General features: G+C 56.0%; 106 protein-coding genes and 3 pseudogenes (2 of these 109 cut by a window edge). 52 read left to right on the plus strand and 57 right to left on the minus strand.

The features are described 5' to 3' along the window. Window positions 1-561: the 3' portion of an alpha/beta fold hydrolase gene (locus tag IFT53_RS09800; RefSeq protein ID WP_192064543.1), read on the plus strand. It extends 294 nt beyond the left edge of the window; only the last 561 of its 855 coding nucleotides appear in the window; its start codon lies off the left edge, out of view; it ends in the stop codon at window positions 559-561. A 598-nt stretch (window positions 562-1,159) separates the two neighbouring features. Here IFT53_RS09800 and IFT53_RS09805 read toward each other — a convergent pair. Further along, window positions 1,160-1,957, minus strand: coding sequence for a DeoR/GlpR family DNA-binding transcription regulator (locus IFT53_RS09805; RefSeq protein WP_192064973.1), 798 nt, complete (start codon window positions 1,955-1,957; stop codon window positions 1,160-1,162). 9 nt (window positions 1,958-1,966) lie between these two features. Between IFT53_RS09805 and IFT53_RS23740 the strand changes: the two are divergent. Together IFT53_RS23740 and IFT53_RS09810 are read left to right on the plus strand one after the other, a co-directional pair. Then, window positions 1,967-2,281, plus strand: a pseudogene (locus IFT53_RS23740) (GDP-mannose pyrophosphatase); the annotation flags it as partial. Then, window positions 2,281-2,640 (plus strand): DUF4406 domain-containing protein, encoded by a 360-nt coding sequence (locus IFT53_RS09810; RefSeq protein WP_192064544.1) that lies wholly within the window; start codon window positions 2,281-2,283, stop codon window positions 2,638-2,640. The pseudogene IFT53_RS23740 and the gene IFT53_RS09810, both read left to right, overlap by 1 nt. Before the next feature lie 720 nt (window positions 2,641-3,360). On the opposite strand, the gene IFT53_RS09815 is transcribed toward IFT53_RS09810, so the two are convergent. Beyond that, entirely contained in the window at window positions 3,361-3,651 is a 291-nt protein-coding gene (locus IFT53_RS09815; protein WP_192065041.1) for a hypothetical protein, read from the minus strand. Here IFT53_RS09815 and IFT53_RS09820 point away from each other — a divergent pair. The 4 genes and pseudogenes from IFT53_RS09820 (at window position 3,596) to IFT53_RS09835 (ending at window position 8,928) form a co-directional block, all read left to right on the plus strand. Further along, the gene (locus IFT53_RS09820; RefSeq protein ID WP_192064545.1) at window positions 3,596-6,784 is read left to right on the plus strand and encodes a putative Ig domain-containing protein; all 3,189 of its coding nucleotides are present in this window, start codon (window positions 3,596-3,598) and stop codon (window positions 6,782-6,784) included. The genes IFT53_RS09815 and IFT53_RS09820 overlap by 56 nt on opposite strands. A gap of 148 nt (window positions 6,785-6,932) precedes the next feature. Next, a pseudogene (locus IFT53_RS09825) lies at window positions 6,933-7,193 on the plus strand (IS3 family transposase); the annotation flags it as partial. A gap of 110 nt (window positions 7,194-7,303) precedes the next feature. Beyond that, window positions 7,304-7,489, plus strand: a complete 186-nt coding sequence (locus IFT53_RS09830; protein WP_192064546.1) for a hypothetical protein — start codon at window positions 7,304-7,306, stop codon at window positions 7,487-7,489. 113 nt (window positions 7,490-7,602) lie between these two features. Continuing rightward, window positions 7,603-8,928 carry an NAD(P)/FAD-dependent oxidoreductase gene (locus IFT53_RS09835; RefSeq protein ID WP_192064547.1) on the plus strand — a complete coding sequence of 442 codons (1,326 nt, stop codon included), beginning with the start codon at window positions 7,603-7,605 and terminating at the stop codon, window positions 8,926-8,928. A gap of 67 nt (window positions 8,929-8,995) precedes the next feature. On the opposite strand, the gene IFT53_RS09840 is transcribed toward IFT53_RS09835, so the two are convergent. Genes IFT53_RS09840 through IFT53_RS09870 form a run of 7 tightly spaced genes read right to left on the minus strand, consistent with a single transcriptional unit; the run spans window position 8,996 to window position 15,381 of the window. Continuing rightward, complete coding sequence (locus IFT53_RS09840) at window positions 8,996-9,349, minus strand: cupin domain-containing protein (protein WP_192064548.1); 354 nt, start codon at window positions 9,347-9,349, stop codon at window positions 8,996-8,998. Window positions 9,350-9,371: 22 nt separating this feature from the next. Continuing rightward, window positions 9,372-10,052, minus strand: a complete 681-nt coding sequence (locus IFT53_RS09845; RefSeq protein WP_192064549.1) for an ABC transporter permease — start codon at window positions 10,050-10,052, stop codon at window positions 9,372-9,374. A gap of 1 nt (window position 10,053) precedes the next feature. Beyond that, window positions 10,054-10,767, minus strand: a complete 714-nt coding sequence (locus IFT53_RS09850; RefSeq protein ID WP_192064550.1) for an ABC transporter permease subunit — start codon at window positions 10,765-10,767, stop codon at window positions 10,054-10,056. Window positions 10,768-10,824: 57 nt separating this feature from the next. Continuing rightward, window positions 10,825-11,643: a transporter substrate-binding domain-containing protein gene (locus IFT53_RS09855; RefSeq protein ID WP_192064551.1), complete on the minus strand. Its 819-nt coding sequence runs from the start codon at window positions 11,641-11,643 to the stop codon at window positions 10,825-10,827. 42 nt (window positions 11,644-11,685) lie between these two features. Then, window positions 11,686-12,462, minus strand: a complete 777-nt coding sequence (locus tag IFT53_RS09860) for an amino acid ABC transporter ATP-binding protein (protein WP_192064552.1) — start codon at window positions 12,460-12,462, stop codon at window positions 11,686-11,688. A gap of 29 nt (window positions 12,463-12,491) precedes the next feature. Next, the gene (locus IFT53_RS09865) at window positions 12,492-13,892 is read right to left on the minus strand and encodes an aspartate aminotransferase family protein (RefSeq protein WP_431768228.1); all 1,401 of its coding nucleotides are present in this window, start codon (window positions 13,890-13,892) and stop codon (window positions 12,492-12,494) included. 10 nt (window positions 13,893-13,902) lie between these two features. Beyond that, window positions 13,903-15,381: an NAD-dependent succinate-semialdehyde dehydrogenase gene (locus IFT53_RS09870; protein WP_446737671.1), complete on the minus strand. Its 1,479-nt coding sequence runs from the start codon at window positions 15,379-15,381 to the stop codon at window positions 13,903-13,905. 143 nt (window positions 15,382-15,524) lie between these two features. Between IFT53_RS09870 and IFT53_RS09875 the strand changes: the two genes are divergently transcribed. Further along, on the plus strand, window positions 15,525-16,001 hold the full coding sequence (locus tag IFT53_RS09875) for an Lrp/AsnC family transcriptional regulator (RefSeq protein WP_192064555.1): 477 nt from the start codon (window positions 15,525-15,527) through the stop codon (window positions 15,999-16,001). A gap of 36 nt (window positions 16,002-16,037) precedes the next feature. Here the strand turns inward: IFT53_RS09875 and IFT53_RS09880 are convergent, their stop codons facing one another. Genes IFT53_RS09880 through IFT53_RS09890 form a run of 3 tightly spaced genes read right to left on the minus strand, consistent with a single transcriptional unit; the run spans window position 16,038 to window position 18,883 of the window. Continuing rightward, window positions 16,038-16,724, minus strand: coding sequence for a 4-hydroxythreonine-4-phosphate dehydrogenase (locus tag IFT53_RS09880; RefSeq protein WP_192064556.1), 687 nt, complete (start codon window positions 16,722-16,724; stop codon window positions 16,038-16,040). Continuing rightward, entirely contained in the window at window positions 16,721-17,734 is a 1,014-nt protein-coding gene (gene pdxA / locus IFT53_RS09885; RefSeq protein ID WP_192064557.1) for a 4-hydroxythreonine-4-phosphate dehydrogenase PdxA, read from the minus strand. Before pdxA ends, IFT53_RS09880 begins: the two co-directional genes overlap by 4 nt. Window positions 17,735-17,737: 3 nt before the next feature. Beyond that, entirely contained in the window at window positions 17,738-18,883 is a 1,146-nt protein-coding gene (locus IFT53_RS09890; RefSeq protein ID WP_192064558.1) for a four-carbon acid sugar kinase family protein, read from the minus strand. A 75-nt stretch (window positions 18,884-18,958) separates the two neighbouring features. Here IFT53_RS09890 and IFT53_RS09895 point away from each other — a divergent pair, with 75 nt between their 5' ends. After that, complete coding sequence (locus tag IFT53_RS09895; protein ID WP_192064559.1) at window positions 18,959-19,843, plus strand: LysR substrate-binding domain-containing protein; 885 nt, start codon at window positions 18,959-18,961, stop codon at window positions 19,841-19,843. A gap of 9 nt (window positions 19,844-19,852) precedes the next feature. On the opposite strand, the gene IFT53_RS09900 is transcribed toward IFT53_RS09895, so the two are convergent. The 3 genes from IFT53_RS09900 to IFT53_RS09910 form a co-directional block, all read right to left on the minus strand. Beyond that, window positions 19,853-21,184 (minus strand): aspartate aminotransferase family protein, encoded by a 1,332-nt coding sequence (locus IFT53_RS09900; RefSeq protein ID WP_192064560.1) that lies wholly within the window; start codon window positions 21,182-21,184, stop codon window positions 19,853-19,855. A gap of 52 nt (window positions 21,185-21,236) precedes the next feature. Further along, window positions 21,237-22,337 (minus strand): phosphotransferase enzyme family protein, encoded by a 1,101-nt coding sequence (locus tag IFT53_RS09905; RefSeq protein ID WP_244656281.1) that lies wholly within the window; start codon window positions 22,335-22,337, stop codon window positions 21,237-21,239. A 93-nt stretch (window positions 22,338-22,430) separates the two neighbouring features. Next, a complete protein-coding gene (locus tag IFT53_RS09910) occupies window positions 22,431-23,099 on the minus strand; it encodes a haloacid dehalogenase type II (protein WP_192064561.1) in 669 nt (222 codons plus the stop codon). Between the two features lie 280 nt (window positions 23,100-23,379). Between IFT53_RS09910 and IFT53_RS09915 the strand changes: the two genes are divergently transcribed. The 4 genes from IFT53_RS09915 to IFT53_RS09930 all read left to right on the plus strand — a co-directional run bounded on the left by IFT53_RS09915 (window position 23,380) and on the right by IFT53_RS09930 (window position 28,057). Continuing rightward, the gene (locus IFT53_RS09915; RefSeq protein WP_192064562.1) at window positions 23,380-24,483 is read left to right on the plus strand and encodes an ABC transporter substrate-binding protein; all 1,104 of its coding nucleotides are present in this window, start codon (window positions 23,380-23,382) and stop codon (window positions 24,481-24,483) included. A gap of 120 nt (window positions 24,484-24,603) precedes the next feature. After that, the gene (locus IFT53_RS09920) at window positions 24,604-25,656 is read left to right on the plus strand and encodes a FecCD family ABC transporter permease (RefSeq protein ID WP_192064563.1); all 1,053 of its coding nucleotides are present in this window, start codon (window positions 24,604-24,606) and stop codon (window positions 25,654-25,656) included. After that, window positions 25,653-26,495 (plus strand): ABC transporter ATP-binding protein, encoded by an 843-nt coding sequence (locus IFT53_RS09925; protein ID WP_192064564.1) that lies wholly within the window; start codon window positions 25,653-25,655, stop codon window positions 26,493-26,495. The genes IFT53_RS09920 and IFT53_RS09925 overlap by 4 nt, the downstream gene beginning before the upstream one ends. A 248-nt stretch (window positions 26,496-26,743) precedes the next feature. Continuing rightward, window positions 26,744-28,057 carry an NAD(P)/FAD-dependent oxidoreductase gene (locus tag IFT53_RS09930; RefSeq protein WP_192064565.1) on the plus strand — a complete coding sequence of 438 codons (1,314 nt, stop codon included), beginning with the start codon at window positions 26,744-26,746 and terminating at the stop codon, window positions 28,055-28,057. A gap of 77 nt (window positions 28,058-28,134) precedes the next feature. Here IFT53_RS09930 and IFT53_RS09935 read toward each other — a convergent pair whose 3' ends face one another. From IFT53_RS09935 to IFT53_RS09960, 6 genes are all read right to left on the minus strand, one after another. After that, the gene (locus tag IFT53_RS09935; protein ID WP_192064566.1) at window positions 28,135-29,595 is read right to left on the minus strand and encodes an aldehyde dehydrogenase family protein; all 1,461 of its coding nucleotides are present in this window, start codon (window positions 29,593-29,595) and stop codon (window positions 28,135-28,137) included. A gap of 40 nt (window positions 29,596-29,635) precedes the next feature. Continuing rightward, window positions 29,636-30,505 (minus strand): GNAT family N-acetyltransferase, encoded by an 870-nt coding sequence (locus tag IFT53_RS09940; RefSeq protein ID WP_192064567.1) that lies wholly within the window; start codon window positions 30,503-30,505, stop codon window positions 29,636-29,638. A 170-nt stretch (window positions 30,506-30,675) separates the two neighbouring features. After that, window positions 30,676-31,152: an Lrp/AsnC family transcriptional regulator gene (locus IFT53_RS09945; protein WP_042618787.1), complete on the minus strand. Its 477-nt coding sequence runs from the start codon at window positions 31,150-31,152 to the stop codon at window positions 30,676-30,678. A gap of 80 nt (window positions 31,153-31,232) precedes the next feature. Next, the gene (locus IFT53_RS09950; protein ID WP_042618786.1) at window positions 31,233-31,586 is read right to left on the minus strand and encodes a cupin domain-containing protein; all 354 of its coding nucleotides are present in this window, start codon (window positions 31,584-31,586) and stop codon (window positions 31,233-31,235) included. 53 nt (window positions 31,587-31,639) lie between these two features. Further along, the gene (locus IFT53_RS09955) at window positions 31,640-33,145 is read right to left on the minus strand and encodes an NAD-dependent succinate-semialdehyde dehydrogenase (protein ID WP_192064568.1); all 1,506 of its coding nucleotides are present in this window, start codon (window positions 33,143-33,145) and stop codon (window positions 31,640-31,642) included. Between the two features lie 260 nt (window positions 33,146-33,405). Beyond that, window positions 33,406-34,071, minus strand: a complete 666-nt coding sequence (locus tag IFT53_RS09960) for a FadR/GntR family transcriptional regulator (protein WP_042618784.1) — start codon at window positions 34,069-34,071, stop codon at window positions 33,406-33,408. Between the two features lie 228 nt (window positions 34,072-34,299). On the opposite strand from IFT53_RS09960, the gene IFT53_RS09965 reads away from it, so the two are divergent. From IFT53_RS09965 to IFT53_RS10005, 9 genes are all read left to right on the plus strand, one after another. Continuing rightward, window positions 34,300-35,961, plus strand: coding sequence for an ABC transporter ATP-binding protein (locus IFT53_RS09965; RefSeq protein ID WP_192064569.1), 1,662 nt, complete (start codon window positions 34,300-34,302; stop codon window positions 35,959-35,961). 34 nt (window positions 35,962-35,995) lie between these two features. Continuing rightward, on the plus strand, window positions 35,996-37,666 hold the full coding sequence (locus tag IFT53_RS09970; RefSeq protein WP_192064570.1) for a peptide ABC transporter substrate-binding protein: 1,671 nt from the start codon (window positions 35,996-35,998) through the stop codon (window positions 37,664-37,666). A gap of 66 nt (window positions 37,667-37,732) precedes the next feature. Then, window positions 37,733-38,683: an ABC transporter permease gene (locus IFT53_RS09975; RefSeq protein WP_042618781.1), complete on the plus strand. Its 951-nt coding sequence runs from the start codon at window positions 37,733-37,735 to the stop codon at window positions 38,681-38,683. 36 nt (window positions 38,684-38,719) lie between these two features. Further along, the gene (locus IFT53_RS09980) at window positions 38,720-39,595 is read left to right on the plus strand and encodes an ABC transporter permease (RefSeq protein ID WP_042618832.1); all 876 of its coding nucleotides are present in this window, start codon (window positions 38,720-38,722) and stop codon (window positions 39,593-39,595) included. Between the two features lie 103 nt (window positions 39,596-39,698). Beyond that, window positions 39,699-41,009, plus strand: coding sequence for an NAD(P)/FAD-dependent oxidoreductase (locus IFT53_RS09985; protein ID WP_192064571.1), 1,311 nt, complete (start codon window positions 39,699-39,701; stop codon window positions 41,007-41,009). Between the two features lie 200 nt (window positions 41,010-41,209). Beyond that, window positions 41,210-42,082 (plus strand): GNAT family N-acetyltransferase, encoded by an 873-nt coding sequence (locus IFT53_RS09990; RefSeq protein WP_192064572.1) that lies wholly within the window; start codon window positions 41,210-41,212, stop codon window positions 42,080-42,082. Window positions 42,083-42,125: 43 nt separating this feature from the next. Continuing rightward, window positions 42,126-43,250, plus strand: a complete 1,125-nt coding sequence (gene argE / locus IFT53_RS09995) for an acetylornithine deacetylase (RefSeq protein ID WP_192064573.1) — start codon at window positions 42,126-42,128, stop codon at window positions 43,248-43,250. Between the two features lie 103 nt (window positions 43,251-43,353). After that, a complete protein-coding gene (locus IFT53_RS10000; RefSeq protein ID WP_192064574.1) occupies window positions 43,354-44,277 on the plus strand; it encodes a 2-hydroxyacid dehydrogenase in 924 nt (307 codons plus the stop codon). Between the two features lie 55 nt (window positions 44,278-44,332). After that, the gene (locus IFT53_RS10005) at window positions 44,333-45,382 is read left to right on the plus strand and encodes a tartrate dehydrogenase (protein WP_192064575.1); all 1,050 of its coding nucleotides are present in this window, start codon (window positions 44,333-44,335) and stop codon (window positions 45,380-45,382) included. Window positions 45,383-45,406: 24 nt separating this feature from the next. Here IFT53_RS10005 and IFT53_RS10010 read toward each other — a convergent pair whose 3' ends face one another. Then, window positions 45,407-46,192 (minus strand): SDR family oxidoreductase, encoded by a 786-nt coding sequence (locus tag IFT53_RS10010; protein WP_192064576.1) that lies wholly within the window; start codon window positions 46,190-46,192, stop codon window positions 45,407-45,409. Window positions 46,193-46,204: 12 nt separating this feature from the next. Beyond that, complete coding sequence (locus IFT53_RS10015; RefSeq protein WP_192064975.1) at window positions 46,205-46,915, minus strand: FCD domain-containing protein; 711 nt, start codon at window positions 46,913-46,915, stop codon at window positions 46,205-46,207. A 131-nt stretch (window positions 46,916-47,046) separates the two neighbouring features. Between IFT53_RS10015 and uxuA the strand changes: the two genes are divergently transcribed. From uxuA to IFT53_RS10040, 5 genes are all read left to right on the plus strand, one after another. After that, window positions 47,047-48,237, plus strand: coding sequence for a mannonate dehydratase (gene uxuA / locus IFT53_RS10020; RefSeq protein ID WP_192064577.1), 1,191 nt, complete (start codon window positions 47,047-47,049; stop codon window positions 48,235-48,237). Between the two features lie 133 nt (window positions 48,238-48,370). Then, the gene (locus IFT53_RS10025) at window positions 48,371-49,321 is read left to right on the plus strand and encodes a substrate-binding domain-containing protein (RefSeq protein WP_052496877.1); all 951 of its coding nucleotides are present in this window, start codon (window positions 48,371-48,373) and stop codon (window positions 49,319-49,321) included. A gap of 79 nt (window positions 49,322-49,400) precedes the next feature. Beyond that, window positions 49,401-50,903, plus strand: coding sequence for a sugar ABC transporter ATP-binding protein (locus IFT53_RS10030; RefSeq protein ID WP_192064578.1), 1,503 nt, complete (start codon window positions 49,401-49,403; stop codon window positions 50,901-50,903). Window positions 50,904-50,920: 17 nt separating this feature from the next. After that, window positions 50,921-51,907: an ABC transporter permease gene (locus IFT53_RS10035; RefSeq protein WP_192064579.1), complete on the plus strand. Its 987-nt coding sequence runs from the start codon at window positions 50,921-50,923 to the stop codon at window positions 51,905-51,907. Continuing rightward, window positions 51,855-52,940: a hypothetical protein gene (locus tag IFT53_RS10040; protein WP_192064580.1), complete on the plus strand. Its 1,086-nt coding sequence runs from the start codon at window positions 51,855-51,857 to the stop codon at window positions 52,938-52,940. Before IFT53_RS10035 ends, IFT53_RS10040 begins: the two co-directional genes overlap by 53 nt. A gap of 87 nt (window positions 52,941-53,027) precedes the next feature. Here the strand turns inward: IFT53_RS10040 and IFT53_RS10045 are convergent, their stop codons facing one another. From IFT53_RS10045 to IFT53_RS10110, 14 genes are all read right to left on the minus strand, one after another. Beyond that, window positions 53,028-54,008, minus strand: a complete 981-nt coding sequence (locus IFT53_RS10045; RefSeq protein WP_192064581.1) for a DctP family TRAP transporter solute-binding subunit — start codon at window positions 54,006-54,008, stop codon at window positions 53,028-53,030. Between the two features lie 32 nt (window positions 54,009-54,040). After that, on the minus strand, window positions 54,041-55,321 hold the full coding sequence (locus IFT53_RS10050; RefSeq protein ID WP_192064582.1) for a TRAP transporter large permease: 1,281 nt from the start codon (window positions 55,319-55,321) through the stop codon (window positions 54,041-54,043). Then, a complete protein-coding gene (locus IFT53_RS10055) occupies window positions 55,318-55,809 on the minus strand; it encodes a TRAP transporter small permease (protein WP_192064583.1) in 492 nt (163 codons plus the stop codon). The genes IFT53_RS10050 and IFT53_RS10055 overlap by 4 nt, the downstream gene beginning before the upstream one ends. Before the next feature lie 405 nt (window positions 55,810-56,214). Beyond that, the gene (locus tag IFT53_RS10060; RefSeq protein ID WP_192064584.1) at window positions 56,215-57,102 is read right to left on the minus strand and encodes a ribokinase; all 888 of its coding nucleotides are present in this window, start codon (window positions 57,100-57,102) and stop codon (window positions 56,215-56,217) included. After that, window positions 57,099-57,974: a MurR/RpiR family transcriptional regulator gene (locus IFT53_RS10065; protein WP_192064585.1), complete on the minus strand. Its 876-nt coding sequence runs from the start codon at window positions 57,972-57,974 to the stop codon at window positions 57,099-57,101. Before IFT53_RS10065 ends, IFT53_RS10060 begins: the two co-directional genes overlap by 4 nt. Next, window positions 57,971-58,948, minus strand: a complete 978-nt coding sequence (locus IFT53_RS10070; RefSeq protein ID WP_192064586.1) for an ABC transporter permease — start codon at window positions 58,946-58,948, stop codon at window positions 57,971-57,973. The genes IFT53_RS10065 and IFT53_RS10070 overlap by 4 nt, the downstream gene beginning before the upstream one ends. A 16-nt stretch (window positions 58,949-58,964) precedes the next feature. Then, window positions 58,965-60,491, minus strand: a complete 1,527-nt coding sequence (locus tag IFT53_RS10075; protein WP_192064587.1) for a sugar ABC transporter ATP-binding protein — start codon at window positions 60,489-60,491, stop codon at window positions 58,965-58,967. Between the two features lie 58 nt (window positions 60,492-60,549). Beyond that, on the minus strand, window positions 60,550-61,614 hold the full coding sequence (locus IFT53_RS10080) for a sugar ABC transporter substrate-binding protein (RefSeq protein ID WP_192064588.1): 1,065 nt from the start codon (window positions 61,612-61,614) through the stop codon (window positions 60,550-60,552). A gap of 88 nt (window positions 61,615-61,702) precedes the next feature. Further along, on the minus strand, window positions 61,703-62,674 hold the full coding sequence (locus IFT53_RS10085; protein ID WP_192064976.1) for a sugar phosphate isomerase/epimerase family protein: 972 nt from the start codon (window positions 62,672-62,674) through the stop codon (window positions 61,703-61,705). 230 nt (window positions 62,675-62,904) lie between these two features. Then, entirely contained in the window at window positions 62,905-63,825 is a 921-nt protein-coding gene (rbsK, locus tag IFT53_RS10090) for a ribokinase (protein ID WP_192064977.1), read from the minus strand. Between the two features lie 8 nt (window positions 63,826-63,833). Then, window positions 63,834-64,757, minus strand: a complete 924-nt coding sequence (locus tag IFT53_RS10095) for a carbohydrate ABC transporter permease (protein ID WP_192064589.1) — start codon at window positions 64,755-64,757, stop codon at window positions 63,834-63,836. Window positions 64,758-64,768: 11 nt separating this feature from the next. Next, on the minus strand, window positions 64,769-65,878 hold the full coding sequence (locus tag IFT53_RS10100) for a carbohydrate ABC transporter permease (RefSeq protein ID WP_192064590.1): 1,110 nt from the start codon (window positions 65,876-65,878) through the stop codon (window positions 64,769-64,771). An 89-nt stretch (window positions 65,879-65,967) separates the two neighbouring features. Next, window positions 65,968-67,629 carry a sugar ABC transporter substrate-binding protein gene (locus IFT53_RS10105; RefSeq protein ID WP_192064591.1) on the minus strand — a complete coding sequence of 554 codons (1,662 nt, stop codon included), beginning with the start codon at window positions 67,627-67,629 and terminating at the stop codon, window positions 65,968-65,970. Window positions 67,630-67,690: 61 nt separating this feature from the next. After that, entirely contained in the window at window positions 67,691-68,752 is a 1,062-nt protein-coding gene (locus IFT53_RS10110) for an ABC transporter ATP-binding protein (RefSeq protein ID WP_192064978.1), read from the minus strand. A gap of 355 nt (window positions 68,753-69,107) precedes the next feature. On the opposite strand from IFT53_RS10110, the gene IFT53_RS10115 reads away from it, so the two are divergent. After that, window positions 69,108-69,548, plus strand: coding sequence for an RbsD/FucU domain-containing protein (locus tag IFT53_RS10115; protein WP_192064592.1), 441 nt, complete (start codon window positions 69,108-69,110; stop codon window positions 69,546-69,548). 153 nt (window positions 69,549-69,701) lie between these two features. Here IFT53_RS10115 and IFT53_RS10120 read toward each other — a convergent pair whose 3' ends face one another. The 4 genes from IFT53_RS10120 to IFT53_RS10135 form a co-directional block, all read right to left on the minus strand. Further along, window positions 69,702-70,982, minus strand: coding sequence for a TRAP transporter large permease (locus IFT53_RS10120; protein WP_042618760.1), 1,281 nt, complete (start codon window positions 70,980-70,982; stop codon window positions 69,702-69,704). A 4-nt stretch (window positions 70,983-70,986) separates the two neighbouring features. Then, window positions 70,987-71,601, minus strand: a complete 615-nt coding sequence (locus IFT53_RS10125) for a TRAP transporter small permease (RefSeq protein WP_192064593.1) — start codon at window positions 71,599-71,601, stop codon at window positions 70,987-70,989. 118 nt (window positions 71,602-71,719) lie between these two features. After that, on the minus strand, window positions 71,720-72,697 hold the full coding sequence (locus IFT53_RS10130) for a TRAP transporter substrate-binding protein (protein ID WP_192064594.1): 978 nt from the start codon (window positions 72,695-72,697) through the stop codon (window positions 71,720-71,722). A 287-nt stretch (window positions 72,698-72,984) separates the two neighbouring features. Then, window positions 72,985-73,401: a DUF4174 domain-containing protein gene (locus IFT53_RS10135; RefSeq protein ID WP_192064595.1), complete on the minus strand. Its 417-nt coding sequence runs from the start codon at window positions 73,399-73,401 to the stop codon at window positions 72,985-72,987. Window positions 73,402-73,691: 290 nt separating this feature from the next. On the opposite strand from IFT53_RS10135, the gene IFT53_RS10140 reads away from it, so the two are divergent. The 11 genes from IFT53_RS10140 to IFT53_RS10190 all read left to right on the plus strand — a co-directional run bounded on the left by IFT53_RS10140 (window position 73,692) and on the right by IFT53_RS10190 (window position 87,567). After that, window positions 73,692-75,650 carry a hypothetical protein gene (locus IFT53_RS10140; RefSeq protein WP_192064596.1) on the plus strand — a complete coding sequence of 653 codons (1,959 nt, stop codon included), beginning with the start codon at window positions 73,692-73,694 and terminating at the stop codon, window positions 75,648-75,650. Between the two features lie 26 nt (window positions 75,651-75,676). Beyond that, the gene (locus tag IFT53_RS10145; RefSeq protein WP_192064597.1) at window positions 75,677-75,892 is read left to right on the plus strand and encodes a hypothetical protein; all 216 of its coding nucleotides are present in this window, start codon (window positions 75,677-75,679) and stop codon (window positions 75,890-75,892) included. 428 nt (window positions 75,893-76,320) lie between these two features. Next, window positions 76,321-76,830 carry an RNA polymerase sigma factor gene (locus IFT53_RS10150; protein WP_042616423.1) on the plus strand — a complete coding sequence of 170 codons (510 nt, stop codon included), beginning with the start codon at window positions 76,321-76,323 and terminating at the stop codon, window positions 76,828-76,830. Between the two features lie 76 nt (window positions 76,831-76,906). Beyond that, window positions 76,907-77,857 carry a FecR family protein gene (locus IFT53_RS10155; protein WP_192064598.1) on the plus strand — a complete coding sequence of 317 codons (951 nt, stop codon included), beginning with the start codon at window positions 76,907-76,909 and terminating at the stop codon, window positions 77,855-77,857. Window positions 77,858-77,967: 110 nt separating this feature from the next. After that, window positions 77,968-80,349 (plus strand): TonB-dependent siderophore receptor, encoded by a 2,382-nt coding sequence (locus tag IFT53_RS10160; RefSeq protein ID WP_244656282.1) that lies wholly within the window; start codon window positions 77,968-77,970, stop codon window positions 80,347-80,349. Between the two features lie 2 nt (window positions 80,350-80,351). Further along, window positions 80,352-81,575, plus strand: a complete 1,224-nt coding sequence (locus IFT53_RS10165) for an MFS transporter (RefSeq protein WP_192064599.1) — start codon at window positions 80,352-80,354, stop codon at window positions 81,573-81,575. 312 nt (window positions 81,576-81,887) lie between these two features. Further along, entirely contained in the window at window positions 81,888-83,210 is a 1,323-nt protein-coding gene (locus tag IFT53_RS10170; protein WP_192064600.1) for a lysine N(6)-hydroxylase/L-ornithine N(5)-oxygenase family protein, read from the plus strand. Then, complete coding sequence (locus IFT53_RS10175; protein WP_082249803.1) at window positions 83,210-84,397, plus strand: MFS transporter; 1,188 nt, start codon at window positions 83,210-83,212, stop codon at window positions 84,395-84,397. The genes IFT53_RS10170 and IFT53_RS10175 overlap by 1 nt, the downstream gene beginning before the upstream one ends. 13 nt (window positions 84,398-84,410) lie before the next feature. Then, window positions 84,411-85,016, plus strand: coding sequence for a GNAT family N-acetyltransferase (locus IFT53_RS10180; RefSeq protein WP_042616429.1), 606 nt, complete (start codon window positions 84,411-84,413; stop codon window positions 85,014-85,016). Then, a complete protein-coding gene (locus IFT53_RS10185) occupies window positions 85,013-86,833 on the plus strand; it encodes an IucA/IucC family protein (RefSeq protein WP_192064601.1) in 1,821 nt (606 codons plus the stop codon). Before IFT53_RS10180 ends, IFT53_RS10185 begins: the two co-directional genes overlap by 4 nt. 170 nt (window positions 86,834-87,003) lie before the next feature. Beyond that, entirely contained in the window at window positions 87,004-87,567 is a 564-nt protein-coding gene (locus tag IFT53_RS10190) for a hypothetical protein (protein WP_192064602.1), read from the plus strand. Window positions 87,568-87,575: 8 nt separating this feature from the next. On the opposite strand, the gene IFT53_RS10195 is transcribed toward IFT53_RS10190, so the two are convergent. Continuing rightward, the gene (locus IFT53_RS10195) at window positions 87,576-88,286 is read right to left on the minus strand and encodes a winged helix-turn-helix domain-containing protein (protein ID WP_192064603.1); all 711 of its coding nucleotides are present in this window, start codon (window positions 88,284-88,286) and stop codon (window positions 87,576-87,578) included. Beyond that, complete coding sequence (locus IFT53_RS10200) at window positions 88,283-89,917, minus strand: sensor histidine kinase (protein ID WP_192064604.1); 1,635 nt, start codon at window positions 89,915-89,917, stop codon at window positions 88,283-88,285. Before IFT53_RS10200 ends, IFT53_RS10195 begins: the two co-directional genes overlap by 4 nt. Window positions 89,918-90,613: 696 nt before the next feature. Here IFT53_RS10200 and IFT53_RS10205 point away from each other — a divergent pair. Further along, window positions 90,614-92,320 (plus strand): methyl-accepting chemotaxis protein, encoded by a 1,707-nt coding sequence (locus IFT53_RS10205; RefSeq protein WP_192064605.1) that lies wholly within the window; start codon window positions 90,614-90,616, stop codon window positions 92,318-92,320. 365 nt (window positions 92,321-92,685) lie between these two features. Beyond that, a complete protein-coding gene (locus IFT53_RS23960; RefSeq protein WP_274604076.1) occupies window positions 92,686-92,817 on the plus strand; it encodes a hypothetical protein in 132 nt (43 codons plus the stop codon). A gap of 247 nt (window positions 92,818-93,064) precedes the next feature. Here IFT53_RS23960 and IFT53_RS10210 read toward each other — a convergent pair whose 3' ends face one another. The 5 genes from IFT53_RS10210 to IFT53_RS10225 all read right to left on the minus strand — a co-directional run bounded on the left by IFT53_RS10210 (window position 93,065) and on the right by IFT53_RS10225 (window position 95,452). Continuing rightward, window positions 93,065-93,538: a hypothetical protein gene (locus tag IFT53_RS10210; RefSeq protein WP_192064606.1), complete on the minus strand. Its 474-nt coding sequence runs from the start codon at window positions 93,536-93,538 to the stop codon at window positions 93,065-93,067. A gap of 400 nt (window positions 93,539-93,938) precedes the next feature. Next, the gene (locus IFT53_RS10215; protein WP_192064607.1) at window positions 93,939-94,322 is read right to left on the minus strand and encodes a hypothetical protein; all 384 of its coding nucleotides are present in this window, start codon (window positions 94,320-94,322) and stop codon (window positions 93,939-93,941) included. Beyond that, a complete protein-coding gene (locus IFT53_RS10220) occupies window positions 94,319-94,609 on the minus strand; it encodes a hypothetical protein (RefSeq protein ID WP_192064608.1) in 291 nt (96 codons plus the stop codon). Before IFT53_RS10220 ends, IFT53_RS10215 begins: the two co-directional genes overlap by 4 nt. Before the next feature lies 1 nt (window position 94,610). After that, complete coding sequence (locus tag IFT53_RS23745; RefSeq protein ID WP_342365798.1) at window positions 94,611-95,021, minus strand: DUF6527 family protein; 411 nt, start codon at window positions 95,019-95,021, stop codon at window positions 94,611-94,613. Then, window positions 94,928-95,452, minus strand: coding sequence for a peptidoglycan recognition protein family protein (locus IFT53_RS10225; protein ID WP_192064609.1), 525 nt, complete (start codon window positions 95,450-95,452; stop codon window positions 94,928-94,930). The genes IFT53_RS23745 and IFT53_RS10225 overlap by 94 nt, the downstream gene beginning before the upstream one ends. 170 nt (window positions 95,453-95,622) lie before the next feature. Between IFT53_RS10225 and IFT53_RS10230 the strand changes: the two genes are divergently transcribed. Continuing rightward, window positions 95,623-95,808, plus strand: coding sequence for a hypothetical protein (locus tag IFT53_RS10230; protein ID WP_192064610.1), 186 nt, complete (start codon window positions 95,623-95,625; stop codon window positions 95,806-95,808). 100 nt (window positions 95,809-95,908) lie between these two features. Here IFT53_RS10230 and IFT53_RS10235 read toward each other — a convergent pair whose 3' ends face one another. Then, on the minus strand, window positions 95,909-97,099 hold the full coding sequence (locus tag IFT53_RS10235) for an acyltransferase family protein (RefSeq protein WP_192064611.1): 1,191 nt from the start codon (window positions 97,097-97,099) through the stop codon (window positions 95,909-95,911). 422 nt (window positions 97,100-97,521) lie between these two features. Between IFT53_RS10235 and IFT53_RS10240 the strand changes: the two genes are divergently transcribed. Further along, window positions 97,522-97,818 carry a hypothetical protein gene (locus IFT53_RS10240; RefSeq protein ID WP_192064612.1) on the plus strand — a complete coding sequence of 99 codons (297 nt, stop codon included), beginning with the start codon at window positions 97,522-97,524 and terminating at the stop codon, window positions 97,816-97,818. A gap of 26 nt (window positions 97,819-97,844) precedes the next feature. Here IFT53_RS10240 and IFT53_RS10245 read toward each other — a convergent pair whose 3' ends face one another. Next, window positions 97,845-98,159 (minus strand): hypothetical protein, encoded by a 315-nt coding sequence (locus tag IFT53_RS10245; protein WP_192064613.1) that lies wholly within the window; start codon window positions 98,157-98,159, stop codon window positions 97,845-97,847. Between the two features lie 139 nt (window positions 98,160-98,298). Here IFT53_RS10245 and IFT53_RS10250 point away from each other — a divergent pair. Beyond that, window positions 98,299-98,610: pseudogene (locus IFT53_RS10250) on the plus strand (IS21 family transposase); the annotation flags it as partial. Window positions 98,611-100,440: 1,830 nt separating this feature from the next. Here IFT53_RS10250 and betC read toward each other — a convergent pair. Both betC and IFT53_RS10260 read right to left on the minus strand, forming a co-directional pair. Further along, window positions 100,441-101,955 carry a choline-sulfatase gene (gene betC, locus IFT53_RS10255; protein ID WP_192064614.1) on the minus strand — a complete coding sequence of 505 codons (1,515 nt, stop codon included), beginning with the start codon at window positions 101,953-101,955 and terminating at the stop codon, window positions 100,441-100,443. Between the two features lie 15 nt (window positions 101,956-101,970). Further along, window positions 101,971-102,924 (minus strand): choline ABC transporter substrate-binding protein, encoded by a 954-nt coding sequence (locus IFT53_RS10260; RefSeq protein WP_192064615.1) that lies wholly within the window; start codon window positions 102,922-102,924, stop codon window positions 101,971-101,973. A gap of 93 nt (window positions 102,925-103,017) precedes the next feature. On the opposite strand from IFT53_RS10260, the gene IFT53_RS10265 reads away from it, so the two are divergent. Next, window positions 103,018-103,926, plus strand: a complete 909-nt coding sequence (locus IFT53_RS10265) for a choline sulfate utilization transcriptional regulator (RefSeq protein WP_192064616.1) — start codon at window positions 103,018-103,020, stop codon at window positions 103,924-103,926. Here the strand turns inward: IFT53_RS10265 and IFT53_RS10270 are convergent. Further along, window positions 103,904-104,749, minus strand: coding sequence for an AraC family transcriptional regulator (locus IFT53_RS10270; protein WP_192064617.1), 846 nt, complete (start codon window positions 104,747-104,749; stop codon window positions 103,904-103,906). The two genes, IFT53_RS10265 and IFT53_RS10270, sit on opposite strands and share 23 nt — an antisense overlap. A 114-nt stretch (window positions 104,750-104,863) precedes the next feature. On the opposite strand from IFT53_RS10270, the gene IFT53_RS10275 reads away from it, so the two are divergent. After that, on the plus strand, window positions 104,864-106,069 hold the full coding sequence (locus tag IFT53_RS10275; protein ID WP_192064618.1) for an MFS transporter: 1,206 nt from the start codon (window positions 104,864-104,866) through the stop codon (window positions 106,067-106,069). 57 nt (window positions 106,070-106,126) lie between these two features. On the opposite strand, the gene minE is transcribed toward IFT53_RS10275, so the two are convergent. Genes minE through minC form a run of 3 tightly spaced genes read right to left on the minus strand, consistent with a single transcriptional unit; the run spans window position 106,127 to window position 107,961 of the window. After that, window positions 106,127-106,387: a cell division topological specificity factor MinE gene (gene minE / locus IFT53_RS10280; protein ID WP_042616439.1), complete on the minus strand. Its 261-nt coding sequence runs from the start codon at window positions 106,385-106,387 to the stop codon at window positions 106,127-106,129. Next, entirely contained in the window at window positions 106,384-107,196 is an 813-nt protein-coding gene (gene minD / locus IFT53_RS10285) for a septum site-determining protein MinD (RefSeq protein WP_042616440.1), read from the minus strand. Before minD ends, minE begins: the two co-directional genes overlap by 4 nt. Before the next feature lie 33 nt (window positions 107,197-107,229). Beyond that, window positions 107,230-107,961 carry a septum site-determining protein MinC gene (gene minC, locus IFT53_RS10290; protein ID WP_192064619.1) on the minus strand — a complete coding sequence of 244 codons (732 nt, stop codon included), beginning with the start codon at window positions 107,959-107,961 and terminating at the stop codon, window positions 107,230-107,232. Window positions 107,962-108,308: 347 nt separating this feature from the next. On the opposite strand from minC, the gene IFT53_RS10295 reads away from it, so the two are divergent. The 6 genes from IFT53_RS10295 to IFT53_RS10320 all read left to right on the plus strand — a co-directional run bounded on the left by IFT53_RS10295 (window position 108,309) and on the right by IFT53_RS10320 (window position 115,184). Then, window positions 108,309-109,082, plus strand: a complete 774-nt coding sequence (locus IFT53_RS10295) for an amino acid ABC transporter substrate-binding protein (RefSeq protein WP_192064620.1) — start codon at window positions 108,309-108,311, stop codon at window positions 109,080-109,082. A gap of 104 nt (window positions 109,083-109,186) precedes the next feature. Then, the gene (locus IFT53_RS10300; protein WP_192064621.1) at window positions 109,187-109,867 is read left to right on the plus strand and encodes an ABC transporter permease subunit; all 681 of its coding nucleotides are present in this window, start codon (window positions 109,187-109,189) and stop codon (window positions 109,865-109,867) included. Continuing rightward, a complete protein-coding gene (locus IFT53_RS10305; RefSeq protein ID WP_192064622.1) occupies window positions 109,864-110,619 on the plus strand; it encodes an amino acid ABC transporter ATP-binding protein in 756 nt (251 codons plus the stop codon). The genes IFT53_RS10300 and IFT53_RS10305 overlap by 4 nt, the downstream gene beginning before the upstream one ends. A gap of 97 nt (window positions 110,620-110,716) precedes the next feature. Continuing rightward, window positions 110,717-112,249 carry an acyl-CoA carboxylase subunit beta gene (locus IFT53_RS10310; RefSeq protein WP_192064623.1) on the plus strand — a complete coding sequence of 511 codons (1,533 nt, stop codon included), beginning with the start codon at window positions 110,717-110,719 and terminating at the stop codon, window positions 112,247-112,249. Window positions 112,250-112,259: 10 nt separating this feature from the next. Then, complete coding sequence (locus tag IFT53_RS10315) at window positions 112,260-114,263, plus strand: acetyl-CoA carboxylase biotin carboxylase subunit (protein WP_192064624.1); 2,004 nt, start codon at window positions 112,260-112,262, stop codon at window positions 114,261-114,263. A gap of 54 nt (window positions 114,264-114,317) precedes the next feature. Beyond that, complete coding sequence (locus IFT53_RS10320) at window positions 114,318-115,184, plus strand: D-amino-acid transaminase (protein WP_192064625.1); 867 nt, start codon at window positions 114,318-114,320, stop codon at window positions 115,182-115,184. Between the two features lie 19 nt (window positions 115,185-115,203). Here IFT53_RS10320 and IFT53_RS10325 read toward each other — a convergent pair whose 3' ends face one another. After that, window positions 115,204-115,343, minus strand: partial view of a serine hydrolase domain-containing protein gene (locus tag IFT53_RS10325; protein ID WP_192064626.1) — the 3' end only. It continues 1,375 nt past the right edge of the window; the window shows 140 of its 1,515 coding nt (coding positions 1,376-1,515); the start codon falls outside the window, past its right edge — the gene reads right to left on this strand; it ends in the stop codon at window positions 115,204-115,206.

Genomic DNA, 115,343 nt, shown 5'->3' on the forward strand with positions numbered 1-115,343 from the left:
ATGATCGGTTATTCCCTTGGGGCTATGGTGCTGGCCAATCTCGTTTGCCACCGGCCAGAGCGTTTCCTGTCCTGCGTTCTCGGCGGCGCCACAGGACGCTTCAACTGGAGCGAGGCAAAGCAAAGGCAGTTGGAGCTGGAGGCGGCCGAACTGGCTGACGGATCGCAACGATCCCAGATTTTGCGCCTTTGGCCAGAAGGCCGCGATCTTCCCGACGAAGACTATATCGCTGAACGTTCAAGGCTATCGCTTGCTGGCCAGGATGTTCGTGCGCTGGCCGCATCCCGGCTGGGCGGCGGGCGTCTGGTTGTCCAGCCCGAGCAGATGAAGTCCGTGCAGGTGCCGGTTTTAGGCATCGTTGGTACTGACGATCCTTATACAGACGATTTCCATGAGCTGGAGCAGATCATGCCGAAACTTGAGGTCAAACGGATCGAAGGCGCTGACCATTCCAATACGACAGCAAGACGGGAGTTTTCGACCGAATTGCTCCGTTTTTTCGAAACCGTCAATCGAGATATGTCGATTGCTCAAGGCCTTGAGATATCTTCGGCAGATTGACAGCCAATCATCATAGTTCGATCTTCCCCAAGAAAAATAAGCCGACGCGTCCGCGACATCCAAGATAATGGATATCTATAAGACTTACTGGTTTCGTTGTGCAAGAATGCCGATTTGCGCAAATGCGCGGATCGGCTTGGAACCTGGACAAGTGAGGCTGACTGACGTTTCCCCCAAGTTTTATCCAGTTTTGAGTTCGCTCCAGTGGTTTTGGGTTGCTGTATTCGGGGCGGTAGCGGCGGGTTGCGGTGCGGAGCCAATTTGGCTTCGCAGCATCTCATCTCATCTCATCTCATCTCGTGACCGTGCCCGCCTCGTGCTCCTTCAAAATGCCGATGATCTGTTTGTCTGTAAAACGGTTGGGCTTCATTCCCTGGTCCTCTCAATGGGCCAGACTTTACTCAAAATGGATTATTTCAAGGGGGCAACGTCATTGCCCGTTAATGAGCCATTGGCGCAGGGCTCATTATTTTAGAAATATTCCCGCTCATTCCAACTGGATGACAATCGACCACGAATGGTGGCAACGCTGCCCTGCCCGCTATGCTAAAGACAGTCTATTCAACTTCTCTAAATCCATGGTGCTGAGAATGACTGATCAAGATTCCAACAAAACCAAACGCCCTCCAGCCAAGAATGACTTCGATACACTGAAGCTGATCGCAACCGGCCTTGAGGAAAAGCGGGTAAGCGGAGACAGAGAGAAAACCAAACTTCTCAAAGCGGCAAGACTGAAGAAAATCGAAGATGAATAGACGGCTGCCCGTTTACAGCTCAAAAGGGAGAGCTTAACGGTTTCGCTCGATTGGCGGCAAATCCGCCGCTTCAGTGCGGCTTCTTCGTGATCCCCGGTGGTGGCGCCCGTATCTGGATGCAGACCGGTCACGCCCATGAAATACGCGTCAATACGAACGTTCTCGATTGCATCTAATGTAGTCGCACCCATCGCAACAACAGAATGCTTGAACAGTCTCCCGACAATTATTTCAACTTGGACCAAAGGATGGTTCGCTAATTCCACTGCTATACTTGGGCTGTGTGTGACGACCGTGAGAGCGATTTCATGAGGCAGGTGCCGAGCCAACTGCACATTGGTCGTTCCGCCGTCAAGAAAGATAATCTGTCTGGCACTGATCAATTTGACCGCGGCCTTCGCTAACGACACGTTGGCCAAAATTCCCATTCGTTCTCGAGCTGAAAAATCCGCCGTCGCCGCTGATGCCGGGAGGGCTCCACCGTGCACCCGTTGCAGAAGTCCTTCGCTTGCAAGCTCTCGCAGGTCTCTTCGTATAGTGTCTTCAGAGAAGACCAATTCCTGGCTGAAATCCTTTGCAACTATCCGCCCGGTTTCCCGCAGAACTTTTTGAATAAGAGATCTTCGCTCTGTCGTCTGCATCTGTTCACCCGCGCGGAAGCTGAGGAAGAAACCGGCTTCCGTGTTCGCGACGTTCGGCAGGTTTTTGATGCGTTCATGAGCCCCGGCTCCGTGACCGAACGCTTGTTCTTCTTTGTGGGACAATATGATGGCTGTGACCGCGTATCGGAAGGTGGCGGAAATATCGATGAGGGCGAGGACATTTCGGTCCTCGAAGTGACCATAGATGAGGCAATGAAAATGATCAAAGCTGGCGAGATCAGGGACGGAAAGACGATCATGCTTTTGCAGCACGCAGCCCTTGACCTTTTTAGCAGTGACCCAACGAACAAGGATGCACGATAATGCTTATTTTGATTGCTGGCCCTTATCGCTCAGGAACCGGGGACGATCCTGAAAAAATGGAACGCAACCTCAGGAAGCTTGAAGAGGCATCTTGGCCACTATTCGAAGCCGGGCACATTCCGATGATCGGAGAATGGGTCGCGTTACCGGTATGGCATGCAGCAGGTGGGGTAAAACTCGGAGATGAGCTTTATGATCAGATATTTTACCCCACGGCAGATTGCTTTTTGAAGCTCTGCGACGCAGTTCTCAGAATGCCCGGCGATTCAAATGGTGCGGATAATGACGTGAGACTGGCGCAAGCGCGTGGCATTCCCGTCTACTATCGTCTGGAGGACGTTCCTGGCCTGAGCGGCTGATGCAATTGCCCTGCCAGGCGGTGCATGACTTACACGCAGACAAGGCAGACTTTGCGCGAACTAGATGATGATTGGAGGCAGCGCGCATTTGAAAAATGCTCGCTTGCAGACGAAGACCTGTTGAAGCATCGGAGACACCGCCTTTCAACAAAGTATGTGATCTTCAGAAAGCGTGACGATCGCCCCCCATGAAGGCAAGCGCTTAAGCAATGCTGTGACATCAGCCCGTCCAGGGCCTCCATGATGACGATATCAAACTCGCCTCTGCCTGCACACTCGATCAGCCCCCCCCCAACTGCGGGCTCTTCGCTCGGATTGTATCTCAAATACAACAGTACATTTTAATTTCGACACCACTCCAATAGACACCCCATTGCGGCTAGAGGTTGCAAATAAAACTGTTAGTGATTTTTCGCGTTGCATCAATATGTGCGACTCATGGTTTTTAATTTTGTCTTTATATTGGGTCAGTTCTGTGCAGCTAAGAAATTTAAAGCATACGGCTAATGGCATTTCAGCAGTCTTCGAATTCCGCAGCATTGCAAACTTGTTGCTGGGGTTTTTCTTTTCCTGCTTTTTCGCGGGACAGGCGGTTGCATTGTCTCAAGGATGTACGGCTGTAAATTCGATGTGGGGCAACGGCCTAACCGCGACAAATCAGGAGGCATCCGGAGATACCTACACTCTTTTTGTCGGCGAAAAATTGAGCTGGACAGCGACTTATGAAGGCAGTGGTACGATCAACAATAATGCGGCGGCATCAATTGCAGTGGATGGCAATTTTGTTTTAAATAAAAGCAATGAGAATGGAAACACGCCAATATCGTCAAGTATTGTCATTTTTGGATCTGCTAAACAGGCTGAAATCAACATCAACGCAACCGACGGCAACCCTTCGGACCATAATAAGGTTACACTGCAAGTTACCTGCACAGCGGCATCTTCGACTGCCACCTTGTCCTCGCTTTCCGTCTCCAGCGGCAGTTTATCGCCAAGCTTTTCCTCAAACATAACCGACTACACGACATCAGTAGCCAATAGTGTAAGCTCTATTACCGTCACACCAAGTGCGACCGATCCTAATTCAACCATCACGGTGAATGGAACGTCGGCAACATCCCCAGTTTCGCTGGCTGTTGGCAGCAAAACAATTACGGTTATTGTCACCCCGGAATATGGTGCCACGAAAACCTATACCATCACGGTCACGCGCGCGGCTCCTCAGCCGCCAGCCATCGCGTCCATCTCGCCCAACAGTGGCAGCAGCAGTGGCGGAACAGCTGTCACCATCACCGGCGCAGACCTTTCCAACGTCACAAGCGTAAAGTTTGGCACCACAGCTGCATCGAGCTTCGCCGTCATCAGCGCGACGTCGATCACTGCAACAACGCCCGCCCATACCGTAGGTGCAGTCGACGTTGTCGTCTCCGACGGCACAAATACCTCTACGCTATCAAATGCCTTTACCTATGAGCCTGCTTTGTCCTTCAGTCCTGCGGCGGGCACGCTCACTGCAACCAACGTGGGCGCGAACTACAGACAAACCATCACGACGTCAGGCGGCACAGAACCTTATTCCTATGGCGTCAGTGGCACCTTGCCAGCAACCCTTAGTATCGACCCGCAAACAGGCATCATTGAAGGCACCCCGACCACTCAAGGAAGTTTCAGCTTCAGCGTCACTGTCACTGATGCAAACCAAGCCACAGCCTCTGCGGCCTATACCCTGAACGTGAAGCCTCAGGCCCCTATCGCCAATCCCGTAACTGCGCCCGTTGCTGCTAACAGCTCGTCCAATATCATCACGCTCAACATCATGGGTGGAACTGCCACAGGCGTTGCGGTTGCATCTCAGGCATCTCATGGCACTGCGACCGCTTCCGGCACCAGCATCACCTATACTCCCACAACGGGATACTCCGGCTCGGACAGCTTTACCTATACCGCCACAAACGACGGCGGCACCTCCACTCCGGCAACTGTATCTATCACGGTAACCGCGCCAGCCCCAACATTCACCTTTTCGCCAGCGGCGGGTACACTGACACCAGGCACTGTGGGAACGAGGTATACCCAAACCATCACTGCATCCGGTGGCTCAGGAACGTATACCTATGCCGTAACATCAGGCACACTGCCCACAGGTTTCACCGTCGATCCAACAACAGGTTTACTGAGCGGCACACCAACGACGGCTAGGAATTACAGCTTCACCATAGCGGCAACCGATGCAAACAATGTAACAAGCACGGTGACCTACAACCTCGCCATTGCAGCTGCAATTCCAGCCCCTATCGCCAATCCCGTAACGGCGCCCGTTGCTGCTAACAGCTCGTCCAATATCATCACACTCAACATCACGGGTGGAACTGCCACAGGCGTTGCGGTTGCATCTCAGGCATCGCACGGCACTGCGACCGCTTCCGGCACCAGCATCACCTACACTCCCACAACGGGATACTCCGGCTCGGACAGCTTTACCTATACCGCCACAAACACCGGCGGCACGTCCACTCCGGCAACCGTATCCATCACGGTAACCGCGCCAGCCCCAACATTCACCTTTTCACCAGCGGCAGGTGCTTTGCCAGACGCAATGGCAGGTGAAGAATACGAGCAGCAGATTAATGTATCGGGAGGCACATCCCCGCTGACCTTTAGCGTGCTGCCTGGCACCGGCACCCTGCCCAACGGACTGGTTCTCAGCCAATCGGGGGAACTCTCGGGTACGCTGGCGGCCAATACGCAGAATGACTACACCTTTACGGTCAAAGTCATGGATACAAACGGTGCAGACGCAACGGCCATCTACACGCTGAAAGTGAAGCAACGGGCTGTTAGCGTTTCCGATCAAGTGGTCGACGTGCCAAGCGGCTCCGCGCCTCCTGACACCCGTTTGGACAAGCGCGCGACCGGGGGACCGTTCAACAGCGGACAGCTTGTTTCAGTTCAGCCGCCAAATGCAGGCACGGCCACACTGACAATGGGTGACTATGCACAGGTCGGACCTGTCGCGCCTGTTGGCTGGTATCTGAAGTTTACGCCAACAACGGGTTATTCCGGCTCTGTCGTCATCACCTTCAGCCTCACAAGCGGTCTCGGCAGCAGCACCGGTACGGTAACCTATAATCTCAGCTACGATCCAGCCCAGGTGGTCACCCAGATCGACGGTGAGGTAAGGGATTTTGTGAAATCACGCCAAAGCATGATTTCATCGGCGATCAACGTTCCCGGCCTTCTGGAACGGAGAAACGCCGAGAGCGCCAAGGAACCAGTCACAACACGGATTTCGCCATCCTCCAACGGCATGACACTCGGCTTCTCGACCAGCCTTGCGCAATTGGAGGCAGCTCGAAACAATGCTGACAGCCCGTCAATCAATGAACCCGGGGAAATTGCTCCGTCGCCGTTCAACATTTGGCTCAATGGAACGCTGATGTTGCATAACCGCCCCGCAAACGACAACGAATGGGGAAGCTTCGCCATGCTTTCGGCAGGGGTTGATTATCTCATCACTGACAAGGCCCTCGTCGGCATGTCGTTCCACTTGGACAGAATGACCGACCCGACCGCTGACGGTTCAGAGCTTACGGGCAACGGCTGGCTGGCGGGTCCTTATACCTCGTTTGAGATTGGCAAGGGTGTGTTCTGGGATACCAGCCTGCTCTACGGCGGATCGGCCAACGATATCGACACTGAGTTCTGGGATGGTGAATTTGATAGCCGACGCTGGATGGCCGAAACCTCGATCAAGGGGCAATGGTATCTGGACAGCACAACGGTGCTCACGCCTAAGCTGCGGGCCGTCTACTTCTCTGAAGATATTGAAGATTATACGGTATCCAATGCCAACGGTGATGCGCTGACCCTCGGTGGCTTCACATCGGAACAATTCAGGGTCAGTTTTGGCGGAGAAATTGCCCGGGAATACACGCTGAGCAACGACACTAAACTGAAGCCAAAAATCGGGTTGACCGGCGGCTTCTCAGGCATCGATGGTTCCGGCGAGTTCGGCTCAGTCTCAACAGGTGTTTCTCTTGCGACAGTGAACGAGTGGACCATCGACTTCAGCCTTCTGTTCAATATCGAAGGCGATGGCGATAAGTCTGGAGGCGCGCGCGGTCGGATCAGCAAGCGGTTCTGAAACCTGACAGGATGGTCCAGATTGCAGTCGGGCGACAGTGTACGCGTTTCGAGTTCAGCCGGCCTTTGGGCCGGCTGATGATTGTGAGAAAGAGCGTTACGCTTTCGTACTCAAGCCCGATCATAGCCGCGAACTGCGCCAGCCCAGCGCCAGGCTGAAGCAGCAACTGGCAGAGTAGATGCTGGACGTTGCCGCTCTTCGTGAGCTTCTCGAAAAAATGATAGGGACTGCCGCGAAGCGTGAAGCCGTGGCGCATCTGAAGGCCGTGATGGGGCTTTCGGAATGGCGGGCCTGCCAGATCATATCTGCCGATGGAAAGACGATACGCTATCGGCCCTCTCGACCGCCGGAGGTCGAGTTGAGAGCGAAGTTGCGCAATCTGGCCAATGAGCGGCGACGGTTCGGCTATCCGCTTCCGCCTCATGCTCGGAATCTTGACTTATGCGATCAATTTTGGAAAGAGCTAAAACACGGATGTTTAATCCGCAATGGAAAGCAACAACCAGAAGGCACAATAAAATGATGTCACTGCCTGCCATCATCGGCATTTCAATCGGCGCTGCCGGATTTGCAGCATTCAGCCGCAAGAACAAGCCTTGGAGCTTTCTGAAGCGGATGGTTTATTTTATCGCTGCCACAGCTGCCATGTTGCTGATCATGCTCGCTGTCAATTTCGGCATATATTACGCGAACCACGGCGCATAATTTCTTCTGGTTCGGCAGGCTTCTTTGGCACAAAACGCTAAAGCGATGCTTTTAGAAGCGTATTCTGCGGTATGATTTTGGGATAATGGTGCGAGTACTCAGCAGAGGCATAGATGGCACCTTTTATTCACCAGATCCGCAGCGATGAAAAGCTTCCCCAGTCCGTCGATGCCGTCGTTATCGGTGGTGGAATTGTTGGTGCCAGTGCGGCATATTTTCTGGCGAAACGCGGCTTGTCTGTCGCGTTGATCGAAAAGGGTTATGTTGGCTGCGAGCAATCCAGCCGAAACTGGGGCTGGTGCCGCCGCCAGAACCGCGATGCGCGGGAAATGCCAATCGCCAATCTCTCCCTCAGGCTTTGGGACGAGATGACAAAGGACATCGGGCTCGACTTGGGCTTCCGTCGTTGCGGGCTGACCTATGTGACATCCGACCCGAAGCAACTGGCTGACTGGGAATCCTGGCGCAAGATTGGTCAACAGTTCGGCGTCAACACTCGCATGCTGACGGGTGAAGAAGCAATGTCAACGGTTGTGTCGGCCAGCGGCCGCAAATGGGTTGGCGGTGTGCATGCTTTCGAAGACGGCAAGGCAGAACCATGGCTTGCGGCCCCGCAGATTGCGGAAGGCGCGCGTAAGCTGGGCGCGACCATTCATCAAAACTGCGCGGCGCGCGGTCTTGATGTGACCAATGGACAGGTTACCGGCGTCGTTACGGAACACGGCCTCATCCGCACCAATGCAGTTCTGTGCGCTGCGGGGGCCTGGGCGTCCACTTTCATGCGTAAATATGCCGTTTCGATGCCGCAGGCCAGCGTTCGTCAGACATCCATGAGGACAGGTCCGGCACCGGATCTCGGCGACGCTGTTTACACATCCGATTTTGCCATGACCCGCCGCATCGATGGCACCTACACGATTGCCATCAGCGGCAAGGCAACGCTCGAAATCACGCCACAGGGTATCCGTTACGCGCGTCCATTCATGCCGATGTTCATCAAACGCCTGAAGGCGGTTGAGATCGGCATCGGTCGCTCGTTTTTCGAAGGCCCGGAAGCGCTGGGCAACTGGAGCCTCGACAAGCCAACGCCGTTTGAGCGCATGCGCGTGCTGGATCCGGCCCCAAATGCAAAAACAATCGCTCTCATCATGAAGCGGGTGACAGCCATGTTTCCGACGATTGCCAGCGCGGGTATCGCCTCTTCATGGGCAGGCTACATTGACTCGACGCCGGATGCGGTGCCGGTCATATCGCCGGTTGGCAGCATCGATGGCGTCTATCTGGCAGCCGGTTGCTCGGGACATGGCTTTGGGGTCGGTCCGGGCATTGGTCACCTTGCGGCTGAACTGGTGGCGGGCGATCAACCAACTGTCGATCCCACGCCGTTCCGCCTGTCACGCTTCTCCGATAGCTCGAAGATCAATGTTGGCGATTTCTGAGCAGTCTCAGACAGGCTAAGAAGTGCCGGGCGCAGAAACGGTGATCTACGCCCGGGACCAGCCTTCATCAGTCGCGGCAAACCCACAATTTGCGTGTGGTTTCAATGACTTTCCAGACGCCGGTAAAGCCTGGGTGCATAACGAAACTGTCACCGGCGACGATACGGCGCGGCTCGCAGCCGTCTTCAATCAATTCCGATACGCCTGAGAGAATAACGCAGACCTCGAATGTCGTGCCCTTGATGGAGCGGTATGCGCCTGGCGTGACTTCCCAGATGCCGGAACGAACAACCCCATCCTCGGTTTGCGCAATGTCCCAAGTCAGGAACTGGGGATCGCCCTCCACAAGCCTGTCAGCGGCTGGCTGACCTTTTCGTGGTTCGGGGAGATTTTTCTCATCGAAAAAGGTGAGTTTTGACATGGTGTATCCTTTCTGGTGATGACTAGCGAACGAAGGACAAGCGACGTTCAAGGAGCTTGATGGCCGTGAGGGCAATGACGTTCATGGCGAGGTAGAGAACGGCGGTGAGGATGAAGATGTCCATGATGGCGAAGGTCTCGCTCATCAGGCGCTTGGAATATCCGGTGATTTCCAGAACGGTGATCGTGGAGGCAAGGCTGGATTCCTTGACGATGATGGCAGCCTCGCTGCTATAGGCTGGCAGGGCCTGCCGCAGGGCCAGCGGAAACTTTACCCTTCTGAACACAATCCAGGGCGACATGCCGCAGGCTTCGGCAGCCTCGATCAGGCCCTTGGGAAGAGACAGGAAACCGGTGCGGAAAATTTCAGCCGTGTAGGCACCGGTGTTCAGCACCACAGCAAGAATGGCTGCGTGCAACCCATCGCCAATCATCCACCACAAAACGGTATTGTGCCGGATGAAATCCACCTGCGCCAAGCCGTAATAGATGACGAAGATCTGCACCAGCATCGGCGTACCGCGAAAGACAGCGCAATAGGCATCGCAGATTTTTCGCAAGGCACGGTTCTTTGATCCCCGCCAGAGCCCCGTCAGGATGCCCAACGGAAAACCGAGGACAATGCCGAAGACGGCAATGTGCAGGGTCGTCTTGGCGCCGGTGAGGAGAAATGGAAGGGCATAGCTCAAGATATCAAGGTCCATGTCACCGCCCTCCGAAACCGCGATTGAGCGCGCGTTCCGCTTTGGAGAAAAGTGTCTGGCTGACCGCAGTCATGAGGAAGAACAAGGCGGCAGCGATGCAATAAAACAGCAAGGGGGAGCGCGTGATGCCGGCACCGATGGCTGCCGTTCTCATCAATTCCTGTAGCCCCACCACTGAAATCAGAGATGTATCCTTGATGGTCATCTGCCAGACGTTGTTGATACCGCCCAGCGCCAAGCGCAATGCCAGCGGAAAGGTAATGCGATAAAAGGTGATGTGGCGCGGCAGGGCGAGCGATTTTGCCGCCTCCAGCAGACCCGATGGCACCGATTGGAGTGCGCCTCTGATGACCTCGATGGAATAGGCGCAGGAGATCGCTGCGATGGCGATGACCCCGACAATATATGGATAGGCGCTATCCACCGCGTCCTGATAACCAAACACCGTCGCCACGGCTTTTACCGTATCGACGGACCCGAAAAACAACAGATAGATCACCATCAGGCCGGGAACGCCGCGCACGACGATGCTGTAGGCATCGACCAGCTGCGAAATCACGATGACCTTTTGCCAGCGCAAGACCGCCAATGGCGTTGCGATGATAAATCCCAATGACATGCCTAGCAGCCCGATCGCAATCGTAACCGCACTTCCGCGCAACAGAGCGAGCGCCCAGCCCTGTTGCGCCATTAACACCCAGAAATCAGCCAGCATTCTTCACCATCCCACGACCTGCCCGGGACACGCCAAGGCAGGTCTCGCCTTCAAATATTACTTCTTGCAGGGAATGGTGTAGTCGTCCTGGAACCACTGCATGGAGGCCTTCTTCACCTGGCCATCGTTGATCATCTTGCAGAGTGCCGTATCGATTTTCGTCTTCAGTTCCGTGTTGCCCTTCTTCATGCCAACGCCCATGCCCTTGCCGAGGGTGGCAGGGTCATCCATGGCCATGACCTTCACCTCGACTTTTGCGAAGTTTGCGCCATCGGCCGTTGCCAAGAAATCCATGACGGTCGGCGAGTCGCTATAGGCGGCATCGATGCGGCCGCTGGACAAATCTGCCAGTTGCTGCGTCGTGGCGTCGTAGGTCTTCAGGTCTGCCGAGGGAACCGTCTTCTGGACGAACTTGGCATAGGTGGTGCCGTTGACAACGCCAACGCTCTTTCCGGCAAGCGCTTTTTGCACTTCTGCCAGTGTTGTGAGCTTGGCGATGGGTGAATCCTTTGCAACCACGAAATATTGCGGCGTTGTGGCATATGGAATGGAATAATCGATCTTCTTTGCGCGCTCATCCGTAATGCTAAGGCCGGAAATGATGACGTCGAACCGGTCGCTATCCATGGATGGTACCAGCGAGCTGAAGGCCTGCACCACGAACTCGCATTTCAATTTCAGTTCGGCGCAGATGCCGTTGGCGATATCGGCATCGAAGCCGGTCACATTGCCACTGGCATCGGCCATGCTGAATTTTGGCGCATCGCCTTCCGTGCCGATACGAAGAACGCCATCCTTGGCCGATGCGGCTGTGGCCAGCGCGGAGACAAGCAGGGTGGCTGTCAAAGTTGATTTGATGAGTTTGCTGATGATCATGTCTGTTTCCCTTTTATGGTTGTTGTCTTGACGTGACGCTTTTCAAGCGTCGGCCGGCATGACACTCGATAGAAACCGCCGTACTCCATCTGTTGCGGGGTTTTTCAGCAGTTCTTCCGGTGCGTCATCCTGCACGAGGCGACCCTCTTGCAGGAATATCATCCGGTTCGACACATCGCGTGCGAACCGCATTTCATGTGTGACGAGGAGGATTGTGGCACCCTCCTCAGCCAATGTTCTGATAACTTTGAGCACTTCACCGACGAGTTCAGGATCGAGTGCCGATGTCGGTTCATCACACAGCATCAGTTTTGGCCGCATCGCCAATACGCGCGCGAAGGCGACCCGTTGCTGCTGCCCGCCCGAGAGTTGGTGCGGATACCGGTCACGCAAGCTTGCCATGCCGACCTTTGCCAAGGCAGAAAGGGCCGTGTCTTCGGCTTCCTTCTTGTCCATGCCCAGCACATAGACAAGCGCCTCGGTAACATTGCCGATGACGGTTCGGTGGGGCCAGAGGTTGAAACTCTGGAACACCATTCCGATCTTCTGCCGAAACATCCTGACAAGGGCGGCGTTGGCGATTTCGCTCTCACCGTGCTTGTTACAGCTGACCGAGACTGCCTGCCCCATAAACTCGATTTGCCCTGACGTCGGCGTTTCCAGAAAGTTGATGCAGCGCAAGGCCGTGCTCTTGCCGCATCCCGACGATCCGATCAGGGAGATGACCTCGCCTTCATTCATGGAAAAGCTGATGCCATCAAGAACCTTCGTGAGGCCGAAAGCCTTTGTCAGTCCATGGACCTTTAGAACCTCGTTCATGCATGACACCCTTTCGAGGAGCTGAACACTTAGCCAGCAATGGCACCTTTCGCATCCAGTTCAAGCAAGACCTCGTCAACCGCAGCTTTTGCGATCGAAACCATCTCGTCAATCTCCCCTTCTGTCATGACCAATGGCGGAGCGAAGCCAAGGATGTCGCCGTGAGGCATCGCACGGGCAATGAGATTGCGGTTGCGAGCCGCCTGCGAGATGCGCGCTCCAACCTTGTGGGAAGGATCGAACGCCGCCTTGGTGCCGCGGTCAGATACGAACTCTATCGCCGCAAGCATTCCCACACCACGTATTTCACCGACGATCGGGTTCTGCTCGAATTCCGCTCTCAGCCGCTTCATCAAGTAGGCGCCCTTGGTTGCCGCCTGGCCTGCCAAATCCTCGCGCTCCACGATATCGAGAACAGCATTTGCGGCGGCAGCGCCGATGGGGTGACCCGAGTAGGTATAACCATGGGAGAAGGAGCCAACGCGCGGTGTCGCTTCTTCCATCACATCGTAGACTTTCTGGGAAACGATGGCGGCAGACAGCGGGAAATAGGCTGACGTCAGACCCTTGGCGACAGTGACCAGATCCGGCTCCATGCCATAAAGATCAGAGCCGAACATGGCGCCTGTGCGGCCGAACCCGCAAACCACTTCATCGGCGATAAGCAGCACATCGTATTTGTTCAGAACAGCCTGGATTTTTGCCCAGTAACCTGCCGGGGGTGGGGTAATGCCGCCGGTTCCGAGGACCGGTTCTGCGATAAAGGCACCCACTGTTTCAGGGCCTTCCGCCAGGATGAGCGCTTCCAGCTCGTCTGCACGACGCTGCGAGAAAGCGTCTTCGGTTTCGCCGGGAACGGCACCCCGGTAAAAATGCGGGACACCGGTGCGCAGAATGCCGGAAACCGGAAGGTCCATATGCTCGTGATAGAAGCTCAAACCAGTCATGGAACCGGCAACAACGGAGCAACCGTGATAGCCACGCTCGCGTGCGATGATCTTCTTTTTCTTCGGCAGGCCCCGAAGGTTGTTGTAATACCAGACGATTTTAGCCTGTGTCTCGTTCGCGTCTGATCCTGAAAGTCCGTAAAAGACTTTGGACATATTGCCCGGCGCCATTCTGACGAGCCGGTCTGACAGTCGCGCCAGCTCTTCCGTCGTATGGGCCGCGTAGGAATGGTAATAGGCGAGCTTGTAGGCCTGGCGGGCAATGGCCTCTGCCACCTCGGTGCGGCCATAGCCGATATTGACGCAATAAAGGCCCGCAAAGCCATCGATGAATTCCCGGCCGGTGGCATCCTTGATGCGCACACCCTTGCCGGTTTCCATGATGGTCGGATCGGTTTCACCGGAAGCGTAGTCTTTCAGGTATGTGAAAGGATGGAGAACCGTTCTGCGGTCCATTTCTGCGATTTCAGCAATATTTGTCATTGTCATTTCCTTACGCGGCGAGACCGCCGAAGCACACATATTTGAGTTCCATGAATTCCTGCAGGCCGTGGCGCGAACCCTCTCGCCCCAGACCCGATTGTTTCCAGCCGCCAAACGGAATAGGCGCGCCGGTGAAGGACGGCGTGTTGATGGCGACCATTCCGTATTCGAGCGTGTCCGAAAGGCGCATCGCGCGGTTCAGGTCGCGGGTGTAGACATAGGCCGCCAGCCCCATTTCGTTGTCATTGGCCCGGGCCAGCACCTCATCTTCGGATGTGAAGCGAATGACCGGGGCAACCGGCCCGAAGGTCTCCTGCGAGGCAATCAGCATGTCGTGCGTGACATCGGCCAAGAGGGTCGGAGCAACGAAGTTACCCGCTGCCGGATCAGGGATTTCACCAACGAGCATCCGTGCGCCTTTATCGACTGCGTCCTGAATGTGGAGGCGGCATTTCTCAACAACTGACTTTTTCGTCATTGGCCCGATATCGACACCAGCCTCAAACCCCTGCCCCATTCTCAGGCGGGCGACGCGCCTCTGAAACTTGTCGAGAAAGGCATCATAGACACCGTCCTGCACATAGATCCGGTTGGCTGCGAGGCAATCCTGGCCCGATGTGGCGAATTTCGCGCCGACGCATCCATCGACAGCGGCATCAAGATCGGCGTCATCGAAGAGAATGAAGGGCGCATGGCCACCCAGTTCCATCGAGACTTTTTTGACGGTGGAGGCTGCCTTTGCAAGGAGCAGGCGACCGACTTCGGTTGATCCTGTAAACGAAAACGCCCTGACACGTTCGTCAGCGAGAAGACCGCCCGTCAAAAGCGCGGGCTCGCCGGTCACGACCTGAAAAACACCGTGTGGGAACCCGGCGCGATGGGCAAGCTCAGCCAGCGCCAATGCCGACAAAGGCGTTTCGGGCGCAGGTTTGACGATGACAGGACATCCCGCAGCCAGCGCGGCAGACGCCTTTCTGGCGATCATGGCGCTTGGGAAATTCCACGGCGTTACTGCCGCGCTGACACCGACGGGCTGCGTGGACACGAACAGACGGCTGGCGGCCTTGTGGGTGGGGATCGTTTCGCCATAGGCACGCTCACCCTCAGCCGCAAACCACTCGATGAAACCGACACCGTAGAGGATTTCCGCCTCGGATTCGGCAAGCGGTTTTCCCTGCTCTGCGGTCAAGATCGTGGCGAGGTCTCCAGCATGCTGACGAATGAGCCCAGCCCAGGACAGGAGAACCTGGCTGCGCTCGCGGGCCAGAAGAGCCCGCCATGTCTTGAAGGCGATTTGTGCTGCATCAATGGCTTGATCGAGCATGCCCAGATCACAGTCGCCAACGCGGGCGATCTCATCCCCTGTGGCAGGGTCGGCAACGCCAGTTGAGGCAGTCGTTTCGCGCCAAAACCCGGCAATGTAAGGCTTGAAGCGCAAGAGGTTCGGATCGTTCAGATCATTGAGAGCGCGTCGCGCTGTCTTCTCCACGTGTAACATTTAACGATCCCTTAACTCTGCACATAGCGAAGTCTAGGCTGGTTCCTACGCAGGATTTGATCTTCTGATCTGGTCAAGATGCAGAAATCCTGCTTTATAACGGCACTCAACGACGAAATTATGCGGATAACTCAATGGACCTGGATCGCTTCGACGCTCGACTTCTCAGCCTGCTGCAAAACAACAACCGCCAAAGCAGCGAAGAGTTGGGCGCCATTGTCGGCCTCTCGGCCACCGCCGTCCAACGGCGATTGAAGCGATTACGCGAAAAAGGGGTCATCGAGGCCGATGTCTCCATTGTCACGCCGAAAGCGGTTGGACGCCCTATCGCGATGCTTGTTCTGGTTTCGCTTGAGCGGGAAAGAGTCGACATCGTTGATCGCTTCAAACAATCCATTCGCCAGACGCCGGAAGTGATGAATGGCTACTATGTCACGGGCGATTCAGACTTCGTTCTCATCGTAACGGCCGAGAGTATGGAAGACTACGAAGCCTTCACCCGGAAGTTTTTTTACGAGAACCCTGACATCAAAGGGTTCAAAACCATGGTGATCATGGACCGGGTCAAAACCGGTTTCTCTGTTCCGATTGACGTTGATGCCTTCACTTAAGGCACGACTTGCCAAGGTGGGAACTGAAGGACCTCGTTACGGTTTCACCGAGCTTTCGCAAGCCGATATCGCCAGAAGCTGAGATGTTAGGTCTGCGCCTTTTGCGGGAAATTTGCCGTCCAGAGCGGAGGTGCCGACGGTGAAACCGGCAGCGCCAGATCTGCGGATCGTGTCGATTTGCTCGGGCCTATCGACAGACCCTGCAACGATGACCGGCTTGGATACAGCGCGACATACGGCCTGCATCAGCGCTGGCACGTCACCCTTCGAGCGGTAGGCGAGAAGATCGAGGCCTGAGACGCCATCACGGCTGGCCAGTTCCACGGCGCTTGCAACGATGTCTTCCTGCGAGCCTTCAAGAATGCTGGGATGCCCGACGATGCGACCGGGGAAAGGATAGTAGCGAATGGCCGTTCCTTCCAGAAGCGGGAGCACATCGTCCACATGCGTGCCGCCAAGGAGATAATCCACCCCAAGCTCGACTGCCGACTTGACGGAGCGAATTTCGCTTTCGCGGTCCAGCGATACGACTTCGAGATAGGTGCTGGCTCCGCCCTTGCTGATCTGCTGCTTGAGGCCAAGAAGCTCTTCAAACGGCAAACCGATATCTTTAAAGCCGATGTGGCGGATGCCGGCCTGAAGCGCGGTTTCGACATGAATGGCGGCGTCGGCAACGGTACGGTCGTTGCGTGTCAGCATGAAGATGAAGTCAAAATCAGTCATAGCGGTTGAGCTTTCGAGTTGGAGAGAGCGGCCTTCAGCGTGACAGCGTAGTCGAATGCGGTCTCAAGACTGGTCGGGTCGGCTTTGCCGGACCCTGCAATATCAAAGGCAGTGCCGTGATCTGGGCTGGTGCGCACGAATGGCAGACCGAGCGTGATGTTCACACCGCGATCAAGCCCCATATATTTAACCGGAATGAGACCCTGATCATGGTACTGGGCGACTACGACATCGAAACGGCCTGTTCGAGCCTGCATGAAGACCGTATCACCCGGCCATGGGCCGGATGCGTCGATACCCTCGGCACGTGCGGCTTCAACCGCAGGCCGGATGATGTTGATTTCCTCATCTCCAAACAGCCCGCCCTCGCCAGCATGGGGGTTCAGTCCGGCAACGGCGACGCGTGGTTTGGCAATGCCGAGCGCTTGAGCGCCGGTATGAGCGAGCCTGATCGCGTCCATCTGCGCTGCAAAGTCGCCCTTGGCGATCGCTTGCGACAGCGAGCAATGGATGGTCACGAGAACTGTGCGGATATCTTCATTCGCCAGCATCATGGCGACCTTTGGCGCGCCGCCGTAATCGGCCAATATTTCCGTGTGGCCCGGATATTTAACCCCAGCGGCAGAGAGCGCCTCCTTATGGATGGGCGCGGTGACGATGCCACTGACATGCCCGTCTTTCGCAAGGCCGATCGCAGCGACAATCGCATCGAAAGCCGCCTTGCCGCTGATGGCCGACACTTCGCTGACAGGGGGCAAGGCTGAAAGATTTGAGGAGCAGAAGACGTTGATGGTGCCATCATCAAACACGGCCTGATCCAGCGATGCGATGGGCCTGACCTGCACTTGGGCACCCAGAACTTCAAAAGCGCGGCGCATCACCAAGGCATCGCCAATAACGACCCAGTGGCGATTGTCGGGACGGCTCAGAAACATCTTTGCCACGATTTCGGGACCGATGCCCGAAGGATCTCCCATGGTGACGGCGAGCGGCATTTGATGGAGCGTCATGGATCATAACCCTTGTGAAAGCGGACTGGCCAAAAATGTTTTGGCGGCATCGAGCAAAGTAGACGGTGAGCCGAACCCGCCAGCCTTCATGGCAATGCTGAGCGCTGCGCCATCCCGCAAGCGGGTTTTGCCGACGGGAAAGCCGGGCTCCAGCTCGCGCGAGAGGAAGAAACGGTTGATTTCGAGACGGTCGAGGATTGCAGCCATGGTTTCGCCACCGGTGGCAATCACGACGTCAAAATCCCGACGGGCAACGGCAGACGAAGCCTGCGCGGCAAGGTCTGACACCACGGCTTCTGCACTGGCCTGCAGCAGAGACGGCGCGCGAAGGCAAACCACGCGCGCATCCACGGGAGCATCGGCAAGCTGCGTGACGACAGGCACGCCATGTTCCTGCAAAACATCGCACTGCTGATGCGTCACGGCATTGGCGCTTCCAGCCACAATCAACACCCGGCTGGAAGCTTCGCCTGCTGCCGGGTGTTGGGTCGGCACGGGAGGAACAAGCGATGATAAGGCGATGGCCATTCCCGGAGACCCTACCCACAGAACGGATTGGGGATTCGGGATACGAGCGACCTGTCGGTTGAGCGCGTTCTGGCTATCGGCATCGAGAATGAGGATGGTCTCGTTCGATGGCGGTTCACAATCTGAAGCAACGACGACCGCTTTACCCAGCGATGGATCAACCAGATCGGCGATGTTCGATGAACTTGCAGGATGAACGGGATCTCGACCGTAGGAACTTTCACTGACGGGGATGCCGTGGACTGTTTGAATGCCGCCAATGGTCAGGCGACCTGCCTCGGCAAAGGCTGGTGCAATGACAAGTCTGCTGCGGCCACTGGCACGAAACGCCGCAGCGATTTCTTGACGGATGTGGCCGCGCAATGTTGAATCTATCGTCTTGAACAGAAAGTGTGCATTCGCAAGCGACGCGGCTGCATCACCGGTCACACGACTGGCCTCTGAAGCGGACAAGGCGCGACTGTTTGTGTCGATGGAGATAACAGGCGCAGTGTCGTCAGCTGCATCGAGGGCTTTGATGAGGGGATCATATCCCTTCAACAGGAAGGCTCCGGCACCATCGGTGGCGCTGGTAAGGTCGTCTGCGATGATGCCGACTAGGGGTGAAATATTGTTGTCCATGACGGAAACATTATCAGATCGGCCACAGGAGATAATGCATATGATCTGACGAGTATTGGTGATATAGGATCACCAATGAAAAGATCAGAACTCCCATCTCTGGATGATTTACGGGCCTTTCAAACCGTTGCCCGGCTCGGTTCCGTGCGTGCAGCGGCGGCGGAACTTGTGTTGACGCATGGGGCAATCAGCAGACGCGTTTCCAAGCTATCCGCAGATCTTGGCCTGCAATTGCTTGAAGCGGATGGGCGTGGGGTTCGCCTGACGCCGGTTGGCGCGCGGCTGGCCGACGCAACGGGGCGGGCGTTTGCAACCATCACCGATACACTGGCAGAGATCAGATCGAGTTCTGCTCCGGGGCCGATCATTCTGTCCTGTGAGCGATCGCTCGCGATGCGTTGGCTTATTCCGCGCCTATCGGGGTTTCAGGACCGGCACCCGGATGTCGAAGTGCATCTCTCCACGGGCGGTGGCGGCATCGATTTTGCGCGTGATCGTGTCACGCTTGCCATCCGCCGCCTCGATTTCTTGATCGATCCGGACTGGACAATCATCAAGCTGATGCCGGAGCGTGTCGGGCCGGTCATGGTGCCGTCTCTGCGCAAAGGGTTCGATGCCGGGAATTATGTTGCGCTCGGCTCCAGAACACGTCCGCATGCCTGGGAAAGCTGGTTTGGGCAGCACCCCGAAACGCCGCGCCCCCGCGCAAGCCAGCTTCTGGATCACCATTTCCTGATGGCAGAAGCTGCCCTTGGGGGCCTTGGGGTTGCGCTGGCGCCGCAGGCGATTGCCGCTGACGATGTTACCAATGGACGATTGGAAGCCCCGCTCGGCTTTGCGCCAGACGGGACCCATTACGGGCTTATTCATCCCAAATCGATGTTCCTATCGACAGGCGTTCAGGCTTTGATGGACTGGCTGACCAAGGAATCCGAAACATGCGGTTCGCAAGATCGTTAGCCTTGCGCTTTACGCACTTCCGACCTGAACGAGAGCGCGCTCAATGCTTGCCAGGAACTGGTCAACGTGAACGTCCTCACAGATCAGCGGTGGGCGGATTTTGAGGGAATCTTCGTTGGCACCGGTGGTGCTGACAAGGACGCCATCATCTCGCATGGTATTGACCACATCGAGAGCGAGCGAGCGTCTGCGCATTGCAGTGTCGCCCTCAAACCCCAGATCGACGCCGAAGAAGAGGCCTGCATTACGGATGCCGCAAATTCCTGGCGTCTGAAGTGCTATTTTCTCCAGCCCAGTTCTCAGCCGCTGACCCATGGCAAGCGCATTCTGCGCAATACGGTCGCGCTGAATGATTGTCAGCACGGCATCTGCGGTTGCTATTCCAATCGTGTTGCCCGCGAATGTATTGGAATAGCGAGCGGTTGCGCCGAATTGGTCTACGGGTGCTTTGCGCCCCACCACGGCGCCGATTGGGAAGCCATTGCCCATGGGTTTGCCGAGGGTGACGAGGTCAGGGACGATACCGTGGCGCTCAAAGCCCCACATATGCGCGCCGGTTCGGCCAAAACCCGGCTGGACTTCATCGGCGATAACAAGGCCACCGGCCTCACGAACGGCAGCCACGCCCTTTGCGATGAAGCCGGGAGGATCAACCCAGACACCATCGCTGGAGAAGATGCTGTCGATGAGAAGCGCCGCGACGCCGGTGCCGCGACGGTTCAAATCTGTGATGGCAGCACGAACCTGCGCCTCGAAAAAATCCGCTGCCTGCGATTCCGGTATGCCTTCCGGGCCATGCAGAGAGACCATGCGCACGGAGGGGCTGAGCTTGACCGCTGCTCCGAGGTTTGGTGAGACGGCGGCGGTGGCGGCACTGGTGCCGTGATAGGCATATGACGAGACAATCACGCCATCATTGCCGCTTGCCAGACGCGCGATACGCAACGCCAAATCATTGGATTCACTGCCCGTGCAGGTGAAGACGACACGGTCCAGCTCCGGCGGAAAGGTTTCGACCAGACGTTCGGCAAATTCGACGAGGTTCGGCTCCAGATAGCGCGTGTTGGCGTTGATCCGACCCGCCTGCTCTGCCATCGCCGCGTTCACTTCGGCGTTGCAATGCCCGAGCGACGGCACATTGTTGTAAAAATCGAGATAGGCGCGCCCGTCTGGATCGTAGAGCCACATGCCTTCACCCCGGACAAAATGGACGGGTTTGCGATACTGAAGGCGGTATGATGCACCAAGGACCTTGTTTCGACGCTCGATAAGCTCGGCCTCGCGGGCAGGAAGAGCAACTTCGCCGGGGACGTAGCGATTGGGCATGAGGTCTGTCGACATGTTCTTCAACCTGTTTGAAAGAGGACCGTAAGCAAGAGCAGCAATGTTACGTTTATACCGGCGATGGATGGGGCAACGCCATCGCAGCCAGAACTGCCGCTTCCGCCTCATCGGCACTCAGAGTGGTTAGAATGGAAAGTCCGCGTTCGGCACGCGGAACGTTCTTGTTGATGTATTCGGCTTGCTCTGGAAAAAGATGCGTTCTCCAAGCGTTGACCAGCAGAAGTGCGCTTTGGCGTGCCCGCATCAATCCCACGAGGACCTTTGCCTCCACCGTCGACAGCGGAATGACGGAATGGTAACCCGCAATCACATAGTCCGCGCCGCCCAAGGCGGCAGTCGCGTTCTGGACCATGTGGCTGGCTGCCACGGCAAGGTCTTGTATCCTTGGCCCCCAGCAGCCATCGCCAAAATCGATGAAGCCGATACCGCGATCGGTCAACAGCATATTGTGGGGGCTCGGGTCGTTATGGGTGATCTGCCATGCCACCTCGGCAAGGTGCGGTTCAACACATTCGGCATAGTTATCCATCGCTGCACGGACCTGTTCGGCGATATGTTGCGATGGCAGATATTGGCTGAACTCCATCAACCGCGACCAGCACTCAACATGCAAGAGAACGGGCCGCTGGCTAGATGATGCGCGCACGCCATCAAGCGCCAGATCCAGCCGGGCAAGCGAACATCCGATCTGGAACAGCAGGTCGGGCGTCATCGCAAGCTTGTGTAATGGAGTGCCATCGATCAACGTTTGCAGATATCCGCAAGCACCGTCTTCCTCAAACATCACCTCGCCGCCATTCGTGCGCATGATCTGCGGTGAAACGAAGCCCGCAGATGCCTCCACCCCGCTGATGGCTTCGGCCTGAAAACGGAAACTGCTTGACGTCTGCGGCCTTGTGGCCGTTTTGAGAATGAGCCGCCGCCCGTCCGGCAGGGTGACCTCTTCCGTGCATTCAACCTCTGACGACAGGGTGGCGACAACTCCCGACAAGCCGTAGTGACGACCGAGAAGTTTCGCGGACTGTTCGACGTCAGCAGGCATGGGATGCGCAGCCAGTGTGGTCTTTGCAGCATGATAATAGGCTTCGCTCGAAGCCTTTGACCCCACCGCCTCGGGGTGGATAGTGTCTATGCCGGGATCGATGGGCAATTGCGGTCCTCACCTGATGAAGGTCGTTGCTCGTCGCGCGTGGTGCCGGAGAGCAGTTTTGGACTGCTGCCGATGGCAGCAGTCCTTTTGATGTCAAAGCCCCACGACACCGGCCAGGCCTGAAATGTCCGAGATTTCGGTATAGCCATAATAAGGGTTTGCGGGTTCGTGGCCACGATTGACCCAGACCTTGTTTTTAATGCCCATATCGTGCGCCGACATCAGATCGTAGCGGAATGAGGAGGAGCAATGCAGGATCTCCTCCGGGCCGCAGCCAAGCATATCCAGCATATATTCGAATGCCTTGAGGTTGGGCTTGTAGGACTGCGCCTGTTCAGCCGTGTAAACCGCATGGAACGGTGCGCCCAGCTTTTCGACATTCGACATGATCTGCGAATTCATGGCATTGGACAGAATGACCAACGGAATTTCTTTGGCAACCTTGGCAAGCCCGGCTGGAACGTCCGGGTGCGGACCCCAGGTCGGTACGCGCTCATAAACGGTCTGCGCGGCTTTCGGATCGAAGGTTACGCCGTTGCGCTTGCAGGTTCTTTCGAGCCCGTTGTGGAGAATTTCATTGTACGGCTTCCAGTCGCCCAGAACTTCATCAAGGCGATAGGCCGAGAAGTTCTTGATGAACTCCACCATCCGCGGCTCATCGAGTTGATCACCGTAGATGTCACGCGTTGCTTCCGCCGTCTGGAAGTTGATCAGCGTGCCATAGCAATCGAAGGTAATGTATTTCGGGCGAAAGTGAGCCATTGTTCGGTCCTGACTTATTGGTTTTCGTCTGAGACCATCCTAGGAGCATTGCGTGGCATAAACCGAGCTGAAATCAGGATTGCCAAAGCACATTCTCTTATATCCAAAGCAGGCTTCGACAGATTGTGCGCCGGGCGCTTATTTCAGGTTTTTCAATCAAGCCTTATCAGCCAGACCAAACATGATTCCGTTGGTAATTGCTTTCAACCGACATCAATTAAATTGACTTAAAATATCATATTTACTAAATCAGCGGCATCTCAACCTCTGGATCATTATCATGAAATCAATAATTAGCGGTCTCGCTGCAGTGCTGTCAGTCTTCGTATTTGCTGCGCCTGCAATGGCAGAAGTGAAGACGATTACCGATGTTATCGGGCGCGAGGTGAAGGTTGACCTGCCTGCAAAGCGTGTCGTGCTGGGCTTCTATTTTGAAGACTACATGGCTGTTGGTGGCGAGAAGGCCTATGATTCTGTCGTCGGCATTTCCAGAGAAGCATGGGTCGGTAAAATTCCGGCCAACTGGAAGATGCACGTGGCGCACCGGCCATCGCTTGCTGACATAACGGATGTTGGCGAAGTGGACACGCAGACCTTCTCCGTCGAAAAAGTCATGAGCCTGAACCCTGATCTGGTGATCCTTGCAGACTGGCAATTCAAGGCCTTGGGGCTTGATGCTGATAGATTGGTACAGCAGGGCATTCCAGTCGTCGTCGTGGATTACAACGCGCAGACCGTTGAGCGTCACGTTGCATCAACGCGACTCCTCGGCCAGGTGACCGGACAAGACCAGCGCGGTAACGAGATCGCCGATCTTTATCAGGGCGCGATGAAGGACATTGCGGACCGGGTTGCCAAGTCCGGCAAGCCAAAGCCAAAAGTCTATGTCGAATTCGGCAATAAGGGCCCGGCGGAATATTCCTTTACCTACGGCAAGAACATGTGGGGCGCGATGTCGACGCTGGCCGGTGGCGATAACATTGCCGCACCCTTTGTTGAATGGTGGGGTCCGATCAATCCAGAGCAGGTTCTGGTGGCAAAGCCCGACGTTATTTTCATTTCTGGACGTGAAGACAACAAAAACCCGGCAGCGATGCCGATGGGCCCTGGCGTAAAAGAAGCGGATGCCCGCAAGAACCTCAAAGCCTTTGAGACCCGTCAGGGCTGGAGCGAATTGCCCGCCATCAAGAACGGCAAGCTCTTTGGCGTTTATCAGGGCGCTTCGCGCACGGTTTCGGATTTCGCCTTGGTTCAATATATTGCCAAGCAGCTCTATCCCGAGCAGTTCAAAGATGTTGACCCTATCGCCAACTACCTGGGCTACTACAAGAAATATCTGCCTGTGACGCCCGAAGGCACCTTCGCTATTTCCGTCAACGAATAAGGTGACGGCGAGATTTCTCTGCACGATCAGCTCGATAGGGCGACCGTGCAGAGGCGCCAATGTGCCGACGCCCTTTGGGGGCGTCAGCCTTTATGACACTTACGGCACCACAGGTTATTCATGTCCATTGCTGACCGCAACGCTGAAGCTATCGGTACGCACAGGCTGCGCGAGCGTCGCCGCTGGCGCGTCATTCTGATCTTTTTTGTCCTCATGGCGATCAGTCTGGTGCTTGATATCGCGACCGGCCCATCAATGCTCTCGCCTTCCGAGGTCGTGCGATCCTTGACCGGCATCGGCATACGCGAAACCATGACCGACTCCATCGTGCGAGGCCTGCGCTTGCCTATGGCGCTGATGGCACTGTGCGTGGGTGCCGCGCTGGGTGCAGGTGGCGCGCAAATGCAGACGCTGCTCAACAACCCGATGGCAAGCCCCTATACGCTGGGCATGGCGGCGGCGGCGGGCTTTGGCGCGGCGCTGGTTCTCGCTCTGGGTGGGCTTGGGCTGGATGCGATGATTGCGGTGCCTCTGGGTGCATTTGTCTTTGCCATGCTGGCTGCACTCTTCCTGTTCTTCCTCGCCTCGATGCGCCAGGTGGCAACGGAAACGATAATTCTCGGCGGCATTGCGCTGCTGTTTCTGTTCCAGTCGCTCCTGTCGCTCATCCAGTTCCTGTCATCGCCGGAACTCTCTCAACAAATTCTGTTCTGGCTGTTCGGCAGCCTCAGCAAGGCCACATGGCCCACGGTGACACTCACAGCAGCTGTCACGGCGGTCTGCTGCATCCTGTTGATGGTCGATTGCTGGAAACTGACGGCTCTCAGAATGGGCGAAATGCGCGCTGCAAGCCTTGGCATCAATGTTCGTTTGCTGCGCATGAAAGTGCTCATCATCGTGGCTGTGATGACGGCAACAGCGACAAGCTTCGTTGGTGTCATTGGCTTCATCGGGCTGGTTGCCCCGCACATCGCACGCATGGCGGTTGGTGAGGACCAGCGGTTCTTCTTGCCCATGTCTATCCTGTGCGGCGCGTTGATGTTGTCGATTGCATCCATTCTGTCGAAATCGATCATTCCGGGAGCCCTGTTTCCGGTCGGGATCGTAACCGCGATTGTTGGTGTGCCGTTCCTGCTGTGGCTCATCTTCGCTCCGAAGAGGCGAAACCGATGATGATACTTGACGACATCTCGATAGAGCGCGGCGGGCAGACGGTCGTCAAACGGCTGAGTGCGCAGCTTGCGGCGGGACAGGTCCACGCCGTGATCGGCCCCAATGGAACGGGCAAGACCACGCTGCTGCGCGCCATGTTCGGAGAGCTGCCGCTGTCCGAAGGCTGCATAAGGGATGGCGAGCGCACGTTGCGCGCTGGGGAAAAGCGCGGCAAGCACGTGAAAAACTGGCGCGACACCTTCGCCTACATGCCACAGGATACGACCGTCGATATTGCGCTGAGTGTGCTCGAAGTGGTGGCTCTGGGCCGGTCGGGCCACCTGTCTCTGCATATTGATGATGAAACGTTGGATGCCGCGATGACACGGCTGCATCAAGCGGGCATTGGGCATCTCGCAAACCGCGATATATCTTCGCTGAGTGGCGGCCAACGGCAGATGGCACTTTTTGCGCAGGTGCTGATGCGTGAGCCGCAGACGATGTTGCTGGATGAGCCCGTCAGCGCACTCGATCTCAGACACCAGGTCGGTCTTCTGGATCTGGTGCGAAGCGAAACCCGGACAAACAACTGGGTCACCGTGGTGGTTTTGCACGATCTCAACCTTGCATGCCAATATGCCGATAATCTTCTGGTCATATCGGACGGCACGCTGAAGCAAAGTGGCGCACCGCGTGACATTGTGACGCCAGAGCTGATTTCCGAGACCTATGGCATTGCGGTTGAGGTGTTGCGCGACCGGCGTGGAAACCCGGTTATTCAGCCAACTGGCGAAGACATGGATTGCCGTGAACCGCTGGCCGCCAGCAGCATCGAGCTATCCCGAGTAAGCGGGGCGTAAGGGCAATCGGGTGACGCCGTCAAGGTGGAGCCTAGTCAGAAAAAGGTTGCCGGTCGCCCGCACGGCAGCAGATGCGCTCTAACCCGCTTGCCGCGCCATTTTGTTCTGCGTCGCAGCCATATCCGATACCAAATATGCTGGATTTTACGGTCTTATGACACGCGATGACGACGGTCGGAATTCGTCTTGTTGTCGCAAGTCTTCGCGCAGAGATGTCTGCGCCGTGCCCGCAAATGTGAGTGACGACCATGTCCAGTTTGAATGCGCCCTTTTTTACCGATGATGCTGTCGCCAGTCCTTTTTGGTGGGATGAGGCCCGCCCCGATGGTGCCAAGGCTGACGATATCTCGCCTACCACCGAAGTTGCCATCATTGGCGGCGGCTTTACCGGCCTTAATGCGGCGCTTGTGCTTGCCCGTGCTGGCAAACAGGTCAGCGTCTATGATGCCGACGCACCGGGCTGGGGCGCATCATCGCGCAATGGCGGATTTCTGGGGCCAGGCTGGGCGTTTTACGATTCCGCCATGCGCTACGGCACGGATATGGCGAAACGCGTGGTCGAGGAAAGCTTCCAGTCTCTGCAATATGTCAAAGACGTCGTTGCTGCGGAACAGATCGATTGTGACTTAAAGGTCGTCGGATATTTCAAAGGTGCGATGACGCCGCGCATCTATGACAGCCTAGGCGCTAACCTCGACCGCATTAGCAAAGTCATGCCATGCGACGCCTATCTGGTTCCGCGTTCAGAACAGCGCAAGGAAGTGGGCTCCGATCTTTACCATGGCGGTGTGTCGATGCCCGGCTATGCGGGGCTGCATCCGGCAAAATACGTCAAGGGTCTTTCAGACGCCGCGCAGCGCCTTGGTGTGCGCGTGTTCAGCAATGCCCGCGTGACCGATCTTCAACAGAAGGCCGGCGGGTTTGAGTTTAAAGTGCAGGGCCGTGATGTGACGGCACATCAGGTTTTGATCGCAACCAACGGATATAGCGGTACTTTACTGCCTTACCTCAAGCGACGCATCATCCCGGTGGGCAGCGGCCTTGTGGCAACGGAACAATTGCCACCAGAGCTGATGCGCACCCTGATGCCGAAGCAGCAAATGCTTGCAGGAAGCCAGCGCGTGGTAACCTATTACCGCCCTTCACCAGACGGAACGCGCATCATTCTGGGTGGGCGCGTTCTGGATATGAGCGGCACGGTGAAGAGCAACACGGCCAATGCCGCATTTGTTCGCGGGCTGCTTTTGAAGATATTTCCGGAATTGAACGCGTATAAAATCAGCCATTACTGGCACGGCCAGCTGGGCTTCACCTTCGATCATTTCCCACATGTCGACACGATTAAAGGCATGTATTTCGCTGGCGGTTACAACGGAACTGGCGTTGCGCGTTCAAGCTGGCTTGGTGCGAAAATTGCCAACACAATGCTTGGGAATGATGAGGGCAAAACCGTCTATAGCGACCTCAGCTTCGAAACCCGCCCCTATTTCAACGGCAAGCCGTGGTTTCTGCCTTTGGCGGTTTGGTATTACGGCATGCTGGACCGGTGGGACCAACGGTAATCATCTGGATTGGAAAGAAAAAGCGCATCACCTCAAGAAGTTGATGCGCTTTTTTGTTGGGAAGGATCAAGCCGTTCTCACTCAGCGAAATAGCCAAGAATCGATTTTACTTCCAGATATTCAGCCATGCCTTCGACGCCATATTCGCGGCCATTGCCGGATTGCTTGAAGCCGCCGAAGGGTGCATGCGGATCCCATGCCGGGTAATTGAGATGAACCTGCCCTGAGCGGATGCGGGATGCGACGTGTTTCACCGCCGCCATATCCTGACCCTGAACATGGGCGCCCAGGCCATAGACCGTGTCATTGGCAATTTCGATGGCCTCATCGATGCTGTCATAGGGAATGATGCAGAGGACCGGGCCGAATATTTCTTCCCTGGCGATACTCATATCCGTCTGCACATGCGAGAAAATCGTGGGCTTCACGAAAAGCCCCGTTTCATGCCCTTCTGGGAGGCCAAGCCCACCGGCCAAGAGTTTTGCCCCTTCGTCCATGCCGACCTTAATCATCGTCTGGACACGGTCGAACTGCGCCCGGTTTGCCATGGCGCCATGTGTGGTTGCGGGCGCGAGCGGATCACCGACCACGATGTCGCCCAAGGCTTTCAATGCGATTTCTTCAACCTTCGACAACAAGCTGCGCGGCACGATCATGCGCGTCGGCGCGCTGCAGGATTGCCCGAGATTGCGAAATGCTGCGGCGATGCCGAGCGGGACGGCGCGATCAAGGTCTGCATCGGGCAGGATAATGTTTGGTGATTTTCCACCAAGTTCCTGAGCAACGCGCTTGACGGTTGGGGCTGCGGCTTGTGCGACCAGAATACCGGCGCGTGTGGAGCCGGTGATGGACACCATATCGACATCGGGATGGCTCGCCATGCGCTGGCCAACAACGGGGCCATCACCATTGACCAGATTGAAAACGCCTGCTGGGAAACCTGCCTCCACAATCGCTTCGGCAAACAGCAAGGCGCTCAGCGGTGCGAGTTCGCTGGGTTTCAGAACCACGGTGCAGCCCGCGGCCAAGGCAGGCGCAACTTTGGCCGTGATCTGGTAGAGCGGCCAATTCCAGGGCGTGATCAAGGCGCAGACCCCGATTGGCTCATGGGCGATTGCGGTATGTCCGCGTTGCCTGATGAACGGAAAGGAGAGAAGGACCTCTCGGGCCGTTGCGACATGGGCGATGGCAAGCGGCACCTGCGCGCTGCGCGCATAACCAATGGCCGCGCCCATTTCCAGTGTCAGGCACTGCGCGATAAGCTCGCTGCGCTTTTCCAGAGCGATGCGGAGTTTCTCAACCAGATCAGCGCGGTGTTCAGGCGTTGTCAGCGACCATGAGGAAAAAGCATCTCTGGCAGCTGTGACGGCTGCATCGACATCCGCCACGCCTCCCATTGCGATATGCGCAACGACCTCTTCCGTCGCCGGATTGATGACGGCGACCGTCTCGCTTGCCAGCGCCGGTGTCCATTCACCATTGATAAAAAACTGGCCCAGCCTGTTGTTTTGGACAAGATGCTGGAGAGGAGCGGTCATCGCATGAATTCCTTTGTTCAGTCGGGGCAGCCGAGACGCGCTAGCTCAATGACTGGTTTGAGACGGCGTACATATGCGCTGGCGCCACAGGTCTTGGTAAATCGCCCCGAACCATCGACACCACTTCACTAACGAGTGGCAGGCCGAAGCTTTGCAGAAATGGGCTCAACCCATCTTCGGCGTAGACATCCATTCGGACAAATTGGCCGCCGAGCTTGGCCAGATGCGCGCGGATCAGGTGCTTCGCGTCGTCAGTATTGTTGGCAGCGACTGGGCCAATGACGTGGCCGCGACCGAATTTGCGGGCAATGGCATAGCCGAGCAGGGTTTCGCCTTGCGCGATAACCAGCGTATCGCCGATATCTGCAAGCGCGGTGACGACACGCTCTCGGTTCATTCCGATTGCGCGCTCATCGAAAGCTATGATTGAGTCAAGATCGTTTTCAGTTGCAGGACGGATCTGGCTGTGGGGTGCAATCTCGGGCGCAACAGTCAAAACCGCTTGATGTTGCTGGATCTTGCCCCAAGGCGTGAAACCTCTGCGCTCATAAAGCGGCAAGCCCTCTGCTGTTGCATTGAGAAGTATAATCCGGCCCTGTGTTGCGTCCAGAAGGGCATTGAAAAGCCGTGAGCCTTGGCCGGTGCCTTGAACCTTTGCCGTCACGATAATCATACCGGCGGTCGCGTGTTCCGCACCGTAATTCCACCAGAGCGCTGTGCCGACAACCTCGCCTGCCCGCTCCAGCACCAGCCCCTCACCCAGATTGGCGGCAAATTGCCAGTCTTCCAGACGGTATGGCCATGAAAATTCCTGAGAGAGCTTCAGCGCGCCTTCGAGATGCCTCGCCTCCAGTCTGGAAAGACTGATGTCGCTGCTGTCTGGGAGTTGAGCACTATGATCGTTCGTCATTGTTGGACGTCTCTGTGTTCGAAGGTTTGAAAGTACGGCCCAATATGCAGGAAGAGGGCAAGGCTCAGCCGCTATATACCGTGGCAAAAGAGGTTATTTGCCTCGTTTTCAACACCTCGTCAGCATTTCATGCAACCCGCTGCCATAGGCGCGTTCTGGCTTGGCAGGGACTACTCTTTGAAGAGCGTGTTGATCGGCACATGGCGCTTCACGAAGGGTGACTTCATGACCACGAAGCTGAAATATTTGTCGATCCCGATATCGGCTTGAAGCAGCCCTTCCATCAATTCCTGATAATCGCCAATCGTGGCTGTCACGAATTTTATCAAATAGTCATAGCCACCGGAAATCAGATGACACTCGATGGCTTCCTCGATTTTCTCAATTGCCTGCTGGAAGCGGGAAAAGTCGCTGTGGCGATGGCTGCTGAGCGTGATCTCTGCGAAAATCGTCACGGTTGGACCAAGCTTCGCCAGATTGATATGAGCCGAATAGCCGGAAATATAACCCAGTTGCTGCAGCTTTTTGACCCGGATCAGGCATGGGCTGGGCGAGAGATGCACAAGCTCGGACAGTTCCACATTGGTCAAGCGACCATTTTGTTGCAGCTCATGCAGTATCCGGATGTCGATACGATCAAGCTTCACGTCCGCCCCCTTTATGCACCGCCCTGTATCGAGCGTTCAGGACGGCATGCGCCGTCTTGAACCATCGTTTTTGCACCTGATCAGGCAACTGTCACATAGATTTTGCGAACTGTTTCGATCGTCTTCCAGACGCCGACATAGCCTGGCTTCATGACAAAGCTGTCGCCAGCCTTGTAAACCACAGGCTCCTTGCCGTTTTCCGTCAACTCGATAACGCCCTGAAGGATGTGGCAGAATTCGAAGGTTTCGCCTTTGATGGAATGGGTTTCGCCGGGGGTTGCTTCCCAGACGCCGGTATCGACCTTGCCATCTTTCGCGCTGTCCTGCGCCCAGGTCTTGAGGGCCGGGTTGCCGGAAATCAGACGCTCTGGCGCCGGGTTTGAATGTCTGGGTTCAAATGTTGGGTTGGGATCGATTGTTTTCAGAAGTGACATGTAACTCTCCGGTCATGTGAAAATATTTTGGCTCGGGAGGCGAAGCGCCTCGCCTACCAGCTAACGGCGACGTATTTGGTTTCGAGATATTCCAGCATGCCATGGTGGCTGCCTTCACGGCCCAGCCCGCTCTGCTTTGCGCCACCGAATGGCGCTGCAGCATCGGACACAACGCCACGGTTGATGCCCACCATGCCGCTTTCCAGACGCCCGGCGACAGCAAGGGCGCGCTTGAGATTTCCGCTAAATACGTAGGAAACCAGCCCGTATTCGGTGTTGTTTGCCAGTGCGACGACATCATCTTCCGTTTCAAACTGGATGACCGGCGCGACAGGGCCGAAAATTTCCTCGGAAAGCATGTTTGCATCTGCCGAGACGTTGGAAAGGACCGTTGGCGGATAGTAGAAGCCATCGCCGTTCAGCCTGTTGCCGCCCGTCATCAGCGATGCACCCTTGGCAAGAGCGTCATCGACCAGACGCCCGACCTTTTCGACAGCGGCGCGCGTGATGAGCGGCCCAAGTTGAGTGCCGGGCTCCAAGCCGGGGCCGACTGTGAGCGCACTCATTTCCTCGGCAAGCCGCCGGGTAAAGTCGGCTGCAATTCCGTTTTGCACATAGAAACGGTTGGCAGCCGTGCAGGCTTCGCCGCCATTTCGCATTTTGGCGACCATTGCGCCGGCAACAGCGGCTTCCAGATCGGCATCATCGAAAACAATGAAAGGTGCGTTGCCGCCCAACTCCATCGAACAGCTGATAACCTGATCTGCCGCCTCTCGCAGGAGAGTTCTGCCGACACCGGTAGAGCCCGTGAAGGAAAGCTTGCGCACGCGCTCATCATGCAACATGGCGCTGACAACAGGCCCGGCATTCTTTGTCGTGACGATATTCACCACGCCAGCGGGAACGCCAGCCTGCTTCATGATCTCCCCGATTGCCAGCGCAGTCAAAGGTGTCTCTGCTGCTGGCTTGAGGATGCAGGTGCAACCGGCCGCCAGAGCTGGGGCCATTTTGCGGGTGGCCATGGCTGCCGGGAAGTTCCAGGGTGTGACCAGCACCGCAATACCCATCGGCTCATGGCTGACGATGATATGATTGCTTCCCGATGGGGCGGGACCGAACTCGCCGGATGACCTCACGGCCTCCTCGGCATACCATCTGAAGAATTCGGCAGCGTAAGTGACCTCGGACTTTGCATCCGGAAGGGCCTTGCCGTTCTCTATCGTGATCAGTTTTGCCAGCCAGTCCGCATGTTCGAGCATGAGGTGGAAGCATTTCATCAAAATATCTGAGCGCTGCCGCGCAGATGTGGCTTTCCAGCCTTTGGATGCAGCATGCGCGGCATCGACAGCCGCTATAGCATCCTGAACCTCACCATCGCAAACCGTGGCGATGACAGCTTCGGTGGAAGGATCGATCACATCGAAGGTCTGGCGATTTACAGCGGAGACCCATTCGCCGCCGATAAAGAGCTCGGTGGGTGCACGGCTGACAATGGCGCCAGCGCCCAAATCGGCACCGGGATTTTGTTCATCTGCAGGATTGATTTTCACACTCGGCATGGCTGGTTACCAACATTAATTGACATGAGATCAATACTGGATTGGTAACATCATTGGTGTCAATGGAGATCAAATTGGTTGCGATATAAATTTTGGCAGAGGGATAGATTTATATGCATTGCTAAGTGAGTACGTCCAAAAACAAAGGATAAAAACGGACCTCGCCACACACGCCCGATGTTTTTTAAGGCAGCGTTCCACAGCCCCAACCAGTGCGAGCAACCAAAGCGTTGGATTCCACAAGCGCTGCCTTGTCGTTCTTAACTCGGGCCGAGCGTGTTTGTGCGCGCATCGACGATGTGGTCATACATGTGCGTTTCTGCTTCCTTGCTGTTGCGATCCTTGATCGCATCGAGGATCGCAACATGCTTGGCCGTATAGGCTGCGATGCGTTCAGGGCTGAGTGACTGCTCCTTCATCTTGCCCCAAAGCTTGCCCGATCTGACGGCGTGAATGCTCTCATAGAGCGATTCCAGCAGCCCGTTTCGGGCGCATTGGACGATGATTCGGTGGAAGACAGCATCCCATTTCTCAAATTCTGCATGGGTTTGGGCCGTTCTGGTCCGGTCAATCGACTTCTGCAGCTCGTCAATCTCCTGCCGCGTCGCCCTCAGCGCCGCCAGACCTGCGATCCGGGGCTCCAGTATGAGCCGCGCTTCGAAAACCTCGGCTGGATAGGTCCGCAAACCGTCAATCGCACCACCATGAGGCTGGCGCAGTGCAGACGAGCTTACGCCATTGCCGGCGATGAACGTGCCCCTTCCGACATGCCGGATAAGGCGTCCGTCTTTTTCCAGGTCGGCAAGCATCCGCCGCAACGCGGTGCGTGGAATACCCAACTTGACCGCCAGGTCCCGTTCCGGGGGCAGCCGGTCTCCCGGCTCCAAACCTTCGGCCTCGATGAAATCTTTCAACACCACTGTCATGGCTTCTCACAAAATATTTTGACAACCAATTTGATCTGGATTGACACCAATCTCAAAGACCAATCCTATATTGGACAGCGAAAGAATGCAAATTGGTTTAGAGCGACCGTGATTGCGAAATGGAAGTGCGAGTTAGCGCGACTTCCAGGAAAGCGTCGAAAAAGACGTGCCGTCAAACAGTAATCCAATCCGCTGCCGAACCAGAGACTGTTGAAGAGAGGTATCTCCATGGCCGCAAGACTTGAACCTGCGACATTAGACGAAGCGGTACTTTCAGTGCGCGGTTTGACTGTGGCTTTGCCAAGCGGCATGGAGCGAACACATGCGGTGGAAGACATATCGTTTGATCTTCAGCGAGGACAAATTCTCTGCATCATCGGAGAATCCGGCTCTGGCAAGTCTGTGACCGCAAACACGATCATGGGCCTCCTGCCCAAGGTCTTTCAGGTTTCATCGGGTTCGATCCATGTTGAAGACACATCACTGGTGGGCGCCTCGCTCAAAACGCTTCAGGATATGCGCGGCAGAGCCGTATCGATGATCTTTCAGGATCCGCTGTCTGCACTCAACCCGTTGATGACGGTGGGCGATCAAATCATCGAAGCGATGGCGGCCCATGGTGTGGGCAACAAGGCATCCCGGCATGAGCGCGCCATCGAATTGCTGAATGAGGTCGGCCTGCCCGATCCGCAGCTTATGTATTTTCAATATCCGTTTCGATTGTCCGGCGGACAGCGACAGCGCGTGATGATTGCCATGGCGCTGGCGCTTGAGCCGAAAGTGCTGATCGCGGATGAGCCGACAACAGCGCTTGATGTGACGACCCAAGCGCAAATCCTTAAACTCATCAAGGACATACAACGCCGCAAGGGCATGAGCGTGATGTTCATTACCCATGATTTCGGCGTGGTCGCGGAAATCGCAGACAGCGTCGTTGTGATGGAAAAAGGGCGCATCGTTGAACAGGGAAGCGCCGAACAGGTTCTGAAATCGCCTGCTCATCTCTACACAAAGCGTCTGATTGCAGCCGTTCCGCGTTTGACGGGCGAAGATAGAAATCCTGGTGCCAAGGTCAGCCAAAACACGATCTTGAAAATCGAAGGGCTGGTCAAAACCTACCGGAGCGGCAGCGCGCTGTTTGGCAGCCAGCGTATCGTGCCTGCGGTCGCCGACGTTTCGTTTAACCTGATACAGGGGCGCACACTCGGCATTGTCGGGGAAAGTGGTTCTGGAAAGTCCTCAGTCGGAAAGCTGCTGATCAAGCTTCAGGACAGTGATGCCGGTCGCATCCTGTTTGAAGGCAATGACATTGCCAAGCTTTCAGAGACGAGCTTTCGGCCGCTGCGGCCCCATATCCAGATGATTTTCCAGGACCCTTTCGCGTCGCTCAACCCACGCTCAACGATTGGGCAAATTCTGACCGTAGGTCCTGTCGCCCATGGCACATCTTACAAGCAGGCGAGCGCAGAAGCACGGGCACTGCTATCGCATGTGGGCCTCGATGCCGGTGCCTTCGACCGTTATCCGCACGAATTTTCCGGTGGTCAGCGCCAACGTGTCGGCATTGCCCGCGCTTTGATGTTCAAACCGAAACTACTGATTGCCGACGAAGCGGTCTCGGCTCTGGACGTGTCCATCCAGGCACAAATTCTCAAACTGCTGGACCAGATTCAACGCGAGACGGGCGTCTCCATGATTTTCATCACGCATGATCTTCGCGTGGCAAGTCAGATCTGTGACGAGATTGCCGTGATGCAAAAAGGACGGATCGTTGAACACGGCCCGCCATCTCAAATTTTCCTGAACCCGCAATCGGCCTACACGCGCGAACTCGTGGCCGCAATTCCAGGAGAACGTCCAGACGTCCGGACGAATGCTGCAAGCCATTAAGCAACGGCGAAAAATCGCCAGAAGGGGAATAATAATGACCGAGGATCTTGCAAATACATCGAGCTTTTCACGCCGCGACGCCTTGCGATTGATGGCCGCGGGCGGTCTCGCAACGTTGGTTGCGCCGAACCTGCTCGGCAAACCAGCCTTTGCTGCGGGGAGCGACAAGGAGCCGGCTGGCCGTGTGGTCGTGGGTCTTTCCCAGGAACCGACCGTCTTCAATCCGCTGATGCCGCACATTGAAGTTGACGACGCGCTCCATTTCTCTCTCTTCGATGCGCTTTTCCGTATCGATCCCAAGGGCGTACTCACGCCAAATCTCGCCGCCGAAGTACCGACGGAGGCCAATGGCGGCATTTCGAAAGACGGTCTGGAGTGGCGCATTCGCCTGCGTGACGACGTTCGTTGGCACGACGGCAAGCCTTTCACCGCCGAAGATGTGAAGTTCACCATTGAACTCATCACCAAGCCCGGCTTCCGCGCGTGGCGCACCGGCGGGCATTCTCTGGTCCGCGATATCAAAGTCGTGTCTCCGACAGAGCTGACATGGCGCATGGAGAGCGTTTTTGCTCCATACCTTTCGTTCCTTGCGGAAACATTCATGGTGCCGAAGCATATTCTGGAGAAGGAAGCCGATCCGAATACCGCAGCGTTCAATCAGGCACCTGTTGGAACGGGCGCATTCAAATGGGAAAAACGCACGGCGGGCGACCATATCGAGCTGGTTGCAAACACTGAATATGTGGGTGAAGGCCCATATATCGAGCGACTGGTCTTCAAGTACATTCCCGACATGACAGTACTCTACACACAGTTCAAAAGCGGCGATATCGACCTCGTCGACCAGGCCTATATCAACGCCGATCATTACGAAGAAGCCAAGACGCTGCCGGATCGGACTGTCACACTTGAGCTTGGCGGATCGGTGGAGTCGATCTTTCTCAACCTCGAAAGACCACAGTTCAAAGATCCGGCGGTGCGGCAGGCTCTCTATGCGGCCATGGATCGTGATGCCATTATCAATCAGATCTATTACGGTGTCGGCACGCTGACCGAAACCTTCATGCCTCAGCAATCGCGTTATTATAACCCCAACCTGCCAAAGCAGAGCTACAATCTCGACAAGGCGCGCAAACTGCTTGATGACGCAGGCTGGGCGCCGGGTTCAGATGGTATTCGCGCAAAGGACGGCGTGCGGTTGTCATTCAACAACTCAACGACATCGGGCAACAATCTGCGCGAACAGGTGCAGCAATTTCTGCAGCAGACATTTGCCGAGATCGGTGTCGAGATGAAAATCTCCAACCTGCCATCGGCTGTCATGTTTGGTGATTTCTGGCTCAAATCACAGTTCGATTCTGCCATCTCTGCCGTGAGCTATCTCATTGCGGCCGACCCAGATGTGACCAACCGTTTGCACACCAAGGCAATCGTCGCCAAGGGTGGAAAAGGCTCCAACACCGGGCAATATTCCAACCCCAAGGTTGATGCCTTGCTTGAGAAGGGTGCGCGCACATTCGATCCGGAAGCACGCAAGGCTATTTACTTCGAAGTGCAGGAAATCGTCCGTCAGGATCTGCCATTTCTGCCGCTCTTCGCTGCGACCTACGTGGTGGGCCGCAAGGGACGCCTCGACGGCTTCGTGCAGAATTCCAACACCCGCACGGCATCTTGGCATGCGGCCAGCTGGAACTGGAAAGGCTGACCTTCTCCCCCGCCGTCGCATATTGCGGCGGCGGCCCATACCTGACGCTGTCATGAGGAGAGCTGAATGCGCGGCTACCTATTAAATCGGCTTTCCCAGAGCCTTATCCTGCTTTTGATTGTTTCGGTCATTGGCTTTGTTGTTCTGAACCTCATCCCGGGTGGACCGCTGGCCCAATTCGGGCTTGACCCGAGTATGACGCAGGACGACCTTGATCGCCTGAAAGAGCAACTCGGGCTCAATCGCCCCTTGTGGATCCAGTATTTCGACTGGGGATGGCGCCTGTTGCAAGGCGACTGGGGTCACTCCTTCCGCGACGGTGCGCCGGTTCTGGACGTGATTTATCGCCATATCTTCGCGACCCTGCTTTTGATGGGCTCCTCAACCATCATAGCAATTGCACTTGGCACGTGGATCGGCATTCGGGGTGCAACGCACCGCTATTCTGTGTTTGACTATGCAGCGACAATTGGTTCGATGGTGGCGCTTTCCATTCCGACCTTCTGGTTCGGTCTTGTCGGCATTTATATCTTTTCGCTGAAGCTGGGCTGGCTTCCCGCTGGCAACATGTACACCATCGGCGATGGTTCGGCGTTGAATTTCATCCATCACCTGATCTTGCCAAGTATCGTACTCGCCTTGGTGCATGTCGCGATCTGGAGCCGCTACATGCGCTCTGCGACGCTTGATGTCATCAGCCAGGAGTTTGTTACCACGGCACGGGCCAAAGGATTGAGCGAGCGGCGTATTCTGATGAAGCACGTTGTCGGCAATGCCTTGCTGCCCATGATCACGCTTGCAGGCGTTCAATTGCCCAGTGTTCTGACGGGTGCGCTGGTAACCGAAACCGTGTTCACCTGGCCAGGCATGGGCCGACTGTTTCTGGATAGTCTGGGCTATAGCGACTACCCGGTGGTCATGGGGTTGCTGATGTTCTCTGCCATTCTTGTGATCCTGGGCAATCTCATCGCTGACGTTGCGGTCGCCATCATCGATCCCCGGATCCGTCTGAGTTAAGTTGCGTCTCGTGACGCTGAAGAAGGAGTCATCTTCATGACCGCCATAGCTGTAAACCCTGCCGGAGATCATTGGTGGAACAGCCGCACTGCGCGCCGCTTCAGGAACCATCCTCTCGCCCTGATTGGCACGGTGATGATCGTTGCCCTGACGGTGGCGTGTTTTATCGGCCCATACCTGCTGCCCTATGATAGCCTTTACATTGATCTGCGTGCGCGTTTCGCGCCACCCTTCACCGGCAGCCACTATCTTGGCACCGACCCATTGGGACGAGACCTCGCAGCGCGTCTTTTGATGGCTGGGCGGATTTCGCTCCTTGTCGGCTTTTCGGCTATGGTGCTGTCGATATTCGTCGGCACCGTCGTTGGCGTGATCGCCGGATATAAGGGCGGCTGGCTGGGCAAGGTGCTGATGCGCACCGTCGATGGCTTCCTGTCATTCCCCTCGATTTTTCTGGTGCTGGCTCTTGCCGCAGCATTGAAGCCAAGCCCGATGATGATTACGGTCGTGATTGCTGTGTCCAGCTGGATGGAAGTGGCACGAATTGTGGAAGCAGAGGTTCGCTCGCTGCGTGAACGGGAGTTCGTGCAGGCCGGTCGTATGCTCGGCTTGAGCGGGATGCACATCATGTTCCGCGAAATCCTGCCGAACACGATTGGTCCCATCATCGTTGCCGCAACGCTGACGGTGGCACGCGCAATCCTGATGGAAGCCTATATCAGTTTCCTCGGCTACGGCATTCAGCCGCCCTTGCCAAGCTGGGGCAACATGCTGAACGGTGCGCAGCAATATTTGAGCAGCGCACCTTGGCTGGCCATCATTCCCGGTGCCGCCATCACGATTGCCGTGACCAGCTTCAACTTCATCGGTGACGGTCTTCGCGACGCCTTCGATGTTCGCGGAGATAGCTGAGGCCGCCACAATGGATCGGTTGCCCAGACAGCCGATCCACATCACCTCGATAATAGCCACGGCGGACGCCGGTTTGTCAGCCCAAAAGAGAACGATTTCATCGATGACCCAGACACCAATCGCAGCCAAGAACACATCCTACTGGTGGGAAGCGGCACCGGTAAAACCTTTGCCGCAGCAGCCATTAGCCAAGGACGTTGATGTCGTCATTATCGGCGCGGGATATGCCGGGTTGGCGGCTGGTCTCGTTCTGGCCCGCGCAGGTCGCAGCGTTGTTGCATTCGACGCGATGAACCCGGGCGAAGGGGCCTCCACGCGCAATGGCGGCATCACCAGCGGCAGTATTCGTCCCGACTACGCCACGCTGACAAAACGCTTCGGTGAAGACGTTGCAATCGCTATCGAAAAAGAGGGCAAGATAGCCCGCCAGTTCCTGTATGACTTCATAGAAACGGAAGGTCTGGACTGCGATTTCAAACTGACCGGCCAGTTCAAGGGCGTCATCGGTCACGACGAATACGAGAAGACCGCCCGGTCTGCGGAAACGCTGGCAAAGCGCCTGGGAATTGAAGCCTATGCGGTGCCCTATGCGGAGCAGCAGAAGTATGTGGGCACAGATTCCTATCGTGGTGGAATGGCACGCATGGACATTGGCGGGCTGCACCCGGCAAAATTCCATGCGGAGTTGCTGCGGGTGGCTCTGGCTTCTGGCGTTGGGGTTCATGCAAATACCCGCGTTCTCTCGGTGAACAAGACCGGCGCAGGTTTCGAGGTCGTCACCGAGGCTGGAACCGTTCGTGCGCGTCAGGTTCTGGCTTGCACAAACGGCTATACCGACAAGGCTCTTCCTGACTTGCAGCGCCGCCTTGTGCCGGTTCGGAGTCGTATCATCGTTACCGAGGAACTGCCGCCAGAACTGATGGCAAGGCTAATGCCCAAACAGATGATGCTGGTTGAAGGCAAGCAACTCGGCTTCTATTACCGCCCAACGCCGGACGGAAAGCGCGTTCTGCTTGGCGGTCGAGACAGTTCCCGCACAGGCGATCCCGACGCGCCAAAATTGCTTTTGCGCCGTGGCATGGTGGACATTTTCCCGGACCTCAAACATGTCAGCCTTTCGCACAGCTGGTTCGGCAATGTGGCCATGAACCGTGACATGCTGCCCCGTATTTTTGAAAAGGACGGTGTGGTCTACGCGACAGGTTTCTGCGGATCGGGCGTGGTCTGGGCTCCGTGGGTCGGCATGCAGGCGGCTCATAAGCTGCTTGGTAGCAAGGACGCGGCACGCAGCCCATTCGAGTTTCGACCACCGGCATCCGTACCGTTTTACAATGGAGACCCGTGGTTCATGCCAGCCATTATTCAAGGCTATCGAATGCAGGACCGCATTGCCCTCTCCCGCGCAAAGCGATGACATGGCCCATGCCTGAAAGCACGCTTGAGAAAGATTTCACTGCCGAGTAGCCAATGGTTTCGGCAAAAAACACCGAACGGCTGCTCAAATGCGGTCAATCCTGCTGCGAAAAAGGCATATCTTTCAAAGTGCGGCTATCCCGATAGCCGACCGGAGTGCTCAAATCGTATCGCCGGTTTATCTCATGGGAGGGGGTTCCAGTGGCAGTATCGGTCCGCGTGAAATCTTTTGATCTGGTCGCGCAAGATATCAGCGAGGCGGATGTGCAGGCGCTCCATGCGCTGTCCCTCGGCGTCGGTTGGCCCCACCGGCCAGCGGACTGGGAATTGCTGCGGCGTGTCGGACAAGGCATCGTTGCGGTTGATGACATCGGCAGGATTTTCGGCAGCGCCATGTGGTTTCCACATGGCGAGGATTTTGCGACCGTGGGATTGATTATCACAACCCCGCGCGCCCAAGCGAATGGTGCAGGTCGCTGGTTGATGGAACAGGTGATGGACAAGTGTCGTGGCCGGAGTCTCGCGCTGAATTCGACCAGAGCCGCCTATCCGCTCTATATGTCGCTTGGGTTCGACGCTGAGGGAAAGGTCTCTATGCATGACGGTGTCGTGTCGGCGGTGCCGACCTTGCCAAAGCCAGACGGCATTTTGAGCGAGCTACCCGCCCAATCTGTCCATGAAGTGAGCGCATTGGACAAGGCGGCATTCGGGACCGAGCGCGCACAATTGCTTCGGGTGCTTTCAGAGGCTGCAGTGACATGCGTGCTGCGAAGAGATGGTGAAGTTGCAGGCTATGCGATGCGCCGCAATTTCGGGGCGGGTCAGGTCATCGGCCCTGTGGTCGCCTCGAACGAGGCAGATGCAATGCAGATGGTCGCGTGGCATTTGGCGTCGCTTGAGGGCAAGTACACGCGGATTGACACCAGAGAGGAAGGGGCCTTCGCAGAATTTCTGGTGGCGTGCGGCCTTCATCCGACTGAAGTTACCACGACCATGTCCAAAGGGCGAAGGTTCCTGAACAGGAGCCAAAATGCTCCCTGGGTTTACGGTCTGGCCGGGCACGCACTGGGTTGATGACCTTGCATTACTCCATCTGTCAGAAAAGGCACAAGGCTGAATGACGCTATTCGACATATTGCAAAAACTGGTGTCATTTCCCTCGGTTGTCGGCCAACCCAATGGCGATATCGTTGACTGGATTGCGGATTACGCCCGGAGTCACGGTGCGCATGTGACGACAGCCCTTGGCCCTGAAGGGGATCGCTCGAACCTCTTCGCAACCATTGGCCCACGTGATGTGCCGGGCGTCATTCTTTCCGGCCACTTGGATGTCGTTCCGGCGGGCGAAGCGGAATGGTCCAGCGACCCCTTTTCCCTGCATGCCGATGGCGACACTCTCTTTGGGCGCGGCACCAGCGACATGAAAGGCTTTCTGGCCTGCGCCCTCGCGGCCCTGCCGGAATTTTCCAAAATGCCGTTGAAGCGGCCCATCCATCTTGCATTTTCCTATGATGAGGAAGCCGGTTGCAAGGGTGTGCCGCATCTTATCAAAGTAATCCCCACGCTATGCGCGCTTCCAGACATGTGCATTGTCGGCGAGCCGAGTGGCCTGCGCGCCATCCGCGCCCACAAGGGTAAGGCGGCGGCGCGGATCACCGTCCGTGGGCGTTCTGGCCATTCCTCACGCCCTGATCTGGGTCTGAACGCCATCCATGCGATGAGCGAGATACTGACGAGCGCCGTAAGTGCTGCAGATGCGTTGACCCACGGTCCGTTCGATCTGAATTTTGAACCGCCCTACTCCTCGCTTCAGGTTGGCAAGATCAGCGGGGGACAGGCGGTCAACATCATTCCTGACCTTTGCATTGCGGACATTGAGGCACGAGCAATTTCAGGCGTTTCGCCCGCGGGCCTGCTCCAACCCTTGCGCGATGCGACCGAGGTGCTGCGAAACAAAGGTTTCGATGTCAGCTTCGAGACATTGAGCGAGTATCCGGCGCTGTCGCTTTCAACTGATGCCCCCCTCACCGCACTTCTGCGCGAATTGACGGGCATAGAGCCGCTGGCCGCCGTTAGCTATGGCACCGAAGCCGGGCTCTATCAGGCAGCTGGCATCGACAGTATCATCTGCGGTCCGGGCGATATCGGGCGCGCGCACAAGGCAAACGAGTTCATTACCCGAGACGAGCTAACCGCCTGCCACCGCATGCTGGTTGCGCTTGGAACGGGATTGAGTGCCTGATGCTTTTAAAAACGGTCAGATGTGCTGAGCGTCACCCTTGCGTCAGCGCATACTGCGGTTGGAAATACGCCACGTTGGGCGACTGAAAGACGAGGACCGGTGCATGACATTCCTATTCAATTCCGACGCAGCCCGCGCAAAAATCTTCGCGCAGCAATTTGCGCAGGACCTGCCGGATGTGCCGTTTGCATCCGACCCGGCCACCGTCGACCCTGAAAGCGTTCGCTATTTGATGACATGGACAGCGCCGACAGACCTTGCGCGCTATAGAAATCTCGAAATCCTGTTTTCTATTGGGGCCGGTATCGACCAGTTCGATACATCGGCCCTGCCCGGCCATGTGAAACTGGTGCGGATGGTGGAAGATGGCATCACGCGAATGATGCAGGAATATGTGACACTTGACGTTCTGGCGCTCCACCGCCGCCTGCCAGACTATCTGGCACAGCAGGCCAAAGCCGAATGGAAAGCCTTGCCGGTGAAGCAGGCGCATGAGCGAGGCGTCGGCGTGCTGGGCCTTGGTCATCTTGGCAAGGCGGTTCTGGAGAGGCTGGCACCTTTTGGCTTTGCGCTCTCAGGCTGGAGCCGCAGCGAACATAGCATTGATGGCGTTACCTGCTACCATGGCGCAGATCAGCTGGACAGCTTTCTGACGCGAACCGATATTCTCATCTGCCTGCTGCCGCTGACGCCAGAAACGCGTGGATTTTTGAACGCCGAACTTTTTGCGAAGCTGCCTGCTGGTGCAGCACTTATCCATGCCGGTCGTGGCCCGCAGCTCGATCAGCCTGCCCTGATAGATGCGCTGAACAGCGGCCATATCTCCGGCGCGATGCTTGATGTGACCGACCCGGAACCGCTGCCTGCGGACCATCCATTGTGGCAGCACCCCGCCATCATGATCACCCCGCACATTGCGTCCGTGACCCAGCCGGAAACGGCAGCGAAAGCCGTCATCGACAATATCCGTCGGCATGAAAACGGCCTTGATCCCATCGGCCTCATCGACCGTAGCCGTGGCTATTGAACGGCAACGGTGCGCCAAAACATAACCCATTTGATCTTCAAAGCGGATGAAACCCATGAAAAACCATTCCATCGCTATCATTCCCGGTGACGGCATCGGCACTGCGGTGATTGATGCTGCCTGGACCATATTGCAGGCAGCGGCGAAAAAGCAGGGTAGCTTCACGCTGAGCGGAACGACGTTTCCGTGGTCCTGCGCCTTCTACAAGGAAACCGGCGCGATGATGCCGGCAGATGGGATCAATATTCTCCGGGGACACGACGCCATTCTATTGGGTGCCGTGGGCTGGCCAGCTGAAGTGCCTGATTCCGTTTCGCTGCACGGCCTGCTGCTGCCCATCCGCAAAGCCTTCGTTCAATACGCAAACATTCGCCCCCACCGGCTGCTGCCGGGTGTCGAGGGGCCGCTGAAGAAAGACGGTTTCGATATTCTCTGCATTCGCGAAAACACCGAAGGGGAATATTCTGGCGCGGGTGGTCGGGTTCATGTCGGAACGCCGGATGAAGTGGCGGTCGAAACCTCGATCTTCACCCGCACGGGCGTGGAGCGTATTCTGCGCTTCGGTTTTGAGCAGGCACGATCTCGCCGCAAGAAACTGGCATCGGTTACCAAGTCCAATGCGCAGAAATATTCCATGGTGTTCTGGGATGAGATGACGGCGCAAATTGCGGCTGAATATCCCGATGTCGAGGTGACGAATTATCACATCGATGCCATGGCGGCCCGCATGGTTATGGCACCGGAATCGCTTGACGTCGTAGTGGCTTCCAACCTGTTCGGCGATATTCTGACTGATCTGGGGGCAGCCATTCAGGGTGGGCTTGGCTTTGCGGCCTCTGCCAACATCAACCCAGATCGCTCCGCCCCATCCATGTTTGAGCCCGTCCATGGCTCCGCACCCGACATCGCACATCTGGGCATTGCCAACCCCATCGCAGCCATCTGGTCCGGTGTGATGATGCTGAATCATCTCGGCGAAAAACAGGCCGCCGCCGATATCATCACGGCCATCGAAGCGGCAACGGCAAAGGGGATCGGCACCGTGCCCGGCAAGGACAAGACTGAAACGATTACGGCGGCCGTGCTGGCAGCGCTGCAACAATAAGCGCCTGAGGAGGATAGCTCCTCCTCAGCGCACACCAATGCCAGCGGTCAGGCCGCCATCGATGCGATGATCGGTGCCGGTGATGAAGGCTGCCTTGTCGGAGGCGAGGAATGCCACGAGAACGGCGACCTCTTCCGGCTCTCCAATGCGCCCGAGTGGATGGGCCGCGCCGAAGCGTTGGAACACCGCGTCGATATCCGCATCCGGCCCCTCGAAAGTGCGCGCAGCCAATTCGAGGATCGGGGTGCGGACGGAACCCGGACTGACGGAAACGACGCGGATTTGATCCGCCGCAAAATCGAGCGCCATGGCGCGGGTCATGGAGTGGATCGCGCCCTTCGATGCAACATAGGCGGAAACGCCGCTCTGGCAGGCGTGGCCCTGCACGCTGGAAATATTGACAATCACTCCTTTTCCGCGCTTGCGCATTTCTGGAACGCCGAACTGGGCCGTCAGATGGATCGAGCCGACATTGACGGCCATACAGCGCATGAATGTATCGAATGGAGTTTCGGTGGCGTCACCATAGGGGTGGACTGCTGCAGAATTGACGATGATATCGATACCGCTACCGAGTGCGGCGGCCTTTTCAAGCGCAACGCGGACGGCCTGTGGATCGGAAACATCGGTTTCCAGCACCAGAACATCAAGATCTTCAGCTTTTGCAAGGCTGGCCAGCTCTTTGTTGGCCGCGACATCAATGCCAAGGGCTACGACACGCGCACCGCTGCGCGCCAAATTGAGCGTCACGGCGCGGCCAATGCCCGTGGTGCCGGTTACGACAGCAATCTTGTCAGCGAATTCACCCACGATATCGGTCCCTTATTTGCTCTTGGAATCCCGCAAAACGGTCGCATTTGGAATAAACACCAGACCCGCGCTCAAATGCCGGTCCATATGATAAGAAAAAGCGATCTTGTCCTTGCTGCGCAGGGCTTCGATGATCGACTGATGTTCACCGAAGACGCCTTTCAAGGTGGAGCGTTTCGACTTGCCAGCCATCATCAACCGCTGAATCACCGGCTTCAACATGCCATAGGTTTCTGTCAGCGTCCGGTTTCCAGCCGCCGTCACCAGAAGCATATGGAACTTGAAGTCGAGCTCGGAGGCTTCTTCGGCACTGCCAGCCGTCAGGATCGCAGCATTGACGGCCTCGATCTCCTCCAGCTTTTCGGGCGTCAGGTGTTCGCACAGCAGATCGAAAAGGTTCATTTCCGTCAGGCGGCGATAGCCCTGAATGTCCTGAAACGCATCTGCCGATACATCCATTGCAAAAGCGAAGAGATCACGCATGGCGTTGTGATGCTGGTCTGTCAGCACAGCGCCGAGCTTCTGGCGAGATTCGGCAATGCCATAGGCTTTCAGCGTGCGAAATGCTTCGCGAACAGTGTTGCGACTGGACGCAAACATTTCCGCAAGCTCCACCTCGCTGGGCAAAACATCGCCAACACCAAGGCCGCGTTCGCGTATCAAGGCTCTGATCTGACCGACGACTTCATCGACAGCTGACGGCTTGCTGTCCTGATCAGGCACTTTCAACGGGAACCTCCTCTATCACTCAGCTAGCCATAATATGTTGGCCTTATTATTGCAAATTCATTTTTCTCTTGCCAATTTTCTCCCACAATGCCTTTATTGTCCAACATTAAGGAATGGAGACGTCAATGTTGGAGAGTTGGCGGTGGTTCGGGAACAATGATCCGGTCACCTTGTCACATGCCCGCCAGGCCGGTGCTCGCGGTGTCGTCACGGCGCTGCATCATATCTATGATGGGCGCACGTGGAGTGTGGATGACATACTTGCCCACAAGGCGACGATAGAGCGCGCAGGCATGGTGTGGTCTGTTTGCGAGTCCATTCCCGTCAATTCGGCAATCAAGCTGCGCAATGCGAAATGGCGCCAATATATCGATAGCTGGAAGGACAGTCTGGCCAATCTCGGGCGCTCTGGAGTTCCCGTTGTCTGCTACAATTTCATGCCGGTGGTTGATTGGACGCGCACGAACCTGCGCTACCCCACAGAAGCGGGCGGTCTGGCGCTTCGGTTCGATATGGCTGATTTTGCCGCCTATGACCTGTTCGTGCTGAAACGTCGTGCCGCTGAGGAAAGCTACGCGCCTGAGTTGATCGCGGTGGCGCGCCAGCGCTTCGAGGCGATGACCGAGGACGAGCTTCTAACCCTGGAGACCAACATCATTGCCGGTCTTCCAGGAAAGGAAGATACCCACACGCGCGAAACAATTCGCGAGCAGATCGCCAGTTTCGATGAGATATCGTCCGACGACATGCGCGCCAATCTGGTCGAGTTCCTGAAGGAAATCGTGCCGGTAGCGGTGGAATACGGTGTTCGCCTCGGCATCCACCCCGATGACCCGCCGTTTTCCCTGTTTGGTCTGCCGCGCGTCGTTTCGCAAGCGCAGGATATCGAGACTATCCTCGGTGCCGTCGATCATGAAGCCAACGGCATTACGCTTTGCGCCGGTTCCTATGGTTCTCGCGTGGGCAACGATTTGACGGAGATGGCGAAGCGCTTTGCAAGCCGGGTTCACTTCGCTCACCTTCGCAATGTGAAGAAAGAGGCTGACGGCTCCTTCATCGAATCCGACCATCTGGATGGCGACGTGAACATGGTGTCGCTGATCTCGGTGCTGCGCGGGGAAGAAAAGCGCCGCGAGGCCGAAGGGCGAGCGGATAGCGTCATTCCGTTTCGACCGGATCATGGGCATCTGCTGATCGATGACCAGAATAAAACCGTCAACCCGGGCTATTCCTGCATTGGCAGGCTGAAAGGGCTGGCGGAACTTCGCGGCGTCATCGCCGCAGTCGATCAGCTCGAGCATGGCATCGGCGCGTGACGCAGCTTAGCTGAACGTCCGATATCCTGCCCATCCCACATCTCGTGTTGATGGGTCAGCGGTTCAATTCTGACGATTGGGGTGTAGGAGACCCAACCGTCAGTCCGACAGAAACTCAAAGGGAGGAGATACTATGAAGACCTTTATTACCATGACGGCTCTGGGCCTGATGGCCGGGACTAGCTTTGTCAACGCAGCGGACAAGCCGGTTGTCGCCAGCATCGTTTTCCAGGGTGACCAGTTCATGAAGTCGCTTCAGGCCGGTATGCGCAGCGCAGCCGAAAAGGCAGGGGCAGAAATACTCGAAACCAACATCGATGGCGACCAAGCCAAGGAATCGCAGGCAATCGACACCTACATCGCCCGCAAAGTGAACGCGATCGTCATTGCACCCGTTTCCGCCAAGAACTCGGCTGCCGCTCTCAAGCGTGCACGTGATGCTGGCATCACCGTTGTTGCCGTGAATGGTGGCCTGACCGACGACACGATTGCCCAGGCAACCTTCTCGACATCCAACAAGGATCTCGGCATGTCGACCGGCAAGGCTGCCGGTGCCTTTATCAAGACGACACTCGCGGGCAAAGCCAACGTTGCCATACTCGGCTTCAAGTCGCTGTTGCCTGAACAGAGCGGCGACCGGACAGGTGGATTCAAGACCGCCGCTGAAGCCGGCAACCAGGTCAAGATCGTGACTGAGCAGGACGCCTGGCTACCGGAAAAAGCCGTGTCGGTCGCAACCGACATTCTCACCGCCAATCCTGACGTCAACGTTATCTATGCAGCCAACGAAGGCGGCACCGTTGGCGCCATGCAGGCTGTGCGCAATGCTGGCAAAGCAGGATCGGTCTATGTGTTCGGCATCGACGGCTCAGAACAACTCGCCAAGGGTTTGATGGCGAAAGACAATGTTCTACAGGCCGTTACCGCCCAGTCGCCGTTTGATATGGGTGCTGCGGGCGTGAATGCTGCGCTTTCTATCCTCAAGGGTGAAAAGGTTGAGAAACAGACGACGGTTCCGGCCATTCTTCTGTCTCGTGCCGAGCCTGAGGGCATCAAGACCTTCGTCGAGTCCTTGAAGAAGTAGGTCTCCAAAACCCAAGCGTCTGGCGGCGCGGCGCAATCGGCGTCCGCTGCCAGATGTTACTGACTTGATGGGAGCAGGCATGTCGGCGGTTCTTCAACTGCGCGGGCTTACGAAGCGTTACGGCGCCGTGACCGCGCTGAGCGACTTCACCCACAATTTTTCACGCGGGCAGGTTCACGCTCTTCTGGGTAAAAACGGCTCAGGCAAGAGCACGTTCATCAAGATCATGTCTGGCGCGACGGAACCGAGCTCAGGCGAGGTGATCGTCAATGGCAAGCCCTGTCAATTTGCCCGTCCAGCCGAAGCGCTGGAAGCCGGTATCGTTACCGTCTATCAGGAACTCAGCCTTGTTCCGCACTTAAGCGTTGCCGAAAACATCTTCATCGGTCGCCTGCCCAAGATTGCTGGCACGCCGATCATCGACTGGAAGGCGCTGCGCCGCAAAGCGCGTACGCTGCTCGATGATATGGGCGCCGGAGATATCGATCCGGATGCGGCAGCCGGGTCCCTTTCGATTGGCCGCCAGCAGGTTATCGAGATTGCCAAGGCGATGTCGTTCAACCCATCGATCCTGCAGCTTGATGAGCCCACTTCTGCGCTGGCGCAGGCCGAAGTGAAGCAACTTTTCACGCTGATCAAGCGGCTGCGCGATCGCGGTGTCACCATCATTTATATTTCGCACAGGCTGGCCGAACTCACCGAGATTGCTGATACGGTGACCGCTCTTCGCGATGGCGTCCTCACCGGCTCCCGGCCCATTGCGGAGGCGACGCCGGATGTGATCCTCGAATTGATGTTCGGCGAAATCCAGCCGGTTAACAGACCGCTGCACAAAAAGGACAGGGGGCGGCCCGTTCTGCAGGTGCGCAACCTGTCGCTTGCACCAAAACTGGCTGATGTCTCCTTCGATCTCCACCACGGCGAAGTGCTTGGCATTGCGGGCATGCTTGGCTCTGGGCGCACCGAGTTGCTGCGCGCCATCTATGGCGCAGGTCCGATGGACGGCGGCGAAGTCATCGTCGATGGCAAGACCATCAAAGATGTATCCATCGCGACGATGAAAGCGCTGGGGTTGGGCTACACATCGGAAGACCGCAAGCACGGCGGACTGGCGCAAATCCTGTCGAGCCACGCCAACCTGTGTCTGGCGGCGATGCATTCGATCAGCAAGATGGGCTTTGTGACCGCAGCGCGCGAGAAACCCTTCGTTGATCGTCAGATCAAGGACCTGCTGATCAAGGTTGGCAACCCGTCGCTTCCCGTTTCGAGCCTGTCCGGTGGCAATCAGCAGAAGATCGTCGTGGGCAACTGGATGAACAATGATCCACGCATCCTGCTTTTTGACGAACCCGGCCGCGGCGTCGATGTTCTGGCCAAGCAGCAAATCTATCAGATCATTTGGGAACAGGCGACGCGTGGCCTTTCCAGCATCGTCGTTTCAACAGAACTCGAAGATCTGGTGGAATGCTGTGACCGCATTTTGATTTTGCGTGACGGCGTGATTGCAGACGAATTCATCAACGATCAGCTCGACCCTAAGGCGCTCTATGCAAGCTGCATGGTGCGTCAGGCCACAAGCTGACAAAGAGGATACCAACGATGACAACCTCCGACGGGACAGTCGGCGCATTCGTGCGGCGCAACTCGATGCTTCTCATCCTCATCGCTCTCTATATTCTGGTGGCGATCACCGCTCGCGGCTTCTTCACGCTCGATAACCAGTTGAATATCCTGCGAACTATCGCCGTGCCGGGCATGATCGCTTTCGGGATGACCCTGTTGATCATTGTTGGAGAAATCGACCTTTCCGTCGGGTCCATGGTGGCCGCTTCGGCCTGTATTCTGGCTTGGCTCGTCAATGCAATCTCTGGCGGAGACTTCGAACCAAGTGTTTTTGTGGTCATCGTCGCCATGATCCTCACCTTCGCCTTTGGTGCCGCAGTGGGTATCTTCAATGGCTGGCTGCGGAACCGCTATATGGTGCCGACCTTCATTTCCTCGCTGGCGATGATGGCGACGCTTGCGGGCCTTGCCAACATGATCACCGATGGCACGCCTATCGAATCCTTCCCGTCCTGGTATTATTTCATCGGCAGCGGTCGGATTTTTAACATTCCCATGCCCGTCTATCTGCTGCTGCTGTCCTTCGCCATCTCATATGTTCTGGCAAACTTCACCAGCTTCGGTCGTGCCGTCTATGCCATCGGCGGCAATGCGGAAGCGGCACGCCTGTCTGGCCTTGCCGTTAACCGGACTCGCATGACCTGCCTCGTAATCACGAGCCTCTTCGCGGTCATGGGTGGCATCGTTTACTCGTCGCTCCTCAACTCCGGCAACCCGACGATTGCCAAGGGCATGGAACTGGAAGTCATCTCGGCTGTGATCATCGGCGGTGTCAGCCTGTTTGGCGGCAAAGGATCCATCTGGGGTGCTTTTGTTGGCGTCCTGTTTCTCGGTGTTCTGCTGAACGCCATGACGCTCTGGGGCTTCAACCCCTATGCCCAGCAGGTGGTTCGTGGAATACTGATCCTCGGTGCTGTCTTCATCAATCTGGTCATCGAGCGCCCTCACCTTGGCCATGCGTGACGTGACAGACGCGGACAACTCGTCTGTCCATATGGTTTGGGATTGCGGCGAAGCCTCGCTACAGAGCCTCGGCGGGATGCTTGGCCCGGTGACCTTCCGTCTGCCAGATGGAAGGCCGGTCCAGCCGCTGCATGTCGCGCCTTGGGAAGACGAGGATCTGAGCAATCATCCACCCATCCTTCGCAGGCTGCGGGGCGAGTGGCCGTGTGTGCCGTTCGGCATGCCGCCAGAAGCTCCGCTTCCAGAGCGCTGGAAACTGGACGCCGGATCGGCAAGCCACGCACCGGATGTTGCGGGGGCATATCCCCACGGTTTCGGTTCGAACCATCATTGGCGCTTGGCTTCTGACGGCGTTTTGGAAATGACAGCCGAAATCGACTATCCGCCATCGAGCGCCATTTCCCATCTGCATCGTCGCATCACTGCAACACCCGGGAAAGCCGAGCTGAGATTTGAGCTAAGCATCCGCGCACGCCGCGATTGCCACCTGCCAATCGGTCTCCACCCGGTATTTACCCTTTCCTCAGAGCCGGGATCCATGCACCTTGACCCCGGCGATTATGCCGCCGTTCACACGCATCCCCTGGAAGAATCTGGGGGTATCACGCCGTTTGAAAGCGATGCTATTTTCGCTGATCTTTCGAAGCTCCCGGCACGTGATGGCAGCTTTATCGATGCTTGCAGGCTGCCCCTAGCGTCTCCTTCGGAAAACCTGTTGTTGCTGAGCGGCGCAAGCGGCAAGGCAGCACTGACGAATACCGCAGGAGGCTATGTTACGGAGCTCGAATGGGATCGGCATGTGTTTCCCAGCCTGATGCTCTGGATATCCAATCGCGGCCGCACGCATGCGCCATGGTCCGGGCGACATCTTGCGCTCGGCATGGAGCCCGTTCGCGCTGCTTTTGATCTTGGCGAGCAGGTTTCTGCGGCGAACAATCCGCTTCGGCAGGCCGGAATTGAAACGAGCTGGGCTTTTACTGCTGGCGAATGCCTGACGACGCGATACTCCATTCGTTGCATGCCGCGCCTTTGAGAACCGCAGATTGCCTTAAAGGCTGAATAACGGAAAAGGCGGGAAGGATATCTCCTCCCCGCCCTGTTATGTGTTCAATTGCTGCGCTTACTTGGAAGCAGAAACGATCTGGTTGACGAGCGCATCGCCATTTGCCGAAATGAAGCCATCCCAGACAGGGAGAACTGCGGCCTGAAAGGCTGCCGAATCCACATCGCGATTGACCTTCATGCCTTCCTTCTCAAGCGCCGCGATCATGCCTTCTTCCTTGGCAATATTCATCTCGCGCTGCTTGGCCACGGCTTCTTTCGCCACCTCGGTGATGATTTTCTGCTCGTCGGCACTCATGCCCTTCAGGTTCTCGCTATTCATCACCATGGCAAGCGGCGAATAGGCGTGCTGCGTGAGCGACAGATATTTCTGCACCTCGTTGAACTTGAACGAGACGACGATGCCGATCGGATGATCCTGCGCATCGACAACGCCCGTTTCAAGCGCGGTATAGAGTTCGGCGACCGGGATCTGCTGCGGATTGGCATCCAGCAGCGCGAACATATCGTTCAATGCGCGCGAGTTGTTGACGCGCATCTGCAGGCCCTTCAGATCGTCCGGCTGGCGGATCGGGCCCTTATTGTTTGTGATGTTGCGATAGCCGTTTTCCGGATAGCCGAGCACGGTCAGGCCATGCTTGGTAAACTGGCCGGAAATTCCCTGACCGATCTCGCCATCCAGCACCTTGTAGGCCACCTGACGCGTCGGGAAAATGAAGGGCAGTTCGAACACGCCGGCCTGTGGCACCAACCCAGTGAAATTGTTGAGGCCGGAAATCGTGATGTCGACGATGCCGGACCGCGCGCCGTCAATCATCTGGGCATCATTGCCCAGCTGTCCCTGCGGGAAGATGGTGACCTTGATCGCACCCTTGGAGCGGGCCTCCACCTGCTCCTTGAAATAGATCGACATGGTCTGCTGGAGATCGCCCTCCGGTGCGGCATGGGCAAGCTTCAGCTGCGTCTCGGCAGAGGCTGACAGCGCGGTGCTAACGAGAAGCGCAGCGCACAGCCCGAAAGATTTGAAGAATGTCTGCATGTAGGTTCCTCCCAGGTTTGAAGTCGCATGCTTCACTTCAACATGAACTGAAGCGGATAGGTTATGAGTTCGGGAAAGATCACGAACAGGGCCAGCAGCACGGTATAGGCAATCAGGAAGGGCGTGAGCCCCCGCATGGCAGCCGACATCGTGGTGCCGCCAACCCCGCATATCACGTTCAAGACAGTGCCGACCGGCGGCGTGATGAGCCCGATAGAGCAGTTGATGACGAACATCAGGCCGAAATAGACCGGATCGATACCGGCCATCTTGATGACCGGCATGAACAGCGGCACGAGGATCAGCACAGTCGGGCTGAGATCCATGGCCGTGCCCACGATGAAGACGATGATCATGATGATCGCCATCAATGTGCGGGGGCTGTCGAGGAAGGGTTCCAGCAGCCCGGCGAGCTGTTGCGGCAATTGCGCGACCGTGATCAGCCAGGAGACGACCATCGCAGCCCCTACCAAGAACATCACCATGGCCGTCGTGCCAACTGCAGCGACCAGCGTATGGTAGAGATCGATCCACTTCATCTCGCGATAAATGAACATCGACACGATGATGGCATAGACGGCTGCAACCACCGCCGCTTCCGTGGCAGTAAAGACACCGCTGCGAATGCCACCGATGATGATGACCGGCAAGAGCAGGGCCCAGAAACTCTCCTTGAGCGCTTTGCCCCGCGCGGGCCAGGACGCCTTTTCCATCACAACGAGCTTGTCCTTTCGCACGATGAACCACCACACGACAACCAGCGTCAGACCCATCATCAGGCCGGGTACGATGCCACCGATCAACAGCTTGCCGATGGATATGTTGCCAGCGACGCCGATGAGGATAAGCGGCAGTGAGGGCGGAATGACAGGCGCAATAAGGCCGCCAGACGCAAGCAGGCCCAAACTGGTTTCCTGCGGGTAACCCGCCTTCTTCATCATCGGATAGAGGATGGAGACAAGTGCCGCCGCATCTGCCACCGCCGAACCCGACAGGCCAGCCAGCACGATGGAGGTGAAGATGGCAACATAGCCAAGCCCCCCCTTGCGATGGCCGACCAGTGTCATGGCGAGCCCGACAATACGGGCGGACAGGCCGCCCCGCGACATGACTTCGCCTGCGACAAGAAAGAAAGGAATGGCAAGTAGGGTGAAACTGTCGACACCATTGATGAGCGACTGCGCCAGGATGTCCACGCTGAACAGATTCATCTGAAGCATCATCGCCACAGCCGACAGAAGCAGCGCAAATGCGACCGGGATGCCGAGCAGAATGGCGACGATCAGAACCGTAATGAAAATGAAAAGCGTCATGCTACGTCTCCGTCATGGCGAGCCAAATGGCCGGAGGCCGGATTGAAGAGACGTACGAGTGCAATCACCACCATTGCGACACCGCAAACCACACCTGAAAGATAGAAGAGACCCAGCGGCAAACCGGTCAGGGGCGATATATTGACCCAATTGGATACCGTAACCCGCCACGAACCAATGACGAGCATCATTGAGGTGCCCAGCACCACCAACCAGCTCAGCCTCTTCAGCCAGGGCAGCCAGCGGGGAAAATACTTCTCGGCGACTTCCGGCATGCCCAGATGTTCGCCCCGCTTCAATGCAGACACGGCACCGATCATGACGATCCAGACAAATGCCAGCCGGGACAGCTCAACCGAGACCCGCAGGCCGGATGAAAAGCCATAACGCATGACCACATTGGTAAAGACCAGCGTGATCATTGATAGCATCAGGACGGCCATCAATATATCAATCCAGGTCCAAAGAAACGACAACAGCCGGCCCATGGCACTCCTCCCACATTTTCCCAGCCGCGTCATCCTTGGACAGCAGCAGTGACTCCACTCACATGTCCGAAATTGTTATCGTTAACATTCGACAGCGTCAAGCGGTCTGCTGCGAGAAGTTGCAGTGCGTTGATGAGGCTCCGGCGTTGCACCTTATAATTGTTTTAATGTCGTCTTAAATTCAATTCCCGCGAGCAAATTTGGTGACGTAGAGGATTGCATCATCTGCGAAACATCTGATTTTACTAACAAAACAGACAACAGTTCAAATTATTTGAAAACATTGAGCTTTTCACAAAAATGTTTACATCACCCAGTCCCTCGACCTTACCTAGGATCAAGAAGCTGAGAGACAAAGTGCTGTTATCGGAGGATTTGCGAGGATGACGCTGTCTGACCGATTTATCACATCCGGTCGGCTTCTGGCGTGCTTACGAGCGTGGCGGCGGCGAAATTGGCCGCGAGAAGAGCGTCCTTAATGGCTTTACCGGATGCAAGTTCGGCCGCGAGAACACCGATGAACTCATCTCCTGCGCCATGCGTGCTTTCAACTTTCACCTTGACGGCGCCTATCGCGATTTCCTCTCCATCATGATGGGCGTAGGCAAGGCCGGAACCGCCAGCGGTGACGACCACTTCTGGAAACACTTTCGCAAGTTTGCGGGCCGCTTCCAGCGCGCCATCGAGAGTTTCCACCACGGCAACGCCTGCAAGCATTTCCGCTTCGATCGCGTTGACGACGAGGATATCGATGAGCGGCTGAAGGTCGCTGGAGAGCATTCTGGCTGGCGCAGCATTGATGAGAACGCGGCCACCGGCCTGCTTCACGACCTTTGCGCCGATGACGTTCGCGGCATCGGGTATCTCGTTCTGGAGAACAAGCAGCGACGTTTTGGCGAGAAGATCAGAAGCCGCCACGACATCCTCTTCGCCAAGGGTGAGATTACTGCCGGAGACGATGACAGCGCCGTAATCGCCTTCATCATCAAAGATGGCGACGCTCATGCCGGTGGATCGGGCGGCATCCCGTCGGACGAAAGTGTGGTCAACGCCTTTACGTTCCAGATTGGCCAGCAGGAACCGTCCGAAATCATCGTCTGCGACGGCACCGATCATTGAAGTCGGCATGCCGGTGCGGGCCGCAGACACGGCCTGATTTCCGCCCTTGCCGCCGCTTTTGGGATGCCAGGATGCGCCGGTGACCGTCTCGCCCTTGCGGGGGCGGGATGGGCCCATGACGGCGATATCATAATGCAGACTGCCAAAGACGGTGACGTGGGCGGGGGATGTCATGAAAGTCTATCTTTCCGTTTGGATTTGACGGCGGCCATGGTGCGATCAAGATTGCGTTCCGCGGCTTCATAGTCGCGCTGTGCGACCGCCATGAAGACGGCGTCGAGAATATTCAGTTGAGCGATACGGGCAGCGGCATTTTCTCCCATCAAGGGTGAACCCTGCGCTGTGGAGCAAAGAACGACATCGGCAGCCTGCGCCAGGGCAGACGAGTTGTAATTGGTAACCGCAATCGTCTGTGCGCCGTTGCGCTTGGCAATCTGGAGCGCTTCGATGATGGCAGTGGTGTTGCCGGAGTGGGAAAAACCGATGGCAATATCACCCTCTGTCAGAAGCGCCGCAGACATCAGCATCATGTGCACATCATCGAACACGGATGCACGAACGCCGATGCGCAGAAACTTGTGAGAGACGTCCCGCGCAATCTGCGCCGATCCGCCGACGCCGTAGAAATCCCGATGCTTTGCCCTGTGAATGAGGTCGGCTGCCTTGTCGAAGGCTTCCATATCCAGAATAGAAAGCGTTTCCTCCAAGGCATTGATAGATGTGCGAAAAACCTTCTGGACGATCTCTAGCGACGTATCGTTGACGGACAGATCCTGGTGCATTTCCGCAGTCGGTTGGCGATTATACTGGCAGACAGCTGTGCGGAAATCACGATAGCCGGAAAAGCCGAGCTTTTTGGTGATCTTGACCACCATGGCTTCCGAGACGCCAGCGTCATCCGCAATCTGTTTCAGCGATGTCTCATCGCTGAAATCACGCATGGCAAACACCGTATCCACCACCTTCGCTTCGAGGGGCGTCAGCAAGGGCATCATCATGCGAATGCGCGGGCCAACTGCCTTTGTGTCGAAGCTTTCGGAATTCATTCTCTTCCCCTTGTCGCACGATCAATCATCATGGCGATAAGGATTATAAGGCCAGTGGCGAGCAGTTGATAGAAGGCCTGAACATTCATCAACGTCAAACCATTGCGCATGGCACCCAGAATAATGGCGCCGAGAATTGTACCGAGAATGCTGCCCTTGCCGCCCATCAAGGACGCGCCGCCGATGGCCGCCGCTGCGATGGCATCCAGTTCCCACAGGTTGCCGAGAATAGGTTCGGCGGCACCAAGGCGCCCAATGAGGATGAGCGAGGCGAGAGCGGCCAGACCGCCGGAAATCACATAGGCCGTGATCTTGGTGCGCGCTATCGGAACGCCTGCAACATAGGCAGCTTCCTCATTGCCACCGACAGCCATGAGATATTCGCCAATCGGTGTTTTCTTAAGCAAAATCCAGGCGGCGATGGCGACAACGGCGACAATAAGAACAGGCGTTGGAATGCCGAAAAGATTGCCGTTGAAGAGCGACCGGAACCCCGTGGGGATACCGAGAACCGGGTTACCGCCCGTATAGATCAGCGCGATGGCGCGGTATGTGCTGAGCGTTCCGAGCGTGACGATGAAGGGTTGCAGCCCGACATAGGCCACAAGACCGCCATTGATAAATCCGCAGAGGACGCCAACGCCGAGACCTGCGAGAATGGCGAGCGGGATCGGCGTGCCAGCCACGAGAAGGCTGGCGGTCACAACGGCGGAGATTGCAGCCGTTGGGCCAACCGAAAGATCGATGCCGCCTGATATGATGACCAGCGTCATGCCAAGCGCAAGGCACGCATTGATGCTGGATTGCTGGAGGATGTTGACGAGGTTTCGCTCTGACAGGAAGCCCGGAACAAGAGCGGCAAACACTGCCATGATGATGATGAGACCGATCAGCGTTCCGGCATCGCGCAGCGAAAACGAGAAACGGCGGAAGGCCGGGGCGGAGTTGGCGGGTGCGTTGGAAGTGCTGGTCATGGGTTGTCCTGTCAGTTTACACGGGCCGCGCAATGCGCGCGTCATCCGCGTCGGCATTCGCCCCTGGAATGGCATGCGCGACAATCGCGCTCTCACTCAGTTGTTCGCGTTCAAGTGTCGCGGCAATCCGCCCTTCGCGCATGACCAGCACACGATCTGAAAGGCGGATGACCTCCGGAAGCTCGGAAGAGACGACGATGATCGAATGCCCCTCGCGGGCGAGGTCTTCAATGAGGTGATAAATCTCAGACTTGGCACCGACATCAATCCCGCGCGTGGGCTCATCAAACAGCAGAATTTGTGACTTGGCTGCCAACCAGCGCGCGATGATTGCCTTCTGCTGGTTGCCGCCGCTGAAGAGCCGGATCGGGCGATCCAGTTGGAAGGGTCGAAGATTGACGCGCTTCAACAGATCCTCTGCCGTGGCCCGCAGCCTGGAATTGCTGATCATTCCACCCGGCGAGAAGTTGCCCAGGGACGCCAGCGCCATGTTGGTGGCAACGGGGCGAAGGGGTATGATGCCCTCACGTTTTCGCTCTTCCGGCACCAGCCCAATGCCGGCGGCAATGGCATCACGCGGATTGGCGAAGCTCTGTTCCTTGCCGTCGATGCTGATCGAGCCGGCGCTCAAGCGATCGGCCCCCGCCAGAAGGCGCAGCAATTCCGTGCGACCGGAGCCGACAAGACCGGCGATGCCGAGAACTTCCCCCTTGTGCAAGGTGAAGGACACATCGCGAATTCTGGTGGCTGAGGAAAGGTTTCTGGCTTCAAGCTTGACGGTGCCGGTGACGAAGGAATTATGCTCTTCCTGCATCAATTCACGACCGACCATCTTGGCGATCACGTCCTTTTCCGAGACCTTGGCAAGATCGACAATATCCACCAGCTTTCCATCGCGCATAATGCTGGAGCGTTGGCAGATGCGGAACACCTCATCCATCTTGTGTGAAACATATATGATGGAAACGCCGCTTTGCGACAGGCTGGCAATGACCTCTGCCAGACGATCAAACTCGCTGGGCGTCAGGCTCGATGTCGGCTCGTCCATGGCGATGACCTTCGCCTTGTCGAGAAGCGCGCGGCCGATTTCCACGATCTGACGCTGCGCGACTTTCAGCGACGATATCGGCGCGGAAGGGTCAATGGTTTTGTCAATCATCGAGAGGGCCTCGGCTGCGCGGGCTTCCTGTTCACGACGGGAAACGAACATGCCGCCCATATGGGTCAGCGAATGGCCGAGAAACATATTCTGGGCGACGCTCAGATGCGGCACCTGCTGAAGCTCCTGATGGATCATCGCGATACCGGCAGCGCGTGCATCCATCGGCTTCTTGAAGGCAACCGCCTCGCCATCGACGAAGACGGTGCCGGATGTGGGGCGAAACACGCCCGACAGGATGCGCAGAAGCGTGGATTTGCCTGCACCGTTCTCGCCGAGAAGTCCGTGGATCTCGCCGGGGGCAACGTCAAAGGAGACATCCGTCAGCGCGTTGACGCCGGGAAAACTCTTGGAAATCGTCTCGAATCTCAGTCGTGGCGTCATCGTTCCACCTCTCAGGCTGGTGGGGAGGACGGCAAAACCGGCCTCCCCTGAGCATGCATTACTTGGCAGTCTTGGCATCTTCCATCAGCACGGCGCGCACATCGACGCCCTCGCCCTGATAGCGGCTGAGATTATCTGCGGTGATGAGGGCCTGCGGTGTGGCAACAACGCGCGGCAGCTTTTGACCAGCAACGAGGCGCAACGCGGTTTCGAGTGCGACTTCGCCTGTCAGAACAGGGAAACTATCCACGGTGCCGGTGAGTTCGCCTGCCTTGATCGACGCATAGGCATCGGAGATACCATCCGTGCCGAAAACCGCGACCTTGCCCGCAAGTCCGGCTGCCTTGACGGCTTCGACAATGCCCAGCGCCATGCCATCGTTATTGGCATAAAAGCCAATCAGATCCGGGTGCTGGTTGAGAATGTTGGTTGCGGCATCGTACGATGTCTGGCGATCCCAGTTGCCGGGAACGCTGGCGACGACCTTGAACTTGCCGCCTTCGCTGATGGCAGACTTGAAGCCATCGGTGCGCTGCACGGCTGCGTAAACACCGGCCTGGCCTTCAACGATGGCCACTTTGCCGCCTTCCGGACGGTTTTTGATGAACCACTTGGCGACGCGCACGCCATTGTCGCGCTGAACGTTGCCGACATAATGCTCGGCCTGCGGAATGACGGCGTCGTTGACGTTGACCACGGGTATCTTGGCGGCCTTCGCCTGTTCGATAACCGGCTGCAGGTTGGCATCCGTCTGTGGAGATACGAGGAGGACGTTATAGCCCTGCGTGATCATGCCTTCGGCAATCGTCAACTGACCCAGTTGGTCGCCCTCGCTCTGGGCGGCCTGATAGGCAACGGGAACGCTGACCTTCTTGCCAAAGGCTTCGTAGCCAAGGCCAAGCGAACGCCAGTATTCATTGGTCAGCGTCTTGGAAACCGCACCGGCCTTCGTGCCCTCGGGCAGCTTGGGGAATGGGCCAAGCTTGGCTTCAAGCTGCGACCAGTCCATGCGGTCCTTTTCCGTATCGGAATTGAGCGGTGCAAGCTCCTGCGCAAAAGCGGCGCTGAACAGGAAGCTGGCGGCAAGGCCGGCAGCCATTGTCGTTTTCAAAAAGGTCTTCATCGGTTTCCTCCCGGATGGTTATTTTCGGCAAGCCTTCGGCGTGCCTTTGGTGAAAGGTTCAAATTTGGGGAATGTCAGCGGTATTGGTTCAGCCGAGCATGAGTTCCTGAATGACCGCCTGTGCTGAGACGGCGTCCTGACGCTCTACCGCACCGGACAGGCGATTATCCTGCTCGATACGATCAACGATTTTCAGCATCCGCTTCACGGTCTGAATGTTCACTTCGCATTCGTGAACGGGGTCGAGGCCCGTCATGTCAGGGAAAGTGTCGAAATAGATCGCGCCATCATAACCGTCCTTGCGGATTTGGCGCAGCAGCTCGATCGTCTGCTGGGTATGAACAGCGCCAACCATCAGGCCATCGTCACGCTTGGCGTAACCATCATTCAGGTGCACACCGAGAACGCGGCTGTATCGGGCAATCAGTGCAGCGGCAAAAGCTGGCTGTTCGTCGGCATAGAGAACATGGGCAAAGTCCAGCGTTACACCCAGATTGGGCATGTCCACATCCTTGATGGCCAGAAGCGTGGTCGCACAATCGGGCATCAGGCTATAGGAACGCGGCTCGTTGGGCTTGTATTCAATGCTGACCAAGCAATCCGGATCATGCGCGCAAACTTCACGAATGCCATCGATCTCGTGTTGCCAAAGCGTGTGATAATCGGCCTGGAAGGCATAATCGAAACCATCTTGCCCCAGCCACAACGTCATCAGATTGCTGCCAGCGGCGCGGGCGGCGTCGATGCCCTTCTTCGTCAGATCGATTGCTTCACGCCGCACGGCAGCGTCTGGATTGGTGAAAGCGCCAATCTTGAAAGCGGGGTTGGTGTAATAACGCATGGCAAAACCGTTGATCGAAAGGCCAAGATCGCCAATCTGTCGCGCAAGAAGTGCCGGATCATCAGCCACATGGTCAGGATAATTGAGATCGAGATCCGTCAGACCATCAACCTTCGCAGCGCGCTTTGCCATCTGCAACATGGTCGGCTTGCCGGAAAGATCTGGCCACTCGGCAGCGGGCTTGGAGGCAAAGGAATTCAGTCGGGTGGCGAATTTCAATGGGGTCACGGTCTTGCTCACTTCGATCGTTGTTGAGACAACTTCACAAATTAAAATGTTTTTGTAAAGCTTAATATGATGCGCATCGCAAGAATTTGGCTTGAAGATGCAGTTTTTTCTAAAACGTTGCGCAATCTACAGACGTGCGAAAGCGTGCCGCAGGGTGTGCGGCAGTCACGCATGATCAGGCAAATGCAGTCTTTTCAGTACGGCACCAGAATTCGGTGACGTCAGCGCGCCATTGCGGCCTGGATTTCAGAAAGCGTCGGCATTGCAGGGGCCGTTCCGCGCCGTGTTACGGCAATACCAGCTGTTGCGCATCCAAACCGGACGGCCTCTAGCCGGTCTGTACCCCGCGAAAGCGCGGCTGCGAAACCACCAACGAAGGCGTCTCCAGCTCCGGTCGTATCGATGGCAGGACCGCATGAGATGGCTGGGACATACACGGACTGTTCCGCCGAATGAAACAACACGCCACGCGCACCGAGCGTGATGATGGCCGCGCCGACACCTCGGGACAGGAAAATGTCTCCCGCCCGTTTGGCACCATCAAGCGTATCGATTGGAAAACCAACGAGCGTTGCAGCTTCCGTTTCGTTGGGGACAATAAAATCGCACACACGGTAGATCTCGTCTGGAAACGCTTCAGCCGGTGCGGGATTGAAAATGGTTGTGACGCCAGCGGCACGGGCAATCTCCAGCGCAAGCTGCGCGGCACTGGCGGGTTGCTCCAACTGCGTGACGAAGACTGCCGACTGCGTGATCGTGTCCCGCGCCTCTTCGACGTCATGGACATCAATCAGGCCCGCCGCTCCCGGATAAACTATGATCGCGTTTTCACCCGTCTTGTCGTTGACGTAGATGAAGGCAGCACCGGTGGGCTGATGGTCGAGAACAGTGATTTTTGTGCGGACGCCAGCCTTTTCATAGGTTTTTAGCGCGAGATCGCCAAAGGTATCATCACCGATCTTCGAGATGAACGTCACCTCGGCACCCGCCTGTGCTGCGGCCACCGCTTGATTGGAGCCCTTTCCGCCCGGACCGACGGAAAAGCCGCTGCCGGTGATGGTTTCGCCTATGGCTGGCATACGCGGCGCGAGATAGGCCGTATCAGCAACAAAAATGCCAAGGATGGAAACGCCAGACTTCATACCAGACCTCATTTTACGGCGCCTGCGGTGAGGCCCTTCACAATGTAACGCTCAAGGAAAACGCCAACAAGGATTAGCGGCATGATGGCCGCCGTGGCAATAGCTGCCATGGACCACCAGTTAATGCCCTGTGAACCCGTCTGGCTCGCAACCATGACCGGCAATGTTTTGGCATTCGAACTCGTCAGGAGTGCAGCGAAGAAATACTCGTTCCAGCACAGGATAACGGACAGAATGAACGCCGCGACCATGCCCGGAAGCGCGATGGGCAGGACGATGCGCATGAAGGCGCCCCAAATGGAGCAGCCATCCACGAGCGCAGCCTGCTCAAGCTCGACCGGTATCGTGTCAAACTGGTCGCGCATGATCCAGATGACGATCGGTAGCACCATCAGCGTATAGACGAGGATCAATCCGACCAGCGTATCGAGGAGCATCAGGTGCTTGTAAAGGACCAGAAACGGCATGGCCAGAACGACCGGCGGCAGGATGAGCTGCGACAGGAAGAAGAATGAGATGTCCTTGTTCTTCATCCAGAGGAACTTGTAGGAAAAACGGCTGAGGCCGTAGGCTGCCAATGAGCCGATGACCACTGCAAGGAACGACGCCCCGGCGGATGCGACGATGCTGTTGTAGAAACGGCGGATAAATTCATCCCGAACAGTGGATTGGGCAAAAATCGTATCCGGTGAAAGACCTAGGGAGCGCCAGCCTTTCCAGTCAGGTGTAAAATCCACGAAGGGAATGAGGTGCCCCTGCGTCACATTCACAGCCGTCTTGAAGGATGTGGTGATCGTCCAGTAGATCGGAAACAGCGAGACGAACGCCCAGAAGACCAGCGCCGCATAGATCAACAGACTGCTGGTCAAAAACTGCGGACGGCGCGACCAGAGGCTTGGGCGTGTCGTGGATGGTTCAACCTGTGTTGCCATGAGCTTCACCCTCAATTGTCGCGTTGCATCCACCGGCTCGCCCCTTTGAGGATGAGCGCGACGAAAATGATGATGATGACGAGATAGAATTCTGCAAGCATCGTGCCATAGCCGACATTCGAGCGGTCTCTATATTCGCGGAAGATAAAGCTCGACACGGTATCCGTCGCCCCACCTGGCCCACCAGCAGTAACGTTGATGACGATATCGGCAAGCTTGAGCTGGAAGATGACGCGCAGGATGATGACGGTGATGCTGACCGGCAGCATGAGCGGAAAGGTGATTTCCTTGAAGCTCTGCCAGCCGGACGCGCCATCCACCTTCGCGGCTTCCTTGATTTCAGATGGCAGCGCCTGAAGGCCTGCGAGCAGCAGGATCATCATGAAGGGAATGGACACCCAGGCATCCATGGCCATGATCGAAGAACGCGCGAGCCACGGCGTGGAGAAGAAAGCCGGATTATCCCAGCCGAGATGGCGCGCAAGCGTGGCGGCCGGGCCGAACCGGTATTCCATCAACGACTTGCCAATCATCCAGCTGACGGCAACCGGGCTCAGCATCAGCGGCAGCAGGAACGCGACGCGGAAGAATTTGCGCGCCTTGATTTCAGCGTTAAGCAGCAGCGCCAAACCAAACGCGATGGCATATTGCACCAGAACCGACAGGACATAGAAGACCATGTTCAGCATGGCATTCCAGAAATACCGGTCTGCAAACAGGGTGCGCAGATTGTCGAGACCATTAAAACGGCGACCGGCAGCGGCACTGAGGTTCCAGTCCGTAAAGGCGATGTAAAGGCCGAAGACAGTCGGAAACACGACCATGGCGACGGTGAACAGAACCGCCGGAAGCACGAAGGCGGCCCGCTGGCCCGCCTCACCGCGGATCAATATCTGAGCGGCGCAAAGCGACGTTGCCCAAATGATGTAAGCATAGAGCAGCGGCTGCCAGCTGACGAAACCGAGCGCGGTCCAGCCCGCAGCGTCGGATATCTGCAAAGCGAGCACGGTGAAAAGCAGGATAGTAGCGGCCACTAGCAAGAGCTTGCCGCGTTTGGCAGCACTTGCTTGTACAGGCGCCTGCGCCACGGGCTGCAAAGCTGGCGTTATCGTATGCGACATGGGCAAACCTCAAGGCTGGAAAGCCGTCTTCAAGCGGTCTTTGCTCAGGCGGCACGTGATTGTGCCGCCTGAGACAATGGTTTCAGGCATCACACACCGAGAGACGCCTTGTAGAGCGCGATCTGCTTTTCTCGGCCCAACTGGTCGGTGATCTTTTCCCAAGCAGCGGCAATGGCATCTGCACCTGCCTGTGCCGTGGCCTGTCCGGCAAACACCTTGGCGAGTTCATCCTCCGCCACGCTGTAATACTGGAAAATACCCGGTATGCGTGGCTCGATGGCAGCGTTGGAGTGGTTGTAGGAGTTGGACTGGGACGCGAGATAGCTAGAGATGAACGCCTCGTCATAGCCCGCGGCAACCCATTCCTTGATGTTGAACTGGCTCTTGCGATAGCACTGGAAGCCGGATGGATAGGCAGCGGTCCACAGCGCGATATCCTTGCCGCCAAGATGCGCTGCCGCGCTCCAGGCCGCCTTTTTCTTTTTCTCGTCGCTATCGACCCGGGCCATGACATAGACGCCCCAGCCGAGATAGGCCATGTTCGGCGCATAGTTGGGGCCGCTGGCAAGCGTGTCCCATTTGCCGGTCTTGGCATTATAGACATCATCAGAACCCGGCAGAATATCAAAGCCGATGGTCTCGCCGATAACGGATGTATCGCTGGTGCGTGCAGCCGCACCCACGTCACCCCACCAAGAAACCATGGAACCGGTGCCAGCCAGAAACTGCTGGAATGCCGCCGTGCCTGGATCGGCGTTGAGCTGATCGCCCGCTTCCGATGGCAATGCGTCGATCACGTCCTGAATGGCGCGCACCCAGGCAGGATTGTTGATGCGTGGCTTCATCGTATCGGTGTCGAACAGCCAGGCCTTGTCATCCGGATGCTTGGCATAAGCCGTTGCGCGGCTGCCGAGGAAGTAGAAGCCAAAACCGCCCCATGCCTTTGGCGAATCGAGATAGCCAATGGCATCTGTGCCACCAATCTTCTTGCCCTTGAGGAACTTAGTAACTTCCTGAACCTTCTGCCATGTCTTCGGCACGCCCCACTCGCCCTTGTGGCCCTCGTCTTTCCAGGCCTTTGCCAAATCTGGGTCGGTGAAATAATCGGTGCGATAGTTGAAGTTGTGGCAATCGCCATCGACAGAAACGCGGTAGGTCTTGCCATCCCAGGTTCCGACGGGCGCCTTCAGGTAATCGACGTAATCATCCATGTCGATCTGGGTTTTGACCCAGTCCGGCATTTCAGAAGCCAGCCCCCTGCCACAGACATCGCCTTCGAACGGCGCGCCCATTTCAAGAAGGTCGAAATCGACAGTGCCGGTGGCAATGGCCTGCTGAAGACGTGGGTTATAATCGGCCTGCGCCAGATCGATCCATGTGATCTTGGCACCGGTGTAATCTTCCCAGGGCTTGAGAAAGCCACGGAACAGAACGTTGTGGAGGTTCTGGTTGTTCAGCCCCATGAAGGAAAGCTCGACACCGGCGAATTCGCCTTGCTTGACGGTTTTCTTGGTGGCTTCAAGGCACATCTCGCCGACTTTTTGCCAATCGGCATCGGTTGGGGAGCCCTTGCCGACACCCGGCACCTGCAAAATCTGCGTGCGCAAGGATGCGTCCTGCGCGTAAGCCGCACCGAACGGGCCGAGCATACTGCCCGCAGCCGCTACGGCACCAAGGCTTGCGCCTGTCTTCAACATGGCGCGGCGGCTCAGGCCGATCGCCATCATTCTCTCGAAATCGCTGACTTTCATGCGGTTATCCTCCCGTTGATTTGGCGTCGTCACCGTCTCCTCACGGTGGCGACCAGAAATTCTAGTCCAGCCTCAACCCGCTTTCTCCATCGAAGAGATGGACCAGCGCAACATTTGGCGTTATCGCAATCGTGCCGCCTGCGGGCTCATCCACCCGTTCGCGGAACACACCAATGATCTTCTGCTGCCCGATTTTGGCGAAGATCTGCGTTTCCGAGCCGGTTGATTCCACCACCGTAACCTGTGCCTCAACAGCGCCACCCAGCGTGAAATGCTCAGGCCTGATGCCGTAAAAGGCAGATTTGCCGTCGGCACCATCAGGCACACGCGAAAGCGGCAGACGGATACCGTCATCCGTCTCGAAATACGGATCTGCGGCGCTACGGATGTGACCCTTGATGAGGTTCATGGACGGAGACCCGATGAACCCGGCAACGAAGGTGTTGGCAGGTTTGTCATAAAGCGTCAGCGGTGAACCGATCTGCTCGACACGGCCATCACGCAGGACGACGATGCGGTCGGCCATGGTCATGGCTTCCACCTGGTCATGCGTCACGTAAATCATGGTCGTGGCTAAGCGCCGCTGCAATTCCTTGATCTCGGCGCGCATCTGCACGCGCAGCTTGGCATCGAGGTTGGACAGCGGCTCATCGAACAGGAATACCTTGGGATCGCGAACGATTGCCCGGCCCATGGCAACACGCTGGCGCTGACCGCCAGAAAGCTGGCGGGGGTAGCGCGTGAGATAAGGTATAAGGTCGAGGATCTCGGCCGCCCTGCGGACGCGAGCATCGATATCGGCTTTGCTCTCACCCCGCATCTTGAGTGCGAAACCCATATTCTCGGCAACGGTCTTGTGCGGATAAAGCGCGTAGCTTTGAAACACCATCGCGATGTCTCGGTCTTTGGGTGGCAGGTCGTTGACCACCTTGCCGTCGATCTGGATATCTCCGAACGTAATCGGCTCCAGCCCCGCGACCATGCGCAGAAGCGTCGATTTTCCGCAACCGGACGGCCCCACCAGAACGACGAACTCGCCGTCGGGTATTTCAACGGAAACGCCATGGATAACGGTCAGGCTACCATAGGCTTTTCCGACATTGACGATATTCATCGATGCCAAAAGCGTTTCTCCTCCCACGGTGCCGCGCACTCCTCGCGACATTGCGTCTTCCTCGTCCGCCAGCGGGTGCAGCTCCTCGCTGCACTGCCAAACATATATCCTTGGAAGGACGTCATCCGTTCATGAGACTTCACATATATCTATACCGTTGTAAACTGGCGCGCCATCAAAGCCTCAGTTATTTCTGAAAGTGTCAGTTCAGACCGGACAAACCGATGCGCATATCAGCAATACTTGATAAATCAGGCAATCAGGGCGCGCGCTCAGGTCAATCTTCATCTCAGTTTATTGCCAGCATTACAAAATCGCGCTAAGTCGTGAAGAAGGCAGTCGCCAATCCCGGGAGGAGAACGCAGTGCTTAAAGGGATAGACCCTATTATCAACGCTGAGCTGATCCACGCCCTCATGCTGATGGGACATGGCGATCAACTGGTTTTATGCGACATCAACCACCCCGCGCAGACCATTGCGCGGCAAACGACCTATGGCCACCTGATCGATGTTTCTGGCTGTGGTCTGGAACGTGCTGCTGAAGCGATACTCAAGCTTTTCCCGCTGGACACATTTGTCGCAGCGCCAGTGAAGCGCATGCAGGTCGTTGGCGACCCAGAGGCTCAGGTTCCGATTTTTGCAGTGATGCAGGATGTCGTTGATCGGGCTGAGAATCGGCCTATCGCGATCGAGGCATTGGAGCGTTTCGCATTTTACGAGGCGGCCAAGAAATCCTTCGCGATTGTGCGAACATCCGATCCCGGCCCCTATGGCTGCTTCATTTTTAGCAAGGGCGTTATCTGAGCGGCGTCAGGTCTATGTGTGTGGAGATATAGTCGCATGAAGCTGGCACGATGATGTGCCAGCCGCAGGTGTTTTTGCTTTGCTTTCAGAGCAGCGCAGACTGTTGCTTGCCCGACGTTGCAGGCCATTATGGTTTCATGCGTGACGTATGCCCTATTTGAACGCAGCCGGAAGCCAGAGTGATAGGGCGGGAATATAAGTCACCAATAACAGCACGACGATGCCTGCACCATAGAATGGCCAGATGGATCGCATTGCCTCCCAGACGGTAATCTTGCCGACAGCACATGCCACAAACTGCACACCACCGACCGGGGGCGTATTGAGGCCAAGGCCGTAGTTCAGGATCATGATCACGCCGAAATGGACCGGGTCGACACCATAGGCTGTGGCGATCGGTAGAAAGATTGGCGTCGTGATGATGATTGTCGGGCCCATGTCCATAAAGGTGCCCAAAACCAGCATGATGACATTGAGAAGTAACAGGATCACGATGGGGTTGTCAGACAGCGTCTGCATCCAGATAACGAGCGTGGTTGGCACCCGCAGGAACGCCATCAGCCAGGAAAATGCCGCGGCGCAGCCGATGATGAGCAGAACCATGGCAGTTGTGCGCACAGCGCCCATGGTGGCGTGAACGAAGTCCTTCCAGCTAAGCTGACGATAGATGAGCGTGGTGACAAGAAGGGCATAGATAACAGCGACGCAGGAGCTTTCCGTTGCTGTAAATATTCCTGAACGCACGCCGCCAAAGATGATGGCGATGAGCAGCAGACCGGGAATGGCGGCAGCCAGAAGATGCAATGCGACCATGAAGCCTGGAAAGGGTTCGGTTGGATAGCCCCGCTTGCTGGCGACAATATAGGCCGTGATCATCAGCACGCCTGCAAACAACAGACCGGGAATGACGCCTGCGGTAAACAGGTCGGCGATGGAAATCTTGCCGCCCGCAGAAATCGAGTAGATGATCATATTGTGGGATGGCGGCAGCAGCAGTGCAATCAATGCTGCCATCGAGGTCACGTTGACGGCGTAATCGGCACCATAACCGCGCGCCTTCATCTGCGGAATCATCAAGCCACCGACCGCTGCGGCCTCAGCCACGGCAGATCCCGAAATGCCCCCAAACAGGGTGGATGTGACGATGTTTACCTGACCGAGCCCACCGCGCAGGTGCCCGACGAGCGATGCCGCAAAGGCCACGATGCGCCCGGCAATGCCACCGCGAACCATGAGGTCACCCGAATAGATGAAAAAGGGGATGGCCAGCATGGAAAAGACACTCATGCCGGAATTCATTCGCTGGAAAACCACCAGCGGCGGCAAGCCCATATATGCGACTGTCGCCAGGCTGGAAATGCCGAGACAAAATGCGATTGGCGTGCCGATCAACATAAGCAGCGTAAAGCTGCCAAACAGGATCCAGAGTTCCATCGTGTTATTTCCCTTTCACGACGTTGGATGAGTTTTTGTGGGCAAGATCGGCCGCGTCTTTGCGAACATCTGCGATGTTTTCGAGTTCGACTGCGATTTCCGTCGGCGCCATCTCATCAAGCGCTTCGTCGACCGGCAGGTTCATCGCCCGAGCAACGATGCGCTCCAGGGCAAAAATGCAGATCAATACCCCGCCGCCCACAAGAGGTGCATAATCCCACGCGCCTGAGATACCGAGCGCTGGCATGATGGTGTTCCAGGTCAACATAACCAGGCTGATGCCGTACCAGATCATACCAATCCCGAAGGCAAATATGACGACATCCGAAATCATCCGCAGCCATTTCTTCCCGGCTTTAGGAAGGACATATAAAAGGACGTCAAAACCCATATGGTTGTTCTCACGCACACCCACGGCGGCACCGAGAAAGATGAACCAGCTCATGAGAATGACGGCACCCGGCTCGCTCCAACTTGGGGAGTCGTTCAGGACGTATCGGCAAAAAACCTGCCACGCGACGATTGCAGTCATGAACACAAGGCCGATACCCGCAATATAAAGAACCAGCGTGTTCAATCTTGTGAGAATTGGGAGGCTCGATTTGAGATGGGTAGACATGAGGATGCCTCCTGACCCTTCTGCTGCTGAAAAAGGGCCCGACTAAAATGTCTGGAATGATGGCGTTTGGGTTAGACAAACACCCTGCCTGCTGAACTAGGCAGGGTGTTGTTGCGGCTTACTTGGCCGCCTGCACGTCCGCGACGAGTTTCTTTAGTACGTCGCCTTTTACGTGCTTTTCGTAAACGGGTTTCATTGCATCGATGAAGCCCTGCTTTTCGACTTCATTGACAGCCACGCCCGCCTTTTCGATGGTCGCGCGCGACTGCGCAGTCTTCGCTGCCCACAGCTCACGCTGCTTGGCTACGCTGTCCTTCGCAGCCTGTTTGAAAATTGCCTGGTCCTCTGGCGTCAGCTTGTCGAACGCCGCCTTATTCATGACGAAGACCTCTGGGAGGATCGTGTGCTGATCGAGCGAGTAGAACTTGGCAACTTCATAGTGCTTTGCGGTATCGTAACTTGGGAAGTTGTTTTCCGCGCCGTCGATAACACCAGTCTCGACAGACGAATAGACCTCACCATAGGGCATCGGCGTTGCGTTAGCGCCGAGAGCAGTGGCCATATCGACAAAAATGTCAGACTGAATGACCCGGAATTTCAGGCCCTTCATGTCTGCAACCGTTTTGATCGCCTTTTTGGAATTATAGAACGAGCGTGAGCCGGAGTCGTAGAATGCCAATGCCACCAAGCCAGCAGGCTCGAAAGCAGCCTTGATCTGGTCACCGATAGGGCCGTCCATAACCTTATGCATATGGTCTTCTGAACGGAAAATATAGGGCAATGCCGGAATGATGGATTCTTTCACAGTTCCGTTGAACGGTGCCATCGAAACGCGATTGAGCTCGATAACGCCCGATCTGACCTGTTCGATTGTATCTTTCTCTTCGCCCAATTGTGCGGAATGGTAGATTTCAACTGAGTAGCGACCGCTAGTGCGTTCTTTTACCAGTTGGCTGAAGTATTTAACACCTTCTACGGTTGGATACCCGTCTGGGTGGGTGTCTGACGACTTCAGAACTGTTTGCGCCCACGCCGAGCTGAGTGCGAGTGTGGACACCAGCGCGGCGCCCGTGAGCAGTTTGGTGATATAAGACATTTCCCCTCCCATGGCGAAAACAGGTTCGCCGGTGCTGCGATTTCCCCATCGAAAAGCACCGGCGAAATCGCCGGCAAAGAGCTTCTATTTGGAGCAGTCAGCCAATCCTCCATCGGCTGGGAAATTTCATACTGTTGTTCAGATATCGTGTCAACATATCTCTAAGTATAAGATATATGATGACTAGGGGTTATTCATATGTCATCGAGGCGTCGGAGAATGGGGAGCTTGCCACTTCAAATTGTTGAAATGCGCGACAAATCTATCAAAGCTATGCATCTGTGGCTTCAGTTTTGCTTAGCGCGTCTCATTGGCATACCGTCTATGAGGTCGAACATTTCGACATCACTGACGACCTTCTCGCTACGAAGCTTGATGCCACCATCCATGCCGACGAGGACAACCTGAAACGCTTCACTTTTGATATCGGCATCCGTCCTCAAATCCACTGATTTCAGGGCGGGGGCGTTACCATAGACTGCGCGGGCCTCGCCTTCGGAAACCCTGATGACGACCATGTCTCTTTCCTCAAGCTCGGCCTTCTGCCGGTTGAGTATTTCAATCTGTTGGAGCAACGTTTGATCAGCTGCGCTGCCGAACACCAGAACCACGCGGTTCTTCCAGGCGAATTCCTTAAGGCTATCCATTGCGAACACCTGTGATGAGGAGAGTGCGATGAGAGACGCTACGAAAATTCGCTTCATGTGACGGGCCTCCCGTTGATCTCTTATTTATACGCGATGTTGGCCGAGCTCTGTCATCACGATAGTGTTTTAGAAACTTCTTGGAACCGAGTCCGGCCGGCACGACCAGCGCCGGTGAAGCCCATGAAGCTTGTTTGCGACCCAGAGGGTCGACTGCTTAACATCGCCAGCTGCAAGTCGATGCAGGACAACTCCGTGCTACGCTTCGATGCACAAGATGCTTCCAGTTGTTGAAAAATCCCTTATACACAAGACTGATAGTGAATCGGTGTCGCTTGGGCGCATTAAACATGACGTTTTCTCTGCAAACATTTGGCCAACTGCAGCTCTTCGACTCGCAGGACGAAGCTGTTCCTTTCCCCGAGAAGGGTCTTTTGATCCTGGCCTATCTCCTGACAGCGCCAGAGGGTTCGGCTCATCGCACGACAATGGCCCAGTTTTTATGGGGCGATGAAAACAGGGAAGTTTCACTCGTCAATCTGCGCTCAACCATTTCGAGAATCAAATCCCGGCAGGAAGAGCTTGGGGCGGATTTTCTCTCCTTTACGGGAAGCACGATCTCTCTCGGCCAAACTTCGGTCGCTTGCGATCTGCTCTCGCTTCACAAGACGGATTCTGAAGACCCCCTCACCTGGCTGGGACGGCTTGTTGCGCTTTTCAACCGGACGTTCCTTGCAGCCGTGAACTGCCAGAGTCGCGAGTATGATGTTTGGCTGATACAGCGGAAAATTTACCACAGCGCCCTTCTTAAGGGGCTGTTGAAGGAAACGTCGAGCTCCGCGAGAACACCCAAGGAAGAGGAGATCATAAAAAATGCCGCCATCCTCATCTTTCATACGGAGCCGGAAAATCCAGATACGCTTAAATTCCTTGTGCAGATATTCAATGCAGAGGAGGAAGTTGAGTATTTTCGAAAGCACCTTGAGCAACGGAAACAGTCACTTTCCCGGGGCCTAGCTTATCTAGGCGCTGGGTCCGATACAAATTCTGCAGAAACCGTCGGCAAGAAGGAAGGGGTCTCACAGTTTTCCGCATCGGACACAACCGCTCTCGACGCGCTCATCAAGCCCGAAGAAGTCCTGAAAAGCGCCGTTCCTCGCCTCGCCTTGCTACCTCCCACGCACCACCATCTTGATCCGATGGTCGCCGTGGTCGCATCGTCGTTAATCGAGGATATTACAATCGGGTTCTGCGCCCTGAATAGCCTTGAGATCATTGCCCCTCATACAGCAGTTCGAATCGGCAAAACATCTGAAGACAAGCCAAATGTGTTTGAACGCTATGACATCACCTATGTTCTGGACACCCGTTTGAGCAGTCTGGAGAATGGCGACCTATCGCTGTTTGTTCAGCTCACATATGTCAACAGCTCCGAAATCGTCTGGGCTGAGCGCTACAACCTCGAAAGCCTCAACCTGATAGACCGCCGTCGCGACCTGTTGCGGCAAATTACACTTTCGGTGTCCGGACGAATTGAAAGCCATCAGATCACCCGTCCATATTTTGAGCGAAGCGCGGCTGCCTATCACCGATATCTTATCGGACGCCACTATCTCAATCGACTGACGCTTCCAAATCTGCGCCGTGCGCGAAAGGAGTTGAGGGGCGCCTTACAGGAAGACTCAAACTTCGCCCCGGCCTTGAGTGCCATTGCACGCACCTACTCAAAGGAATGGCTTCTCACCGCGCGCGGAGATATGGACCTGCTGGAAACCGCTTCGGAATACGCCACGCGTGCGATCGACGCTCGGCGTGACTTTGCAGATGGATACCGGGAACTCGGCGTTACAAAGCTTCTCATGGGTGAACTTGAAGAAAGCGTAAGGACCCTGGAAGTGGCGGAGACGCTTAGCCCCCATTACGCAGACATTATCGCCGACCATGCCGACACATTGAACCATTTTTCACAGCCAGATCTTGCGTTGCAAAAGCTCGAACGTGCGATGGAGCTGAACCCCCTTGGCCCTGACTCTTACTTATGGACCGCAGCAGGAGCCAGCTATAGCCTCGGCAAGTTCAATGATGCCCTCGGCTACATCGAAAAGATGGTGGACGGCGACCTTGCGGATCGCCTTTCCGCCGCAAGTTGGGCCATGCTTGGAGACGAAAAAAAGTCTCGTTTCTTCGTTCGGCGGGCTCTTGAATCGAACCCCCAATTCGATATTGATAACTGGCTGGCCATCGTTCCCTTCAAGGAACAATGGCAAAAGGATATTTACCGGGAAGGTTTAAAGAAAGCCGGTTTTTAGTTATTGGAAAAAAGGAAGTTATTGAAATGGCAAATGTTGTTGTACTTGGCGTAGCAGATAAGCAGGGTCTCTGGGTTGTAGATTTCGATGCTGGAACTGTCACGCCACTGCCAGAACCCACGTCCGGAAATCTGAAGAACGTCGTTGATCTACGCGCAGTTGGCGCATCGGTCATCAAGGGCGTTGACGTAGCCATCTCGGCAGCATCGGCCGCCGATGTTGCTGCCAGCCACATGGAATAATCATCCAGTTCTGGGTGAAGGGCTGAGAAGTCGGCCCTTCACCATCGACTTCGGTTTGCTACAGATAGCATACACCGCGCCGGTTTCGATGTTGGCATGCACACCTTGAAAAACATCAGCTCTTGGCAACTGCATAAATGAGTAGGTCGTGCGAGCCAGCACGAACATTTGTCGTTATATCGTGATTTTTCAGCTCATTCTCATGCGCCGCAAGGGCGCGTTTGGCATGTAGCAGTGGTTTGCATCCGTGCAATTTGGCCACAGCGCCTTTGATAATATCCTGCCTTTTCCGCACCCAGTGTTTTTTTGGTCTGGCTCTAACGCGTCCGCTCAATTAACATGATTAAATAAGTCATGTTAAATTCGCGTCGGACATCGCAACCAGCGTTGTGGTGATCTACGAAAAAGCTGTTGGATGTTGTCGGCTCATGAGTACAGCGTTGTTGCATCTTTTAAGAACGGAGGAGAGCAACCGCCTTTTGCGGTTCTTCCGCCACCGACTGAGAGATCGTGAAGATGCTGCAGACGCGATGCAGGAAACGGCACTGCGGGTTTTGCAGGTCTCCAAGACTGCGTCTATCGAAAACCCGCAGGCCTACCTTTTTCAGATTGCGAAGTCCGTTGCCCGGCTGACTGCTATCAGACAGTCGCGTGAACGGCCGCTGCTGGTGCCGTTGGAAGATGGGCTCGGTGTTGCCTGCGACAGGCCAGATCAGGAGCAGATCGTCACGGGTCGCCAGCATCTGGCAGTGATGGCTCATGAAATAGGTGCTCTTCCCAAACGTTGCCAGGAGGTTTTCGTCCTCAGCCGAATCCACGGATTGCCCAATGGCGAGATCGCCGAACGGCTTGGTATCTCCCGCAACATGGTGGAAAAGCATATTATCAAAGCGTTACTGCAATGCCGCCGGGCGCGGGCAAAAATAAACAGTCTTTAGACGTCAGGCGCTCGCATGTTTTTCACTCGATATATAAGGATGCTGACTGAAACCTGATTGAGAATGGCAATCTTCTATGCGTGACAAGAAAAGCGACAGAACTGAAGCGGGACTAGAAGAACAAGCAGCGCTTTGGGTGGCGCGCATGCAGTCGGCAGATGCGTCGCCTACGGATCGTCAGGCATTTCAGGATTGGTTGACGGCGAATCCGTCCCACAAAGACGCCTATGAGGACATGGCATCGCTCTGGGGCGAGATGCGGGATGTTCAGCTCCCCTCGCCTTCCCATCGGGCACCGAAGTCGCGCCGCGCAGTGCTGGCGGCGCTCTGTATCCTCTGTCTTTTGGGGGCGATGACCCTCCTCTCTCGACAAGCAGGCGTGATCGACCGGCTGCAGGCCGACCATTATACTGCCGTGGGTGAGACCCGCATTGTGATGCTGGAAGATGGCACCCGGATCAGCCTTAACTCCGACACCGCCATCGAAACGCGCTATTCAGCCCATGAACGACGGGTTGTCCTGTTGCGCGGTGAAGCGTTCTTCGATGTGGCGAAAAATCCGCAACGACCTTTCATTGTTGATAACAACGGCTTGAAGGCACATGCGCTTGGCACCCACTATTCCGTCCGCGCTGGCGATGGATCATTGCCGCAAGAGGTGCAGGTTGAGGAAGGCGAGGTGGAGGTCAAGACCACGTCCGGCACTGCCAGGCTGGGAGCAGGCGATGTGGTGACGATGGATAGTGACGGAGCCATCGTCCGTTCACGACAGGATGTGACGAACAACACGGCCTGGCGTGAAGGAAAGCTTGTATTCTCCGGGCAGTCGTTGCGACAAGTACTTCAAATCCTCGCCCAATATCGCCATGGCAAAATTCTTGTTCTTGACGATGAAGCTTCGCGCTTGAGTGTCTCAGGCATTTTCGATCTTCACGACACCGATCAGGCGTTACGCATTCTGGAAAGCAACCTTCCAGTCAGCGTCACGAAGCTCGCTGGCATGGTGGTGCTTGTCCGCTCGCGATAATTTTTTCACAGAGCACGTCAGGAGGTCGGGCCTCTTCTCACTCTAGGTCATCAGAGAGCACTGCGGGCTTGCGCAGTGCGTTTGTTGATCAGGCGTTAAGGGACACGAGAATGATTTTTGCAGAGCGGGCACATAAGAGGCTGTGGCTGGCGACGACGGCGATGATCGGCCTTTCGATAACAACAGTGGCAGGAACGACGCGTGCGCAAGAGCAGACTGCGGCACCTGCCACCGCAACATTATCGGTGCCCGCCGGTCCCCTCGAAAGCGCCATCCTGACCCTTGGTCGCCAAGCCAATCTGCGCATGCTCTACCCCTCCGCGATCACCAAAGGAAAGACAACGGCCGGTGTCAAAGGCCCGCTTAGCGTTTCTGCAGCCGTGACACAGCTTCTGGCCGGTTCCGGCTTGAGTTTCACCATGGCGGGCGCCAACACCGTGCGTATTTTCGATCCCTCCACCACCGCGCAGCAGTCTGGCGTCGCCAATGATGGGTCGACTGTGCTTCAAACAATCGTTGTCGAAGGCTCAGGCACAGGCGGCGTCCCGGGTATTGTCGAAACGCAGGGTTACGTCGCAAAATCTGGCCGCAGTGCGACCAAGACGGATACGCCGGTGGCGGAAACCGCCCAGTCGGTATCGGTCGTTAGCCGGAAACAGCTGGATGATCGGCAGCCGCAAAATGTGACCGAGGCGATCCGCTATACACCAGGTGCGCGCGGCGGCCAGTATGGAGCAGAACCCCGCTTCGATGCGTTCAAGCTGCGTGGCATCGAGCTTACATATACAGGTGTGTTCCGCGATGGCTTGCGCCAGATCAGCAGTCCAAACGGCCTGTTCCGTATCGAGCCTTATGGCGTGGAAGCCCTGACCGTTCTGCGTGGCCCCGCTGCCTCTATCTATGGCGCCAGCAGCTCCGGCGGCATCGTTGATATCATCTCCAAGCGACCAACCGAAGAGACGCTACGGGAAGTAGAGGTGCAATACGGATCCTACGGTCGGGTCCAGGGTGCCTTTGATCTGTCAGGTCCGGTCACAGAAGATGGCTCTGTGCTCTACCGTCTGACGGGTGTCGGGCGCGATGGTCGCAACGAGATCAAAGCGATCAAGGATGATCGTGTGATAATTGCACCCGCAATGACGTGGAAACCGGACGAAGGCACCAAACTCACCGTTCTCGGCGAATATATGGATTCTACAACAGGCGGAACCTGGGGATATATCAATGACGCCAATGGTGCGACGCCGGCCTATGGTGGCGATGCCCGCTTCAATGATTTTACACAGAAGCAATGGCGGATCGGCTATGAACTTGAGCATGAGCTGACAGACACGGTCACACTGCATCACAAGCTTCGTTACTCAGATCTTTCCACCAGACAGGAATACGCTTTTGGTGGCAAGCCCGGGCTAGTCTATGAAGACAATAAAGGTCTGGCGACAGATACCTATCTTGAGGCTGAGTTTCAAACCGGCGCGGCACAGCACAAGCTGATCGGCGGCATCGATTACAGCTACATGGAATATGAATCGCGCCAGGGCTACGGTGGCGCTCCGTTCACAAGCAGTTTTACATATGTTCCAGACATAACCGTCTTCCAGAACCAAAAGCAGAATGCCATCGGCGTCTATGTCCAGGATCAGATCGAGATCGATGCCTGGCGAATTGGTCTTGGCTTGCGTCATGATTGGCACGACAGTGAGTATTCGGCGGGGGGTGCGAACTACGCGCGCAACGACAGCGAGACGACATGGCGTGCCTCGATTGGCTATGTCACACCTTGGAATATCATGCCCTATGTCAGCTATGGCACCTCGTATGTGGCAAATCCGGGCGTTATCGTTTCATCGGGTGGGGGCTCATCCCAGGCGGATCCAACCCTTGGAACACAATATGAAGTCGGCTTGAAGTACGAAATACCGGACCAGAATGTGCTCATTTCTGCCGCCTACTTCGATATAGACCAGGAAAACGCGTCTGTTTATGCCTATGACTCAGCCACAAGCCTCAATGTGCTGCGGCAGCTGGATATGCGCTCGCGGGGTGTCGAACTTGAAGTTACGGCCTCGCTGGACAACGGCCTGAGCCTGACGGGCGGTTACTCCTATAATGATGTCAAAATCACCAAGCTGACACCCGAGACTGTGGGTCGACAGCTCAATTCCAGCCCCTATCACATGTTCTCTCTTTGGGTTGATTACGAGGTGCAATCTGGCGCTTTGGACGGCCTCGGCTTGGGTGCAGGTGTACGCTACGTAGGCTCCAGCTTCGGCAATGATCTTCACACCCCGGTTTTCAACAATGGAGCTCGTACGTTTGTGGATGCCGCAGTTCGCTACGATCTCGGCAGACTGAATGACGCGATGGAAGGGGTGAAATTGCAGGTCAATGCATCCAATCTCCTCAACGAAGTCAATCAAGTGTGCACCACGGGCTTCTGCTACTTCGATGAGGGTCGCAAAGTGATTGCTAGCCTGAAGTACAGCTTCTGAATATGCCGACCGCCCCCACCGACATAAAGCCGTCACCTGTCTCCGTCTTCGTTGCGGTGGGAGGTCTTTATGTCGGGCAAAGCGTGATTGGAGGACTAACCTTTCTTGGGCTTCCGGCGGTTTTGAGAAGTGCTGGCCTTCCGCTGGATCAGATCGGGCTATTGTACCTGATTGTCCTGCCATGGGCTTTGAAGTTTCTCTGGTCGCCCTTCATAGAACGTTACCGGCTGCCCCGCGTGGGGAAAAACAGGTCGCCCGTCATTGTCGGCGCAGGCGTCGGGCTTTGCGCGTGCGGTCTCGTCATCCTCGCCTTCACCGGACCATCACCGGTCAGCACCGCGATTGTCGTGCTCTTCGTCGTCGCTGTGGTCACAGCGACTGTCGATATTGCCTGCGATGGCTATGCGGTAGAGACACTTTCGGTAGAACATCATGCCTGGGCAAACGCCGCTCAGGTCGGCGGCTCCTACCTCGGTTCTGCGATAGGGGCTGGGCTATTCCTTGTTCTTGTGGATTGGTACGGATGGCGAAGTGCAACCCTGGTCATGGCCATGCTTGTGGTTCTCCTGGCATTGCCCTTCATTTTCGGTCCTGCCGCCAAAGCAAGGGTTGAGACCCGTGACCAGACGCCATCCATACGCCACGCGCTCGCCAAGCCGCATATCAGAACCGGTATCATCATCGCCGCGGTCTATGTCGCTGCCCAAAAATGGGGGCTCGCGATGCTGGGACCTTTCCTCATCGACTACGGCCTTGATCTCGCAACGATGGGAACGTTCAATGGTATCGGAAGCATGATCGTGGGCTTTGGCGGCGCACTTCTTGGGGGGCTGTTGGTACGCCGCTACGGCTCGTCACGGGTGCTTATCCTGTCGATTGCAGCACAGACCATCTTGCTCTGTGCCTTCGCGGCTTTCAGCCTCCATCGCGATATCGCCGATTGGGTTGTCATGACGGTGGCCATCACCAGTTCATCCGGGGTCATGTCGATTGGTTTCGTTGCCCTTTATGCCTGTTTCATGGGTTGGTCTGACCCGCATCAGGCAGGAGTGGATTTTACTCTGTTCCAATGCATGGATGGCATCGTCAGCATGGCGGGTGGAATAGGCGCCGGTGCTATTGCGGAGCGTTTTGGCTATCATACCGCCTTTCTGGTCGCTGCCGGGGTATCCGCCATCGCCGCTCCCGCAATCGCGCTGCTTTCAAGGCGGAGTGCAGCTTTTTGAGCGCCATCATGACACCCACTTAGGTTGTATTCGCCTGCTATTTTTGGGCTCGTTTCACACGCTTTGCCTGCTCGGGCCTGAACAGACACGATAAAATCATTTTTTTATTGCCGCGCAACTGTGCGCGCAAATTTCATAGTCCGAAAAGCGCTAAAAAATACTGATTTTACTCTATTATGTCACCAAAATATGCGCCGCTGACCATCCTCTCACTCATTCATATATATTTTTTTACCCGCAAAAATCTGCGAATTTTATACTTGATTCTTTTAGTCACCTTTAAGATAACAATCACCTCAGTCGGAGGCGACAATGGACAATGCAATTTATGATTTTACTGGCGTCGGGCTCGGCCCGTTTAATCTTGGTCTGGCTTGCCTTGCAAAGCCGGTGCCTTGGTTACGGTCCGTTTTTCTCGACCGCAGCCGGGGCTTCAACTGGCATCCAGGCATGCTGCTGGAGAACGCGACCTTGCAGACACCGTTCATGGGCGATCTCGTCACTCTGGCGGATCCCACCAGCCCATTCACGTTCCTTAATTATATAAAAGAGCAGGGCAGAATTTACTCGTTTTACACACGTGAAGACTTTTTCCTTCTGCGCAACGAATACAATCTTTACTGCCAATGGGCGGCTACGAAACTGGACAATCTGAAATTCGGTCATACGGTGAAGGATGTCAGATACGATAAGGCAGCAAGCACCTACAGGCTGACAGTTGCCAACCGTTTGGGCGGAATCAAAAATATAGAAACCCGCAAGCTCGTGGTGGGAACGGGAACATCGCCGTCGATACCCGCCTGCTGCCAAAAGCTGGCTCCGCATATCACCCATTCCTCACACTATATGACGCACAAGAAGCAGCTTCAGGCGCGCAAATCCGTTGTGATCGTGGGAAGCGGGCAGAGCGCCGCCGAGATTTATTACGATCTTCTGTCGGAGATCGACAACCACAACTACAGCCTCGATTGGGTGACACGTTCGCCACGGTTCTTTCCTCTGGACCTGACAAAGCTCAATCTAGAGATGACATCGCCTGATTACGCCCGCTACTTCCATGGTCTGCCCGAGCAAACACGAGACCGGGTTTTGCAGGAGCAGTCGGCACTTTTCAAAGGCATCAATGCCAGCCTGCTGAAGGACATTTACGACCTTCTCTATCGCAAAAGCCTGAAGGGACGTGTCGAGACCAATCTCATTCCCAACAGCGAGCTGATCGATGCGCGCCACGCGCCCGGACGTCAGGAATTTTCTCTGGAGTTTCGGCAACGGGAACAGGACATCACATTCACGCTCCAGCCGGATGCCGTCATTCTGGCCACCGGATACGATTACAAGGAGCCGGAGTTTCTGGGCGGGATTTCCGAGCGCCTCCGGCGCGACAGCAAAGGAAGGCTCGATGTCGGCGCGAATTATGCGGTGGATCATGGGGCAAGCGAGGTCTTTGTTCAAAACCTTGATATTCACACTCACGGCTTCGTTGCGCCAGACCTTGGCATGGCATGCTTGCGTAACGCGACGATCCTGCGTGAAATCGCGGGTTACGAGGTCTATCCAATCGAACAGGAAACCGCTTTCCAGACATTTGATGTACGTGGTCTGAGCGACGTCAAATCAGCACGCGTGGTGGCGTGATGCTCAGACCAGCTTTATTGGCGATGACAGCCATCGCCGTTGTCAGTGACACGATGTTATTGCCCTATTATCCGCAACTGTTTGCGGCCCGCTTCAGTATTTCGTCCTCATTCACGGTCGGGGCGTACCTGGCGTCGATCTCGCTTGCGGTCATGCTGGCGTTTCCGGTCTGGGTTGCCATTGCCAAACGACGTGACACGATTGCTGTCCTCATCTGGACGCAATTGGCGGCGGCTGGTTTCAGCCTCGCCTGCTACGTGGCAGCGGACATTGCCAGTTTCTGGGTCTCATCGATTGTGATGGTGTGCTTCAAGGCAAGCTACCTGCTGATGTACCCTTACGTCATTGCCATGCAGCCGGTGGAAAAGCATGCCACGACAATCGGTGCGCTGGCCGTCATCGTCCATTTTGGGGGGATCATCGGTGCGGTCTCGGGCGGCCATGTCGTTGGTTCCTATGGATACGCAATACCCTATGTCATCATGGGTCTCGGCGATGTCATCCAGGCAGCTATCTGCGCCGTCTTGCTCAAAACAGCCTCCGTGGCCCGCGCCCGAAAATCCAGCCGCGAGGATGACAAAGGCATCATCGCGGTGACGCCTGAAGAGAGGAAAAATTTCGCCTCCCTTCTCGCGGTGATGTTCTTTTTCTATTTCGGATTTTACCTGTCGATGCCGTTCATGACCGTGTGGTGGCAGTCCGTGGCAAGAAACACCTCACCTGACATAACAGGTTTCGTCTACGCGATACCCGGCATCGTCGCTGTCGCCATATTGGCGCATGGGTTTTGGCGCGCAGGCACCGCCCAGGTCTGGCGGCGCAACGAAGCCGGTCTGGTCCTCACCAGCGCTGGTCTTGCGATACAGGCCGTTCCCGACCAGATCTGCATCATCATCGGTCGCATCATTTACGGTATCGGACTTTACCGCGTGACCATCGGCCTGGATGCCCTGTTTTTCGAACGCGCCCAAAAGGCTCACTACGCATCCGGCTTCAGCCTTCTCAACATTGCGCGCAACAGTGGCGTGATGCTGGCCGCCCTGGTCAGCGGAATGCTGACGCAGCGTTTTGGCGAAGGCCTTTCGTTTGCGGTCGCCGCACTCGTCGTGCTGGCCACGCTGCTTCTCTACCGAGCGACCTTAAGGGCACATATCGGGTTACCCAGCCCGCGCCCGCAACCCGCCTGATAAGGGAATTACGATGCTCAACACCAAAATCTCAACCAGGACAGAACGTCCGGTCGTCTTCACGCAACACCATCCACAGGTCAGCGATTTTTCGCTCTCCCTACTTGAGCCGGAAGCCGATAGCGCAAAGCTGCATGATTGGTTCACGCGCGATTATGCCCGTTTCTGGAACATGGGACATTATTCACAAAGTGAAGTCGCTTCCTTCTATGCGAAGCTCAATGCCAGCGGTCATGCCGCAAGTTACATGGGTTTCTTTGAAGGCGAGCCTGCCTTTGTCGTCGAGTCCTACGATCCCCGGCATGATCAGGTTGGCAAGCATTATGACGTGAAGGATGGCGATTGGGGTATGCATTTTTTGGTCGCGCCACCGCGTCGAAAAATTACCGGCTTCACACTTGCCATCATCCGCACGGTGTTGAGCTTCCACTTCGACAATCCGCTGATCAAGCGGCTTGTGGTCGAGCCGGATGTTCGAAACGAAAAGGTCCACGAGCTCAATCGCAAAGTTGGCTTCATCAGCGCACGCACGATCGAGCTTGAAGAAAAGACAGCCCTTTTGTCTTTCGCCACGCGCCAAGATTTTTACAAAACCCTTGAACAGGACATAAACGCATGAATATCTCCGCGTTCCCAACACCTTCCTTTTCTCCAGAAAAAGCATCGGCACATCTCGGGCCACTCGTGTGGGATGACGTCAACCGACATCTTGTGCATAAGGCGCTGGCAGAGTTTTCCCACGAGCTTCTTCTTTCGCCGAAGATGATTTCGAGTGAGGGAGATTGGGGGCTCTACGAGGTACGCCCCGAACAGGACAGTGCTATCGCCTATCGTTTCAAGGCCAGACGACTGGCGCTGGACCATTGGTCGATCAATCCTGAAACCATCGAAAAAACGATTGCGGATGAGCCGGAACCGCTCGATGCGCTGTCCCTGATCCTCGAATTCGCGCCTACGCTGGGCATCAAGGAAGCCATGCTGCCGACCTATCTGGAAGAGGTGTCCACGACACTTTATGGCGCGTCCTACAAACGCGAGGAGCGCCATATCTCCTCTAGACAGCTTGCCGTGGCCGATTATCAGACAATCGAAGCTGGCATGACGGAGGGGCATCCGACCTTTATTGCCAACAATGGGCGCATCGGCTTTGACGCCATCGATTACCGCCTCTACGCACCCGAAGCCGCGCACCCGGTCCAGATTATTTGGCTGGCCGTGAGCAAGGAACGAGCAACCTTCACCGCGATCACGGAACTGGATTACGCCAACCTGATCGGCGGAGAGCTGGATGAAGCAACGCTGCAGAGCTTTGAAACCCGCCTCACCCGGCTTGGTCTCAACCCGGATGATTATTGGCTGATGCCAGCGCATCCGTGGCAATGGTTCAACAAGCTCGCAATCACCTTTGCTGCCGATGTGGCTCGGCGCTACATCGTCTGCCTCGGCTATGGCAGCGACACCTATAATGCCCAGCAGTCGATCAGAACGTTTTTCAACACGACAGACAATCGCAAGCACTATGTCAAAACCGGAATTTCCGTTCTGAATATGGGTTTCATGCGTGGCCTGTCACCCAAATACATGCTGACGACACCTGCGATCAACGAGTGGCTGCATGACCTGATTTCTGCAGACGACTATCTTCGCCAGAACGGCTTCAGCATTCTGCGCGAAGTTGCCGCCATCGGCTACCGCTACCCTTACTACGATGAGGGACTGAAGCTGGATTCGGCCTATAAGAAGATGCTTTCTGCACTGTGGCGCGAAAGCCCGCTGCCGCGCCTGCGCTCGAACGAGCGCATCATGACCATGGCAGCATTGCTGCATAGAGACAGGGACGGCATCTCTCTGGTGGCGGAACTGATTGCAGCTTCGGGCCTTGATGCGCAAGACTGGATAGCGGCCTATCTGAAGGCCTATCTGGCGCCCCTCATTCATTGCTTCTATCGCTACGATCTGGCTTTCATGCCGCACGGCGAAAATCTCATTCTCGTTCTCGAAGACAATGTGCCGGTGCGCGTTTTCATGAAGGATATCGGGGAAGAGATCGGCATTCTGAATGGCTCGATAGAGGTGCCAGAAGCGATATCGCGGATATCCTATACGCTGGACGAAAAGATGAAGCCGAATTGCATCTTCACCGATGTATTCGATTGCTTCTTCCGCTATCTCTCCGCGACACTGCATGAAACGGACACCTTGCATGAAGATCGCTTCTGGAGCCTGGTGGCGGAGTGCTTCCGCACCTATCAGGCCGAACATCCTGCCTATGCGGACAAATACCAACGCTACGATTTCTTCGCGGAACGCTTCGTGCGCAATTGCCTGAACCGATTGCAGCTCAACAACAACCAGCAAATGCTGGACCTGCTCAATCCGGAAGACAGCCTGCAATATATTGGAGAGCTGGAAAACCCGCTGGCGCGCTTCCGGTAAACGCAGGTTCACCGTCACGCTTGCCCATCTCGCAACATGGCGAGATGGGCAAGCGCAATCGTAATCCTCTGTCCATCATCCGTTCATAAAGCAGCCATGCCTGCTTCAGGGAAGAGACGCATAGTCCTGTTGTCGCTCGCAATGAGCAATCAAACAGGAGACACATACATATGCGCTGGATAGCCAAGGCAACTGCCGTGACCGGAACTGCTCTGCTCATGACGGCCGGTGGCGTGAACGCCGTCGAGATTCACAACGGAACCATCACCGAGACTGAAGTCATCAAGACCCAGGAAGCCTGGGGCGAGGCCCTCGTTGCGATTTCACGCGAATACGAGGAAAAAGGCGTGAAATCAGCGCAGGAAATGGCCGGGAAAGTGATCGATGCGGCCTATGGGTACCAGTTGGGTCCGGTGCTGTTCAAGCCGACGCTGACGCAGGAGCCACAGACCTTCCGGACCGACCGCGAGGGTGCACTATCCTACTTTGTCGGTCAGAACCCTAAATACCCTTCCGATACGGGGTTTGCCTTGAAGGGCTGGAAGGAAGTTGACGTGAAGAACGCTGCCATTCTTCTTGATGGTGAGTTTGCGACCACGCTCGGCAATGTCTCCTTTACCGATAAAGACGGCAAGGTGACGACGGTGGATAAATCATGGACATTCAAGAAGGATGACCAAGGCACCATCCGTATCGTTCAGCATCATTCTTCGCTGCCTTATTCACCCAAGTAATGTAGCACCTACCGGCCCTGTTCGAGACGATAACCGATGCCACGCACCGTCGTGATGCAGGATGAACTATCTGAAGGCCGGTCGATCTTTGCCCGCAGGCGGCGCACATAGACATCCACGACATTCGTCAGCGGATCTTCGCCTGCGCCCCAGATATTCGCCAAAATCCGTTCCCGGCTCAGCACTCTGCCGGGGGTGGACATGAACAATTCCAGAAGGGCAAGCTCCTTCGCGGTCATCGATATCTCGCTTCCCTCGACGGTAACGCGCATGGACTCCCGGTCTAGTTCCAGCGGCCCAACGCACAATATCTTTGTTTCCAGCGGACGCATGTCAACGGGGCGGCGCATCAGCGCCTCTATCCTTGCCAGCAATTCTTCAAACGAAAACGGTTTGACGAGATAGTCGTCAGCGCCCATTCGCAATCCTGAAATGCGATCATTCACTGAACCCAACGCTGTCAACATCAAGATCGGGGCCGATATGCCACTGGCCCGGAGCGTCTGGCAGACATCAGAGCCGTTGATGATCGGCAGCATGACATCGAGCAGAATGGCGCCGTTAGAGCCCGTGCTGCGCCATTCGTGCCATAAATCATGCGCCTTCTCGATGCCAGCAGGCCCATCCCGGGCAACCGTGACGCTGTAGCCTTCTGCGCGCAGACCGCGCTCCAGAAAGTCGGCCACGCGTGGATCGTCTTCTATCACCAGTATGTTCACTTCGTCTCCTCCACGACGGGTTCAAGGACGGTTCGGGCGCGCGCCAACGGCAAGCGAAGCGTGGCTGTTGTTCCCTGCTCGCTGTTGCTCTCAAGCGAGATCGTGCCGTCATGGGCGGACGTCAAATGCCTGGCGATGGACAAGCCCAGACCCGTGCCTTCGGGGCGGTGAAGCCTTGCATTGGCGCCGCGGAAATTGCGTTCGAAAACATGCGGCAGGGCATCGGCTTCGATGCCAATTCCGTGGTCCCGAATAACCAGTTCCCACGCACCTGCCGTGCCACGAGACCGAACATTAACCTGACCATTGGGCGGTGAGTAACGAATGGCATTATCAAGCAGGATCGCGATGATCTGCCGTATGCGAAACGGGTCTGCCGACACGATCATTTCCGTATCTTCAATATCCGTGGAGATTGTGATGCTTCTCTGATTGGCCAGTGTAGCGGCGCTTAGAAGGGCCTCTTCAAGCGGACCCGCAATATCGATCGGCTCCCTGTTAAGCGCCAATGTCTCATCTTCGCCACGCGACATCATCAGAAGGTCATCAATCAGACTTCCCATCTGGCTGGCGGCCTGCCCGATCCGCCTGAGTGATGCTCTATAATCATCATCCGCCTTTTGGCCGCGCAAGGCGATTTCGGCTTCGCCCCTGATAGCAGTGGTGGGCGTGCGTAATTCATGGCTGATATCGCCCAGCAAGCTGCGACGGCGCCCTTCAGAAGCGCGCAACCGGGATAGGGCATCTTCCAGAGCAGCCGTGCGCTCCTTGACCTGTTGCTCCAGAACGACCCTTTGGTTGGCTTCTTCGTTCCGACGAAGCAAAAGCTCGGATGCCATGCGATTGATGCTGCTCGCAAAGGCGCCGAACTCGTCTGATGTCGTTACCGGAATACGATGTTCCAAGTGACCAGCCTCATAAGCTTTCGCCCCTTCCGACATCTGCTGCAAGGGACGGCGGATGGCCTTGGCGACGACATAGGCCAGCCCCATGCCGATCACCGCTATGATGAGCGTCATGGCCGCGAGGACGCGATTGAGTTGTGAGAGCGCGAGATCGGCATTCGTACGCTTTACGCTGAGCTGCGACCGTTCTTTGACAATCGTGTCATTGAGCACCTCACGCAGGTCTCGCCCTGCCCCTTGATCGAAAACAGTTTCTATAGAGGCCCAGGCGGTGCGCGCATCATCTGCGCCCGTATGGGATCTGATGTCTTCAATGGCGGGCTTCAGCGCGATAACGCTGTCGGAGATAAGCTGCAGCGCCTCGTCACGGACATCGTCATCATCGGTGGAGGCACCAGCCAAACGATCAAACTCCCGCGCATCCTTACTGATTAGCCTGATCTGCTCGATAATTTCAGCCATATGCGCGCGCAGCATTTCGCCATCGCCCGGTATGTGTGGCGCGCCGATCAGCGTTCTCAAAGACCAGGCCCGCAGCCTCTGCTTGGTGGCGGAAAGCTCCAGCAAGCCGGACAGCAGGTCTCCCGCATATCGACCACGGAGGACCTGTTGTTCTGCCTGGTTGGCGATGTGACGATTGAGAACACCCTGGGACACGATGAGAACTGCCAGCACCGCGAAAGCCGCGACCAGCCGCATTGTGAAGTCAAACCGCCTTATTGTCATAGCGCTCCATTCCAACCTGCTGGCCCAGCAAACCAGCCCAAAGGCTAGCCGTCATGCCTCATCGGGAATGACGCTCGAATTTATAGGAAGCTTCTTGCCCACTTTGAGGCAGCACGATCATCATTGGAAAATCGAGCTTAAACGCGACGCCCGTGAGAGCGAGACGGTGCGATTGTGCTGACAATGCACTCGGCGGCTGGGGCTGAAGAACTGTTCTCGGATGGATCCAGTCTGTAAACAGACGCAACATCTCCACAATTCTGCGAAGGTTTCGTTACGTCATTGGTCCACTTCTTCTAAGAAAACGACCTCATTTCGGCGTTCTTATTCAGATCCAACGATGGAAACTCCGCGCAACACATAGCCTTCAAATATAATTCTCTATTTTAACATAAACTATTGAATTAATATCGATATTTTTAATATACAAAAATCTAATTAAATTTTTTTTGATTAAAAAACAGTGCAAATTTTTATTTTGATTTTTATAAAACTAATTTCCAAGCATAACTTTTAAATTCCATCCAACAACCGAATACAAATTTGATATATGTCAATTTCTATTGGCTTTTCTACGTATTAAATAAAACAATAATCAATTAATTAACCTTATTAAGCAATATTTGTATTTCCACGGGAAACGGCCGGTCTACGCGCATTGAAGCAGCGTCCCGGCAAGCAACTAAGGGACGGAACATGAGCCTCGCCTCTTTTGTAAATGCAAAGACAACCGCCAGGACGCTCGCACTGGAGGCATTACAAGCCAATGTAATGATCGCGGATGCGGGGCTGAACATCACATACATGAATCCCGCAGTTGTCGAGCTCCTCAAAGAGGCGGAAAGCGACCTGAAGAAGGAACTGCCGAAATTCAGCGTGGCAACGCTGATCGGTGCCAATATCGATGTCTTCCATAAAAATCCTTCTCATCAACGAAACATGTTGGCGGCGCTAAAACAACGCCACAGCGCGACGATTACGGTCGGAACCCGTGTGTTCGATTTGCTCGTGACACCGTTGAAGCAGGGAGCCAAAACCGTTGGCTTCGTCGTTGAATGGGCGGATGCCAAAGCGCGCCTGCTCAATCTCGATTACACAGCCCAGATAGCTGCCATAGGCCGCTCACAGGCCATCATCGAATTTACCGTGGACGGACAGATCGTTGGAGCCAACGATAACTTTCTAAAGTTGATGGGCTACACCCAAAGCGAAATCGTTGGCAAAAACCACAGCATCTTCGTTGACAAGGCCCATCAGTCTTCGGAGGACTACAGGAAGTTCTGGACCGCGCTGCGTGAAGGCCGCTACCAGGCGGCTGAATTTAAACGCAGGACAAAGTCTGGTCGGGAGGTCACTATCTCCGCCTCCTATAATCCAATCCTCGACATGAATGGAAAGGTCGTAAAGGTCGTAAAGTTTGCAACCGATGTCACAGACCGCGTGCAGACGGTCAGTTCGCTTGGCGATGCCCTGAAGCGTCTCTGTTCCGGTGATTTCGGCTTCTCGCTGACAGAACCCTTCGCGCCCGAATTCGAGTTTCTCCGGCATGACCTCAACCGGTCAGTTTCCCAGCTCTGCGATACCTTCAAGGAAATCTCCGTCAGTGTTGATGTGATCAACCAAGGCACGCGAGAAATCGGCCAGGGTGTCGGTGATTTGTCCAAACGGACGGAAAATCAGGCGGCAAGTCTGGAGGAGACGGCAGCGGCACTGGAAGAAATTACCGCCAATGTCAGTTCATCTGCGCAGCGAGCCCAGGAAGCACGTGAAGTGGCTGGCTCTGCCAAAAACAATGCAGAGAAGTCTGGCGATGTGGTGGCGCAAGCCGTTGATGCGATGAGCCGGATCGAGGATTCCTCCTCGAAGATTTCGAACATCATTGGCGTCATCGACGAAATTGCCTTCCAGACCAACCTGCTGGCCCTGAATGCGGGTGTAGAGGCGGCACGTGCCGGGGAAGCCGGCCGAGGTTTCGCCGTTGTCGCCCAGGAAGTGCGGGAACTCGCACAGCGCTCGGCCAAAGCCGCCAAGGAGATCAAGGAACTGATTCAGAACTCAGCTTCCGAAGTATCGACCGGCGTAAAGCTGGTGTCCGATACTGGCGGTGCCTTGCGCACCATCAGCAAGCAGATCGTTGAAATCAACGACCATGTCGTGACGATTTCCACAGCCGCGCGCGAGCAGTCGACAGGTTTGCTGGAGGTCAACGGCGCGGTCAACAGCATGGATCAGACAACGCAACAAAATGCGGCCATGGTGGAGGAAAGCAGTGCTGCAGCCTCAACGCTCGCCAGCGAAGCGACGAAGCTTCAAAGCATGATCGGCCAGTTCAATCTGGGCGACCAAAGCCGCAATGCAGGCAACAGGCAAGCCGGTCAATACAGGTCCGACCGCGCAGCTTGAGCGCGGTAGCTTACTTCACAACTCTACGCGGTGGGGAAATAAATCCATCGCGTAGACTTGCTTCACCAATCGCCCATTAGGTGAGGTAGAGAGCAGAATGAAGTTTGGCTCGCCCAATGAATTGGCTCTTGGAGAGACATGGCGTCCACGAGAGGATTCGAATTTAGCACCTATCTAATTGATTTATACAGCATCCAGTGGTCCAACGAAGATCATTTAAAGGCAATAGAATACAGGTGGTTACCGGAGCGCGGTCCAACGTTTCTCCGCTCAAATGATATCCACAGCGAGACTTGTCCACCGATTATTGAGGCTGTGGAAAAGGGGCTTTGACTGGCCCGGAAGGCCAAGACATAATAGGGCCCATGACACCGTACCAGCCCAAACTGAACTGGTCCAAGGCTCCATACGCCGACCACATCTTCTACGCCATCGTGGATGGCTTCCAAGCCGGTTGCGTGATGAAGACCTACCTTCCCGATATGGTGAAGGTCTGACAGTGGACCGGACGCCACCACCCGTATTTCGGAAGGCTTGATCCGAAGATAAATGTCAGCGGGTATGAGGACACAGCTCGGTTGGAAGTCCAGCGGGCGAAAGAATATTACGAGGCTGTGATGCGGATGCCGATTCGCGAAGGCTGGGAGCCGCCGCCAAGCAAATGAGCTAGCCGCCCGGTGCGGTGCGCTGACGCTAAACCCGATCCAGCCGCTCTCTGATATCCAGCAGGAAGTCTCTCGCGCCTTAGACGCTTCCCTGCGCCGCTTTCACCTCATCCACCTGCCGCTGCACATCAATGAAGCGTTGGTTATACGACGCCCATATCTGCTCATGCTCTCCGCGTGGAACTTGCCCTTGGAACTTGTTTTCGATTGCGGCGAATCGGTTGTCGTTGTCCTGCCGAGCTGTGAGCCTGTTTGCATCATAGGTCGATTTGAACTCCGAGAACGCCGCGTTGGATGTGGTGTTCGTCGCCACGGTCGAAAGGGCGGTGGTCAATCGATCGATATCAGCGCGAACCGGGCAGAACTGAAGCGAGCTCAAGCCCTGCACGATCACGATCATGACGCCCATGGCCGAGATCAACAGGCCCCACGGTGTTTTCCCGCGCTCGGCCAGCTGGGCATTTGTCGAACCGATCTGTTCGGAGAACCTCTTGTCAAAGCTCGTGAACATCTGGTCGATTTTGTCAGATCGGGCCTTAGCCTGTGCGTGCATGCGCTGCGCCATCCCATCAAGGTGAGTGCTGAGTGATCAGAGATTGACCTCTAATGTCGAAAGGCGCTGGATGATGACTGCCGGGTTCTCAAGAACGCTTGAGCTCATGGGCGGCGTACGGGTGTTTGGCATTACCATTCCCTGTCCTAGTTCATATCTGCTTTGGGTGTCATGAGGTCGTCGAAAGCCCTATTTCGCGCCGAAGCGCGTCTTGACGCCGTCATAAAATCCAGCGCATCGGCCTGTCCTGCGATCAACAAAGTCCGCGGCAAATTCCCACCGAAGCTGTGTGTTGCGTGGCTTCTCTGTCCCGTATTGAGGGGCAACCCGCGCCATCTTCTGACGGCACTCTTCCGGCAGATCAGGAAGGCTTACGCCAGCCTGCACCCTGCCCTGCGTATTAGCCGCCGCAGTTAGCCTGGCCTCTTTGCTTGCACAGCCAAATCCGATCAGCAGGAGTCCACCTGTAATCTCCATCATCAACATTCTGATTGTCATCTTTGATCACCTGTTCAAGTTGGGTTTCAAGCTTCTGCTGGGTGAGCGCATCGGCCACGGCGCGCTTGCGGTAATCCTCAAGGGCTTGAGACGCTGCGTTGCGTTGCCGGATCATCTCGTCGGCCAAGGCTTCGGCAGCCGTCTTCTCAGACTGCAGCACGTACCCGCTGAGAAGCTTCGCGTCGTGGGAAGTCAACCACACCCGGAAACCAGCAAATGCCACCAGCAGGGCTATCAGGATGGCAAGGGCGCGCCCTATGAGCGTTCCAGTGAAGAAAGCGATCATGGCTCCACCTTTACCTTTGTGTCAGTGTCGCCTTGGTCAACAGCCTGTTGCGCAATGCCTGCTTTGACCTGCGTGTTCTTCTCCCAAACAGCCCCGAAGACATACGAACCGATGATGCCGCCGATCAGCAGGATGAGGTTCATCGCCACGGTATCGCTGAGAGCGATTGGCCTGCCCCAGATCGCCAGATAGGTGACGAGGCCACCAGACCAGATCAGCGCAATGATGATGATCCGGCGGCGAACGGCCCATTCGGCTGAGGCTTTGTGATCCATGAAGAACTTCATTCTAGCCCTCGTCAAAATCAGGGATGTCTACGGTCTGACCCGCGAGTGAATGAGTGCAATCGCTGAGGAATTGAATTTTCCCGTCGGTCACGAAAGAATGGCAAATGGCCGGCGGAGCCTCGCCCACACCGGCATCAGAACCGTTGTAGGTGACGAGGACAGAGGGTGTGAACGTTGGCGCGTCATAGTTCCCATTGAAACCCCATCTCGGCCCAGCGCCCTCACCTATGGAAACAACGTGGGCCCCGTCGCATCCTGGGCACCAGAAGAGAATCCCGCCATCGCGAGCACTGCGGATTTTTGAGGAAAGCGCGCCCATCACATGCGGGCTTTCACATCGCGGCGCATCTTGTCGCCACAGGACTTGGCACCGATCACGGTTGGGTCGAAGGCAAGCCTCGAAAAATCCCATTTACCTGCCTGCTTGATCCCGAGGTTTGGCTGCACCTCGGCATGGCTCAGAATCGTCTTGTCTGTGACAGGGATTTTGTAGAACGAAGCCAGATGCGCGATAACATCCATTGCCCGCGCCCACTGCACTTCGGTCATTGGATACTTGCCGGGATTAAACGGGCTTTCGATTGCCCCTGCCATGCAAGCCAGCGAAACACCGATCGATCCCGTGTTGCAGCCTCTGGTGTGGGCCGCATAGTCGTCGTCTGCCGTGTTGACGTTGTCCGCAATCGTGTGGTCACCCCGAACAACGTTTCCCGTGCCTTCCACGACGAAGTGGTAGTGCTCCAAATCCAATGTCGAAACGCGGTAAGCCCCGGCGGACCAGTGGGCAATGATACGCGTCATCTTAACCGGCTGGAGCCATTCCAGCGGAAGTTTGTAGGTCATAGCGATGTCCTTTGGGGTTGGTGTCTCAGGCCACGGCACGCGCAATGAAGCGCAATGCTGAGGCATAGAAAAAGCCCGCCGAAGCGGGCCGTCACTATCTGGAGTTGACACAGGCGATCAAGTCAGGAATCTGATGAAAATCAGCCCCCACAGATATCCGAGAGAGAAGTATGCTTTCCTTCACCCCTAAAAACGGGCTTTGGCATAAGTGCCCGGTCTTCTGGCCGTTGTGGCCTGTCCGTCTGGGGGATGGGAAGTTTTCAGGGAGCGGCCAGATGTGGCGGCGCTGGGATGGCCGCAAGTGGATTTATAAGCAGGATGCGGAAACAGAAGAAGAGTTCTACGACCGCAATTGATAACGGTCACCAGTGGTTCCAGCAAGAATCGTAGATGACTTAGATCTGCGAAACGCCCCGATGCAATAGCTTCGGGGCGAGAAAAATCCTGTGGCAACGTCTATCTGTCAGGCTGCGAAAACCCCTGCTCCAGTTTTACTCGCGCCCATGTTTGCAGTGGTTTCTCGATCTTGTGGAAAGACAACACTGCCAAGCCTATCATACCAGCTACCCAGCAAATCAGGATTGCAGGGCTGCGAAAGACCTCTGCCGATATTCCAAAGTATTGTATCAAGGCCAAGATCAATATCTGAATTGGGAAGTGCCACATGTACATCGAGTAGGTGGCATCACCCAGCCACTTCACCTTCTTGATCGCAGACAGAAACTTTCCTTTGAAATCGCACAAAGCCACAACGACCAGAATTGGGATGAAGAGGTAGCTCTGGATGTTATGGAAGGCGAACTTTGGAAACTTCCCCGATAGGCAAACGTAGGCGAAGAACACCAAGCTCACCGCACAACCAGCCAATAGCAGTGGGGTGCGGTCGCGCATCTTGATGAGAATATAGTAGGTCAACACCCCTTCAAAGAAGAAGAAAAGGCAAAGTCCGAAAAGCCAAAGGGGCGTCCCTTGATTCATGATCGCGCCGCCTAGCCCTAAAAACAGAAGCGGGATGATAATGCCAAAAGCGAATATCCGGTGTGCCAGAAAGAAGAAGACCGCGTAGATAGCAAGCTCGATTGAAACTGACCATGAGGGTTCATTGAAAGAATTCCCCAAATGGAAGCCCCAACCGCCGACGAAGAACACATTCAAGAAAAAGTGGTAGAGATCGTTGAAGCCGATAATCTGAAATCCACCATTAAGTTTCTTGCTGATGAACTGCGCCATGGTCACAACCAGCAGCGTGATAAGATGAAGTGGGTAGAGCCGGGCGAACCGGGCAATTGCAAATTTGCGGCCGTCAACCTTCCTGCCAGCGTAGACATGGGCAAATACGAAGCCTGAGATAATCCAGAACGCCTGTACCGCCCAATAACCATGTTCATAGATGGGCCAAAGAAACGAATAGAGCGGCTGGTCGGATCGCGCCACGATCATTCCGGGAGGTGGCGCGCCGTGCAGCAAGCTGCCCCCCATGAAGAAGTGCTGATAGTGCCAGATCAAGACGGCTACAGCAGCAATTCCACGGAGCATATCTACGCCGTAGAAATGTTCCGATTTACTCACATTTTGATAATCGCTGCTTGTCGGAGGGGAAAAAAACTCCCAATTCCCAGATAAGCTTCCCGTATTTCTTTTTACCATAACCCCGCCCCTGTCTGTGCCGACCGCCGTGTATTAGCCATACAAGCGGGTAAGCGCAACCTAGCGGCGAAAGAAGACCTCGCGCCGTTAGGTTGCTCGCGGAGGGTTAAGAACTTGCCCCCTTGAAGATTGTGAAATTGATAGCCACAGCGTCAGTCAGAGCCCCTGCACTTTCGTTTTTCAACGTGATGGTGAAAGAGCCATTTGCTGCGTTGTTTGCCACGGCGGAATAGTTCCCATTACCAGCCAACAGCATCACCGTGTCGGTTGACTTCATCCGGCTACAATTGACTGTGAAAGTTGCTCTGGCACCAGCAGCAAGAGATGCGTTGTTGGTTGTGATAACGCCTGTTCAAGTGCATTGCCACGGTCTCTTTCTCAAGTTAATGATATGCTAATAAATCATCGAGGAATATTAGAGAATGGCCGATCATCCTACAGAGCTAGAGTTGTCGCTGCTTAAAGAAATCGCCTCGTCTGAGCAGCAATGCAAAGCCTTTGATGATTCTTGGAAGTCTCAGCCAGATGAACGAACGATCCTGACACTAGGCTGCCTTGAAAAAGGTCTTGTGTCAGAAAACCCAGGCAATGCTTTCAATGCCAGCACCCTTATCTCCTTGACGAGAAAAGGATGGATAGCAATTGGAATTGACCCACCAAAGACATTGCTCTCTCGCATGCGTTCGTTCTTCAATGAGAACGTAGCCTCACGTATTTGAGCCTTTAATCACCACGTATTGCAGCGTCAGGGCTTCTGACAAGCTCCCCCCGGAAGGTTTCGGATATGGACTGCGGCGGCGCCAGCACCGGTCACCCGAGCCGATACGTGATAATTGCCTGTTGTCCCGCCTGCGACGTGGTTGATGGCGATAACATCACCCACCTTGACCTCGCTGTTATTCCAGCCAAAGCCAACGGCAGTATTCGCGGCTAGAGCGTCGGCAGTGGTAATGATCTGTCCGCTCAACTTGTTCAGAGTAATGGTAGTGCTCTTCGAACTAGCCTGCGTTACGCCACCGCCTGAGCCAATACGGTAGCCGACAGGTGTTTCAATCTTCAATCCAGAGGCGTTTGATATCTCGACGGCTGTTGATTGCCACTGAGAAGTGACCCGGTAGCACAGGATATTTCCATCGAGAATTGACCCATGTTTGAACTTTGCCCTGCGTGTTTTCAGCGAGGGCTATGGAGTGATCGACATGGCGTTATTGAGCGTGATCCGACGCTGGCATTTTCGAGAGCATTTATCGATCCGGGAGATTGGTCGCAGGACCGGTCTGTCTCGGAATACCGTCCGCAAATACCTGCGTCTGGGGAGTGTGGAACCGAAGTTCAAAGTTCCAGAGCGACCGAGTAAGCTTGACCCTTTTGCTGATCGACTAGCGGCCTGGCTGAGCACGGAAGCGAAGAAGAACCGCAAGCAGAAGCGGACGATGAAGCAGTTGCATGCCGACCTGATGAGCCTCGGCTATGATGGGTCGTATGGGCGTGTTGCTGCAATTCGAAAGGCATCCTCGCATACGACGAAGGCCAAGCTTCGATGTATGATACCAGAAGGCGGTATCAATCACATCAACGCCAGCCGCATGTTGCTTACGTCAGGTGCAGAAAAATATACGGACAGCGTCCCTATGGCGTTCTTCATGGAAACGCTAAACAATGATGCCTATAAGCAAAACTTATTCTGATTGCCGACATTCTGGTGCTCAGAGCAATTGTGCGATGACCCCTGTTTGCTCACACGTATAGCGGTCCAAGCGAGCGTGTTTAAAAAGGTGATAGTTTCAAAAAAACGCTCGCTCAGCGGCATTCTAGGTTTGACAATCGTTTCCTCAGGTTACCTCAACCAGGACCACGCTTCGTGCTCGTGGCTGGTGCGCCTTGCGGGCGCGGGCGTTCTCGCCGCATACGAGGCAGACACGATTCAGACGGATATCACAGCTGTGACCGCTAAAACGATGAGATCATCACCGCCGAACAGCGTTGCGAACCGAATATCGGAGGCGCGACCGAATGCCTTGAAGGTACTCAGTTTAACAGTGGCGTCCAGCATACATAAATGGAAGTCGGACAAAACAACGGAGCGGATCGCCCACATCAACGCTCACAGCGACGAATCAAGAGAGCGTAATCACACATGTTGCCTATGTATACGGGCCGCACAATAAGTGAATGGTGTCTACGAGAGGATTCGAACCTCCGACCCCAGGATTCGTACCACCTCGGCTTTAGCCGCCGCCCGAGGGCGTTCGTGGTCTGGACTGTCCCTTCACCTTGGGCCGAAGCCTTTAGGTGCTACCCATCCAGTCTCTACACCTTCAACGGATTTCTCCGAAGCTTGGCTCGGGATTGGCATGCTGAGAGTACAGCGAAGCGTTCCCCGACTTTGAGCAGATCGACCACACTCTTTCGTTGTGCGGCCCCCAATTTTGCAACCAGGAATCCTGTGCTCTATCCTACTGAGCTACGTAGACAAATCTCATTTCAGGGGAGTTCGTAAACGATGCCACAGCGAATATCAACACCAAGATTTTAAACCTGATTTTGTTTGCCGTCCAAGGTCCATTCCCCGAAATTCCTTGAAAGGACATTGAACCCGTGCTGACAGCGCTGCAGTAAAATTACTGGTGCACTAAATTGCTGTAATCATTGGATGATTGCTTAACCAATAAGGTTTTTCACTATGAAAGGCGCTCTATCCGACTGAGCTACGTGGACACTTAACCTGTGTTTTAGCCGACTCGGGCGATTTCGCAAGCCATTGCGGGAGGAATTGTCGAGGGAATTTTTGGCTAAACAAATTAAGAATTGAATTTAATCCCCGGAACACATCTGGCACCTATAGATATCAGCCTTCAAAAGCTGGCGATCAACTTTCGCGAATTGGCTCTGCTCGAACCAGGCCAAAGCTGCACCCACCAAAGTCAGAGGCTGGGCAAACCTCCGCACCCGACGCGATCGTTCTGTAGGTTGGACTGCCGTACTTGAAACCATCTTTCTTGCTCATTTTTCGGCGATAATTGCAAATTCGCCAAGGGGCTCAAGCGACTGGTAGATAAAGACAGGGAAGAAATCGTGTTACCCGGATTACAAGATTTTCAATTGTTAGACAGGATGGTCCACACGGGCTGCAAATCCCTAACGACACTGTAATCGTTCATGGAAGATGAAATTCGATACCGGTTCCAGTACCGATAATACCGAAGGTATTTCAACACGTTAAAAAACCAGTAAAAATGGTACGCCCTAAAAACTGCTCTATCCTACTGAGCTACGTGGACATTTCGCAGGTTGGATAACGTATTTGGCAAAGTTGGGCAACGCCATTTTGGCTTTTCTCATCATTCGCCTCTGGGATATCGCTGGTTTTCTTCCAGAACATTGAGGTCCATGTGGTTTCGCATGTAGCGCTCTGAGGCTTTCTGCAGGGGTTGGTAGTCCCAGGGATAATAGGCGCCATTGCGCAGGGCCTGATAGACGACCCTGCGGCGGGCCTGGCTTTCGCGGATGGACGAATCAAACATGCGAAGGTCCCAGCGGCTGTTTATCTGCGCCATCAAGGATGCGAGGACACTCTCGTACTGCGGATCATTGGCCAGATTGTTGCGCTCATGCGCATCTATTTCGAGATCAAACAGCATGGGAGGGTCTTGCTCGCAGATTGTGAGCTTGTAGCGCCCGTCGCGTATCGCCACCAATGGGGCGACCGAACCCTCGGCAGCGTATTCCATGAGCACTGCGCTGCGCCCTCCTGTCTGTTGAGCCAAGCCTGAGAGGTTTTCACCATCCATCCATTGTTTCAACGATGTGATGTCCAGACCCGCGAGGGAACATAAGGTTGGCGTTACATCCAGCGTGGAAACGGGCGTTTCAACCTGCCTTGCACTCCAGCCGGGCGCAGCGATCATCAGGGGCACGCGCGCAGATCCCTCGAAGAAGCACATCTTGAACCACAGGCCACGCTCTCCCAGCATGTCGCCATGATCCGACAGGAACACAATGATCGTGTCTTCATCTTGCCGCGTTCGTTTCAACACATCGAGAAGTTCACCGATCTTGTCATCCACATAGGATATATTGGCGAAATAGCCCTGCCGTGCTCGCCGGACCTGTTCGGGCGTTATATCGAATGCGCTGTGATCGCAGGCTTCCAGCAATCGTCGTGAATGCGGATCATGCTCCGCAAAAGGGAGAGCCTCGAAATGCGGGTCCAGAGCCGGGCAGTCCTCATAGAGATCCCAGTATTTGCGCCTCGCCACATAGGGATCATGCGGGTGGGTAAAACTGACAGTGAGGCACCAGGGGCGGTCATCCAGTTTGCGCGACAAGTCATAGAGCTTGCGGGTTGCGTGATAGGCAACCTCGTCGTCATATTCCATCTGGTTTGTGATTTCTGCCACGCCCGCCCCCGTGACGGAGCCTAGATTGTGGTACCACCAGTCAATCCGCTCCCCAGGCTTGGTGTAATCCGGCGTCCAGCCGAAATCTGCGGGATAGATATCCGTCGTCAACCGCTCTTCGAAACCGTGGAGCTGATCGGGCCCGACGAAATGCATCTTGCCGGACAGGCCGGTGTAATAGCCCGCAGAGCGCAAATGATGAGCATAGGTCGGGATATCCGATGCGAATTCTGCCGCGTTGTCGTAAACCCGTGTGCGGCTTGGCAATTGTCCGGACATGAAGGATGCCCGCGCAGGGGCGCAGAGAGGACTTGCCGTATAGGTATTGGCAAAGCGAACAGAGCGCTTTGCCAATGCTTTCAAATGCGGCGCGTGGAGGAAATCCGCAGGCCCATCAGGAAAGAACGTTCCGTTCAACTGATCGACCATGAGGACGAGTATATTCTGACGCGCCATCTATTTATCCTGAAATCAAAGGCCCACTGAAGCCTTTACAGCGTCGACACCGGGTTTGCCATCCAGCGTGGTAACGCCGGAAAGCCACGTGTCGATGGCTTGCGGATTGGCTTTCAACCACGCTGTGGCGGCATCCGTCGCGGTCTGGCCATCCAGAATTTGGCCCATGAGCTTGTTTTCCATACTGACATCGAATTTCAGGTTTTTCAGCAGGGCGGTGGCGTTGGGGCATTGCGCCGACCATCCGGTGCGGGCCAGCGTGTAAACCTGCGCACCGCCGAAGTTAGGCCCGAAATAATCATCGCCACCCGAGAGATATTCAATGGAGAATTTTTCGTTCATCGGGTGTGGCGCCCAGGCTAGAAAGACGATTCCCTTCTTGGATTTGCCCGCACGATCGACCTGAGACAGCATGGCCTGTTCGCCAGACTCGACCAGTTCCCAGCCCTTCAGCCCAAACTTCTGGTCCGCGATGATTTTCTGGATGTTCTGGTTGGCAGGCGCGCCTGGCTCGATGCCATAGATTTTCTTTTCGAACTCATCGCCATGCTTTGCCAGATCAGCAAAGTCCTTGATGCCTTTTTCTGCCATGTAGGACGGAATGGCGAGGGTGAACTTGGCGCCCTCCAGGTTCTGGCCGATGACTTCGACTGCCTTGGCAGCTTTGAGATCATCCACGAAGGATTTCTGAGCGGGCATCCAATTGCCCAAAAACACGTCTATGTCCCCGTTTTTCATAGACTGGTATCCAATGGGCACCGACAAGGTCTTGATATCCGGCTGATATCCGAGTGCTTCCAACACGACGGAGGCGACACCATTGGTGGCAGTGATATCCGTCCAGCCAGGATCGCTCATGCGGATCGTCTTGCATTCGGGAGCATCGGCCGCCAATGCGGGGCCGGCACAGGATGCGGCAAGAAAGAGAATGCCTGACGTTATCTTCCCAATACGCGAAGGTTTGTTCATTGCCACCTCTCCTATTTCTGATTTTTCAATGAACAACGGATTGATCTTTGCCGTGAAGCGGATAATTTTTGATAGCTAATAAAAGGAATCCTTATGGCAGAGCGCCCTATCAACCTTGGATGGATGCGGATGCTGGAGGTGATTGGCCGACGCGGAAGCCTGACGGCCGCCGCGCAGGAGTTGGGCCTGACCCAGCCAGCGGTGAGCTATCAGATCCGTCGGCTGGAGGATGAGTTGGGCATCCGGCTTTTGAAGCGGCAACACCGAGGGGTGGAGCTCACGCCGGAGGGCCTGCGATTTTACGATGTCGTCAGCCGACATGTGCTGGAGATCGATTCGCTCGCCGCAGAGATCAAGGGCGTTTCGAGACCCACCGTTCGTTTGCATACCGATTATGCTTTCTCGTCCCTCTGGCTCATTCCGCGAATGCAGGAATTCAGGGCGAGATTTCCAGACATCCATATCCAGATCACGGCAAGCCAGAACCCGCCTCGCCAGCCTGCGACCGATGACGATGTTCTCGTGGTTTTCGGCTCCCGCGCCGATGCCGGGGATGACGGAAAGTTGCTGGTGCCAGAGCACGTGAGGCCGGTCTGCGCGCCGGGCTTTCTTGACGGGAACCCTGACGGGGTTACGCCCGAGCAATTGGCCGGAATGAAGCTCATCCATCTGGAGAGCTCATGGTCATCGACGTGGTTCGACTGGTCGAGCTACCTTGCAAGCTTGGGGGGGACAAGAGCCCCAGAGCACGGGCGGGGTGATATTAGTTGCAACACCTATTCGCTCGTCATTCAATCAGCCATTGGCAAGCAGGGCATCGCGCTGGGTTGGGCGGGACTTGTGGATGACCTCGTGGAAAGTGGTGCACTTGTTGGCGTCGGGCCCACCCTTCAAGCGCCAGACCGTGGCTATTGGTTGGTGGGCTGCAAAGACAGGAAAGGAGCGGCGCTGAAACTGGCCGACTGGCTTCATGGCCGCTCTATGACAACACAGGCTCCCTAGCCTGCCGCATGCCTGAGGATTTGAGGTAGGCGCTGGGGGAGCTGCCGAGCATGCGGCGAAACATGGTGGTGAAGGCAGAGACGTTTTCATAGCCCGCATCCAGCGCGACATTCGTGACGGTTTCGCCGCTTGCCAAGCGCGGCAGAGAGGCGAAAATGCAGGCTTGCTGGCGCCATGTGACGAAACTGACGCCGGTTTCCGCCCGAAATACGCGTGTGAATGTGCGGCGGCTCATGCCCAGCGTTTGCGCCCAATCGTCAATGCTGGCATTGGCTGCAGGCGCACTTAGAAAGTGGCGGCAGAGGGCCGCCATGCTGGGGTGTGAGGGAAAGGGAAGCCCAAGCGGCTTTTCTGGCAGCTGGCTGATTTCATCCATCAGCAGTTCCATCACCAATGCGCGTCTGCGCTCGCCCTTTCGTCTGGCATCCTCATCATGCACCAGTTCCGCGATGAGATTTGCGGCAAGCACAGTGACCTCGACCACACGGGGTCTGGCCGGATTGATAACGTCAGGGTGCACATAGACCGAGTGCATTTCAACCTGGCTGATCACTTCGCTGGAATGCAGCAAGCCTGCGGGAATGATGAGGCCGTGGCCCGGCGGCAGCATCCATCGGCCATCGCCCGAGCTGACGATGACGACACCGCTTCGGGCAAACCACAGCTGTGTCTTGCGATGCGAGTGAACGGGGCTTTTGAAGCCTTCGGCATAAAGGCGGCGAAGGGCCAGCAGGGATTCATTATTGCCATCGATGAAATCGAGCATCAGGTCATGCTCATCACCGCGCACGTAAATCAAAGGCTCTGCACCGACATCACTCATTTGGCCCACTCGCGTAAAAACTAGACCACAGCACAAAAGCAGGCCGCAGACAATGCGGGTACAAGGGCCGCAATTAAAATTGCCCTTACGTGCATGACATCTGGAGAGAACGCCATGGCGAGTGTGAGCAGCACGAGCTTTTCTGCTGAAAAAACGACCTTTTCCATTATTGCGGCGGCTAGCTTCTGCCACATGTTGAACGATATCATGCAATCTCTGCTGACATCGCTTTATCCGCTGTTGAAGGAAAACTACGCGCTGGATTTCGTCCAGATCGGCCTGCTGACCTTTGCCTTTCAGGTAACAGCTTCGCTGTTGCAGCCTGCGGTGGGCATTGCAACAGACAAATGGCCGATGCCGTTTTCTCTGCCGGTTGCTATGCTTTCCACCTGTGCGGGGCTGTTTACGCTGGCATATGCCCACAGCTTCTCGGTTCTGATCATCGGCGCATGCCTGATCGGCATCGGCTCGGCCATTTTCCACCCCGAGGCATCGCGCGTGGCGCGTTCCGCTTCTGGCGGTCGCCACGGCTTGGCGCAATCCTTCTTTCAGGTGGGTGGCAATACCGGCACGGCCATCGGGCCGCTTCTGGCAGCCTTCATCGTTCTTCCGATGGGCCAGCAGAGCCTCAGCTGGTTTTCGCTGATTGCGCTGGTGGGATTTGCCGTGCTGTCATGGGTCAGCGTTTGGTACAGCCGCCACCGCCGCAGCACTGCAGGCCGTGCCCCTGTGAGCCGCGCCCTGCCTTTGCCGCGCAATACCGTGATGCTGACATTGCTGGTGCTGATTATTCTGACAGCGACCAAGAACGCCTATCTTGCCAGCCTTTCCAGCTATTTCACCTTCTATACGATCGAGAAATTCGGCCTTTCGGTTCAGAATGCGCAATTGCTGCTGTTCTTGTTCCTCGGCGCATCGGCAGCGGGTGTGTTCTTCGGCGGGCCGATTGGTGACAAGTTCGGCTCACGGGTTGTGATCTGGTTCTCGATCCTCGGCGTGATACCCTTTGCGCTGATGCTGCCCTATGCCAATCTGGCGTGGACAATCGTTCTCGTCGTGCTGATCGGCTTCATCTTCTCCTCCGCATTTTCCGCCATCGTGGTGTTTGCGCAGGAACTGGTGCCGGGGCGCGTTGGGCTTATCGCGGGCATGTTCTTTGGCTTTGCCTTCGGTTTCGGTGGCATTGGTGCGGCGGTTCTGGGCGTGTTTGCCGACCGGGAAGGCATCGAATTCGTCTACCGCATCTGCTCCTACATGCCGCTTCTGGGCTTGCTGACGGTGTTCCTGCCGCAATTGCCAAGCCGCAAACGCGCAGCGTGAAGACACGAAAAGCCGCCCGGATGGAAATCAGGGCGGCTTTTTATTTATGCTCTGGTATCAGGCAGCGCGCAGATGCGCGGCCAAAGGAATTTCCACATCGATTTCCAGCACCGAGACATGCTCATCGCTGTCCATCTTGACGTGAACCTTGTCACTATCGATCTGAACATGTTTCGCGATAACGGCGAGGATTTCCTCACGCAGCAGGGCCACCAGCTCGTTGCCAGCACCGTTGCGTTCATGGGCAAGCAGAACCTGTAACCGTTCCCGGGCAAGAGGTGCCGATTTCTGTTTGCGGAAAAGGTTGAAAATGCTCATGCGGCCCTCCCGAAGAACTTGGCGAAGATGCCACGCTTTTCGCCGGGGATGGTCATGGGAATGTCTTCTCCACGCAGGCGGCGGGCCGCATCAAAATAAGCCATGGCAGGCGGCGACTTGGCGTCTGCCAGCGTAACCGGCGCGCCGACGTTGGATGCGCGCAAAACGTCCATGCTTTCCGGAATGATGCCAATCAACGGAATGGACAGGATTTCCAGCACGTCTTCGACCTTCAGCATATCGCCACGCTCGGCACGGGCCGAATCATAACGGGTCAGCAGCAGATGCTTTTCCATGCGCTCGCCGCGTTCAGCCTTGAGCGTCTTGGAGTCCAGCAGGCCGATAATACGGTCAGAATCGCGCACGGACGACACTTCCGGGTTGGTAACGACAACGGCGACATCCGCATGGCGCATGGCAAGCGTTGCGCCGCGCTCGATACCGGCAGGGCTATCGCAGATCACCCAGTCAAAATGCTTCTTCAGTTCGCCGATGACCCATTCGACACCTTCAGGCGTCAGATTGTCCTTATCGCGTGTTTGCGAGGCCGGGAGCAAGAACAGGGTATCGAGGCGCTTGTCGCGGATCAGCGCCTGGGTGAGCTTTGCGTCACCCTGAATGACGTTGACCAGGTCATACACGACGCGGCGTTCCGCACCCATGACCAGATCGAGATTGCGCAGACCGACATCGAAATCCACGACGACGACCTTTTCGTTATTCTGTGCCAGCGCTGCACCGAGCGCGGCAGTCGAAGTGGTTTTGCCCACGCCTCCCTTGCCGGACGTAACGACAACTACCTTCCCCATACTGGTCTCCTGTTCGCTTTTGCCGCATGCGGCTTATTTGAGTTTGTCCGCTTTGATCGTGTCATCTTCCAGCCAGAGCTGGACGGCCTGACCGCGAAATTTCGGATCGATATCTTCAGCAACCTTGTAGACGCCATCGATGGCCAGCAGCTCTGCCTCCAGCTTCTTGCAGAAAATCCGCGCAGAAGCGTTGCCGAGGGAACCTGCCATGGCGCGGCCACGCAGTGCGCCATAAATGTGGATTGAGCCGCCCGCGATGACCTCTGCACCAGATGCCACCGAACCCACGACCGTGACATCACCCTCAGGGAAGACGATGGACTGGCCAGAGCGGACTGGTTCGCTGATCATCAACGATTGCACCACGCTGCGAATCTCTGTGACGGCCGGACGAACGGGCTCGTCTGCAACCTCGACCGTGGCGAGCGAGACCGGCTCGACATCCGAGGCGGCCTTACCACCCTTCAACGCTGGCGGCATGCCAGGTTCGACCATGGATGGGCGCGCACCCTCGATGCCCATAATGGCAACGTTGCGTGCGAAAAGCTCAGCCAGCAGGGCTTTCAGCCCCGCCTTGTCCAGTTTCAGCTCCGCCACGTCCAGCACAACCGGGCGCGACAGAAAGAACCCGGCAGACCGCGCTGCCAGATCGTCAAGCCGCTCCAGCCAGTGATCCAAAGGCTGTTCGGGCGAAAGCACGACCGCAAGAAACGAGCGGCCTTTGATACGGATGGAACGTGAGGTGTCTGTTAGCACTTTGGTCATCTTGGTAAACAAATCATTGATATTAGGTAGCGTAGATACGGTTAACAAATGGTTAACAAGCCCTGTTTCGCACCACTGAAATTAACCCCACGACAGCCTTGACAACACCGGATTTAACGGTGCCAAAAAGCGGGCATATTGCTGAAATTCCATGTGATTCTGTTTTCGCTTGTTGCAAGCGATGACAGCTTTCCTCACTCGCATGAGCCCTCCCGTCGGCTGTTAGGTTAGGTGCGGTTACACGTTAGAAAAATATTCCAAAAAGCTGCATCTTTTTGCGTCTTTCTGCCGTTTAAACGGGCAGGAATTGTGAGAAGACATCACCAGAAAATCCTGAAAGGCACATCATGAACTGGCTCAAGACAATCACCACCGCTGCGGCAATCAATGCTGCGATGTTCGCACCGACATTTGCAGGCGAAAACCTTGACCAGATCAAGTCCGCAGGCGTTCTGAAGATCGGCACAGAAGGCACCTACGCGCCCTTCACGTTTCACGATGCAGCCAACAAGCTGGTCGGTTTCGACGTGGAAATTGGCGAAGCCGTTGCCAAGAAGCTCGGCGTTAAGGCCGAATTCGTGGAAGGCAAATGGGATGGCCTGATCGCTGGTCTGGATGCCAAGCGTTATGACGCGGTCATCAATCAGGTTGGCATTACCGAAGCGCGCAAGCAGAAATACGCGTTTTCAGAGCCCTACATTGCCTCCAAGGCTGTGCTGATCGTCAGTGAGAAAAACACAGACGTCAAGGATTTTGCCGATCTGAAGGGCAAGAAGTCGGCGCAATCGCTGAGCAGCAACTTTGGCAAGATTGCCACGGAAGCCGGTGCTGAACTGGTTGGTACTGACGGTTTTGACCAGTCGATCCAGCTGGTTCTGACCGGCCGCGCCGATTCGACCATCAATGACAGCCTCTCCTTCCTTGATTTCAAAAAGAAGCAGCCGCAGGCTCCGGTGAAGATCGTGGCTGAAAAGCCCGGCGCTGACTATTCGGGCATCATCGTGCGCAAGGGTGACGATGAGCTGGTTGCTTCGATCAACAAGGCGCTGGCTGACATCAAGGCTGACGGCACCTACAAGGTCATTTCCGACAAATATTTCGATCAGGACGTTTCCAAATAAGCTGACGTAAAGCCTGTTCTGCGTGAGTGAAACAGGCCATTATCCAGCAACATCACGGGTCCGGCGCATGGCGCCGGATTTCGCGTTTTCTGAAGGGGTTTGCCGTGCCGCACTGGCTTCAACTGATGATGGATTCTTTGCCAACGCTGCTCTGGGCGGGCGTGAAATTCACCATTCCTCTGACACTTCTGTCGTTTGCGTTCGGGTTGACCCTTGGTCTTGCCACCGCCGTAGCTCGGTTGTTCGGCCCTGCCCCGCTGCGGTTGCTGGCACGCTTCTATGTCTGGGTGATCCGGGGTACACCTTTGCTGGTCCAGCTTTTCGTGATCTTCTATGGTCTACCCAGCATTGGGATTCTTCTTGATGCCTTTCCGGCAGCCTTGATCGGCTTCACACTGAATGTTGGGGCCTACACGTCCGAAATCATCCGTGCTGCGATTTCATCGGTTCCGAAGGGTCAGTGGGAAGCCGCTTTCTCCACCGGCATGAACTGGCGTCAGGCCATGCAGGGGACGATCCTGCCGCAGGCGAGCCGGGTGGCAGTGCCGCCGCTTTCGAACACCTTCATCTCGCTGGTAAAAGATACGTCTCTTGCAGCCGCCATCACCGTGCCAGAACTGTTCCAGTCCGCACAACGCATCGTTGCCACCACCTATGAACCGTTGATTCTCTATATTCTGGCGGCCCTTATCTACCTCGTCTTGAGCTCTGTCCTCTCGACATTGCAGGCACGGCTTGAAGTGCGGTTTGCCCGGTATGGCGGCATAATGGAGAACAGCCGATGATCGAGCTTTCCAATATTGAAAAACGCTTTGGCGATGCGGTCATTCTGAAAGACATTTCGCTGAGCTTTCCAGACGGCAGCGTGACGGCACTTGTTGGGCCATCGGGTGGCGGCAAGAGCACGCTGCTGCGCTGCATCAACCTGCTGGAACTGCCGACAGAGGGAACGGTGCGCATTGGCGATGATGCGACGAGTTTTACCGCAGGCGCCAGAGTTTCTTGGCAATCGATCCAGAAAATCCGTCGCCAGACCGGCATGGTGTTTCAGAACTTTCAGCTGTTTCCGCATCGCACGGCGATTGAAAACGTGATGGAAGGTCTGCTGATCGTCCAGAAATGGTCTCGCGAAAAGGCACGCGAGCGTGCCATGGAGCTTTTGACCAAGGTCGGCATGGCGCACAAGGCCGATGCGTGGCCAGCCAACCTTTCCGGCGGGCAACAGCAGCGCGTGGCGATTGCGCGGGCACTTGGCCCATCTCCGCAGGTGCTGCTCTGCGATGAGCCAACCTCTGCCCTCGACCCTGAGCTTTCCGAGGAAGTGGTTGATGTGCTGGGCCAGCTTGCGCGCGAGGGCACGACAATGGTGATGGCAACGCATGATCTGCGCCTTGCATCGCGCATTGCAAATAATGTGGTGTTTCTGGAAGCTGGCAAAGTGGTCGAGACCGGTTCGTCCGATGCGATTTTCCGCGCACCGACCCAAGAGCGCACGCGCCGTTTCGTTTCATCGATAAACGCGTCCCAAACACTTTGAACCGATAAAAATCGGCAATCGAGACCATCGTAGACTGTTTTCATGTCCGGATTTGATATCTAAGTCAGGATTGAAGACATTCGCATGGGGAGGCTGCATGCCGACGGTTCTTGAAGAAGTGGAAGCGCGCCGCGCACAGGCCAGATTGGGCGGCGGGCAGAAGCGCATCGATGCGCAACACGCCAAGGGCAAACTGACGGCGCGGGAGCGCATCGAAGTGCTGCTCGATGAAGGCTCCTTCGAAGAATACGACATGTATGTGACCCACCGTGCGGTGGATTTCGGCATGGAAAGCCAAAAGGTTGCGGGCGATGGCGTGGTGACCGGCTGGGGCACCATCAACGGTCGGCAGGTCTATGTGTTCAGCCAGGATTTCACCGTTTTGGGCGGTTCGCTGTCTGAAACCCATGCACAGAAAATCTGCAAGGTCATGGATATGGCCGTGCGCGTCGGTGCACCCATTATCGGTCTCAACGACAGCGGCGGGGCGCGGATTCAGGAGGGTGTGGCGTCCCTGGCGGGCTATGCCGAGGTGTTCCGGCGCAACGCAGAATGCTCGGGCGTCATCCCGCAGATCTCCGTCATCATGGGCCCTTGCGCCGGCGGTGCGGTCTACTCGCCCGCCATGACCGACTTCATCTTCATGGTTCGAGACACCTCCTACATGTTCGTCACCGGGCCGGATGTGGTGAAGACAGTGACCAATGAGATCGTCACGGCGGAGGAACTGGGCGGGGCATCCACTCACACCAAAAAATCATCCGTGGCCGATGGCGCTTACGACAATGACATCGAGGCGCTGGAGGCCGTTCGCGCGCTTTTCGATTTTCTGCCGCTCAACAACCGCGAGAAGGCACCAACGAGGCCGTTTCATGATGACCCGGCGCGGCTGGAACAGCGGTTGGATACGCTGATCCCCGACAGTTCAGCCAAGCCATACGACATGAAGGAGCTTATTCACGCGCTGGCCGACGAAGGCAATTTTTTCGAGATTCAGGAAGCCTTTGCGAAGAATATCTTGACCGGCTTTATCCGCCTTGAAGGCCAGACAGTGGGCGTCGTGGCCAACCAGCCCATGGTGCTGGCCGGCTGCCTCGATATCGACAGCTCGCGCAAGGCGGCGCGTTTCGTGCGGTTCTGCGATGCTTTCAGCATCCCGCTGCTGACGCTGGTGGACGTGCCCGGTTTTCTGCCCGGCGTGGCGCAGGAATATGGCGGCGTGATCAAGCACGGCGCAAAGCTTCTGTTTGCCTATTCGGAAGCGACCGTGCCGATGGTGACGCTGATTACCCGCAAGGCCTATGGCGGCGCCTACGATGTGATGGCATCCAAGCACATCGGTGCCGATGTGAATTATGCCTGGCCGACAGCGGAAATTGCCGTGATGGGGGCGAAGGGTGCGGCGGAAATTCTCTACCGCTCCGAACTCTCCGACCCGGAAAAGATTGCCGCCCGCAGCAAGGAATATGAGGAGCGGTTTGCCAACCCCTTTGTGGCCGCAGAGCGCGGCTTCATTGATGAGGTCATCATGCCGCACTCATCCCGCCGCCGCATTGCCCGCGCGTTCGCATCGCTGCGCAACAAGCAGGTGACGGCGCATTGGAAGAAACACGACACGATTCCGCTGTGAGGAAAACCTGATGATCAAGAAAATCCTCATTGCCAACCGTGGCGAAATTGCCTGTCGTGTTATCCGCACGGCGAATGCCATGGGCATCAAGACTGTAGCGGTCTATTCCGATGCCGATGCCAATGCGCTGCATGTGCGCCAAGCCGACGAAGCCGTGCATATTGGCCCCGCCCCTTCCAACCAGTCCTATATCGTCATCGATAAGATCCTCGATGCCATCAGGCAGACCGGCGCGGATGCGGTACATCCCGGCTATGGTTTTCTATCGGAAAATGCCGGTTTTGCTGCTGCTCTTGAAAAGGCAGGCGTCATCTTCATCGGCCCGCCGGTCAAGGCCATCGAGGCGATGGGCGATAAGATTACCTCTAAGAAGCTGGCGCAGGCGGCGAGCGTTTCCACCGTTCCCGGACATATGGGGCTGATCGAGGATGCGGACGAGGCCGTCAGGATCGCGTCGTCCATCGGTTATCCCGTGATGATCAAGGCCTCGGCGGGCGGTGGCGGCAAGGGCATGCGCATTGCCTGGAACGATGCCGAAGCGCGTGAGGGCTTCCAGTCCTCCAAGAACGAGGCAAAGGCCTCATTCGGCGATGACCGCATTTTCATCGAAAAATTCGTCAACCAGCCGCGCCATATCGAGATTCAGGTGCTGGGCGACACGCACGGCACGGTGCTGTATCTGGGCGAGCGGGAATGCTCGATTCAGCGCCGCAACCAGAAAGTCATCGAAGAAGCGCCTTCGCCGTTTCTGGATGAAGCGACCCGCAAGGCCATGGGCGAACAGGCTGTCGCGCTGGCGCAAGCCGTGGGCTATCATTCGGCTGGCACGGTTGAGTTCATTGTCGATGGCGACCGCAATTTCTACTTCCTTGAAATGAACACCCGCCTGCAGGTGGAGCATCCTGTGACAGAACTGGTCACCGGCATCGATCTTGTCGAGCAGATGATCCGCGTCGCCTCCGGGGAAAAGCTCTCCTTTGCCCAGAGCGATGTGACGCTGAACGGTTGGGCTATTGAGAGCCGACTTTACGCAGAAGATCCATACCGCAACTTTCTGCCATCCATTGGCCGGTTGAGCCGCTACCGGCCACCCAAGGAGGGAGCGCAGCCGGATGGGACTATCATCCGCAACGACACCGGCGTGTTCGAAGGCGGTGAAATATCCATGTATTACGACCCCATGATTGCCAAGCTGTGCACTTGGGCGCCGAGCCGCCTCGCCGCTATCGATGCGATGGGAGAGGCGCTGGACCGGTTTGAGGTTGAAGGCATTGGCCACAATCTGCCGTTTCTCTCCACCGTAATGCAGAACCCCCGCTTCCGGGAGGGAAACCTGACGACCGGGTTTATTGCCGAGGAGTTTCCAGATGGCTTTGCATCCATCGAGCCGCAGGATGATGCGGCCAGAAAGCTGGCTGCCATTGCGGCCATTATTCACCACCGCATCCAGATGCGTGCGGTGCAAATCTCAGGCACCATCGGCAACCATTGCCGGGTTGTAGGGGATGACTGGGTCGTTTCGCTGGGCAAGGCGGATCATCGCATATCGCTTCACAGCGAAGGCCATGCGGTATCCGTCCTGTTTGCAGATGGGGCTACGCTGAACGTTGAAACAGACTGGACGCCGGGGCAGACATTGCAGCTGTTCAGCGTTGACGGGCAAAGGATGGCGGTCAAAATCGATCTGTCCGTTTCCACAATCCGGCTTCGTTGGCAGGGCATGGATCTGGCGGCGCGTGTGCGCAGCCCACGGGTGGCGGAACTGGCGCGCTTGATGCCGGTGAAAGTGCCGCCGGATACGTCAAAATTTCTGCTTTGCCCGATGCCAGGTGTGGTCACCTCCATTTCGGTGCAGGAAGGTGATCAGGTCGAGGCGGGACAGGCACTGGCAACAGTCGAGGCGATGAAGATGGAAAACATTCTTCGCGCAGAACGGCAGGGCCGGGTGAAGACAGTTGCTGTGCGGGCCGGTGACAGCCTTGCGGTTGATGCGGTGATTTTGGAGTTTGAATAGGTTCGCGGATCGTTTTAAACAGGCATTGCTATTTGCCTGACCAAAGGACCCATCATGCCCAGCGCAACTGACCGCATCGTTTATCTCAACGGTGAATTTCTGCCCGAATCCGAAGCCAGATTGTCGATTTTCGACCGTGGTTTTCTGTTTGGAGATGGCATCTATGAGGTGACATCCGTGATGGAGGGCAAGCTCATCGATAGCGATTTGCACATGGCGAGGCTGAAGCGCAGCGCTGGTGAAATCGACATTCCCCTGCCCGTGACCACGGAGCAGGTCGTTGAAGCCGAGCGGCGCCTGATTAAGGACAACAATCTGATCGAAGGCCTGATCTACCTGCAGCTAACGCGCGGGGCGGAAGATCGCAATTTTCTGTTCGCGGACGATCTGGCACCGACACTTGTGATGTTCACGCAAGCCAAGAAGCTTGTTGGCAACCCGCAGGAGGAAACCGGGCTTTCGATCAAGTCCGTTCCAGATCAACGTTGGGCGCGTCGCGATATCAAATCCGTGTGCCTTCTGCCGCAAGTCATGGCCAAGCGCATTGCCAAGGCCGAAGGCTGCGACGAGGCATGGATGATCGAGGACGGTTTCGTGACCGAGGGTGCATCGTCTACGGCCTATATCATCACCGCCGACAGAAAGCTGGTGACACGCGGCAACAGCAACAAGACGTTGCCGGGCTGCACCCGTCAGGCCGCGCTCGATCTGGTGGAAGAAGCCGGGCTGACGCTTGAGGAACGCCCCTTTACGCTTCAGGAAGCGATGGACGCACAGGAAGCGGTGCTGACGAGTGCGGGCAATTTCGTGATGCCTGTCACGAAGATTGACGGCAAGCCGGTGGGTGATGGCAAGCCAGGTCCGCTGGTGAAGCGCCTGCGCGAGCTTTACCTCGAAAACGCCCGCCGCACGGCGATCTGAAAACTCACGGCGCTCATCCTTACCGGGGTGAGCGCCGATATTCGATCATGCGGGCGCGGCTGGAGACGAGTTCCAGACGGTCATCTTCCAGCAGGTGCAGGCAGATGCGCTTCGTCCACGGACCATCGTGAAGCGTGAACAGGAAGCGACCAGCGCCGA

This window comes from Rhizobium sp. CFBP 13644 (assembly GCF_014842165.1).
Classification (GTDB): Bacteria; Pseudomonadota; Alphaproteobacteria; order Rhizobiales; family Rhizobiaceae; genus Agrobacterium; species Agrobacterium tumefaciens_C.

Bases quoted from the DNA above. Each gene is read 5' to 3' on its own strand.
- IFT53_RS09850 (WP_192064550.1), bottom strand. From the start codon at position 10,767: ATGCTGGCTGATTTCTGGGTGTTAATGGCGCAACAGGGCTGGGCGCTC.
- IFT53_RS10230 (WP_192064610.1), top strand. From the start codon at position 95,623: ATGCTTTCCTTCACCCCTAAAAACGGGCTTTGGCATAAGTGCCCGGTC.
- IFT53_RS09805 (WP_192064973.1), bottom strand. From the start codon at position 1,957: ATGCAGACGACAGAGCGAAGATCTCTTATTCAAAAAGTTCTGCGGGAA.
- IFT53_RS10235 (WP_192064611.1), bottom strand. From the start codon at position 97,099: ATGGTAAAAAGAAATACGGGAAGCTTATCTGGGAATTGGGAGTTTTTT.
- IFT53_RS09920 (WP_192064563.1), top strand. From the start codon at position 24,604: ATGTCCATTGCTGACCGCAACGCTGAAGCTATCGGTACGCACAGGCTG.
- IFT53_RS10160 (WP_244656282.1), top strand. From the start codon at position 77,968: ATGATTTTTGCAGAGCGGGCACATAAGAGGCTGTGGCTGGCGACGACG.
- argE (WP_192064573.1), top strand. From the start codon at position 42,126: ATGACGCTATTCGACATATTGCAAAAACTGGTGTCATTTCCCTCGGTT.
- IFT53_RS10080 (WP_192064588.1), bottom strand. From the start codon at position 61,614: ATGAAGACCTTTTTGAAAACGACAATGGCTGCCGGCCTTGCCGCCAGC.
- IFT53_RS09890 (WP_192064558.1), bottom strand. From the start codon at position 18,883: ATGGACAACAATATTTCACCCCTAGTCGGCATCATCGCAGACGACCTT.
- IFT53_RS10030 (WP_192064578.1), top strand. From the start codon at position 49,401: ATGTCGGCGGTTCTTCAACTGCGCGGGCTTACGAAGCGTTACGGCGCC.
- minE (WP_042616439.1), bottom strand. From the start codon at position 106,387: ATGAGCATTTTCAACCTTTTCCGCAAACAGAAATCGGCACCTCTTGCC.
- IFT53_RS10065 (WP_192064585.1), bottom strand. From the start codon at position 57,974: ATGAATTCCGAAAGCTTCGACACAAAGGCAGTTGGCCCGCGCATTCGC.
- IFT53_RS23960 (WP_274604076.1), top strand. From the start codon at position 92,686: ATGACACCGTACCAGCCCAAACTGAACTGGTCCAAGGCTCCATACGCC.
- IFT53_RS10070 (WP_192064586.1), bottom strand. From the start codon at position 58,948: ATGACCAGCACTTCCAACGCACCCGCCAACTCCGCCCCGGCCTTCCGC.
- IFT53_RS10100 (WP_192064590.1), bottom strand. From the start codon at position 65,878: ATGTCGCATACGATAACGCCAGCTTTGCAGCCCGTGGCGCAGGCGCCT.
- IFT53_RS09880 (WP_192064556.1), bottom strand. From the start codon at position 16,724: ATGACTGATTTTGACTTCATCTTCATGCTGACACGCAACGACCGTACC.
- IFT53_RS09955 (WP_192064568.1), bottom strand. From the start codon at position 33,145: ATGCCGAGTGTGAAAATCAATCCTGCAGATGAACAAAATCCCGGTGCC.
- rbsK (WP_192064977.1), bottom strand. From the start codon at position 63,825: ATGAAGTCTGGCGTTTCCATCCTTGGCATTTTTGTTGCTGATACGGCC.
- IFT53_RS10155 (WP_192064598.1), top strand. From the start codon at position 76,907: ATGCGTGACAAGAAAAGCGACAGAACTGAAGCGGGACTAGAAGAACAA.
- IFT53_RS09855 (WP_192064551.1), bottom strand. From the start codon at position 11,643: ATGATCATCAGCAAACTCATCAAATCAACTTTGACAGCCACCCTGCTT.
- IFT53_RS10270 (WP_192064617.1), bottom strand. From the start codon at position 104,749: ATGAGTGATGTCGGTGCAGAGCCTTTGATTTACGTGCGCGGTGATGAG.
- IFT53_RS10140 (WP_192064596.1), top strand. From the start codon at position 73,692: ATGACGTTTTCTCTGCAAACATTTGGCCAACTGCAGCTCTTCGACTCG.
- uxuA (WP_192064577.1), top strand. From the start codon at position 47,047: ATGTTGGAGAGTTGGCGGTGGTTCGGGAACAATGATCCGGTCACCTTG.
- IFT53_RS10120 (WP_042618760.1), bottom strand. From the start codon at position 70,982: ATGGAACTCTGGATCCTGTTTGGCAGCTTTACGCTGCTTATGTTGATC.
- IFT53_RS10215 (WP_192064607.1), bottom strand. From the start codon at position 94,322: ATGATCGCTTTCTTCACTGGAACGCTCATAGGGCGCGCCCTTGCCATC.
- IFT53_RS10135 (WP_192064595.1), bottom strand. From the start codon at position 73,401: ATGAAGCGAATTTTCGTAGCGTCTCTCATCGCACTCTCCTCATCACAG.
- IFT53_RS09975 (WP_042618781.1), top strand. From the start codon at position 37,733: ATGCGCGGCTACCTATTAAATCGGCTTTCCCAGAGCCTTATCCTGCTT.
- IFT53_RS10130 (WP_192064594.1), bottom strand. From the start codon at position 72,697: ATGTCTTATATCACCAAACTGCTCACGGGCGCCGCGCTGGTGTCCACA.
- IFT53_RS10240 (WP_192064612.1), top strand. From the start codon at position 97,522: ATGGCCGATCATCCTACAGAGCTAGAGTTGTCGCTGCTTAAAGAAATC.
- IFT53_RS09840 (WP_192064548.1), bottom strand. From the start codon at position 9,349: ATGTCAAAACTCACCTTTTTCGATGAGAAAAATCTCCCCGAACCACGA.
- IFT53_RS10220 (WP_192064608.1), bottom strand. From the start codon at position 94,609: ATGAAGTTCTTCATGGATCACAAAGCCTCAGCCGAATGGGCCGTTCGC.
- IFT53_RS09900 (WP_192064560.1), bottom strand. From the start codon at position 21,184: ATGTCGACAGACCTCATGCCCAATCGCTACGTCCCCGGCGAAGTTGCT.
- IFT53_RS10060 (WP_192064584.1), bottom strand. From the start codon at position 57,102: ATGACATCCCCCGCCCACGTCACCGTCTTTGGCAGTCTGCATTATGAT.
- IFT53_RS10075 (WP_192064587.1), bottom strand. From the start codon at position 60,491: ATGACGCCACGACTGAGATTCGAGACGATTTCCAAGAGTTTTCCCGGC.
- IFT53_RS10050 (WP_192064582.1), bottom strand. From the start codon at position 55,321: ATGACGCTTTTCATTTTCATTACGGTTCTGATCGTCGCCATTCTGCTC.
- IFT53_RS10185 (WP_192064601.1), top strand. From the start codon at position 85,013: ATGAATATCTCCGCGTTCCCAACACCTTCCTTTTCTCCAGAAAAAGCA.
- IFT53_RS10180 (WP_042616429.1), top strand. From the start codon at position 84,411: ATGCTCAACACCAAAATCTCAACCAGGACAGAACGTCCGGTCGTCTTC.
- IFT53_RS10000 (WP_192064574.1), top strand. From the start codon at position 43,354: ATGACATTCCTATTCAATTCCGACGCAGCCCGCGCAAAAATCTTCGCG.
- minC (WP_192064619.1), bottom strand. From the start codon at position 107,961: ATGACCAAAGTGCTAACAGACACCTCACGTTCCATCCGTATCAAAGGC.
- IFT53_RS10005 (WP_192064575.1), top strand. From the start codon at position 44,333: ATGAAAAACCATTCCATCGCTATCATTCCCGGTGACGGCATCGGCACT.
- IFT53_RS09925 (WP_192064564.1), top strand. From the start codon at position 25,653: ATGATGATACTTGACGACATCTCGATAGAGCGCGGCGGGCAGACGGTC.
- IFT53_RS09865 (WP_431768228.1), bottom strand. From the start codon at position 13,892: ATGACAAATATTGCTGAAATCGCAGAAATGGACCGCAGAACGGTTCTC.
- IFT53_RS09970 (WP_192064570.1), top strand. From the start codon at position 35,996: ATGACCGAGGATCTTGCAAATACATCGAGCTTTTCACGCCGCGACGCC.
- IFT53_RS10315 (WP_192064624.1), top strand. From the start codon at position 112,260: ATGATCAAGAAAATCCTCATTGCCAACCGTGGCGAAATTGCCTGTCGT.
- IFT53_RS10275 (WP_192064618.1), top strand. From the start codon at position 104,864: ATGGCGAGTGTGAGCAGCACGAGCTTTTCTGCTGAAAAAACGACCTTT.
- IFT53_RS09815 (WP_192065041.1), bottom strand. From the start codon at position 3,651: ATGTTTGAGGAAAAGCTTGGCGATAAACTGCCGCTGGAGACGGAAAGC.
- IFT53_RS10175 (WP_082249803.1), top strand. From the start codon at position 83,210: ATGCTCAGACCAGCTTTATTGGCGATGACAGCCATCGCCGTTGTCAGT.
- IFT53_RS09830 (WP_192064546.1), top strand. From the start codon at position 7,304: ATGATGTCACTGCCTGCCATCATCGGCATTTCAATCGGCGCTGCCGGA.
- IFT53_RS10200 (WP_192064604.1), bottom strand. From the start codon at position 89,917: ATGACAATAAGGCGGTTTGACTTCACAATGCGGCTGGTCGCGGCTTTC.
- IFT53_RS10225 (WP_192064609.1), bottom strand. From the start codon at position 95,452: ATGACCTACAAACTTCCGCTGGAATGGCTCCAGCCGGTTAAGATGACG.
- IFT53_RS10095 (WP_192064589.1), bottom strand. From the start codon at position 64,757: ATGGCAACACAGGTTGAACCATCCACGACACGCCCAAGCCTCTGGTCG.
- IFT53_RS09895 (WP_192064559.1), top strand. From the start codon at position 18,959: ATGAAAAGATCAGAACTCCCATCTCTGGATGATTTACGGGCCTTTCAA.
- IFT53_RS10265 (WP_192064616.1), top strand. From the start codon at position 103,018: ATGGCAGAGCGCCCTATCAACCTTGGATGGATGCGGATGCTGGAGGTG.
- IFT53_RS09930 (WP_192064565.1), top strand. From the start codon at position 26,744: ATGTCCAGTTTGAATGCGCCCTTTTTTACCGATGATGCTGTCGCCAGT.
- IFT53_RS09835 (WP_192064547.1), top strand. From the start codon at position 7,603: ATGGCACCTTTTATTCACCAGATCCGCAGCGATGAAAAGCTTCCCCAG.
- minD (WP_042616440.1), bottom strand. From the start codon at position 107,196: ATGGGGAAGGTAGTTGTCGTTACGTCCGGCAAGGGAGGCGTGGGCAAA.
- IFT53_RS10260 (WP_192064615.1), bottom strand. From the start codon at position 102,924: ATGAACAAACCTTCGCGTATTGGGAAGATAACGTCAGGCATTCTCTTT.
- IFT53_RS10055 (WP_192064583.1), bottom strand. From the start codon at position 55,809: ATGGGCCGGCTGTTGTCGTTTCTTTGGACCTGGATTGATATATTGATG.
- IFT53_RS09860 (WP_192064552.1), bottom strand. From the start codon at position 12,462: ATGAACGAGGTTCTAAAGGTCCATGGACTGACAAAGGCTTTCGGCCTC.
- IFT53_RS10150 (WP_042616423.1), top strand. From the start codon at position 76,321: ATGAGTACAGCGTTGTTGCATCTTTTAAGAACGGAGGAGAGCAACCGC.
- IFT53_RS10165 (WP_192064599.1), top strand. From the start codon at position 80,352: ATGCCGACCGCCCCCACCGACATAAAGCCGTCACCTGTCTCCGTCTTC.
- IFT53_RS10190 (WP_192064602.1), top strand. From the start codon at position 87,004: ATGCGCTGGATAGCCAAGGCAACTGCCGTGACCGGAACTGCTCTGCTC.
- IFT53_RS10205 (WP_192064605.1), top strand. From the start codon at position 90,614: ATGAGCCTCGCCTCTTTTGTAAATGCAAAGACAACCGCCAGGACGCTC.
- IFT53_RS10125 (WP_192064593.1), bottom strand. From the start codon at position 71,601: ATGTCTACCCATCTCAAATCGAGCCTCCCAATTCTCACAAGATTGAAC.
- IFT53_RS09875 (WP_192064555.1), top strand. From the start codon at position 15,525: ATGGACCTGGATCGCTTCGACGCTCGACTTCTCAGCCTGCTGCAAAAC.
- IFT53_RS09985 (WP_192064571.1), top strand. From the start codon at position 39,699: ATGACCCAGACACCAATCGCAGCCAAGAACACATCCTACTGGTGGGAA.
- IFT53_RS10035 (WP_192064579.1), top strand. From the start codon at position 50,921: ATGACAACCTCCGACGGGACAGTCGGCGCATTCGTGCGGCGCAACTCG.
- IFT53_RS10210 (WP_192064606.1), bottom strand. From the start codon at position 93,538: ATGCACGCACAGGCTAAGGCCCGATCTGACAAAATCGACCAGATGTTC.
- IFT53_RS10105 (WP_192064591.1), bottom strand. From the start codon at position 67,629: ATGAAAGTCAGCGATTTCGAGAGAATGATGGCGATCGGCCTGAGCCGC.
- IFT53_RS09935 (WP_192064566.1), bottom strand. From the start codon at position 29,595: ATGACCGCTCCTCTCCAGCATCTTGTCCAAAACAACAGGCTGGGCCAG.
- IFT53_RS10045 (WP_192064581.1), bottom strand. From the start codon at position 54,008: ATGCAGACATTCTTCAAATCTTTCGGGCTGTGCGCTGCGCTTCTCGTT.
- pdxA (WP_192064557.1), bottom strand. From the start codon at position 17,734: ATGACGCTCCATCAAATGCCGCTCGCCGTCACCATGGGAGATCCTTCG.
- IFT53_RS10025 (WP_052496877.1), top strand. From the start codon at position 48,371: ATGAAGACCTTTATTACCATGACGGCTCTGGGCCTGATGGCCGGGACT.
- IFT53_RS09950 (WP_042618786.1), bottom strand. From the start codon at position 31,586: ATGTCACTTCTGAAAACAATCGATCCCAACCCAACATTTGAACCCAGA.
- IFT53_RS10170 (WP_192064600.1), top strand. From the start codon at position 81,888: ATGGACAATGCAATTTATGATTTTACTGGCGTCGGGCTCGGCCCGTTT.
- IFT53_RS10145 (WP_192064597.1), top strand. From the start codon at position 75,677: ATGGCAAATGTTGTTGTACTTGGCGTAGCAGATAAGCAGGGTCTCTGG.
- IFT53_RS09960 (WP_042618784.1), bottom strand. From the start codon at position 34,071: ATGACAGTGGTGTTGAAAGATTTCATCGAGGCCGAAGGTTTGGAGCCG.
- IFT53_RS09845 (WP_192064549.1), bottom strand. From the start codon at position 10,052: ATGGACCTTGATATCTTGAGCTATGCCCTTCCATTTCTCCTCACCGGC.
- IFT53_RS09980 (WP_042618832.1), top strand. From the start codon at position 38,720: ATGACCGCCATAGCTGTAAACCCTGCCGGAGATCATTGGTGGAACAGC.
- IFT53_RS23745 (WP_342365798.1), bottom strand. From the start codon at position 95,021: ATGGGATTTTTCGAGGCTTGCCTTCGACCCAACCGTGATCGGTGCCAA.
- IFT53_RS10310 (WP_192064623.1), top strand. From the start codon at position 110,717: ATGCCGACGGTTCTTGAAGAAGTGGAAGCGCGCCGCGCACAGGCCAGA.
- IFT53_RS09940 (WP_192064567.1), bottom strand. From the start codon at position 30,505: ATGACGAACGATCATAGTGCTCAACTCCCAGACAGCAGCGACATCAGT.
- betC (WP_192064614.1), bottom strand. From the start codon at position 101,955: ATGGCGCGTCAGAATATACTCGTCCTCATGGTCGATCAGTTGAACGGA.
- IFT53_RS09810 (WP_192064544.1), top strand. From the start codon at position 2,281: ATGCTTATTTTGATTGCTGGCCCTTATCGCTCAGGAACCGGGGACGAT.
- IFT53_RS10305 (WP_192064622.1), top strand. From the start codon at position 109,864: ATGATCGAGCTTTCCAATATTGAAAAACGCTTTGGCGATGCGGTCATT.
- IFT53_RS10320 (WP_192064625.1), top strand. From the start codon at position 114,318: ATGCCCAGCGCAACTGACCGCATCGTTTATCTCAACGGTGAATTTCTG.
- IFT53_RS09915 (WP_192064562.1), top strand. From the start codon at position 23,380: ATGAAATCAATAATTAGCGGTCTCGCTGCAGTGCTGTCAGTCTTCGTA.
- IFT53_RS09965 (WP_192064569.1), top strand. From the start codon at position 34,300: ATGGCCGCAAGACTTGAACCTGCGACATTAGACGAAGCGGTACTTTCA.
- IFT53_RS09910 (WP_192064561.1), bottom strand. From the start codon at position 23,099: ATGGCTCACTTTCGCCCGAAATACATTACCTTCGATTGCTATGGCACG.
- IFT53_RS10295 (WP_192064620.1), top strand. From the start codon at position 108,309: ATGAACTGGCTCAAGACAATCACCACCGCTGCGGCAATCAATGCTGCG.